Raw genomic sequence first — 114979 nt, 5'->3', positions numbered from 1 at the left:
CGACATTGCATTGAGCTACGATAAGGACCCGCGGGTTCGTGTCCTGAGTCAGACGAATCGAGGATGCTCGTCTTGCCGGAATCGAGGTCTTCAAATGGCATCGGGCGAGTATATCATGTTTATCGACAGCGACGATTGGCTCGATCTAGATGCGATTCGATTAATGGTCGAGCACGCGGAGGCTGAACGTGCCGATGCGGTCATGGGGACGTATGTGCGCGAATACGAAGGGCGTTCACTTCCTAAACGAATCTTTGAAGCGGACTTTTTGTCGTATGACGCAGAGGAAACGAGACGTTATGTCCATCGCCGTCTGTTCGGACTCGTCGGTGAGGAGCTCGCTCATCCAGAAACCGTGGATGCGCTCAATTCAAATTGCATCACGCTCTATCATCGTGACCTCATCAAACATTTGTCGTTTGGCGGCCCATACGGCACGTTCATCGATTTATATTTTCAAATCCAGGCGTTGGAGCATTGCCAGCGATTTATCTATATCGACTATCCAGTCTACCACTATCGAAAAACGAATGCGGATTCGGAAACCAGTTCCTACAATAAAGAGCTTATCAACTCACGGTTACAGTTTTTCCGTATTTTAATGCGTTATATTGAGACGCACCAGCTCGGAGAGGAGTACAATCGGGCGCTCTATAATCGAATCGCACTCAGTATGATTGGAATCGGGCTAAATGAACTGGCGGCACCAAAGTCGTTTATCGATCAAGCCGAATCCCTCAAGCAAGTGCTCCGAAACGAAGAGTACAAACGAGCCTATTCGCAGATGGACATGCAATATTTCGATATGAAGTGGCGGACGTTCTTTCAGCTTTGTAAACATGAAAAAACGGTCCCGCTCGTCTTGATGCTGCGTGGTGTCGACTACTTACGGAAACGCGTGTGAGGAGGAGAGAGTGATGAAACGAGTACTCATGGTCGCCTCGGTCGTCTCCATGATCGAAAGCTTTAACCGGGACAACATCCGGATGCTCCAAGAGATGAACTACGAAGTGCATGTCGCCACGAACTTCGAGTGGGGCAGCATGTATTCGCCTGAGAAGATAGCCCGCATCAAACAGGATTTAGAGGCGAACGGGGTCACTTTGTTCCAAATCGATTTCGAGCGCGACATCAAGAAGATGAACGGCCACGTCCGGGCCTATCAACAGTTGAAGGCCGTGATGACGGCGAACCGGTATCACTTCATCCACTGTCACTCGCCGATCGGCGGGGTCATCGGGCGGCTCGTCGCGCGTCAGACGCATACCCCGTGCATGTACACGGCCCATGGCTTTCACTTCTTCAAAGGCAGCCCATCCCTCAACTGGATGCTCTATTATCCGGTCGAACGAACGCTTGCCCGGATGACCGATACGATTGTCACCATCAACGAAGAGGACTTTTCACGGGCGCAAACGTTCAAAACGTCGCATACGTTCCGAATCCCCGGGATCGGGGTCGACACGAAGAAAATCGAGGCGGTCACGATCGACCGGCCCGCAAAACGTCGAACGCTCGGCATCGACACCGACACGGATTTCGTCTTGTTGTCGGTCGGCGAGTTGAATGAAAACAAGAACCACGAAACGATCATCCGGGCCATTGCCACGTTGAACGAGCCGACGCTCCATTATTTGATTGCCGGGACAGGGGAGAATAAGGATCATCTCGACCGGTTCGTCCGTGAACTTGGACTCGAACAACAAGTCCGATTGCTCGGTTTCCGAGATGACGTGATTGAAGTGATGAAGGCGTCGGACTGCTTTGTCTTCCCCTCGAAACGTGAAGGTCTTGGTATGGCCGCGCTTGAGGCGATGGCCGCCGGGCTTCCGCTTATCACGTCGAACGTCCACGGCATCAATGACTATTCGATTGATGGGGTGACCGGCTACAAATGCTCCCCGGAAGATGTGGTAGGTTTCGCCAAGTCCATTCGCACGATGCAACTTGACTTTGATTTGTCGCATCAAATGGGCTTGCATAACAGCGAATCGGTCAAAGCGTTCGATGTGGAATGCTCGAAGAACGAGATGCGGCGTATCTACTCGCAATTTATCCAAGATAAGCCGACATGATAGTTCATGAAAAGATGGTAACCTTTTCTTTTCGATTTGCAGAGAACGGCGGGTAAGAAGGTAAGACAGAGATCGACCTCATCATCACGTCTGAGTTTTGTATAGGCAACTTCGTCTGAAGGAGGGTTTACGTGTGAAAAGTCAAACGATGTTATTATCAGAAATATTTAATGTATTTAAGAAAAACGTCCTGCTCCTCATGCTCATGATGCTCATCGGTGGTGGTGCCGCCTATTATTTAAGCCAATATGTGATTGCACCGACCTATGAGGCCTCGACACAAGTGTTGATCGTTCCGAAGGAAGAGGCGGGCACGAACGTCGTCGACAGCGCCCAAGTGTCATCATCCCTGTCATTGGTGAACACGTATCGGGTCATCATGCGCAGCCCTGCCATCTTGAATGAAGTGCAAGAGCGAGTGGCACAAGCACCGACGGATATCAGCGAGATCTTGCTCGTTGAAAGTGAGGAAGAGTCTCAAGTCATCAATATTGTCGTCCAGTACGCCGATCCAGTCGTGGCGACTGACATCGCGAACGTAATCACTCAGGTGTTCGCGAATGAAATTCCAGACTTGATGAACATCGACAATGTTCGCATCCTATCGGAAGCCGTCGTACCAGGCGAACCGATTGCACCAAGTGTCGTCATGAACACCGCGCTCGGCCTGGTCGCAGGTTTTATAGTTGGAGGGGTGCTCGCCCTCATCCGTCACACGTTTGACAAACGGATTCATGATGAACGGGAGGCAGAACTGATTTTGTCCATGCCGGTCATCGGTTCAATCCCAATCATTGAAAAGCGTGATATGAACCCAAAGGTAGTAAAACCAAAAGCTGAGGCTGGCAAAGAGCCGAAAGGAGACGATCCGCATGTTCCACCTGTCAAAGAAACAAGACAAACATCGTGATTCCGGGCGCAGACTCATCACGTTAGCCAATCCTAAATCCCCGATTGCCGAACAATATCGAACGATTCGGACCAACCTACAGTTCACGGCGCTTGGGGCCACGTTACAAACGATTGTCGTCACCTCGGCTTCACCAGGCGAAGGGAAATCGACGACGGCTTCGAACTTGGCCATCGTCTATGCCCAGCTTGGAAAACGAGTGTTACTTATGGACTGTGATATGCGCAAGCCGACGGTCCATTTCACATTTCAGCTTTCGGGTCAAACGGGAATGTCCACTGTCCTCGCCAAACGGACAACGTTTGATCGTTCGGTTCAAATGACGAAAGTACCGAAGCTTCATTTGTTGGCAGCGGGTCCAATCCCACCTAACCCGTCGGAGTTGCTCGCATCGCCGATGATGAAGCAACTGTTGGATGAGGTGAAGGAAAAGTACGACTTGATCATCTTGGATGCGCCGCCGCTCATGCACGTGGCGGACAGCCGACTGCTTGCGAGTGAGACCGACGGGACAATCCTCGTCGTCGGTTGTGATAATTCAAACCGAGACCTCGTGTTAAAGGCGAAAGAACAGCTCGTCTTGTCTGGTGCCCACATGCTAGGGATTGTCATGAACAAGCGGGAACGAGGCGGCAAGGACGCCTACTACGCCTATACGTATGAGTAAGGAGGAAGAACCATGCGGATTTTACACATCAATGCCATCCATGAAGAAAAAAGTACAGGACGAATCTGTAAAGAGATTTCGTCCGTAGCGCTTGCCCATGGCCATGAGAGTGTCGTCGCTTATGCGACAGGTCCAGATACGGGAAGCGGGTTCCGCATCGGTTCATCCCTTGATCAAAAACGACATGCCTTCTTGTCCCGCTTGAGCGGGAAACAAGGCTATTTTTCAAAAGGGACGACGGTTGAACTCATCGATTTTATCGAATCGTACAAGCCTGACGTCGTACACTTGCATAATCTTCACTCCAATTACATCCATCTCGATACCTTGTTTAACTGGCTCAGTCACACCGACACGCCGACGGTATTGACGCTCCATGATTGTTGGTTTTACACCGGGAAGTGCACACATTATACACGGACCGGTTGTGAACGTTGGCGTGATGGCTGCGGCAGCTGTCCAAGACTCAAATTAGATAATCCGAGTTGGGGTCTTGATCGGACTGCCGAGATGTGGCACGACAAACAACGCTGGTTCGAAAATATCTCACGACTCGCCGTCATCGGCGTCTCCGATTGGATCACGATGGAGGCGCGATTTTCGCTCCTCGGTAATGCGAAAGTGATTCAGCGGATTCATAACTGGGTCGACCTCGATATTTTCTACCCTCGGGACACGTCGGAAATACGGGCGGCACTTGGGTTCGAAAACCGTTTCATTCTATTAGGCGTCGCTAGTTCCTGGGACGATTCAAAAGGGTTGTCTGATTTCTTAAAAGTGGCACGAGCGTTGCCGGAAGCACGTTTGTTGCTCGTCGGAGACATTTCCGACATCAGGTTACCGGTGAATGTGATTCATATTCCTTCGACGAATCGTATCGAGGAGTTGGCTGACTATTATGCGCTCGCAGATGTGTTCCTCAACTTATCGGTCGAAGAATCGTTCGGGAAAGTGACCGCGGAAGCGATGGCCTCGGGGACGCCGGTCGTTGTACTTGATGCTACAGCGAACCCAGAGCTGGTCCCCAGCACGTGTGGTGAAGTCGTAGCTCCCGATCGCATGGAGGATATATTGGGCGCAATCGAAAAAATTCGGCGACTCGGCAAGGAACACTATGCGGATTCCTGCGTCGAACATGCACGTTCCTCCTTTTCAATGGAAGAGCGGGTCATGGATTATCTATACGTTTATGAAAGCCTTGTTCACGATAAAAGGAGGAATCTAGCATGGAACGTCCCCTCGTCTCAATCGTCATCCCCGTTTACAATGGAGCGGACTATCTAAAAGAAACCATCGAGAGCGCCCTTGCTCAAACGTATGAGCGAATCGAGGTGCTGGTGATCAATGACGGGTCGACCGATGGCGGGGCGACCGCTGAGATTGCTCGTCGCTTTGGGAGTCAGATCAGATACTATGAAAAGCCAAACGGCGGAGTATCAACGGCGCTCAATCTAGGCATTGAGAAGATGCGAGGAGAGTGGTTCTCATGGCTGAGTCATGACGACCTTTATGAACCGGAAAAAGTGAATAATCAAGTCGAGGAACTCCGAAAACTAGGTGATCAGGCCCAACGTTACATCTTATCCTGTGGGACGACGTTGATTGATGAAGCCGGTGCGCCTATTTACCGTCCTAGAAGACAGTTGAAAGGTGTATACACAGATGAGGCGATGTTTGATTACCTGTTGCTGAAAGCGTGTTTGAGCGGCTGTGCACTACTCATTCCGAAACGTGCGCTTGAACAAGTCGGTGGATTCCCGACGACGTATCGATACATTCAAGACTGGGTATGTTGGGTCGACTTGGCGTCGGCTGGATATCAGTTCAAAGTGACGACGGCACCGCATTCGAAGACGCGCATCCACGCGAAGCAACAAACCAAAAAAATCGCCGACCTCGCACCGATCGAGACGGCCCGCTTTTTTGAACGGCTGTTGATGCGACTCGAAGCCACGAGCAGTACAACCACGCCACAAATCAAAACGGTGTTCAAGGCGGTATATCGCTCAACTGACCCAGAAGTGAGGGAGGAGCTGTTGCAGCGCTTTGATGGGCACCGTCATTTGAGTCGGATGGAACAGAAACGATTGAATCTGTCAGCCATCATTTATCATCGGATGTTGACGCTTTATCGCGGCATGATGAATCTTCGCTATCGATAAACGTGAAAAGGAGGAGTTGAAATGTGGATCTATCTGATCAATATGTTGCTTCTGATTGCATGGGCGGCCCTCCTTTTGCGTGATGACGGAATCAAGAACGGGAAGTTGCTGTTTGTGACGATTGCGACATGCCAATGGATTTTATTGTCTGGATTTCGTCACTTTAGCGTCGGTGCTGACACGATGCAATACAAATGGATGTTCGACGAGACAAAAGGCATCTCATGGAAACGGCTCGGTGACAATTTTGTTAACGTCTTGTTCGGCGGAGGGGACGGACGCGATCCAGGTTACTACTTACTACAAAAAACGATTCAACTCGTGACCGAGAACTACCAATGGTACCTCTTGGCGGTCGCGCTCTTGTTCCTGATTCCGTTCGGAGTTTGGATTTATCGCAACTCGACGGAGCCATTGCTCAGCTTCTTGATCTTTTCGACATTGTTTTACGCCTTCTTTGCCATCACGGGCATCCGCCAGACGATTGCGACGGCAATTGCCGTGTTGATTGGCTACTACTTTATACAGACGAGACGGTTTTGGCCTTTTCTCGGGATCGTATTGCTTGCGGCGACGATTCATCAATCCGCTCTCGTCTTCCTTCCATTCTATTTTTTGGCCACAAAGACGATCACATCACGCTATCTGCTGTTTATGGGAGCGTTGATTCCATTCCTGTTCGTCTTTCGGGTTCAACTGTTCGAATTTTTCCGCACCATCAGCGGTTATGAAGAATATGAGTACTACACGGGGTCAGGTACCTTTAACTTCTCGATGATCTTGATTTTAATCACGGTCGTATCACTCTGGCGGCGTGAACAGATGATCGCGGTCAACCCGAATGTGACCCATTATTTGAACGCCTTGTTGCTCGCCCTTTGCTTTCTGCCGCTTACGTTCATCAACCCCTCGATGATGCGAATCGTCCAGTATTTCTCAGTGTTTGTCATGCTATTGATCCCAGAACTGCTCCGTTCTTTCGAACGTCGGGAGCGCCTGCTCGTCTATTACGTGGCCATCACGATGCTATTGCTCTTGTTCGTCCGTAACGAACCGCTTTATATGTTCTTTTGGCAACAGAAATAAGGGGAGGGGAATCTGATGACGACGAAAGTGGAGTTCGATGAACAAAAAAGCTCACGTCAAATCAAGATTGGCGTCCTCATGTCTTACGCCGCCATCGGATTCAATATTCTCGCCGGTCTGTTCTACACACCATGGATGATTGCAGAGATTGGGAAGGCGAACTACGGACTCTATATGCTTTCGCTATCACTCGTCAGCATCTTCGCCATGGACTTCGGCTTAGAGGCGGCGGTGTCGCGATTCCTATCAAAATACCACGCGCTCGGGGATTCAGAAGGGGCGTCTCGCTTTCTCGGTGTCGCCTTCAAACTGTTTATCGGGACTGCGGTGTTGATTGGCCTCGTTCTGATCGGGGTCTATCTGATGATCGACACGATTTACGCAAGTTTATCGCCCGCTGAAGTGGAGACGCTCCAAGTGTTGTACATCATGGTCGGTTTTTACATCGTCGTCTTGTTCCCGACCAAACCATTCAACGGAATTTTTATCGCGAATGAACGGTTCGTCGTCCTCAACTGGTTCAACTTGATGGAAAAAGTGTCGACCGTCGTCTTGATGGTCGGGGCGCTCTTGTTCGGATTCGGCTTATATGCGCTCGTCTTCGTCAACGCCATCGTCGGTCTATCCATTATCATCGGGAAAGGGATTTACCTGCTTCGTAAAACCGAGACGGCGATTGACTTTTTGCATAACAGCCGGTCGATGTACCGAGACATCTTTACGTTCTCCTCTTGGACGACCGTCATCGCCATCGCCCAACGCTTCATCTTGAACATCACCCCGACCATTCTCGGGGCTTTGGCGAGCAGTGCCTCCATCGCCTTGTTCTCGATCGGGATGGTCATCGAAGGATACGTTTGGACTATCTCATCAGCGATTGGATCGCTGTTCCTGCCGAAAGTTACACGCATGACGACCTATAATCGCCAGTCGGAATTAAACCATCTGTTGATTCGTGTCGGCCGCATCCAGTTGTTCATCGTCGGCTTGATTATCATCAGTTTTGCGACGATGGGCCGAGAGTTTATCGGACTTTGGGTTGGTCCAGACTTCTTCCCATCCTATACGGTCGCCCTGTTGTTGATTCTCCCAGGAATCATCACGCTGACCCAAGAAATCGCCTATACGACGTTGATTGCGGTCAATCAAATCAAATACCGGGCGTTCGCGTCGCTCATCGTCGCAACGGTCAGTGTGATTTTGTCACTGCTCTTGTCTCCGCATTACGGGGCAATCGGTGCTGCGAGTGCCATATTGGTCGGTAACTTGATTGGCACTGTGATTTTCATGAACGTCGTGTATGTCCGCGTTTTAAAATTGAGTATGTGGAAATTTTTCTATGAATGTCATGTGAAGATTGCACCGGCTTTGATGTTTCTAGGAATTCTCGGCTTCTTGCTCCAAAGGTACTTGCCTGTCGAGTCGCTCGTCCATTTCCTGTTTAAAGCGATTGCACTAGGTGGCGCCTACTTTCTCTTCTTATGGATCTTCACGTTTCGGGATGATGAAAAAGAACTGTTGCGTGGGTTTGTCCGTCATGCATCAAAGACATCCTGAACGGGGTGTCTTTTTTCGTGGAGCACAAACATTAGACATGTCATCTTTCAAAAAAATGATAAACATTTCTTTCCTATTCTCACAATGAGACGGGTAACACGATAGTATCACCATCATTGCAATTGTTTCCCACTCAATTTTCCTATCACCTTTAGAAGCCACTGACATCACGACAAAGGAGAGGATTCGCAATGTTTAAAAATAAAACTTTATTGATCACAGGGGGCACAGGCTCATTCGGAAACGCCGTCATGCAGCGTTTCCTGAAAACTGATATTAAAGAGATTCGCATTTTTTCGCGGGATGAGAAGAAACAAGATGATATGCGGAAGCTCTATCATGACGACAAACTTAAATTTTATATCGGCGATGTACGAGATATTAACAGCGTCCGTAACGCGATGTACGGTGTCGATTACGTCTTTCACGCGGCGGCGTTGAAACAAGTACCATCGTGCGAATTCTTCCCGCTCGAGGCGGTTAAGACGAACGTGCTCGGTACGGACAACGTGTTGAACGCAGCGATTGAACAGAACGTCCAAAAAGTCATTTGTCTATCAACGGACAAGGCGGCCTATCCGATCAACGCGATGGGAATCTCCAAGGCGATGATGGAGAAAGTGTTCGTCGCCAAAGCGAAAGCGGTCGGTCCGGAGCAGACACTGATTTGCGGGACGCGCTATGGAAACGTAATGGCCTCAAGAGGCTCGGTGATTCCGTTGTTCGTCGACCAAATCAAACGTGGCGAGCCCCTCACTGTGACGGATCCGTTCATGACCCGCTTCTTGATGAGTCTTGAGGATGCCGTCGAACTCGTCGTCTTCGCCTTTAAAAACGCACATGCGGGAGACATTATGGTTCAAAAATCGCCGGCCTCGACCATCGGCGTGTTGGCGCAGGCGTTGCTCGAGCTGTTCGGTGCGAACAATCCGATCAAGGTCATCGGCACGCGTCACGGCGAAAAGTCGTATGAGACGCTGCTGACCCGGGAAGAGAATGTCGTCGCAGAAGACATGGGCGGGTTCTATCGGGTCCCAGCTGATACACGCGACTTGAACTACGATAAGTATTTCAACGAGGGTAGCAAGCGCCTCACCGTCGAAGGCGAATACAACTCGGCCAACACCGAGCAGTTGAACGTGGAACAAGTGAAGCAATTGTTGCTGACGCTCCCCTACATTCAACAAGGACTCGCGAGTTGGGTGAAAGTATCATGAATATTCTCGTGACAGGCGCAAAAGGGTTCGTCGGCCAAAATCTAGTCGCCGAATTAGAAGCACGCGGGCATGACGTATTCTCGGTCGGGCGCGATACGACGGAAGACACGTTCCGCCGATGCTGTCAGGCTGCGGAGTTCGTCTACCATTTGGCTGGTGTGAACCGTTCGGAATCGGAAGCCGTTTTTGCGGAAGGGAATGCCGGGGTCACTAGATGGTTAATCGAGACATTGGCATCTACTAAAAATGAGGCACCAATCATGTTCGCGTCCTCGATTCAAGCAACGCAGGACAATCCGTACGGACTGAGTAAGCTAGCTGCCGAGCATCTCTTGATGGAAGCACATCAAACAACGGGGCGTACCGTCTACATCTTTCGCTTCCCGAACCTGTTCGGAAAGTGGGGACGTCCGGATTATAACAGTGTGGTCGCAACGTTCTGCTATCGCATGGCGAGAAACCTGCCCATCGAGATTCATGACCCGACTCGAAAGGTCCGACTCGCTTATATCGATGATGCAATCCATCGGCTGGTCTGTCTGATCGACACGTTCCGGGAGCAAGCGAATGAAGTCTACTACGAGCATGTACCGGTTCATGAGCCGATCGCCTTAGGACGCATCGCCGAGTTGTTACAGACGTTTAAAAACAGTCGAGCTACCCTCGGGATTCCGCAACTGGACGACCCGTTCACCAAACAACTGTACAGCACGTATCTCAGTTATTTGCCGGTTGACCAGTTCGCTTATGACTTAAAGCTGAATGAAGACGCGCGTGGTTCCTTCACCGAATTTATTCGAACGCCGGATCGAGGACAAGTGTCCATCAACGTGGCGAAGCCGGGAATCACGAAAGGCAACCATTGGCACCATACGAAAAACGAGAAGTTTCTTGTCGTCAGTGGCGAAGCGCTCATCCGGTTCCGTAAAGTTGGAGAACGCGAGGTCCATACGTATCACGTGACAGGAGACATGATGCGCGTGCTCGATATTCCGACCGGCTATACGCACAATATTGAAAACATCGGAATGACCGACTTGGTGACCGTCATGTGGGTGAATGAGGCCTATGATTCGAACAAGCCGGACACATACTTTATGGAGGTGCAAGATGAAACGACTCAAAGTGATGACCATCGTCGGGACGCGTCCCGAAATCATACGCCTGTCGGCCGTCATTCATAAGCTCGAACATACGGAGGCCATCGAGCACGTCCTCGTGCATACGGGACAAAATTATGACTACGAATTGAATGAGGTGTTCTTCCAAGATTTCGGCTTGCGAAAACCGGACTACTTCCTCAATTCGGCGACGGGCAGTCCGATTGAAACGATTGGCAACATCCTCATCCAAGTCGACCCGGTGCTCGAGCTCGAACGTCCCGACGCGGTGTTGATCCTTGGCGACACGAACTCCTGTCTCGCGGCAATCGCGGCCAAACGACGGAAAATCCCGATTTTCCATATGGAGGCGGGCAATCGTTGTTTCGACCAGCGCGTTCCCGAGGAAATCAACCGAAAGATTGTCGACCATACGGCGGACGTCAATTTGACGTATAGCGATATCGCCCGCGAATACCTTCTCCGCGAAGGGCTGCCGGCGGAACGGATTATCAAGACGGGGAGCCCGATGTTCGAGGTGTTGATGTCGAAACGGGAAGCGATTGAAAACTCGGATGTACTCGAGCGACTCGAATTGAGTCCTGACAACTACTTCATCGTCTCGGCCCATCGTGAAGAGAACGTCAACTCCGACAAACACTTCTTGGCACTCGTCGACAGTTTGAACGCGATCGCAGCGCAATACGGACTGCCCGTCATCGTCAGCACGCATCCGCGGACGATGAAACGAATCGATGAATTGAACGTCTCGTTTCATCCATTGGTTCGACTCCTCAAGCCGCTCGGATTTGTCGATTACAATCACCTTCAATTGCACGCCAAGGCGGTGCTCAGTGACAGTGGGACGATTAGCGAAGAGTCCTCGATTCTTGGATTACGAGGGTTGAATATCCGTGAGACGCACGAACGGCCGGAAGCGATGGAAGAAGGGGCCGTGCTGATGGTCGGTCTCGAAACAGAGCGAATCTTGCAAGGGTTATCGGTCGTCATGGAACAAGAGCGGCCTCGCATCGTCAGTGACTACAGCATGCCGAACGTCTCTGACAAAGTAGTGCGGATTTTGATTTCGTATACGGACTACGTCCGACGCGAAGTATGGAAAGGTACAACGGATCCACGTCAAACAGTCAAGGAGGGTGAACGATGAAACAAAAACTCGTTTTTATCGGAAACATCGCTTCCCCTTATCAGGTGAAGCTGTGCTACGCCTTGGAAGAGTACTTTGACTCTGAATTTTGGTTTTACGAATATCTCGATCAAAATCGACCAGACTGGTGGAAAATCCCGCTCGGTGATAAGTGTCAAGTGTTGAGATATTCGAAGTGGTTTCCGAAGATTGGCTACCTATCACTCGGTTTGATCCGAGAGTTGATTCGTTTCAAACCGGACGTCATTCTACTCGGCGGGTTCATGGCGGGACATGCGGCCATCGTGAGAATCGCTAAGCTGTTCGGCATCAAAACTGTCATTATGAGTGAGCCGCTTCGACCGCTACAAAATGACGACGACCCGTCTGACCGGCTGACGAATCCTCAGGATAATCCATACAAAACGAAGCTGTTACACTGGATGTTCAAGGACGCTGACCTCTACTTCGGGATGGGGACGGTAGCAGTGGAGCAATTCAAGCAACAGCTCGGGTTTGACCCTGATAAAGTCGTACATGCGACGTATGCCCAGGACATCGATGCGTACTTCGATCACGGCTTGAGACGGAAGCAACCGGGCGATACGTTCAAACTACTGTTTGCGAATCGGCTTGTCGAACGTTATCAGCCATTACTCGTGTTAGAAGCGTATCGGAACTTATCAAAACGCTATTCCCTCGAACTCTATTTAAATAATTCGGGGCAACAGCTTGAGGCGTGTAAAGGATATATCGCCGAGCACGAGTTGAAAAATGTCTACTTCTTAGATGAGATTCAGGCGTGGGATGAGATGCCGAAAGTGTATGAGCAAGCGGACATTTTGGTACTGCCGGCAACGTATTCGAACGGGAACGGGACCATCATCGAAGCAAGAGCCTCGGGCATGGGGGTCGTCATCAGCGATCAAATCAACAACGTCTCCCATCATTCCGTAGACGGTAAAAATTGCTATATGTGTGGTGTCACGGTCGAATCGATTGAACGAGGGATTGAACAATACCTCGAACATCCGGAGCGTCTCATCGAACATGGCATGTTATCGCGAGAACTCGTCAAGTTCCACCGTAATGATGTCACAGCCAAAGGGTACTATGACACGTTGCGCGCGAAACAGATTATTTCGTAAAGGAGAAATGTCATGAACGTGGCCATTATGCAGCCTTACTTCTTCCCATATATCGGGTACTTCCAATTGATTCATGCGGTCGATACGTTCGTTGTGTATGACGACGTTCATTTCATCAAAAAAGGTTGGATTCATCGCAATCGGATTCTGATTGACGGAAGTCCTCATCCGATCACCTTACCCATTCAGAAGATGAGCCAGAATCGTTTGATTTGCGACCATGAGCGTTCGCAACCAGACGAAATCGTTGAACAACAGTTGAAGTTGTTGCGACACGCCTATTACAAAGCCCCTCAATTTGAACACGTCTTCCCGTTACTCGAACGCGTGATTCGTCATCCTGAGCGAAACGTCGGGAAGTATTTGGCATACAGCATCGAGGAAGTCGCTCGATACCTCGGTATCTCAACGACATTCATTCTCTCGTCAGAATTGAACGCTGGGGTTGGATTGAAGGGGCAAGCGAGAATCCTCAATATATGTGGGCACTTGAGGGCGACGCATTACGTGAATGCCATCAACGGCATGGACTTGTACGATACCGAGGTGTTCAAACAGGCGGGAATCGATTTATCGTTCATCGAGACCGAACCGATCATTTACCATCAAGGATCATGTCCGTTTCAAGCGAATCTGTCCATCATCGACGTGATGATGCATTGTCCCAAACAGGAAATCCAGCTCATTCTTGAACGTTACGCACTCGTCTCGAATCGCCAAGTGACCTAGGAGGTGCCTTATGCTACACATCGTCGATATCCAATCCGCAGCATTCCCGTCTTATCCAGTAGTAAACAAACCTGACAGCAAACCGACAGCTATTCCGGTTACGAAATCCATGCTCCCTTCCCTTGAAGAGTACACGGATGAGATTCGTGACTTGTGGGTATCGGGATGGTTGACGAACAACGGCACTAAACATCAGCAACTTGAACGGGAGTTGATCGAATATTTGGGGGTCGAACACTTATCCCTATTCACGAACGGGCACTTGGCGCTCGAGGCGGCGATTGAAGCTCTCGGATTGACAGGTGAGGTCATTACGACGCCTTTCACTTTTGCTTCGACAAGTCATGCACTGATTCGTAAAGGGCTAACACCCGTTTATGGAGACATCCGATCCGATGACTTTACGCTCGATGCTACCAAATTAGAACATTTAATTACACCCAAAACTTCGGCCATCCTTCCTGTTCATGTATACGGAAATGTATGTGACGTTGAGGCCATCGAGGCGATTGCCAAACGACACAACCTGAAAGTGATTTATGATGCGGCCCATACGTTCGGCGTCACAGTGAACGGACGAGGAATCGGAACGTTCGGTGACGTCTCAATGTTCAGTTTTCACGCCACGAAAGTGTTCCATACCATCGAAGGAGGAGCTCTGACGTACAATGACCCGGCACTGAAACATCGTTTCGACCAATTGAAAAACTTTGGCATCACCGGACCGGAAACGGTGGAAGTGACGGGGGGGAACGCCAAAATGAATGAATTTCAAGCAGCGATGGGTCTATGTAACCTGCGCCATATCGATGAGACGATTGCGCGGCGGAAGCAAGTACGTGAACTCTATGACACGCTGCTCAGCGGTCTCGATGGCATTCGCATCCTGAAACCACAACCGGGCGTTGAAACGAACCATTCCTACTATCCGATCATCATGACGTCAGAGGAAAATCGGCGGGATGAACTGCATGACGCTCTAGCGCAGGAAGGCATCTTCACCCGGAAGTATTTCTATCCGCTCGTGACGGATTATGCGTGGAATCAGAACCGGTTTGCGAGCCGCAGCATCCCAGTCGCTCGTGAAATTGCCGAGCGGGTGTTGACACTCCCACTTTATCCAGACCTCACTATAGAAGACGTAACCCGGATTTGTACCACGATTCAAGAAAGGGTGATGAAGTGATGAAAGGGATCATATTAGCAGGTGGGAACGGAACGCGTCTCTATCCGATGACGAAGGCCGTCTCGAAACAACTGTTACCAATTTACGACAAGCCGTTGATTTATTACCCGATGTCCGTCCTGATGCTGGCGGGAATTCGGGAGATTCTACTCATTTCGACTCCACAAGATATCGGCGGATACGAGCGGTTATTCGGGGATGGGCATCAACTCGGTATCGACATCTCGTATAAAGTACAGACTAAGCCGGTTGGACTGGCAGATGCGTTTATTTTAGGAGCTGACTTCATCGGGGACGACTCGGTCTGTCTCATCTTGGGTGACAACGTGTTTTATGGACCGGATTTAACGCGATTCTTGAAACATGCACAATCGAAAAAACAAGGAGCGACGGTCTTTGGCTATCCGGTAAAAGATCCACGAGCATTTGGTGTCGTGGAATTTGATTCACAAAATCGAGTGGTCTCGATTGAAGAGAAACCGGCCGAACCAAAATCGAATTATGCGGTCCCAGGTCTATATTTTTACGACAATCAAGTCGTTGAGTTCGCCAAACGTGTTGAGCCTTCTGCACGAGGAGAGCTCGAAATCACGTCAATCAATAATATGTATCTGGAACGCGGAGAGTTGAACGTCGTTTTGTTCGGCCGCGGGATGGCGTGGCTTGATACCGGCACACCAGAAGGCATGATTAAAGCGGCTGTGTTCGTTCAAACGGTTCAAGAACGTCAAGGCTATTACATCGCCTGTCTCGAGGAAATTGCATGGCGCCGCGGGTTCATTTCACGAGATGAGTTGAAAGATATTGGTTTGACGCTCAAGATGACGGATTATGGACAATATCTCTTATCACTCGTCGAGGAAGGGGAGAGAACGGATGCGAACGATTCTAGTGACTGGCGGAGCCGGGTTCATCGGTTCAAATTTCATAAAACACTTACGGGCAAAACATCCGACGTACCGCATTCTTAACGTCGATGTGCTCACCTATGCAGGGAATTTGGAAAATTTGCGCGAGTTCGAAGCCGATTCGCTCTATCATTTCGAAAAGGTTGATATCCGTGACCGTCAAGAAATCGAACGGTTGTTTCGAACATATGATGTGAATGAAGTCGTTCACTTTGCTGCAGAATCACATGTGGACCGGAGTATCACCGAGCCTGAGTTATTTTTGACAACAAACATTCTCGGGACGCAAGTGTTGCTCGACACGGCGATGCGACATTGGAAAGTGGCCCCCGATGATAAATACAGTCGTGACTATAAACCATCCGTCTGTTTCGTCCATGTCTCGACCGACGAAGTGTACGGATCCCTCGGAGCGACCGGTTATTTCACAGAAGACTCACCCATCGCCCCGAATAGTCCATATTCCGCCTCGAAAGCAAGCTCTGATTTACTCGTTCGAGCCTATTACGAGACGTATGGATTGCCGGTCAAGACGACCCGATGCAGCAATAACTACGGGCCGTATCAATTCCCGGAAAAACTCATCCCGCTCATGATTCATAAATGTATGTCGAATCTGCCATTGCCAGTCTATGGAGACGGGCAACAGATTCGAGACTGGCTTCATGTAAGCGATCATTGTGAAGCCATCGATGTCGTTCGAGAACATGGGTACTTCGGCGAAGTGTACAATATCGGCGGTCATAATGAAAAGACGAACTTGGAGCTCGTGCAAATCATCATCAACGCGTTCGGTCAGTCAGAAGAATTGATTCAATTCGTCAAAGATCGTCCGGGGCATGATCGACGCTATGCCATCGATGCGACCAAGATGGCCGATGAATTAGGGTGGACCCCACGATATCAATTCGAAGAGGGAATCGCCGAAACGATTCAGTGGTACGTGGAGCATCCTGAATGGATTGAACGAATCGTATCTGGTGCGTATCAAACCTATCACGATTCGATGTATTCTTCGTTCCGATAGGAGGGGTTACCATGTACGAACGTTTGATGAAGCGTCCACAAGACGCAATTCTTGCGACGGTTTCTTTACTCGTTTTAAGTCCTGTTCTTCTGACGATCGCTGGTCTCATCAAGTGGAAAATCGGTGGGCCGGTGTTATTCAAGCAGAAACGTCCCGGCAAGGACGGCGTTATCTTCGAGATGGTGAAATTTCGGACGATGACCGACGCGCAGGATGATCATGGTGAACTGTTGCCGGACGAGTTGCGCTTGACTCCGTTCGGGCAGACACTTCGATCGCTCAGTCTGGATGAGTTACCGAGCTTACTCAATATCGTCAAAGGCGACATTGCGATTGTCGGACCGCGTCCGTTGCTCGTCGAATATTTGCCCCGATACAACGAGGAGCAGCGCCGACGTCACGATGTACGTCCTGGACTGACGGGACTTGCCCAAGTGAACGGCCGCAACCGGCTGTCCTGGCAGGACCGATTCGGCCTCGACGTGCAATATGTCGACAACGTCACGTTCTTTAATGACTGGAAGATTATCTTGCAAACGGTCCTTAAAGTCGTGAAGAAGGATGGGATTTCGTCCGATACGGCGGTGACGATGGAGGCGTTTATGGGGAATGAGAAGGTAACAAACATCGTCAAATAGAGCGAGCAGGCCATACGGTCCGCTCGTTTTTTTGTGTGTCATTTCTTTTGATGAACTTCACCAGAATGTCACTCGAGTCTGATAGTCAGACATGATATAACTAAAAATGTGAACAATTGAGCATATGGAGGTTTATATATGAAACGATTTTATCTACTATTCGTCGGACTCATCCTGATTCTTTCTGCCTGCAGCCAAAGTGAGGCCGTCGACTCGACGAAACAGCATACATACACGAAGTACGAGCTCTCGCTCGAGGACAAGGTCGCGCTCGGGGAAGGAGAGCACGAGATCGTGTTCGTCTTCGACTACAGTTGCCCGTGGTGCAAGAAGTGGATGGAAGAGGTACTATCGGAGATCGAGGAGCGCTGGATTGACACGGGCGAGGCGACGTTCAAAGGACAGCCGCTTGTCCTGTTGAACGAACAGTCACAACTGCTCGCGAACGTGGATTATAATGTGGAACGGCTCATCCCGGACCGTTACTATGAAGTGCAGCGCGCCATCGGACACGACTCGGGGTCGGACGGCTTCGGGACGGAAGCCCATGTCCAAAAAATCGCCTCTGAGTTCAACCTGAATGTGGACGAACTGCTTGAGAACCACGTCGATATCGGCATCCAGAACTCACGGCTGTTCACGCGCGACTTCGGTGTGGCCTATGTGCCGACGGTGTACGTCGACGGCATCCAGCTCGTCGATGCGTTCAGTTTAGAAGAGATGGAGAAAATCATGGACGGCACTATTCAAGCAGGCGACGAAGTCGAACTCCCGGAAGACTAAAATAACCCCTCCGTCGCAGTGACGAGGGGTTATCTCATAGACGCTCGAAATACGGTTTGACGAATAACTCGAACAGTTCGGCGTCGAGCAGGTAACGGTTCGTGAAGAACGGGGCGTTGTCGGGTGTAATCGGGTTCGGGCTCAAGATGAACGCCTGCTCGAAACCGAGCTCCTGCACCGACGCGCTCGCCGCGGTTCAAGAAGTGACGGACGAGGTAGTAAGGCGCTTCCTCGCTCAGGAAAGCGTCCGAATCGACGCAAAGCAAATATTCCGAGCGGGCGGCGTGGGCGGCCATATGTAGCGCGTTCGCCTTGCCTCGGTTCTCATGACAGTCGATGACACGCAAGCGCTCGTACTCGTCGGCGAGTCCGACGAGAATGTCGCCGGTCTTGTCCCGGCTGCTATCGTTGACGGCGATAATCTCAAAGTTCGGATAGGTGAGACGGTCCAAATACTCGATCGTCTCGGCAATCGTCTCTTCTTCGTTATAACAAGGAATCAGGATACTGATGAGCGGCCATTCCCGCTCGTTCAAATCGAGTTCTTCCTCTTTCTCACGCGTCAAGCTGAATAAGAGAGCGCCAGCAATCCAAAATAGCGCCATGAAGAACGGATACCAAAACACGAATTGGGCCAGTGGTTCGATCCAAGGTGCGATGTCGAGCCCGTAAAAATTCATAATTGTCTCCCCTTATTTTCAAAAAAACCATGTACTGACAGTATGATAGCATCAAAAAATTGTTTTCCCATATTTATCAAAAAAATTGTACGGAAATTGAAAAAGACATTCGACCTGTGTCAAATGTCTTGGTGCTTGTTCTGTTTCGTCCGTCTGTCTTTGCGCCATTTCCAAACGAACAAACCGATTAGCGCGAGGACGGGGGCCGCAACCCAAGGGCGGGCTTCGATGATGGAGACGAGTTCGAAAATCGAGAGCCATCCGCTAATCATGATCAGAATCAGCAGGAAAGTCTTAAGTCCACCTCGAATAGGAAACCAGTAGAACACGAAGAGCGTAATCAAAAAGAAAGCGAGCAATCCCATGCGGTTATTCCTTTCTAGCCTCATTTTGACTCATTATAGCAGAGAATATTCAGAGAGTGTTAGAGCCTTCCCTTGCATGCCGCTTTTCTGTACTGTTAATAGAAGACTATTGAAGGAGGAACTATCGTGAGATTTGGAATCATCGGCCTTGGCTATGTCGGGCTGGCCACCCTGTGTGGACTAGCAAAAGCGGGGCATGAAGTCATCGGTGTCGAGAAAGATCAACCGAGACTGCTCCGTCTCATGAACGGGGACGTCCCCGTTCCACGAACCGGGCATGGCAGACGTGTTACGCGATCATCACGGTTCAATCACATTTACGGACTCGATTGCCGATACAGAAACGGTCGACTACCTCGTCCTCGCCGTCGGGACGCCGAGCAAGCAAGACGGAAGCTGTGACTTGACGTTCGTCGACGCAGCCTTGTCCGAGGTCGCGTCGAAACATAAAATCATCATCCGCAGTACGGTGCCGCCGGGGACGACCGACATGCTGTCGGTCATGTACCCGGCCCATACGTTTGCCGTCGTACCCGAATTCCTTCAAGAGGGGCGCGCCCTCGCCGACGTGTTGAAACCGCACCGCGTCGTCATCGGCAGTGACGACCTCGAGATGTGTGAGGAACTCGCCGGCATCTATGGACGCCTCGGTGTGCCAATCGTCTGTACGTCACCGATTGACGCCGAGTTCATCAAATACGCCTCGAACGCGTTCCTCGCTACAAAAATCAGTTTCATCAACGACTTGGCGCGTCTCGCCGACAAGGCGGGAGCGGACATCACGACGATCGCCGACGGCATGGGGCTCGACCCGCGCATCGGACGTTCGTTCTTGAATGCCGGACTCGGATACGGGGGCTCGTGCTTCCCGAAAGACATGCACGCGCTCTTGAACGTCGCGAGCGAGAATGAGCTCGACTTGCCGGTCATCAGAGCCGCCATGCACGCGAACGACGCCCAGATGGCGTACGTCGCCTCGAAAGTCGAACCGACGAGCGACCTCAAAGTCGCCTTCCTCGGCCTCGCCTTCAAACCGGGGACGGACGACATGCGCGACGCGCCTTCGCTCACACTCGCTCAACTGTTGACGGTGCGTGGAGTCGACGTGATCGGTTACGACCCGCTCGCCAAGTGGGACTTCCCGCAAGCCGAGACAGTCGAAGCGGCGCTCGAAGGAGCGGACGTCGCCATCCTCGTCACGGAATGGGACGAGCTCGTCGCATTGACGCCGGAAGCGTTCGACGGGATGCAGACGAAGCGGTTAATCGATGCCCGTAACGCATGGAAATACGCACGCGACCCGGGGACCGTCCAGTACGAAGGGGTCGGCCGGATGCAAAACAAGGCGAATACGCCGTCATCGACATGACGAAAGGTGAGACCCCTCGGGGCCTCACCTTTTTTCACGCCTTCATCTGTTCTTTCGTCGGTCCCATGACGCCCGGGACCGAGAGTCCCGCCTGCCGGAGCAACACCGTCATCTGGCCGCGGTGGTGCGTCTGGTGGTCGATCATCATGCGCAAGACGGCACCGCGCGGTTGTTTCGTACCGTGGACGTCGACCTCTTCTAACAAGTAGTCGTCCGAGAACTGTTCGGCCGCCTGGATAATCTCGTCGGCGTAGCGCTCGTATTGATCGGCGATCGCCTTGGCGTCGCTCGGTTGCGTCAAACTCTTCAGCGACGACAAGCGGAAACCGAGCAAGTTCGTGAAATAGCCGAGCGCGGTCGTCACGTGCCAGCCGATCCAGCCGAGCGAGTTATGGCCCGGGACAATCTCCTGTCCGAGCGCCTCGTCCGTGACGGCGCGGAGCACGTCGAGCGTGCCGGTCGATGATTTGGTCCATTCTTGTAAAAAATCTGCTTTCGTGCGATACATCGAATTCCTCCTTGAACGTTCTACCCTGAGTATACGACGCAGATTCACGATTTTGAAACGTTCGGTCTCGTTTTCACGTAGACTATAGTAGAAAGGGGGACACCTGTATGTGGGGACTCGTGATTGCAGCATTCATTTTGTTCGTGCTCGGCTTTGCCGTCCATCGGTTAGGCTGGCACTTCCTCATCTCTGGCTATAACACGATGAAGCGCGAGGATAAGGAACGCGTCAACATCAAGGCAGTGGCGCGGTTGCTCGGCTTCATGTGTTACGGCATCGCAACGATTTTTCTCGTCATCGTCGCCATCGATGCGTCTCATCTCGACATTCCGCTCGAGCCGTTCTTTCTGCTCATCGTCGTGCTCGTTGTCGTCACGCTTTGGCGCGCCCAAAAGTATGACGGGAATATCTTTGATGAACATGGGAAACTTCGGCCTGGGGGCAAGAAGAAACTCATCCCGCTCGTTCTCTTCCTGACGCTCATCTTGGGCTTTGTCGGTGGTCTTCTGTTCTGGTTCAGTCAGCCGACCGAGGTGACGCTCACCGACTCGGCACTCGTCATCGAGGGCAGCTACGGCGAGACGGTGCCGTATGATGAAATCGAGACCGTGACATTGACGTATCGGCCGAGCCTCGACCGCCGAACGAACGGTGCCGCCGTCGGTTCACGATTGACCGGCCACTTCCGGACGACGGATGGGGAGGACGTGCTCGTCTACCTCGACCAAGACATCGAGGCCGCTGTACGCATCGACTGGAGCGGCAAACCGATTTATGTGAACGTGGAGTCGAACGAGGCGACGGAAGCGTTCTATGAGGAGGTACGACTGAAATGACACAACCTTGGTATACACGGCACATGCCGTTCTTCTTCTTGACGTTCTTGTTCGCGCCGTTGACGCTGCTTTTGCTCGTTTGGCGCTGGGAACGATTTGAAGGTCATGAGCGGGGCGTCAAGCTGTTCTTCGCCATCGGGATGACGGCGTTCATCGTGTTCGGGCTGTTGCCGCGCGGGTCGTTACCGGTCATCTTGCCGGTCATCGGACTGTTGATCGCGTTGAAGCTCGTCCTCAATCTTATCAAACAAAAGACCGGCTGACATGTGTCAACCGGTCGAATGGGGGCGCTCGCTCAGGCGAAATGCCCTCTTTTGTCGTTCACCCACGTCTCAAAAGCTGTCGCGTCGAGGGCCGGGGCGTAATAATAGCCTTGCCCGAGTTCGACCCCTTCCGCGATAATCCGCTCGAGGTCCTGTTTCGTCTCGATGCCCTCGGCGAGCGAGGTCAATTTCTGTTCACTCGCGAAGCGGGAGACGGCGCGGAGGAATGATGTGCTGTCCTTCGCTTTGCCGCTGACGTACATGCGGTCGATTTTCACTTCTTGAATCGGCAAGTGCCAAATCGCTTCGAACGAGGCGTAGCCGGTGCCGAAGTCGTCAATCGAGAGGCAATAGCCGAGATCGGCGATGTCTTCGAGCCGCTCGAGCTCGTTCGTGTGCGACATGATGTCCGCCGACTCGGTCAGTTCGATTTTCAACCGGTCGGGCAGCCATGGATACGTCGCGATCAAGTCGCGCAGCTTGGTGACGATGGACGGGTCGACCGAATGGGCCGACAAGTTATACGACAACGAGATATCGGCGAACGGCGTGTCGCGCCAGGCGACGAGCTGTTCGACGACCAAATCGAGAATCGAGTGCGACAGCCAGAGAATCTGGTCCGAGCGTTCGGCGATGCGGATGAACTCGTTCGGTGGCACGTTGCCGATGTCCGGGTGTTGCCAGCGGGCGAGCGCCTCGGCCCCGACGACCCGGCCCGTCTTCAACTCGACTTGCGGCTGATAGGCGACGGTGATATGTCCTTGCTCGATCGCCTCTGGGAGCGCCTGTTCAATCAAGGCGGCCCATTGGAGCTGGGCGAGGATGCTCGAGTCGTACCAGACGAACGGGTTCCGCGTCTCTTTGGCGTGTTGCAACGCCTTCGTCGCCTCGAACAGACAATCGTTAAAGCTCGGCGTCGTATGCGTCGCCCCGATTTGAAGGTGGACGGTCTGGCGTTTCTGGTTAATCAATAGCTCGGTCGGGAACAGCTCCAACAATTCGGTCTCGTCGACGTTGCGAAGCCCTTTCACATACAGCATGAGCGTGTCGTCCCGGTAACGGCCGAACAAGTGGTGTGCGTACTTCTCGAGCCGGTCCTCGACGTGACGGGCGAACTCGGTCATGAGCAGGTCGGCGTACGTCGGATCGTACCAGTCAACGAGGTGATGGAAGTCGTTCAATTTAATCAAGAGGAACGTCCCATCGATATCCTGTTTCTCCCACGCCCGCAGGAAGCCGTACTCGTTATATAGCTCGGTGGCGAGGTCGAACCGGACGAGCCGGTCGACCTTACGCTCGCGTTCGACGCGCTCGGTCTCATCTTCGAGGATGAGGTAATACGTGAGCGTCTCGCCGCGCTTGAGTGGGATGATTTTGACGTTCAAGAAACGGACGTGTTCACCTTTCAAATGCAGGATGAACTGAGCGCTCGTACCATTCTCCGTCACCCCGGCGAGCGCCTCGCGCAACAGGCGGCGGCCCGTGTCGGTGAACAGCTGGTTGATCTCATACAGGTTCCGTTCGCCAAAAAATTGGCGGAACACATCGTTTCGTTCGATGAAGTTGTATGTGTCGTCGATCAAGGCGATGGCGAGCCCTGTCTCGGAGAACAAGGACGACCAGCGCTCGTGATAGCGGAGCAAGTCGTTCGATTTTGTCTTGAGCGTGTGTACCGTCGAATGGACACTGGCGGCAATCTCGCGGAGCTCGTCCTCGATGCCACGGAAGTCGTGGCTCGGAGGGAACGAATCCTCGACCGGTTCCGTGCTCGGGTCGATGGCGAGGGCGCGTGCCTTCAAATGGCTCAAGTCGTGGGCGTACATCTTGCGTGTCGAGCATAGGGCGAACAAGAGCGCGCCTGATAAGAGGAGCGTGATGAGCAGGACGGCGATGGCGAGTGTGCCGTAACGGTCACGCTCGGTCATGAGCGTGTCGTCAGCCGCCGAGCGTACCGCTTGCAGCGCGGCGTGCGAATCCTCATAGAAGCTGGTTCCGTTGACGTAACGGGCCTCGAGCGTCGAATTGGCGGCCGTCACCCGACCGAGGGCGAGCGCGCTCTCAATCAAGTCGTCGACCGATTTCGTCCCGAGAGACGGGTCGGTCGCGACGATGTCCTCAATCAGACGTGCCTCGTTCGCAATCGTCGAGACCTCGAACTCGAGCTGGTCTTGATCCGGTGTCTCGGCGAGCAGGTTCGTGACACCTTCGACGAACGCCATCTGCATGCGCATGATGGCATCGGTCAATTCATAGGCCGTGTTCTCTTGGGCGGTCCGTTCGAGCCCTTGATAGAGCCAGCGCCGGTTGATCGACTCGATGACGTCGAACGGCACGGCTTGGAAGCGGCTCGATCCGTCCTCGTTCAATGTGTCTTTAAGTTCTTCCGAGAAGCGTAGCAACGCCTCCCGTTCGCGCTCGTCGACCCCGGTCTCGAAGTCGTCGAGCAGTTGCGCGTTATATTGGAGCGCCCGTTCGCGGTATGGGGCCGACAGCAGCGCCGTCGGTTGCTCGGAGTTCGTCTCGTAGAGTTTGGCCGCGTGGTGCAAGACGAGATACGACTCGACGCCGGCCAAGTCGGAGGCGTGATCCAAGTCGCGCACCGTCTCGTCGACGGCGACGTGCTTTTCTTTCCAGTAATAGCTCAGGCCGAGCCCGAACAACAATACGCCGATGAGACAAGCGACGGCGAGGGCCATCGTGTAAATCCGGTACGGAATTTTAGCGAATCGATTGCTTCCCATCGGACACCTCCTTCTTTCTCTTCCCATTCTATCGTGTTCGAGTCTTTCGAGGGAAATCCTGCCCCACGAAAAAAAACCCGACAAAGGTCGGGTCAATGAATGCGCCAAAGGTCACGGTCGTTTGTAGCCGATGACGCGTGACTTCCAGTACGGCTCTTTACTGATCGTGTTATAGCCGAGGCCGTACGTCCCGGCGTGGATGAACGTGTCTGAATTGATCATGATGCCCATGTGTGACGGGCCGGCCGTATACGTGTTCTCGAAGAAGACGAGGTCGCCCGCTTGCGGGACGAACGTCTTGCTGAGCTGTGTTCCGAAATAAGACCCGGCCCAGTATGTGGCGACGTTCGTTCGTGGGACGCTGTAGCCTGCCTGGTTGAAGGCGTAATGGATGAGTCCAGAGCAGTCGAATCCGCCGTTGGCCGGGTTCGATGACGCCCAGATGTACGGGGTGCCGACATACTTCTTGGCGACCGCGATGGCAGCGAGGCCGGCACCTTGTGACGGAGTCGGAGTCGGGTTTACCGTAGACCCTTTCGGCACCGCTTTGACGTAAGACGCCGCGACGAAACCGGTCGTATTCCCGATATAGATTTGATGCCATCCGTTCGACGTCTGGACGATGCGGAGCGTCTGCCCGGCCGTGACACGGCCGATGATGGCCGAGCTCGTCGAGGCCGACGTGCGGACGTTCAACGATGGCGTATTCACGACGTAGTCGAACGAGGCGTTGCCGGCACCGCCGTCTCCGGCGTTCGGTGTGACCGGCGCGCTCGGTGCCGTCGTCGTCTGTTTCAAGTAACCGGTGCTGACGTAACCGCTCTTGCCGTTATACGTGATGTATACCCACGTGCCGCTCTGCTTCGTCGCTTTGACAGTTGTGCCGTTCGGGATGCTCGTGACGAGGGCGTAGCCGATCCCCGGACCTCGACGAACGTTCAAGTTGGCCGTCGTGACGTACGACTGGTTGATGCTCTGTTCTTTTGGCGCACTCGGTACTGCCGGCGTCGTCGGTTGACTTGGAGCCGGTGTGGGTGTCGAGGCCGCTTTCTGTAAATATGTATTGGCAACAAAGCCGGTTCTCGAGCCGAACTTGACGTGGGACCAGTTGCCCTCGACTTTTAATACGGTGACCGTTTGACCTTTCGGAATTGTGACGAGAACACTTGAATTCGTCGATTTCGAGGCCCGAAGGTTCAAATTGGCGGTCGTTTTCGATAACGTTGCCGATACGGTAGGCGGCGTCGACGTGTTCGGTGCGACCGGGGTAGCGGTTGTCGTCAAGTAGTCGTTATGCACCCAACCAGTCTTGCCGTTATACGTGACTTTTGACCAGGCGCCACTCGTTTGAATCACGTTAAGCGTTTTGCCTTTCGGGATTGTCGCGAGTACTTTATGTGATGTGCCGGCAGCGAAGCGCAAATTCAAGTTAGCTGACGTGACGTGAGAGCGGTTCGATGTCGTCGCTGGTTTGAGCGCGCTTGGGGCGTTCCCGTTCAATTTAAGCGTCTGCCCGATGGCGAGACGGTCTGAATTCAAGTTGTTGAAAGCTTTTAAATTAGCGAGTGACACGTTGTGCTGTTGGCTGATCGACCAAAGCGTGTCACCGGCACGGACGACGTGTGAGCTGGCTGCGGCGGCTTCGTCGGCCTGGGCGACGATCGTTACGGCGGCGATGGCTGCGAATGAGTACATGAGGCCGGACTTAGGGGACATTGGGTCACTTCCTTCTCTATGAGTGCTTTTGACAATTATCGACAGGTGAAGCAATACATGTTTATTGTAGGGTTTACAGAAACGGCAAGCAATGGTGGAAATGGCTCAATCCTTGGATTCCGTTAAAAATGAGGTCAATATTTTTCGTCACGGACGGATCAACTGTACTAAAGAAACAGGGGAATCGAAAATTGACTTTCTGTTGAATTTTGGAAACCTATACATATATCTTTTCATGCTATCATGAATGCAAAACGTATGAACGAGAGTAGGGGACTTATGAACGAGGGGAACTTTTCAACACAATCATATCGCAAACATCAAGAGAAACTGTTCGAACTCGTCCGCATGCCTGAGGTGACGGAGGCGGCGGTGCGACAAGCGCTCTCCTACATGTGTGAGGTCGTTTCGGATATGCTCGACGTCGACACGGTCTCGATTTGGCATTTTGACGAATCGTACGCCTCGATTTCCTGCCAAGTCGCCTATTCGAAAGAGAACGGGCCGAGCGAACCGGTGTTGACGGTCATGCGTGGGGACGCACCTGTCTATTTCGACGCGTTGCGGACGAACCGGGTGCTCCCGTTCGAGGACGTGCGGACGCACGAGTGGGTGAAGGATCTGTATCAACAGTACTTCGTGGAAGGGCAACGGATTTATTCGATGCTCGACGCCCCGATTTATGCGAACAATCAGGCGAAAGGGGTCATCTGTTGCGAGACGTTCGCACCGCGGCAATGGACGTTCATCGAGGAGCTGATCGTCAGCACGCTGTCCGACTTTATCGCCATCCTCTATCTCCGGCTCGACCGCCGCGAGATTGATGAACACATCGCGAAGCTCGCCTATACGGATGAACAGACCGGGCTCATGAACTTGAACGGGTTCGTCGAGCGGGTGGACGCGCTCCGCGAACAGGCACCGCACCAGCTCGGCTCATTGATTTATCTCCGGGCGGACGAATTCCGTTCCGTCGAGACGGCAATCGGCATCCAGCGCGCGGACGACATCGTCATCGAACTAGCGGAACGTCTCCAACAAGTCGTCGATGCGTCGCTCTTGGCGCGCGTCTCTCAATCTGGCTTTCTACTGTGGACGCCTTACGGCGACCGCATCAAAGTGAAGACGCTCGCCGATTTGATTTGTGAGACGGTGACAAGCGAGCCGTTCGCGGTCGGGGAACTCGACGTCGTCTTGACGATGAGCGCCTTCATCTCGATCGAGGACAAGTCACGCTCGACGCTCGAGATGATGGACACGACCCGAATCACGGCCAATGATCGCCACGTGCAGCGCGGGGGGATCGCCTTCTACGAGGAAGAGATGGGCGAGAAGGCGACGGCCCGACTGACGCTCGAGATGAATTTGCGGAAAGGGCTCGCTTTGAACGAGTTCACGCTCTATTACCAACCGAAGATTGAAGCGTCGACTGGCAAGTTAAAAGGATTTGAAGGGCTGATGCGCTGGATTCATCCGAAACAAGGATTGATTCCACCGCTCGACTTCATCCCGCTCGCCGAATCGACCGGCGTCATCATCGCGCTCGAAGAGTGGGCGCTCGAGGCGGCATGTCGCCAATTGAAGACGTGGCACGACGCGGGCCGGATGTATCAGCTCGCCTTAAACTTGTCGGCCCGTCATTTCCTGTCGGACGGGGTCGTCGAAAAGTTGGCCCACATCGTCAAGGAGATGGGCGTCTGCCCGAACTATTTGACGTTCGAGATCACCGAGAGCGTCGGGATGGAGAATCAGCAGCACGTCATCGAGCGGTTCGTCGCATTCCGGGAACAAGGCTTCTCGATCTCGATTGACGACTTCGGAACGGGCTTCTCGGCATTCGTCTACTTGAAGCATTATCCGATTCATGAGATTAAAATCGATCGGCAGTTCATCCAAGTGACGGACAACGACCCGACCGGCAACGTCATCGTCCAATCGATTATTGAGCTCGCCCGCGGGCTCGGTTTGAAGACGGTGTGCGAGGGCATCGAGACGACCGACCAGCGCGACACGCTCCGCTCGCTCGGCTGTGATGAGATGCAGGGCTACTACTTCTCGCGTCCGCTCCCGATTGACGAGCTCGAGACGTGGATTGAAGACTATGACACAACAAAGAAGGATTCGCTCCGTTGAGCGAATCCTTCTTTGTTATGCCGGTAACTCGATGCGAATCGTTGTCCCGGTCCCACGCTTACTCGTCACCGTGACGGTGCCGCCGTGCGCTTTGATAATGTCCCGAGAAATCGCCATACCGAGCCCGCTGCCGAGCGCGTCGGTCGTGTTCGTGCCCCGGTAGTAGCGTTCAAAATGTACGGCAGTTCGTTCGCATCGATGCCGATACCGTCGTCTTGAATCGTGATCACATCCTGCGAGACCGTCACATGGACGGCGACCGCCTCATCGTTATGGAGCAGGGCGTTATACAAGAAGTTGAGGAGCGCCCGTTTCATAAAATGCCGGTCGATGGGGCGCGTCTCGGCGTTTGTGCTCGCGACGATCGACACACCGACGGACGGGGGCATCTTCGTCGACGGAGAGAATATCGCCAAGCTCGAAGAAGAGGCGCTTTCGGACTTCCGACGCGACCATCTCGGTTTCATCTTCCAAGACTATAACCTGCTCGACTCGCTCACGGTCCGAGAAAATATCCTGCTCCCGCTCGCCGTCACGAAGACGCCGATCGACGAGACACGGTCACGCGTCGATGCGCTCGCACATCGGTTCGGGATTACGGCGATCCTCGACCAATACCCGTACCAAATCTCGGGTGGTCAGAAGCAGCGGACGGCGGTGTGTCGCGCGCTCATCTCCAATCCGAAGCTCATCTTTGCCGACGAGCCGACGGGGGCGCTCGACTCGAAGTCGGCGACAGATCTGCTCCAGACGCTCGCCGGGTTGAACGAGGCCGAGACGACGATCATGATGGTGACGCATGATGCCTACGCCGCGAGTTTTTGCCGTCGGGTGCTCTACATTCAGGACGGACGGTTGTCGAAAGAACTGATTCGCGGCACGACATCGCGCGACGCCTTCTATCAGACGATCCTCGACGAGCTAAAAGGCGGTGCGTCCGATGACGCTATTTGATCTCGCGAAGAAGAACGTCGCCCGCAACTTGTCGCGCTATGCGCTCTACGTCGGGACGACCATCTTCTCAATCATCATCTATTTCACGTTCGCGACGCTCAAACATAGCGATGAGATTAGCGGCATGGCCGAGACGTCAGGACAGATTCGAAGTTTAATGAGCGCCTCGACGTTCATTCTGCTCGTCTTCGTCGCCTTGTTCATCGCCTACTCGAACGCCTTCTTTTTGAAAGGGCGTAAACGAGAGGTCGGGCTCTATTCGCTGCTCGGGGTACGCAAGAAACAAATCGGGACGCTCCTGTTGTTCGAGAACCTCGTCATCGGCGCGGTGTCGCTTCTCGTCGGGATCGGGCTCGGTTTGCTCGGTTCGAATGCGCTGTTACAGCTGTTGCTCCGCTTGATGAACAGCGACTTGTCGATCGGCTTCACGGTCGCGACGTCGGCCCTCATCGAGACGACGCTCGTGTTCGTGGCCATCTTCTTGTTCACGTCGTTCCAAGGTTATCGGGTCATCTATCGCTTCAAGCTGATTGAACTGTTCCATGCCGACAAAAAAGGTGAGGACGTCCCGAAAGCAAGCCCGTTCATGGCACTCCTCGGGTTGCTCGTCCTCGGAGCGGCCTACTGGCTCGCTTTGCAAGACTTGGCGACGTCGCCGCTCTGGGGATATCTCACGGCGGCGATGCCGCTCCTCATCATCGGGCTCACGATTGTCGGGTCGGGTCTGTTGTTCCATAGTGTCCTTATCTTCATCCTCGGCCGCTTGAAAGCGAATGAGCGCTGGTCATGGCGCCGGCTCAACTTGTTGACGACGTCACAGTTGTTATACCGAATCCGTGGTAACGCCAAGACGCTCACGCTCATCAGCATCATCAGTGCGACGGCAATCACGGCCGGCGGTGCCATCTTCAGCGTCTATTATTACGCCGAGCAACAAGTCACATCGTACGCCCCGTACACGTTCGCCTGGCAAGGTGAGGCGCGTGATATCGATGCGGATGTGCTTCATCAGACGACCGTCCTCGAGAAGACGGTTCGGGTCGCTGGGGAGATGGGAGAACGCGAATATGGCGTCATCGATGAGTCGACGTTCCGTGATATCGCGTCTGATATGGGCTGGGATACACCACCGGCACTGATACAAAATCAAGTGTATTTGATCGATCCGTTCTACGACGAGAGGTTCTCAGAAAATGTGACTGAGGTCGTGCTCGATGGCGTGACGCATGAAGTCGCTTCTCGCTACGACGAGACACCGCTCAACGTCATGACGTTCGGCGGCTTGCTTCTTGTGACACCGGATGACGTGTTCATGGCACTGCCGGAACCGGCAACGACGTATCAAGCCGTCTCGGTCGCCGATTATAAAGAACAGACCACCTTGTCCGAGTCGTTATCGAATGAAACGAACTTCTCGAGCGCGACCGCCTTATATAGCGAGGCGATTGCCGTGCATGGTGCACTGTTGTTCGTCGGCAGCTTCCTCGGGCTTGTCTTCCTCGTTGCCACCGGCAGCATCATCTATTTCAAGACAATGACCGAGGCGGAGGAAGACCGGGCCAAGTATGCGGTACTTCGAAAAGTAGGCATCTCGAAGCGGGACGTGAAACGGACGGTCCGCCAACAGATTGCCGTCGTGTTCCTTGCACCATTCTCACTGGGGCTCGTGCACGCCTCGGTCGCCCTCGTCGCGTTCTCGCGGTTGCTCGGGATGAATTTCACGCTGCCGGTTCTCGTCTGGATGGGTGTGTACAGTGCGATTTATGCGCTCTATTACGCGTTGACCGTACGACGGTTCACGAAACAAATTTTATAAGGGAGAGAGAAGGATGAAAAAAGGAATCATTGCGAGCCTCGCGCTCATCGTGGCTATCATCGGTCTCGTCAATATCGACTGGCAACGGCTCGGGAAAGATCATCTCTATGTACAAGTCGGGAAGGTGACGGAAGTGGAAGAGACGACACTCGATTCGGGCGACGTCGTCCGCCGCTATGTCTATTCGACAGAGGCGCTGACGAAGGACGGGGATCCGCAAGCGGTCACGTTCACGGCGGCGAAAGAGCTTCAGAGCGGGGCGTACTTGAAGCTGTATGTCAAAAGCAAGGACGAGGTCACGTCATACGATGAAGTATCGGTCGCGGACGTCCCGGAGGCGGCACGAAAACAATTATAAGACAATCCAAAAACAGCCCTTCCCGAATCGTCAGGAAGGGCTGTCTTATGTCCGCTCATTCATGCGGGAGTTCGGTTTTCAATTCTAGTTGGAGTATGTACGATAATTCTTTATGAGCCAACTCGGAGAAGTTCGTCTTTTTGACGTGCGTCCGGGGGCGGAGTCCGCATTCCAATGCGATGTCGACGATTGTACGAATCTGATTTTCCGTATAGAAGCGCTTGCGTCCCATCGTGAACGGGGTCGGTGGCAAGACGCCGTCGGTTTCCCATTTGATCAGCTGTTGCTGGCTGCGAGGAATCCCGGCGACATGAAACGCACGGCTCAGTTCTTTGAGTGGATAGACGGTCAAGGGGCGTTCTTTGTACAGGAACGGCTTCGCGTTTTCAGGGAGATAATCATCCCAGTCGGTCGCGTAAAACGTCAGGTCGGTGTGGTCGAAGTCGAGTTGAGCGGAAGGAATAGAGGTGTTGAGTGCGAAGTCTAAGCTGTTCATCTAGAGTATCTCCTTCTTCAAGTCAAACTGGTCATTTTGAAAATGCCCTCCTCCGTATAGTACCCCATTTTTAAGCGGTTAACTGTCAGTTTTTTCAAAGTGGGGAAATGAATTCGTAGGTCTTTAGGCGTGTTTTCAAAATTTGGTTGACGCCTATTAAGATACCTTAGTTGGTATCTTAATTCAAGGAATAAAGCCGATTTGTAACGATGAATGCGTCTTCATTCATAATGGGTCCATAGTCGTTACGAAAAGGTTACAAGAAATATGAGCAAACATTCACCAATTTCGGTTAATAGGGGCGAAGGAGGTGAGACATATGGCAGTGTATCGAGAATACGCAAGCGTCTTTTATCTCGACACGAAGCGGCTCGTTGACGGCAAGGAAAAACGTCAGCTCGTCCGGTTCGGTCCACTCGGTGCGCGGATGGAGACCGAGGAGATCAAGCAGTTCGGTGATTTGTTGATTCCGCTTCTCGCGGTCGAATCCGCCGCATACGTCGTGTCGCGTGAATTCCACGTGACGTTCTAATTGGAGGAACCCCTGATGCGTGTACCGAAGCGTCCCGCCGGAACCGTGTCCGATGAGCGGGTGGGCTTATGAGCTGGCCCGAACTCATCTCGAACCTCGGCTTCCCGATCGTCGTCTCGCTCTATCTGCTCCACCGGATTGAGACGCGCCTTGAGCGCATGATTCAACTGCTCGAACGTCTCGACTCGACCTATCCATCTGAATTGTAATCCATCCCCGAAAGGAGCCATCCCCCATGGCCGTATTGACTGAAAAGAAAGCCACGCTCGTCTTGACGACGCACCACGATTTGAACAGTTTGAAACCGACGAAGAAAACGCAGCGCTTCGGTCCGATTCGGGCGGCGCTCACGGCTGACAATGCCGAGGCGTTCGGTCACCTCATGCTCGACTTGACTGAGCAAGAAGATTTCACCGTGTCGGTCGTTCGCGAATACGATCTCGTCTAATCACACCTACATCCAAGGAGGACTAACCCATGACTGACACTAAAGTAGAAATCGCATTTTTGGACATGTTCAATAAAGTATCGCGCTTCCGTTTGAATAACGTGAAACAACCCGTCGACGCGTTGAAAGTGCAAGCGCTCGCCGACTTCATGGTCGCCAATGACCCGCTCGGCAAGAGCGTCGTCAAATGGACGGAGATTAAGATGATTGAAGGCACACAGACCGTGTTAAACGTCCAATAATGAGTTGAAAAGATGACTGATTGTTCAGTCATCTTTTTTTATTTTGGTCAATCCCCTTTAGATTCCTCGACGTCAAGACGATATAGGAAGAAACGTTGCATGCGAGAGGGGAATATACATATGTCAGTGAAACAGAAGTGGACAGCGTTTCGGAACCGTTTGAACGTCCGGCGCTTTCAATGGAAACCGAAACGACGAAAGCCGAGCACGCGTGAAGGAAAACGAGTGACCGGCAAGAACCTGACTATCCGTCAAAAACTATGGGGACTCGTCATTCTTGCGCTCCTCATGGTGGCAGGCGTCGGCGGTTACTCGCTCTTGTCGCTCGCCGATGCGAACCGTCAAGGCGATGACATCGTCAACAACTGGAACAAAGGGCTCGACTACGCCCACGAACTGAACACGCTCGCGGCGAACTATCGCGCGCTCGAACTCGAACATATCGTGACGGACGATGCGGCCGCGAAAGAAGAATTGATGACCGCGATGAAAGACATTCGGACGCGCATCAATGAAATCGCCCCTAAATATGAACAGACGGCGACAGGGGAGACGGACAAAGAGCTGTTCGCCAACTTCAGTCGGCAATGGGAGATGTATCAACGTGTGTCGGACAACATGCTCATCTTCAGCACGTCCGGCAACAACGGCATGGCCCGTTCGTACTATGACGCCCAGTCCCAATCGACATACGATAACTTCACACAGCGCCTGACCGAGCTCGTCGACTACAACTCGGAAGGATCGCAGCGTGTCGGAGCCGACATGGAACGTGAGTTTCAACAGTCGCTCATCGCGCTACTTGCGGTGACAATCGGTGCGGTCGTACTTCTGTTGTTCCTCGGACTGAGTCTATTGCGCTCAATCATCAAACCGATGCGGGTGTTACAAGAGAAGTTCGACGAGTTGGCCTCACAAGGCGGCGACTTGACGATGGCCATCCCGGTCACGTCGAACGACGAGATTGCACAAGTGAGCCGTTCGTTCAACACGTTCCTCGCGACGCTACGCGACATCATGATCGACGTCGACAAGACGGCAAAAGTCGTCCTCGTCTCGTCAAAAGAAGTGGCGGCGGAAGTCATTGAACTGAGCCGTTACATGGAAGAGACGTCAGGCACGGTCGAGGAATTGACGGCGGGTATGGAAGAGACGGCCGCATCTTCACAAGAGATGAGCGCGTCGACGACCGAGATGGGCAGTTCCATCGATTCCATCGTTGACTTGTCGAACGACAGCGCGGCGACAGCGGGCGACGTCGAACGTCGCGCCCACGCCATGCGTGAACAAGCCGTCGCATCGAAGACGGAAGCGAACGCCATCATCGAGCAGAAACGCATCGAACTCGACGAGGCGATTAAAGGGGCGCAGTCGGTCGAACAGATCCGGGTCTTGACGAGCGCGATTCTCACCATCGCCGACCAGACGAACTTGCTTGCCTTGAACGCATCGATTGAGGCGGCTCGGGCCGGAGATGCCGGCCGTGGTTTCGCGGTTGTCGCTTCGGAGATTCGAAAGCTTGCCGAGAACTCGCGCCAGACGGTGAACGAGATTCAAGCGGTATCGCACAAGGTCATCGATTCGGTCGCCCGGCTCAATACAAGCTCGGCCGATATGCTGACGTTCCTCGACACGAAAGTGATCGCGGATTACGACCGGCTCGAGGAGTCGGCCACTCAATATGAGGCAGATGCGACCGTGTTCGGCCAGACGGCAGAGACGTTCGAGACGAACGCGCTCCAACTCCGTCATATGACCGATAGCATCCTCCACGTCATCCAAGAAGTCGCGACGACCGTGACCGAAGGGGCGGACGGGACCCAATCGATTTCGGAGAAAGTCCAACTGTCCGTCGAGCGTTTCAACGACGTGCAGGCACGGATGCAGGAGACCGAACAACGTGCGGTCGAACTATCGAATCGCGTGTCACAGTTCAAGTTATGAAGCTAGACCGTAGCCCCATGCTGCGGTCTTTTTTGTGGCAAAAATGTGGAGTGGAAATTAGGAAATGAGGTCAATGTTCAAATAAATGTGCGAGAAGATTGGAAAACCGTTTGCGCAATCCGATAAAACCCATGTAGTTCCAAAAAAAGAGAGATAGAGGTGGGAGAGGACGCGTTCCTCGAAGGATTATGAAACGATTCAATCAACTGTCATTGACTCAAAAATTGTTTAGCGGCATCGGCTTGATTTTGCTGTTCGTCACGCTCGGCATGGGCTATAACCTATGGACGTTGCAGAACATGACGAGCCAATATGAAGAGATGATTCGTCATGATGTCATGAAGATGAAAGCCGCCGACGACTTATCGCTTGGGATGACGCGTCAAGCGTACGGCATCCGAGGCTATATTCTCGTCCAAGATGACGAACGCCGTGCCCAAATTGAACGCGGCGCCAAAGAAAAGAAAGAGGCGCTCGAACAATTGCTCGCCCTGTCGAAGACAGATGCCGAGACGAAAGAACTCGAGAGCATGCTCTCTTACGCGAACGGCTATGACGACTTGGCGCAAGAAGTCATCGTCGCGGCCGATAATCAAGATCAGGACAATATCGATCGCCTCACACTCCGCCTCATGCCGGACGTGACGGCATCGATTTCGGAGACAGGCGAACGGTTGCAAGCCGAGACCGAAGCGACGATCGTCGAGAAACAACAAGAGCTCGAGCGGCTCGGCGGACAGGCGTTCCTTTACTCGGCAGGGATTGCTCTCCTCATCTTGTTGCTCACGCTCGGGGCAGGCTATATGCTCCAGCGCATGGTGACGGTACCGCTCCGTCAATTATCGAACGAGGTCGGCATCGTCGCTGACGGCGATTTGACGCGCGCCGACCTTCAAGCACTCACGCGTGATGAAATCGGCGAACTCATGATTGGCTTCAACCAGATGAAAGGCAATCTTCGCGAACTCATCGATGAGGTGAGCCGGAACGCCCAAGAAATCACGGCCCAGTCGGAAGAGCTGTACGCGAGCACGGAAGAGATGTCTTCGCAGACAGAGGAGACGACGCGGATGATTGAACAAGTCGTCGGTGAGACGGTCAATCAGGCAGCAGCTGCCTCGAAGAGCGGACATGCGGTCGCAGCGGCTGATGAAGGTGTCGAACGGATTGCCACATCGATCGGAACGATCAGTCAAGACGTCCAGACGAGTCTCTCGCTCGCCGAACGTGGGGAACAGACGATTCAACAAGCGAAGCAAGAAGTGCTCGCGCTCGAATCGGAGACGGTCACGACCGGACAATCAATCACAGCGTTGAAACAACAGTCGGACGAGATCGCCCTCATCACCGAGGTCATCCAGTCGATCACCGACCAGACGAACCTGCTCGCTTTGAACGCGGCCATCGAAGCGGCTCGCGCCGGTGAGCAAGGGAAAGGCTTCGCCGTCGTCGCCGAAGAAGTACGGAAACTTGCGGAACAGTCGAAACAATCGGCGTCCCAAATCGCCGGCTTAATCGAATCGATTCAAGCCCAGTCGACCGCGGTGCTCGAGCGTCACGCCATCAGCGCCCGCCGCGTCGAGACGAACACGACGTTGCTCGAAGAAGCGACGGCGTCGTTCCAACAGATCGTCGGGCAATTGCACGCCTCGGTCGAGAACACGGAACAGATTCGTGTCGCCTCGAATGAGATTGCAATCACAACGAAACAAGTCGCAACAGCTGCGATTCATATGGCGAGTGACAGTGAAGGCACGGCCGAGACGATGCGCAGCGTCGGAGAGACGGCCGACGCCCAGCTCGCGATGATTCAAGAGTTGAACGGCGTCGCCGAGTCGCTCGGCAATATGACCAGTGACTTGCAGACGCTCATCGGACGTTTCCAAACATAAGACGGACCGTCCTTTCCTGTTCTAGGGAAAGGACGGTTTTTGCGTGTTGTCAGGATTGACGAGAGGGTGTTACGGGAATTGCGGGAGAGAGACAACATCTCGACTAACATGAAAAGGGGACGCATTATGAAATATACCGTCATCACAGGAGCAAGTTCAGGTATTGGCTATGAAGCAGCGAAATTGCTCGCCAAGCAAGGGAAGTCACTCGTACTCGTGGCACGCCGCCACGACGAGCTTGAGAAGTTGCGGAACGAAATCAAGGCGATTGCACCGAAGAGCGATGTCATCATCAAGGCCAAAGACTTGTCATACAGCGAGAACGTATACGGGCTGTATGAATCGCTCGCCGATCTCGACATCGAGACGTGGATCAACAACGCCGGGTTCGGGGACTCGAATTTCGTGAAGGACGTCGAGGTCGGGAAAATCGAGAACATGATCCGCTTGAATGTGGAGGCGTTGACGGTGCTGTCGAGCCTATACGTCCGCGACTATCATAACGTCGAAGGGGCAACGCTGTTGAACGTCGCATCGGTCGTTGGCTATCACATCGCCAAAAAAGGCGTCACGTATAGCGCGACCAAATTCTTCGTCAGCGCGTATACGGAAGGGCTTGCCCGCGAGCTCATGAACGATGGAGACAAACTGCGGGCGAAAGTGCTCGCACCGGCTGCGACGGAGACGGGCTTTGCCAACCGTGCCCGCGAAGAGGACGACTTCGACTATAGCCAAAACGTCGAGAAGTATCATACGGCCGAAGAGATGGCCGGGTTCTTAGTGCAACTGCTCGAAAGCGATCAAGTCGTCGGCATCGTCAACCACGAGGACTACTCGTTCGAGTTGCGTGGACCGATTCATCCGTATATGTGATCAAGTCAAACAAAAAAACAAACAGGGGTCCCGTCACCGACATGTGGTGGCAGGACCCCTGTTCAGATTTAATCAAGACGAGCGCATCGAATCCCCGTAGCCCCCGGTTAAGCGGTGCGTGAGCCGGTGATACCAATAGCGGAGGCGCAAACGGTATACATACAGTTTGGACGTGTTCGGCAAGACGACGTTGTCGATATAATCGGCGAACATGGCGCGGAACATGTGGTCCTCACTGTCGTCATACGTCGCACTCCACATGCCGTGCTCTTCGACCTCGAGCAACATCGCGATTGTCTCGTCATCGAGCTGATGGTTGTCTTCCGGTAACCGTTTGACGAGCATCTCGACCCGATGGCTGCAGATGGACGCATAAAGCGAGTGGGCGCGAGGGTTGCGCGGGTTAGCGTTCAAGTATCCGATGGCCACCTTGAGGAGCTCATCGTTCATCTCGAGTGGAATCTCATCATACACTTGGAAGAATTCGAGCAACATCGGCACCGTCTCTTCGTTGAACCCGGCGAGCCGGACGTAATGCATCAAATGGAGACCGGCCTCCCCATAAAACTTACGATTGAAGTAATGGACGGCGATGGTGCGTTGGACGATTGGCACGTCCGGATAGCGTTCGACGGCCCGAAGGAAATGTTGCTCGGCCTCGAACAAGAAATTCGTATCGTCGCTCAAGATGCCATGGAGACAGTGGATCATGTAATGGTCGCCTTTTGCGCTCGCGGCTTCGAGCACGTCGCGGGCCTGACCGAACTCGCCTTCACGGATGAGCGGATATGCCCGCATCGCCGGAAAAAACGGGTCGTCCGGAAAGTTTGTCTCGCCGCGGACGACGAGCGACTCGATCGCTTCAGCGTTATAGTCGTCAATCATTTCTTCAAGGAGCATCATCTCGAGGAAGGTGCGTTGAAAGTCTGGATGGTGTAAATCGATGGTGTGTTTCATGAGGGTCCCTCCCGGCGTAAATGAGTGTTGCTTCATTATACCGAGCATTCGGACGAACGAGTAGAGTTATTTCAAAAAATGGGAAAAGAATAGGGAAGGATTTCCGAGGAAATGGAGGGATGGAGATGGTCACGTTCACGGGTTATATTGTCGAACTCGAACCGACGTGGATGCGGGTCGCGCCGAATCAAGATGCCGAGCCGTTCGATGGCATCGTGTTTCACTGGGAAGAGCCACTTCGAGAGGATGAGACGCCGCTCGCCGTCGGGCAATATGTCCGCGTCGAGCACGATGAAAAGATGACCCGCTCGCTGCCGCCCCAGGCGACGGCGCATCGAATTGATGTGCTATGATGAGACCGAGGTGAACGAAATGGGACAGTCAAATTTCTTATGGATGGGTGTCGTCATCGCCATCAGTGCGCTCATCGTCTGGTTGTTGCAGGACGTGATGCCGTTTTGGATGTTATCCATCATCCTGCTCCTATTCGGGGCGGCGGTCGGCAACTTGCAGCGGCGCACGCGAAAAGACACGTAAAAAAGCACGTCATCATTCCGATGGCGTGCTTTCTTCATCTTCAGTTTCAACTGCAGTCGGCTCGTCTGTGGCTTCTTCGGGCGCGTCATCGGCGACCGGTTTCTCCTTGACGACGGGCGGCGTCTCTTTCTTGTCAGGTTTAGCGGTGGCTTTCGGCTTGTCTTGTTTCTTGACTGGTGCCGCCTCCGTTTCTTTTTCTTGAACTGCCGGCTGTTCCGGTTCGACCGGTTCGGCCGGTTCGGTCACGGGGACGTCAGGCTCGGTCGGTTGCTCCGTGACGGGAGGGGCCTCCGATTCTTCAGCAGGTTGTTCCGGTTCGGCCGGAGGCTCTTCCTCGACCGGTGCCGGTTCTTCAACTGTAGGCTCGATCGGTTCCGGTGTGTCTGGCGCTGCTTCAGCTTCCGGTTCCGGTTCGGGCGCTGGTTCCGGTTCAGGCGCCGGAGCGGGTTCGACCGGGTCCTCACGTTTCGGGACCGGTGTAATCGGTGCGACCGGTGCGAGTTCAGCGGCCGGGGCACTGCGCTTTGTCGTCGGTGGCGGGGCCGGTGTGTCTGACTCGAGGAACGACAGTACGTCTTGTTCGAACAAGGCGACCGGGAGAGTCTTCGTCACCAAGTGAAGACCGAGCACCCGTCCATTGGCCGTGACGATCGGGCTGCCGATGGCGCGGTTCGGTAAATCGAATTCGCGGCGATAGCTGTCTTCTTCGAACGTGAGCGTTCCTTCAATCTGTTCGTCCGGTGCGAGTGTCAACACCGATTCGTCTGGTCCGACAATCGCGTGACTGAACGAGAACGGGGTCGCTTTTACTTTTTCGATGCGGATGACGGCGATGGCGTCAGTCCGGCCGATGACCGTTCCATTCACCGTCTTGTCACCATGTTTCATCGTGACGCGGGTGATGCCGGCGACGTTATGGGCCGCCGTCAATACATCTTGCGGGCTAATCAAAAACCCGGTACCCGTGCCGACGGTATACAGGCTATCTTGCATCGTCTCAAGGTCGACGGTAGTGGCACCATCGGCTGAGACCGTGTCTTTCGTGATGTTCAAATCGACTTTGTCGGCGAGTGAATCACTCGAGCGCGGGCTGTCGGTAAGATAGGCGTTCGTTAAAAACGAGACGAATGCGATGAGTGCAATGACGATGGGGACAGCAATCCATTTCAAGCGACGTGGGCGATGGCCACACGTCGGACAAACAGTGGTTTTCGAGCGGGTCTTCGCTCCGCAGCGTGGACAAGTCACGGGATGACACCTTCCTTCATACACATAGATGATATGCCTATTCCTCATATGAAGCAGGGGTAAACAAATATTTGTTGGGGCACACACATTTATCTGGATTTGGACTGACTTTTTTTAAAACGGGAATGGGTTAGAGTAACGTTTCAGAAAGGGGAAACCGACATGCAGCCCTTTTGGACGACCCGTGCCTTCCGTTCCTATTCGATGAGTCGAGCAATATGATATGCTGTTGAAAATGACAGTAGGGATGGGATTAGATATGAAGTTCGTCGTATTATTCGGTCCACAAGCCGTCGGCAAGATGACGGTCGGACAAGAGCTCGCCAGCATCACGGGTTTAAAGCTGTTCCATAACCATATGACGATTGATCTCGTCAGTCCGTTCTTCAGTTATGGGACGGACGAAGGCCGCCGCCTCGTCCAGCTGTTCCGCCACGAATTGTTCGAAGCGGTCGCGAAAAGTGACTTGGACGGAATGATTTTCACGTTCGTCTGGGCGTTTGATTTAGTAGAGGACTGGGCGTATATCAAACAAGTGACCGACCTGTTCGAGTCGAACGGGGCCGATATCTACTACGTCGAGCTCGAGGCGGACATCGAAGAGCGGCTGATCCGCAACCAAACGGAGAACCGGCTGACACATAAGCCGACGAAGCGGGATATCGCCTGGTCGGAAGGTGAGTTGAAGCAGACGGCGACGCTCTATCGATTGAACTCACAGCACGGGGAACTCGACGTCGACAACTATTTGCGCATCAACAACACGCATCTCGATGCGGCGACGGTCGCTGAACGAATCAAACAACATTTCCAGCTATGACAAAAGCGAGTCCCGCATAAGGACTCGCTTTTGTTATGCCCACCAATCGGGGCGGTGATAGGAGGTGAGCAGGTCTTTCTCGACGAGACGTGCATCGAGGTAAGACGTGACGCTCGGGAGTATGGGATCGAGATCGGCCGGGTGGACCATGACCTCAATCGAGTCTCCAGGTTGAATCGCATCGAGCGTCTCTCGTGTGACGCCGTCACCGTAGAACGCGTCCTGAGACGCTTAGAGATGCGAAAAACATCGCCTAAATAAGTTGAATTGTGGTAAACGCGCTTCATACGCATCGAATAGCTGAATCAATCTTTACTCATCTTGGATGAGTGGATTCATCAAGCCGGCGGGACAGGCGTCGTGGTGCGAACCTGAGATAATCTCTTGAATCGCGAGTTGTTCAAACGTCTTCAAATTTGTGATGAATCCTTTGATTGGCAGCGGGAGTGACCCGATGGTGATTGGAAGCGGACCTGACTTCGTGATGACGGCGTCGTCAGGTGAATTTTGATGACGATACGGCAAGATTCGTAAAGTTAACGAGCCAAGCGTCCGGGCAAATTACGGCCATCTCATTGGCGAGCTCAATCAAGACCAGAATCGTACGGAACGCTTTTACCAAGCCGGCTGGCACCGTTCATCGCCGTACAAGGGAAGCGCGGTCGAGTATCGTTCATCCCATGGCAGGTCGCACCGGGCATCACGAAAAACCAGGCCGAGCACTCGCTCTTTCAGACGTTGTCACAAGTCCATGACGTCCATGTCGCCAAGACGACGGAGGCGCTCGAGATTGCCCTCGCTGATGAGAAAGTGAGTGGGCTGCTCGACTGTTCACTCGGTACGCCGTGTTTCTATATCGAGACGGTGACCGAGGACGCCTCTGGACGTACGATTGAATATTCACGTTCCTACTTTAGAGGGGATAAGACGAGCTTCGTCATCGAGCGGAGCTATTCTTGAACACGCCACAGTCTGGCGTGTTTTTTTGTATGGATTAAAGGGGTTTCGCATCCGGCAGCCATGGATGTCTCTCATTCATTGAAACGAGAAGCTATGTTGCGTACAGTTAGAAGTAGAAAGGTGGGGGTAGGATGTTATTCAAAAAGAAAACAGCAGAAGAAGCGGCAGGAACGAAACGGTTTCAAGTAAAATTGACGGAACAACTGCCGGAACTCGGGCAAATCACCATCCTCGTTGATACGGCCACCGGCGTGAACTATATCCAGACATGGGTCGGGACAGGTGGTGGCATCACACCGCTACTCGATGCGAATGGTGATGTTGTCGTCGAGGAAGGGTACCGATCGTGATGTCACTCAGCACCAATCGGCTGACGTTACGGCGGGTGATAGCGGACGATGCGCCGCACCTGTTGGCGTATTTATCGAAACCTGAAGTCGTCCGCCATATGGGACTCGACCCGTTCACGTCGTTAGAGGATGCGTTAGAAGAGATTGCCTGGTACGACTCAATTCTCGAGGAAGGGACAGGTGTCCGCTGGGGCATCACGTTGACCGGGCAAGACGAGGTCATCGGCAGTTGCGGATTTTTGAACGTTTCAGCGAAGCACCAGAGGGCAGAAATCGGGTTTGAGCTCAGCTCGGATCATTGGGGAAGAGGTATTGCTGGTGAGGCGCTCCGAGCGGTCGTTCGTCATGGGTTCACACAACTCGGGTTCCATCGTATCGAGGCGCTCGTCGAGCCGGCGAATACCGCGTCACAACAGCTCCTCGAACGGGTCGGATTTACGCGAGAAGGGTTGCTACGGGGGTATGAGTTAACGCAAGGGAAATATGACGATTTGTATATGTATTCATTGCTTGAGACAGACAGCATGACATGATGGGGGACGACACCGATGCAGATTATTGAATTCAAAAACGTGAGTCATGGAGACATTTTACATAACGTGTCCGGTTATTTCCGGGAAGGACGCATCACGACGTTCGTCGGCCCGAGCGGTGCCGGCAAGACGACGTGCCTGAAGCACATCAACGGTCTGTTATCACCGGACGCCGGCGCGATTTACTTCAAAGGGGAGAACATCGATTCGATTGACGTTATCGAACTGCGCCAGCGAATCGGCATGGCGTTTCAAAGCGCGCCGATGATTGACGGGACGGTGTACGACAACATGAACTTGCCGAAAGCCATCTTCGGTGAGACGCTCGAACGGGAGCGGGCGGCGGACCTGTTACAGAAAGTCGACTTGGGCGGAATCTCGCTCGACCAACCGATCAAGACGTTGTCGGGCGGGGAACGGAGTCGTGTCGCCATTGCCCGGACGCTCGTCAACAAGCCGGACGTGCTGTTGTTGGACGAGATTACGGCGAGCCTCGACTATCGGACTGTGAAAGAGATTGAGAGGTTGATTGTGAGACTGCAAAAAGACTTCGGGGTCACCGTCGTCTGGATAACGCACGACTTGGATCAGGCCCGGCGTGTCAGTGATGACATGTGGTTTTTGCGAAACGGGGAATTGATTGAATTCGGCGACGCGACGTTCATCGACGAGTCCGACAATCCGATGATCGGTCGTTTCGTGAGGGGGGAAGAGCTATGACGTTCATCGACCTGATGACCTCATTGATTTTCGTCGCCATCCCGCTCGGTTTGGCGCTGTTCTTGAAACTCGGGCTCGAACGCGACATCTTGATTGCGACGGTGCGGTCAATTGTTCAGTTGCTCATCATCGGCTACATTTTGACGTTCGTCTTCGAGAGCGACAGCCCGGTGTTCATGTTGCTCATGATTCTCTTGATGATTGGAGCGGCGACACAGAACATCATCAAGAAAGGGGACGGTATCCCTGGCATCACATGGATGATTCTGCTCACGCTCGTCACGGTCGAGACGCTGACGATGGGCCTCATGCTCGGACTCGGCATCATCCCGTTTGAGCCGGAGAAAGTCATCCCAATCAGCGGCATGGTCATCGGGAACTGTATGGTGTTGTCGCTCCTGTTCTTGAACAAGTTCAAAGACGAGGTCGAGCGGAGCGATGAAGTGATTGAGCTCATCTTGTCGTTCGGCGGCACACCGAAAGCAGCGATTGAGCGCAGTTTGAAGAGCGCCATCCGCACGAGCATGATTCCGACCGTCGAGGCGCAGAAGACGATGGGGCTCGTACAACTACCGGGTATGATGAGCGGACTCATCATCGGCGGGGCCGACCCGATGGAGGCGGTGTTGTATCAGTTGCTCATCTTATTCCTGATCTTGACGACCGCATCGATTTCGGCGGTCATGGTCGGCTATCTGGCGTATCCGCGCCTGTTCAACCAAAAACTTCAGTTCGTCGGCTTGACGTATCGAAAGGGGAAAACGACATGATTCAAGGCATCCATCACGTGCAAATCACGATTCCGAAAGGAGAGGAAACACGAGCCCGTGCGTTCTATTGTGGCGTGCTCGGTCTTCCAGAAATCGAGAAACCGGCGTCACTTCAAGGACGGGGCGGGTTTTGGCTCGAGGTCGGCGACCAGAGCGTCCACGTCGGCACCGAGGACGGGGTTGACCGACTGTCGACAAAAGGACACGTCGCCTACGCCGTGACCGATTTGGCGGAATGGGGACAGAAGCTCGAAGCGGAAGGGATTGAGCGGCTCACGGGCATCCCGATTCCTGGATTCGACCGGTTCGAGTTCCGCGACCCGTTCGGCAATCGAGTCGAGATGATTCAAGCCCTCTGAATGGAGAGTGCCCGCTGTGGGTGATTTTTTTTCGTTCAAGAGATCCCGAACAGTTCGATGACAGCTTTCCAATTGGAAGGATAGGCGTTGCTGCCCTCATGTTGATGCAACAGTTTGCCGTGACGGTTCACGGTGAAGTTCCATTGCGTCCCGTCCATCGTGAAACACCCTTTTTCCTCGAATACTTCAGGCCAGCGATGTGAGACGAGCGACACGAATCGCTCATGGACGCGGAAGGCATCTGTTTCGTTGTACCAACCGGAACGGGGAATCGCCGTGCATAAATCGAACTCTTCACGCCAGATGACTTCTCGTTTGACCGCGCCATCTTCAAAAAATGAGAAACTGGACTCGTTATGGACGCCGAAGCCGCCAACCGTGAACGGGGCGGTGACGGTCGGTTTCTTTTTACGGATGGCATCGAGCGGGATGGTCGGCTCGAACGTCAATTTCGCTTCGCGCGACCTTTTGAGGGCCAGCTGTTCTTCTACGGAACGCCTCGGACGAACGGATTGAAACCATTGCGGTTGTTTGTGTTGACTCATGTTCATCTTCCTTTCACCTCATCGGATGGCTTGATTATAAGCAAAATGAACATGAGGGGTATGTACAAAAATGAATCAGGTACGACGAAAGGGAGTGTCGATTGGGACACTCCCTTTTGAGGTGACGATTTAGTTTCAAGAAGGCGGAACGATTGTCCCTTGATGGAACCGCATCTTCCATTGGCCATCCACGTTCACCCAAATCGAACTGCGCAAGGCGATGCGTCCGGTGGAGTGGTCTTCGGTCCGATACGTGGCCAGGACGACGTCGTCTTGAACGGTCTCCAGTGCGAAGTCGGATAGGGTGATGTGAATCTCGCCGAGGTCCATCGTGGCGGCAGATGCCGTCCGATATAACATGCGTCCCGAACTGCCGATTTCAAAAAAAATTATCCGTGAGTAGACGGTGCAAGTGCTCAGGCGATGTGCGCACGTCGGTCGTCAGTAATGCCCGTTCCTGTTGTTCGATTAAGTCAGCTAGCATGTGGTTGCTCCTCCCGTTTTCCAAGATTCATGACGATGACGCCGAGTACGATGACGATCAGGCCGATGCTGTTCAAGGTCGACAGTACTTCCCCGTACACGAACACCCCGATCAGCCCGGTCGCGACCGTGCCGAGCCCGGCCCAGACGCTATAGGCAATGCTGAGCGGGATGGTTTTCAAGACGATGCCCATCAACGTGAACGAGATGGCGAAGCTGATTAAGAGAACGAGACTCGGGAACAGATTGGTGAATCCATCCGACAGCTTCAACATCGACGTCCCGAGCACCTCGAACGCAATCGATACCAGTAAGATTCCGTATGATTTCATGATTCCCCTCCTCATAGTTTCATCAAGACGAGTCCGATGATGACAAGCCCGATGCCCATGACGGTCTGAACCCGGACTTGTTCCTTGAAGACAAGGAAGCCGATTAGCGCCGTTGCCGCCGTGCCGACCCCGCTCCAAAACGCATAGGCGAAACTGAGTGGGATGGAAAGAAGGGCGAGCGACAACAAATAAAAAGCCGTCACGTAACCGAAGGCGACACCGAGAACGGGCAGGCGACTCGTTGTCGTCGCGTTCAGCTTCAACATGCTCGAACCGAACAGTTCAGAGACGATGGCACCGACGAGATAGACGAAGCCCATGTTACGATTCTCCTTTTGACAGCGCGTCGCACTTTTGTCGGATGATGCGGGCGGCCCGGTCTTTGAACGCAGCGCTATAGCCGTATGTCAACGCGAACCAAAACCCATCGCAGAGCAGTCGAAGCTCGAGCACGCGATCAGCGTCAGGACCATCCGCGGCGAACTGTTCATCCCATCGTTTGGCGGCGTCATTCCAAAGCTTTCCGCTCGCATCTTCTTGGGATGAGATGAAGACGGCAATCAAGTCGGCATCACCATCGCTATAATCGAGCGTCGCGAGGGCGTAGGCGCGTGTGAACGGGTAAGGACCATCCAACTCGGTTTGATGATGGACGATCCGATTTTTAAATTCATCGAGCGCCATTCTATTCATCTGCTGTAACAGGTTGCCCTTGCTTTCAAAGTGGTATAAGACGCCACCTTTCGTGATGCCAGCGCGTTTGGCTAAGTGGTCCATCGACAATTGTTGAATGCCTTCGGTTTGAATGATCTGTGCGGCGGTCCGCAGTAACAATTGTTTTTTACTCATGTGTTTCCTCCCACTATACTGAACGGTCAGTATAGTGAATGTATCAGACTAGAGGTGGGTTGTCGAGATGGATACATGAATGGGATAATTAGGAAAAGGGGGGAGAGATGATGGGTTCACATTTGATGCACCTCGTCATCGCGAATGAGGTGTTGGCGCATTTGACAGATGTCGATCGCACGGCTTTTTTGTTGGGAAATCTTGCGCCCGATGCGACGACGTCTAAACAAAACACTCACTATTACGCGGGACGGCATGAGGATATGACAAGACGGCTCGACCTTAATCAATATTGGATGGACAGTGTGGACGAGAATCAATCGTTCCGCCTCGGCTATTATTGCCATCTCGTCGCGGATGAGATTTGGTTGCAGGGGTTCTATAAATCCTGGCTCAAGCAAGTCATTACGAAAGACCCAGAAAAGCAGGCGATGTATTATGCCGATTTTGATGCGTATAATGCACGCCTAGCTCAACGACTAGGTGTCTTCGATTTCACTTCGTTGAAAAACCATGCGACGAATGAACTACGTGAACTCATCGTGAAAGTCGAGCGGGATGCGAAGGCAACAGAGGAAGGGACGTATACGATGTTTTTGCCACACCAGCTCGATAGTTACGTCGAGACGTGCATCCTTCGTTGCCGACAGATGGTTCAACAGAAAAGTGAGGTGACCACATGACACAACGCCGCTATGCGCCGCTCTACGTAACGTTTGGACTTTCGATCCTGACAATCGTGTCGCTGTTCACTGTGAACGCTCGTTTTTTTCCGAATTTGTACTTGATGACGGCCATCTGGGTGTATATCGCTTTAGATATCGCCTTGATCGCCACATTGATTTGGGGCCTATTCTCGAAAGAGAAGATGGTACGCGTGTTCAGCCTCGTTGGGAATCTTGGGTTAATCGTGCCGCTATCGATTTGGATTTTTCTGTTGTTGCTTGCTAATGGGATTTCGGAAGCATGAGGGGTGATAAATCAAACGTGCCATTTTTGATGCGTCCTGTTCCGTTTTTCATCTTGCTCGCATTGTGCGGACCGCTCGCATTAGCGCTTGTCTTGATTTATTGGCGCGATTTGCCAGAAGATAGGCGCGGTCCCCATATGATTATGTCTATCTTGTTCTCACTCATGTTCATCTCAAAAATTCTTCCGAACGGTATTTTGCAAATCATCGTCTTCTCATTCACATACACACTTGTTTTATTTATCACCTACAGCATTTGGGGTCGGAAAAGAAAACGAGAAAAAGAATAGCCGTATTAATCTGGAAAGTAGCCACACAAGCTGCTTTCTTTTTTTGTTCGCATTAGGTAGAGAGAATAATATTTCCATTTCCAATTTGAAAATTTGGCATTGCACAACCTTTTTTTGTTTGTTATGCTTCTCAATGAAAACGACAATGATAATCATTATCAGTGAGAAAGCGTCAGTATCCATACATAGAGCAGAATCGTGAAACGGTTGCGGACTCACTGAGAAGGTCGTCATTCAAAAACAGATACACAGGGAGATGGAAAGAATGGGGAAATGGAAAGCAGCAGTCATGCTCACATCACTCGTCTTCACGCTAGCCGCATGCGGTAGCACGGATGAGACGAAAGACGCAGGAAGCGCGGAAGCGGAGACGGCACCGAAGACAGTTGAAATCACGGACGCACATGGAACAATCGATGTGCCTGTCAACCCGGAGAAGGTCGTCGCGCTCGACAACCGAACGTTCGAGACGCTCTCAGATTGGGGCATCGACTTAGTCGCGGCACCAATCGGATTGATTCCAGCGGACTTGCCTTATAAAAACGATAAAGACATCGTAGACGTTGGGATGCATAATGAGCCGAACTTAGAAGCGATTGCTGGCGTGGATCCGGATGTCGTCATCGTCGGACAACGATTCGCTGACTACTACGAAGACATTAAAAAATTGGTCCCGGAAGCGGCCGTCATCAACTTGGACATCGAGCTCCCCGAAGATGCGGGTACGCCAGGAGAAATCTTGGTGGAAGGTTTTGAGACGACGACGCGTTCACTCGGTCAAATCTTTGAAAAAGAAACGGAAGCAGATGAGCTCATCGCGAGCTTCGAAGCATCGATCGACAGTGTGAAAGAAGCATACGATAGTGAAGACAAGGTGATGTCAGTCATCGTTTCAGGCGGCGATATCGGATTCTCGGCGCCGAACACAGGTCGTGTCTTCGGACCGATGTATGACATCTTTGACTGGACACCTGCCCTCGAAGTAGCGAAAACGACGGGTGACCACCAAGGGGATGAGGTATCGGTTGAAGCGATTGCTGAGAGTGACCCGGATTGGTTGCTCGTCCTCGACCGTGATGCGGCGATTACAAGTATGGAAGACGCTGTACCTGCAGCGGACGTGATTGATAACGCACCGGCACTCCAAAAAACGAAAGCCGTGACAGACGAAAAAATCGTGTATGCGCCAAACGATACGTACATCAACGAGTCGATTCAAACTTATTCTGAACTATTTAACGACTTCGCAGCCGCGCTTTCGAAGTAAGGGAGTCACGTTGTGCAAAAACCAATGACAGCAAGGGTTGAGACATTGTCTCAGCCCTCCTTTTCTAACATATGGACGAAGTCCTTTATCGTAGCAATGCTTGTGGTGTTCATATTGGCGGGCCTTTCGCTCGTGACCGGCGTCTATGACATTCGTCAAGAAGGTGGGTCGGACATGTTTTGGATCACCCGCGTCCCGCGTACGATTGCAATCATGTTGACCGGTGCCGCCATGGCGATGTCGGGACTGGTCATGCAACTGATCACGCAAAACCGTCTCGTCGAACCGACGACGACCGGGACACTCGAATGGGCGGGACTCGGCCTGCTCGCTGTGTATCTGCTCGTCCCGGCTCCGACGCTCATGATGCGGATGACGGGGGCAATCGTCTTTTCGTTCATCGGAACGATGGTCTTCTTCTGGTTTCTGCGCTCGGTCAAACTTCGATCGTCGTTGATTGTCCCGATTATCGGACTCATGCTCGGGGCGGTCGTCTCGGCCGTGTCGACGTTTCTCGGTCTATTCTTTCAAGCGAGCCAGACGATCGAAGGTTGGTTCGTCGGGTCGTTCGCATCGGTGCAGGTCGGACGTTATGAATACTTGTGGCTTATCATCCTCGTCACGTTCTTCATCTTCATCCTCGCGAATCGCTTGACGCTCGCTGGACTCGGAGAAGACATCGCGACGAGCCTCGGCGTCAACTACAACCGCCTCATCTTGATTGCGACGGGACTGATTGCACTCACGGTCGGGGTCGTGGCGACGGTCATCGGCAATCTGCCGTTTCTCGGACTGATCGTTCCGAACATCGTCTCGATGTTTCGCGGGGATGACCTGCGCAGCAACTTGCCGTGGGTGTGCGTCATCGGGATGGGAACGGTCCTCGTCAGCGATTTGATTTCGCGGACGATCATCATGCCGTTCGAATTGCCGGTATCACTCATTCTCGGGACGGTCGGATCAATTGTGTTCATCGCGATTCTCATGAGACAACGGAAGACGGGAGGGGTACGATGAGCACACTGATTGAAGAGAAGACAAAACAACGGGAAGCGTATGATGTCGATGGTCGATCCGTGCATACGGAAGAACGGTGTGCGACGGCGTTCCGTTCGAAACGAGAACAGCGCCGTTATTGGCTGTTCTTGACGTTCTTTGTCGTCGGGGGATTGCTCTGTGCGTTCGGGTTGCTCGTCTACAACAATCCGGTCCCGTTCGACTCACCGTCGTTCATCCCGGTCGTCGAGCGTCGGGTCGTCGCCGTCATCACGATGGCGATCGCCGCGCTCTGTCAAAGCATGGCGACGGTCGCGTTCCATTCGGTGACGAACAACCGGATCATCACGCCATCGTTGCTCGGGTTCGACGCGCTCTACTCGACGATTCAGACGAGCATGATCTTCTTCTTCGGTGCAGGGGCGTTAATCGGTTTTTCGGGAACCGGTGCCTTTTTGACCCAAGTGGGCCTCATGGTGCTCATGAGTCTGCTCTTGTATGGCTGGCTCTTGTCAGGGAAATATGGCAATCTGCAACTCATGCTTCTCATCGGCATTATCATCGGGACCGGCTTGAACTCGGTGTCCTCGTTCATGCGCCGCATGCTCGCGCCGTCCGAGTTCGACGTCCTGCAGGCCCGTCTGTTCGGGTCGGTGATGCATGCCGATGCCGCCTACTTCCCGATTGTCATCCCAATCGTGATTGTCGTCGGGACGTTGTTGTATAGCTTCTCCAATCGCTTGAACGTCGTCGCACTCGGAAAAGACGTGGCGACATCATTCGGGGTGAACCATCGCCGGAGCGTCATCTTTACGCTCGTCTTAATCTCGCTCCTCATGTCGGTATCGACGGCGCTGATTGGACCGTTGACGTTCTTCGGATTCTTGGTGGCGACGCTCAGTTATCAAGTGGCAGCGACGTACGATCATAAGTACGTGTTTCCGCTTTCGTTCGCGCTTGGCTTCTTCGTTCTGACGAGCGCGTATTTCTTTATGTATCACATTCTCAATACACCGAGTGTCGTGTCCGTCATCATCGAACTGTTCGGCGGCGTGATTTTCTTAGCGGTGATTTTAAGGAAGAGGTCGCTATGATTCAACTTGAACAAGTACAAAAATCGTATTCGGATGATGTCCAAATCGGACCGATCAATCTTGACATCCCGAAGGCCGGCTTCACATCGTTGATTGGACCGAACGGGGCTGGGAAATCGACGACGCTCATGATGATCGGCCGTTTGCTCGATTTAGACGCGGGTCAAATCCAAGTCGCAGGGATGGACGTGTCGAGCGCGAAATCGAAAGATTTGGCGAAAATCGTCACAATCTTACGACAAGAGAACCATTTCGTGACACGTCTTACCGTTCGTCAGCTCGCAGGCTTCGGACGCTTCCCGTACTCAAAAGGGCGGTTGACGCAAGAGGATGAACGGATTATCTCGAAATATATCGACTTCCTCGACTTGACGTCGCTCGAGCATCGCTATCTCGATGAATTGTCGGGCGGACAGCGCCAACGGGCGTACGTCGCGATGGTGCTCTGTCAGGAGACGGAATATGTTCTCCTCGATGAGCCACTCAACAACCTCGATATCGCTCGATCGGTCCAAATGATGGAGTACTTGCGTCACGTCGCCGACGAGTTCGGACGGACGATCGTCACGGTGCTCCATGACATCAACTTCGCAGCGAAATATTCGGACCGCATCTGTGCGATGAAAGACGGGAACATCGCCGCCTTTGGTACGGTCGAAGAGATTATGGACGCCGACATCCTATCTGAGATTTTCGAGACGAAATTGGAGATTATTCAAGGGCCTTATGGGCCAATCGCAGTCTATTAAAGAAAGGACGGGATTCGATGCAGATTTACTGGACAGCGATTCAACAAGTCGTAGAGGAAGCAAAAGACACTTACACGTTCAAGCTTGAGCTACCGGCTGGCTTCACATGGGAAGAAGGGGCGCACACACACTTCGCGCTCGAGGGATTTAACAAGGAAGATCGACCGAACCGGACGTTGATTCGCCATATGTCGATTTCGACGTTGCCGCAGGAAGGCGCGATTGGCATCACGACACGGGTCAAACCGGAATGTTCGACGTTCAAATCAACTTTGCGTGACATGAACATTGGGGACAAGGTCGCCATCTTCAAGACGCATTCGAACGTGCCGCTGAAGCGGGAGGGGAAGAACGTCTATCTGTTATCGTGCGGGGTCGGCATCGCGACGTTCCGCCCGCTCGTGCTCGCGTATTTGGCGAACGGGGAAGGTGTGCCGCACCTCCACTCGTTGAACGTCGACTCTTCGAAAGAATATCTGTTTAACGATGTATTCGCGTCAACAGACGCCTTTACGGCCGAGTTTGTCGACAGTCGTCCAGACTATTACCAGAAGGTCGAGGCACTAGCGGCAGACCGGAATGGGCTGTTTTATGTGGTCGGCAGCGATGATTTCTTGCATGCGACGATTGCCGCGTTGCGTCAAAGCGGTGTCACGCCCGATCAAATCATGCTCGACAAGCATGACTTTCAATTTGAAGATTTCCTGAAAGCCTGACACTCAGACCGAGGATACGTTCCTCGGTCTTTTTGTATGGCAAATCTCAACGAAGCGCTCGAACAGGTCGCGTCCGTCCGGTGTACCAATTGACTCGGGATGGTACTGGACGCCATATGTCGGGTGTTCGGGATGCTCGAGTGCCATGATGACACCGTCCGTCGTGCGAGCGGTCACGATGAGATCCGTCTCCAAGACGACGAGCGAATGATAGCGCATGACCTCGCTCGGATTCCCATCGAACAAGACGCTCGGTATTGTCTCGATCACGGACGTCTTCCCATGCATGACTTGTTCGGCCCGTCCGACTGTCCCCCCGAACGCTTCGGCGATGACTTGATGTCCGAGACAGACACCGAGGATGGGGATAGTGCCAGACAAAGAGCGGACGACGTCGAGCGAGACACCGGCGTCGGCCGGACCACCTGGACCTGGGGAAATAATGATGCCGGCTGGGTTGAGGGCGCGGATCGCCTCGATTGTCAGTTCATCATTGCGGACGACCAAGACGTCGCTGAACCGGGCGACATCTTGATACACGTTGTACGTGAACGAGTCGTAATTATCGATGAGTAGAATCATGCGAACACCTCCAAAAGAGATTTGGCTTTATGCAACGTCTCTTCATATTCTGACACCGGGTCCGAATCGTAGACGATACCGGCGCCCGCTTGGACGTAGGCCGTATCCCCTTGTACGACCATAGTTCGGATAGCGAGAGCGAAATCATAGCCGCCCCGGACGTCGAGATAGCCGACGGCCCCGGCATATACTTCGCGTTTCACCGTCTCCAATTCGTCAATCAGCTGCATCGCCCGAATCTTCGGGGCGCCGGAGACGGTACCGGCCGGGAGACAGGCGCGTAACGCATCAATCGGATTCAAGTCGTCACGGAGCTCGCCTTCGACCTCGGAGACGAGATGCATGACGTTTTTGAAGCGTTCGATTTCCATCTGTTTCGGAATTGTGACCGAGCCGACTTTGGCGACCCGGCCGATGTCGTTGCGGCCGAGATCGAGCAGCATCCGGTGCTCGGCGAGTTCTTTCTCGTCTTGAATGAGATCAGCGGCGTGACGCACGTCTTCTTCGATTGTCTTGCCGCGGGGGCGCGTGCCCGCAATAGGATTCGTCGAGACGCGATTGCCCTCGACGCGAACGAGACTCTCCGGGGACGCCCCGAGGACGATTGCCTCGCCCAGATCGATATAGAACAAGTACGGACTCGGGTTCTGTTTCCGGAGCGTCCGATAGAAGTGGAACGGGTCGCCGGTGAACGTCGCATCGATCCGTTGGGACAAGACGAGCTGGAACACCTCACCGGCGAGGATGGCTTCTTTCGCCTGCAAGACGCGTTCGACGAACTCATCCTTGCCAGTCAATACGCGTTCACTCGTGCGGACGACAGGGGCGAGCTCGTGTGTCTTCGCCGTCTCGAGTGCCAGTTTGACGTGGTGGAGTCGCTTCTCAGCATCATCATCCCCGGTGTCGATCACGATGAGCTGCTCCTCGACGTGATCATAGAGAACGACCGTCTCATATCGTTGGAACAAGGCGTCCGGCAAACCGCGAGTCTCGCTAGGTGTGTTCGGGATCGGTTCATAGACGCGTTGCATGTCATAACCGATATAACCGACGGCACCACCGATGAACGGATAGGGGGCATCCGGCGTGTCTCGCGAAACCAGTTCTGATAACAAGGCAAGCGGGTCGTCCGTGTGCATCGTGCCGGATGCGTCGGTCACTTCGTTGCCGTTGGCGCGAATCGTCTCGACCGGACTAGAGGCGATAATCGAGTAACGGCCATGCTTGCCTTCGGCGCGGCTCTCGAGCAGTACTTTCCGTTCGCCCTCTAATCGATGAAAGATGGCCACTGGCGTCAGTTCGTCGCCGTTGATGATAAGTTGTTTCATGTGATCTCCTCCTTGAAATAAAAAAAGTCCCCCGCCCGACATGTCTAAAAAAGACATGAAGGACGGGGGACCCGTGGTGCCACCTTCGTTTGGGGAGCTCCCCCCACTCATCGCGAACAATCATTCGCTATCCTCGGTAACGGGAGGACCCGTCAGAGCCTACGTATCGGTCTGAACGCTCAAAAGCCCATTCACGTGAGACACGTCACCGGTTCGCATCGACCACCGGCTTTCTGGAGACGAATCTTCACGCTACTCTTCTTTCTCATCGCGAGTTCGTATGAATGTTATCGTTACTTTAACGGGCTGAAGTCAGAATGTCAAGATGCGAACTGTGAATCGGAGTAAAGAGAGAATTAGTTAATAATATGGTTTCATCAAAATGAGGATGGAAACTTATTTCTATTGGATATCGAAGCGGACGACTCTGGCCTATGAGTATGATATGATGGACGCGAAAGGTAGGTACATCAATCAATGGAAACCATCAACTTAAAACAACTTTCTGACGAACGGGCCGCACTTCAAGTCAAGGGAGACCTTGACGCGATGCGCGGCATCATGAATGACGAGTTTCGTTACGTCGACTCGAGCGGACGTCAGTTCGATAAAGAAACATTTTTAGACCAGTTCGTCGACCCAGCGTCGGTCCAGTGGATCGCACAGGATACGGTCACTTTCGACGAGACGGTGGCGGGCGAAATCGCCCTCGTGCAACTGTTGCTTGAAGAGCATTTCATTCTTGGAACGAACGCTTACGAAGGCCGGTTCTGGGTGCTGCATGTCTATGTGAAACAAGAAGATACGTGGCTTTGGCAAGGTGGCCAGGCGACGATGATAAATGAAATATAAAAACTTCCGCCGTTTTTATTGGCGGAAGTTTTTATATTTCACGTTTACTTTGAAAAATAGCGGACGATGTGCTCCGTAATTTGTTTAGAAGCTGTACCATCACCGTATGGATTTGATGCTTTTGCCATAGAATCATAGAAAGTAGTATCCGTTAATAATTGGTGAGAGAGATTGAAAATGTTATTTTCATCTGTTCCAGCGAGTTTCAATGTACCTGCTGCTACCCCTTCTGGTCGTTCGGTTGTATCACGAAGTACTAGAACCGGAACTCCAAGGGAAGGTGCTTCTTCTTGAACACCGCCGGAATCCGTCAAAATAATGTGCGATGAGGCAGCAAAGTTGTGGAAGTCAAACACATCTAATGGTTCAATTAAATGAACGCGATTGACATCATGCAAGATTTCGTTAGCTGCATCACGCACGATAGGATTCATATGAACTGGGTAAACCACTTCAATGTCATCATGACGTTCGATTAGACGCTTAACCGCTCTAAAAATATTCTTCATAGGTTCACCTAAGTTTTCACGACGGTGAGCGGTTAAAAGAACTAGTTTACGTTCAGATTGTTTGATTGCATCTAGTAGAGGATGTGAGTAGTCTTCTGAAACAGTCGTTTGTAATGCATCGATGGCTGTGTTGCCCGTTACGAAAATAACTTCATTTGCTTTCCCTTCTTTTAAAAGGTTGTTTTTTGAATCGTCTGTCGGTGCAAAGTGTAAATCGCTCATTATTCCAGTCGCCTGCCGATTTAGTTCCTCTGGAAATGGAGAATATTTATTATTAGTTCTTAAACCAGCTTCAACATGACCGACAGCCGTCTGATTATAAAAGGCAGCGAGTGAAGAGGCAAATGTTGTGGTCGTATCTCCATGAACAAGAACGATATCTGGTTTCACGTCTGAGATAATTTCTCCCATTCCTTTTAATACTTTTGCAGTGACGTCAAATAAAGTTTGGCCACTCTGCATAATGTTCAAGTCATAGTCAGGCGTAATTTTAAACAGTTTAAGCACTTGATCAAGCATTTGACGATGTTGTGCAGTTACAACCACAATTGGCTCAATCTCAGGGTGTTTCTTTAGTTCAAGCACGAGAGGCGCCATTTTAATGGCTTCTGGTCGCGTACCAAAAACAGTCATTACTTTAATCATGTTCTCATTCTCCCTCTTCGTTCGCTGATAATTCTTTAATAAAATCTGCCAATTGTTCACGTGAAAATTCTTCTTTTAAATACTTTGTAAGGATTGGTGCAAGTTCATCGTGAATAGATTCATCTTGCAAAGCAAATGCGAGTGTTGTTTCGACGTAGCCCAATTTTTCTCCAACGTCAAAGCGCTTCCCTTCAAAGTTATAAGCGAATACGCGTTGAATACCGTTTAAGTAATTGATTGCGTCCGTCAATTGAATTTCGCCGCCTGCGCCAACCTCTTGTCTTTCTAAGAATCGGAAAATTTGAGGAGTTAGTACATATCGACCCACAATCGCTAAATTTGATGGTGAAGTTCCTGGAGCTGGTTTCTCAACAAATCCTTTAACATCATAGAGTCTACCATCACTCGTTAGTGGATTAATAACTCCATAACGATGTGTCTGATCATCAGGCACTTCCTGAACACCGATGACAGCAGATTCTGTTTTCTCGTACTGCTCAATCAATTGTTGAAGACCTGGCTTTTCAGATACGATTAAATCGTCACCAAGTAATACTGCAAAGGGTTCGTCCCCGATAAAGTGACGTGCACTCCAAATCGCATGTCCTAAACCTTTTGGTTCTTGTTGGCGAATATAATGAATTTCAGCTAGTTGAGAAGACGCTTGTACTTTTTCAAGTAAATCATACTTTTCTTTTGCGCGAAGTTGACTTTCAAGTTCTGGATTAGAATCGAAGTGATCTTCTATTGCACGTTTATTACGACCGGTGACGATAATGATTTGTTCGATTCCTGAAGCGACTGCTTCTTCGACAATATATTGAATAGTTGGTTTTGTGAGAATTGGAAGCATCTCTTTTGGTGTTGCTTTCGTTGCTGGTAGAAAGCGTGTGCCAAGTCCGGCTGCCGGAATAATAGCTTTTCTAATCTTTTTCATAAAGAATCTCCTTTTAATCAAAGAATTAAATGTTCAACACAAATCATCATAGCATAAACCAATTTTATTATTCATGAAGTTGATAAAAATGTAGTCATTATGTAATTTGACTACATTATAAAAACATATTAGACTTACGTCTGTGCTCGTAAACATCCGGGTGAGTGTCGATCTAGATGGATAAGCTTGAAATTAGTACACAAACAATAGTATAATTCTGCTTGTTTGTCTTTACTAAATCTTTTCAATCTTCCTAACACAGAATGATTAGGGTGCTTTAGTAATGGCTTAGTTTAGTAATAATATATAATCATGAAAAGTAAGTGAGTAAAGTTTAAGGTGGAGGAAAAAACATGAAACTCTGTACAATTGGACTCGGATATATCGGTTTACCGACTTCTGCTGTTTTTGCGAAGTACGGTACAGACGTAGTAGGTATTGATATTCATCAATCAGTTGTAGATAAATTAAACCGCGGGGAAATTCATATTGAAGAACCTGGTTTAGGTGAAGTTGTTAAAGAAGTGGTAGCATCAGGTAAATTCCGCGCCTCGCTCGATGTTGAACCGGCTGATGCTTTTATCATTGCGGTACCTACACCGAATAATGACGACGAAAATAAATCGTGTGACCTGACATACGTATTGGATGCAACACGTCGTGTGCTACCAGTTGTTAAAAAAGGGAACGTCATTATCGTGGAATCTACAATTGCTCCACGAACAATGGATGACTTTGTAAAACCATTAGTAGAAGAAGCCGGTTTCGTTGTAGGGGAAGATGTATATTTGGTACATTGTCCTGAGCGCGTACTACCAGGTCAAATTTTGCATGAGCTTGTTCACAATAACCGCATTGTTGGAGGGATTACTTCAACATGTGCAGAAAAAGGCGCTGAAATATATCGTACGTTTGTTGAAGGCGAGATTATTCAAACAGACGCGAAAACTGCAGAAATGTCAAAATTAATGGAAAACACATTTAGAGATGTCAACATTGCTTTAGCTAACGAATTAGCAAAAGTATGCAATGCTCTTGATATTAACGTATTGGATGTTATTGAAATGGCTAACAAACATCCACGTGTAAATCTTCATAGTCCCGGTCCGGGCGTTGGTGGTCATTGTCTAGCTGTTGATCCTTACTTCATCGTTGCTAAGCAACCTGAACTTGCTAAAATCATCAAACTGTCACGTGACACGAACGTTTCAATGCCAGATTATGTAGCAACACACGCTCAAAAATTGGTTGAAGGAATCGAGAATCCTAAAATTGCTGCATTTGGCGTAACATATAAAGGAAACGTCGACGATATGCGTGAAAGTCCAGCGGTCGAAATAATCGACTTGTTGATTGAGCGTGGTGTGAACGTTGAAGTTCACGATCCGCATGTTGAACGCTCAATTTCTGACAAGTTTGACCTTGTGTCTTCGGAACAAGCACTAACGGGAGCGGATTTGGTATTGGTGTTAGTCGATCATAACGAGTTCAAACAACTTAACTTTAATGAATTAACGGCAACTATGAACACACCTCGTATTTTCGATACACGAAACATTGTAAAAGAGGATACAGACAGTAAGGTTGAAGTGGTTAACTACGGCAATCTTTACAAGTACACAAATGTTGCGGAGTTAATCTAATCAATTCAAGACGGTTAGGAGTGCCTCTGTACAATTTTAATTTGTATAGAGGCATTTCTACTTTACTTCGATTATGGAGAGGATTCGTTGAATTATGTTTCAATCATTTAAAAAAGTGTTAAAGGAACACGTTGATAACATATATATGGTAGGTAGACTTGCGCGATATGAAACAAAATCGCAGTACTCAAATCACTACTTAGGAATTGTATGGGAGTTTTTAAATCCATTGTTCCAAATTGCTGTATACTGGTTTGTATTTGGAATTGGGTTACGTTCGGGGAATGACGTGGATGGTGTCCCGTTCTTACCTTGGATGATTGTCGGAATCTCGCTTTGGTTCTTCGTAAGTAAAGCGTTTGTGCAAGGGTCTAACTCCATTTATGCAAGATTAAATTTAGTATCAAAGATGAACTTCCCTATGAGTATTATCCCATCTTACGTGATGTTGACGTTCTTTATTGAACACGCATTTATTTTATTGATTATCGCAGTCGTTTTGATTGGTTACGATATTCAATTTTCGATTTATATTTTGCAGTTACCATATTATTTGGTGGCTACCTTCTTATTGAGCTATGCATTTGCACTACTCTTTTCAACATTTTCAACCTTGGCGCGAGATTTTCAAAGTCTTCTGCAGTCGATGGTGAGGATGTTATTTTATGTAACTCCAATTTTATGGCCATTGACGACTATGCCGGAAGTCATCAGACCCATTTTACAGTTGAATCCAATCAACTACGTCATTGAAGGATATAGAAACACGTTCTTTTATCATCATTGGTTCTGGGAACATCCAGGATACATGTTGTATTTTTGGTCATTTGTTGCAATCATTTTATTGATTGCGGCGGCGTTACACGTGAAGTTCCGTGACTCGTTTACAGACTACTTGTAAAGATAAGGTGAATTTAAATGAGCTATGCAATTAAAGTTGAGCATGTTTCAAAGCATTTCAAAATATATAAAAACTCGAAAGATAAATTTTTAGACCTGGTCATTCCAGGAGGGTATGGAGAGCGATTTGTGGCTCTTAATGACATTTCATTTGAACTTCCGAAAGGCGAAGTATTAGGTCTTGTCGGTGTTAACGGTTCTGGGAAATCGACTTTATCGAATCTCATTTCAGGTGTCACACAACCTTCTTATGGAGAAATCAAAACAGATGGAGATGTTTCACTAGTTGCAATCTCATCTGGACTGAATGGGAACTTAAGCGGTAGAGATAACATTGAATTAAAAGGACTGATGTTAGGTCTAACTCCAAAACGAATTAAAGAACTTGAACCTGATATTATCGAATTTGCTGACATTGGTAGATTTATTGATCAACCTGTTAAAAATTATTCGAGCGGTATGAAATCTCGACTCGGCTTTGCGATTTCAGTTCATATCAATCCAAATATTTTGGTAATCGACGAAGCTTTATCCGTAGGGGACCAAACATTTACTGATAAGTGTTTAGATAAAATGAATGAGTTTAAAGAAGAAGGCAAAACAATCGTCTTTGTCAGTCACTCCATTGCACAAGTTCGAAGCTTCTGTACAAAAGTATTGTGGTTAGAATATGGGGTCATCCGTGAATATGGTGATTCGAAAGAAGTGCTAGATAATTACGGGAATTTTTTAACTCGTTATAAGCGATGGACTCCGGAAGAACGGAAAGAGTATCGCGAGAAAATGTTACAAACTCAATATCAAACTGTTAAAAAGTCAAAGGATAAAGGGAGTAGCGTAAATGCTTAAGTTTCCAAGCGATAAGATTAGAAAGACGGCACAGCGTGTTCGCAACAACGCAAAGTTGATTCCAAATATTGATTATAAATCTGTAATGAAATATGCGCTAGAGACTTCGCGATCAGCGCAAATGACAATAGATGCAGGTGAATTGAATCTTACGAATTATCATTCACTTGATACAAAACAGCTAAAAGTTTTAATTTACGGAAACGTCAACTTAAACTTATTAGACGGTTCGGCAGTATGGGCGACGTCTGTCGCACGGATGCTCTCGGTAGGAGAAAATATTCAAACAGATTTACTTTTGAAAACGCACGTTCATAATGATCGTTTACTAAAACCTTTATATGAATTAGATAATGTACAAATTATTGATCCGTTTGCTGAAAAGCATCGTGAGCAGCTAGGTACTGCAAGATGGTATAAGCGTAAGGATATTAGTCCTGGTTACGCACCAACGGTAATTCAACATTGTTTCAATGAAAAAGATTACGATTTCTGTATTGTTCGAGGTTATCCTGTTATTAAAGCGCTCTTGAAACATCCACACTTAATGAAGAAAATGTGGGTATATTTGACTGACTTCCCACATTCAATGGAGGAATTCTCAGTTCAAGAGTTTGAAGATTTACAGTCGGTCTTGTTGCACTGTAATCGATTTTTATGTCAGACAGAAGAGATGAGAGAATTCTTAATTGAATTGTTCCCTTTTGCCAAAGACAAGGTTTATGTGTTGAATCCAATGATTCCAATGAATGAGGAATTGAAGCCTACATTTAAAATTTCAAATCAACCATCTCTTGTTTACGCCGGTAAATTCGCTGATCTATGGATGTCTCAAGAACTGTTGGAATTATTCCCAACTATTCGTCAGCGTCTTCCAAAGATTACATTTAACATTGCGGGTGACAAATTTAATGATTCGAAAGTAAATGAGAACTTTAAAGAAGACGTTACACAATTGCTTGAAATAACACCGGGTGTCAAATGGATTGGTGGCGTTTCACGCGAAGAGTCACAAAAGCTGATTTTAGAATCAGATATTGGAATTAGTTATCGTTCGCATGAGCTTGATGACTCATTAGAATTATCTACAAAAGTGCTAGAGTACGCTATTTTAGGCAAGCCAGTCATCTTTAACAAGTCTGATATGCACACAAGATTATTTGGAGACGACTACCCACTCTATGCGAATTCAGATGAAGAGGTTGTGGCAAACATTTTGCTTGCAGTCGAAAATCCTGAAATTTATGAGATGGCTGCAAAACGAATGTTTGAAGTGGCTAAGCGTTTTACATTCGAATCGATGTATGTTCAATTGAGTGATAAACTTTGGAATGAGAAAAAAATACCATTATTTTATATGACCCCACGTGAAGTTCGAGAGCAAATCCGTTTTTATAAATCAAGATTGGCTGTTTTATCACAGGAATATCTCTTCTTGATTAACCGGTTAGGAAATGATGAATCGAAAATAGAAATGGACGAAGCCATCATGAACGCTGCTCACAAAGTCGATAACTCTGAGTCTTATGAAGATTTAGATATGTATATGAAAGACGTTATTTTCTTGTCAGAGGAAGTCTCGCGACTTACAAAAGCGTTACGAGAGAAACATATGACAGATGGAACGGGTGGATTACATGAATAAATATCAGAACGCATCGAATTGGATTGTCAAAGGAACAGAAGTCGAAATGTACAATTCTAAATCGGATTCTTTGAATGTATATATTAACTGTTCGAATAAAGTACCACATCGCTATCTTCACTTTGAAGCATATGGAGCTTTTAAAGAAGATGAATCTGCGACCATCACACCTCCTGAGAATCAGCGTGAACTTCTAGTTACTTTTACGGGTAGAAAAGAAGGAAATGTTGAAGCGACCATGCAGTACATTTTCTATAACGACGCTGGGGAAAAAAAACATGTGCGCCGTATTAAATTTGGTGAGACTGGTGTTATTCATATTCCTGTTTGGACTAACAAAATCAAGATGGCCTTGCGGGTAAGCGGACAAGGTATGATTTCGATTGAAGATCTTGAATTGCGTTGGATTGCAAACTATAAAGAATATGAACAACTTGTTATTCCAAAACGAATGAACTTGAGTAATACGGAAGAACGTTATCTAGTTTTGACGAACATCTATCCGAATGCAGAAAACCTTTATCGCAATGGCTTCGTACATCGCCGTGTGAAATCATACCAAGAAGATCAACTTCCGGTAGATGTATTTGCCTTCCAAGGGTCGTCTCTCTTGAATGAGTACGAGTTTGATGGAGTGCGCGTATTTGAAGGAAATCAAACAAGCTTAGAGTATTTTTTGAAGCATACAAACTATAAGAAGATTTTGATTCACTTCATTAATCGAAACATGTATGAAGCGATTGAAATTGGAGCACCAAATACCCCGGTTTTAGTTTGGATTCATGCAGTCGAAGCGGAAAGATGGACACGTCGTTTGTTCAACGTAGAAAACAATGGGATGATGGCACGTACACTTCGGACACTGCCGAGTAACAACAACCGTCGAATGAAGTTTATTCATGAACTATTTAGTCGACAGGATGATCGTTACCAGTTCATTTTCATTTCTGAATTCATTGCGAATGTCGCACAAGAAGATGCTGGATTCCAATTAGCGGATGATCGTTATCGAGTGATTCACAATATTACGGATGACTCTGTATTTAAATTTGAAAAGAAGGATCCAGAATTACGTAAAAAGATTTGGACTGTACGTCCTTTCGTTAATAAAAAATATGGGAATGATTTGACGGTGAAGGCGATTCTTGAACTTTCAAAACGTCCTCTTTTTTATGATCTCGATTTTGAGATTTATGGAATGGGACCACAGTTTGATGAATTGCTCGAACCGTTACGTCAATTTAAAAATGTTCATATCCACGAAAGATTCTTATCGCAACCTGAAATTGCTGAAATACATCGTAATAAAGGAATCTTCTTATGCCCGACACGCTGGGATACACAAGGAGTATCGATGTGTGAAGCTATGTCTAGTGGTGTGATTGCAGCTACGAATGCGGTCTCGTGTATTCCGGAGTTTATGAGAGAAGACACAGGAATTCTCGCAGGAGAAGAAGACTATATTGGGATTGCTGATGGCATCGAAGAACTATATAATAACCCAGAGCTTTTCTTAGAAAAGTCAAAAGTGGGTTCAGACTGGATTATTCAAAAAACAGGTAAGAATACAGTGATACCTGAAGAGCTTGAAGAGATTCGAAAAGCATAAAAATCTAAAAGCACTTCCTCAAACGAGGAAGTGTTTTTAACAAAAGGTGAGAATCTATGGGGACAATCATAACGGCATTCAAGACTTTGAATTTTGAATCGACGGAGTATTCGAATCAATGTGTATCGTACCCTCATCCATCACTTGGATTATTTTATAATCAATTTCATTTATTAAATTGTATGTCTGATCAGAAATTGAAATCTCTATTCGATCAAGAGTTAGCAGAAATTCGAGAATGGAAAGCTGATTCCCAGAAGAAAGCTAAATTTACATTGCTCGAATGGGATTCAAGAGGAACATATTATTTGTATGAAATTCAAATTAATGAACAGTTTTCGTTCCAATGGCTAAGTACGATTGAGTTGGATTTAGAACGATATCCAAGCGTAAAATCGTGTAAAAATATAACGTTAAACGGGAAAAGTTTATGGGACGATTTTGTATTTAATCAATTTATTCGACATATGCATGAAGAAAATATGTTGCAACAACTTATCTTTGTATTTCCCACTGAGTTTGAAGATAAGTTGTTCGAATGGAAATATAAATATTATCCTGGTATGAAAACTTTGAGTGGGACTGGTGAAGCAATTCAGTCCTTTTTAAATCAAGAGACCATTTTCTCGTCGTTTCAAGGAGAAAATGTGTATTTTGCAGATCGAGCCATACGTTACGTGTTTCAGCCACATGAGGGAAGCCAACAAATGCTCGTCGTATTCTCTGCCATGTCACCGGACGAGGTAGCACGCTACAATTATTTAAAAGTGCTACAAGATGAGCCGTGCCACCGGTTATTTATACTAGATGATTTTGGACAACGAGGAACCTTCAACATTGGAGTAGATGGGAATCACGAAATTGAAACGTCTGTCGTTTCGCTTTTACATGCTATTTCTCGCGAGAGTGGTGTTGGGTTTGAAAGAATGATTGCGCTAGGTACTTCAAAAGCCGGAGGAATAGCTACATTATTCGCATTAAAATACCATTTTGAAGGTCTGATTGTAGGAGGAAGTGTTTATCAGATTGGTGATTGGATGCTTGAAAATGATGAAGAGCGGAAGCTAATGAGACTTACGATGACTCCTTCAGCATATGAAAAAAATATCGATTTGCAAAGAGCCTATTTAAATCAACTGATTTATCAAATTGATTTTAGAAGTAAGCCTAAAACTAAAATTTTCATTCAAACAATTGAGAATGACCCTTACAGAAAAGGTGTTATTGAACCCTTTTTAGAATATTTAGATTTAAAACAAGTACCATATGAATTTGATATTTATCCAGGCAAACGACATAATCTATTGGGTGAAAGTTATCCAAAGTATCTGCGTCAAGTATTGGCTCTTCATTTTTATAAAAATAAGGCTTCTCAGAAGGATGTTAAAAAGAATTCATTATGGAAGCTAGTCTTAGACTGCTTCAAGTAATGGAAAAGGAGTAAATATGAAAACACAAGCAACAGATCATTCATTTCTTCTAGCTTCTTTACTAAGAGATGAAATAACACCCTACTTCGAAAAGCATAATGTTCAAACTGACATTAAGGAAACCATGTTGATTATAAAAGGAACTTCTATTGGTGAAGTGGGGCCGATATTTCTACCGATTGAATTCTATCGCTACAATATTCGTAACCGTGTTATTGAATTGTTTTCTGCTAAGCGAAAGCAGTTTGAATTTGAAATCCTTGGCTCTTCGAAGAACACAGTAAGAGTAATCGATGGTTATTTAGTATTTAATTTTGAACCTAATCAGAACTTTGAAGTGATTATTCGGACATCACGTTTTTTGACGATGCGACCAGTTTTTCCTCAAACGTTTGAATCAACATTTTCGATGCATGATCAAGTGAAATATAAATTTATTCCTGCAAGGGATGAAGCATTTAGTAAAGACTTGATTGTCGTATTTTCAGCAATGGGAAGACCTCATCAATACAATTTTAATTATATGAAAAGTTTTAAAGACCATCCTGCAAATCAATTGTTTATTTTAGATGATTTTGGTGAAAAAGGAAGTTACTATTTAGGCAAGGATTTATCCTTCCGAAATGAGACATCGGTTATTTCATTGATCATGAACATCTTACATCGAATTCATGCGACGCCAAAACATGTCACAACATTTGGTTCCTCAAAAGGCGGATATGTGGCATTATACTATGCATTAAAATATGGATTTGGCGAGGTTGTCAGTTTAGCACCTTCAATTAATTTAGGAGATTTCCTGATTAGTCAGCATCCTGATTTACTTGAATACATGACCGGTGGCAGTCAATCTTATCATGTATATGAAATGAATCAATTGATTTACGATTTGGTTAGAGAAAAGCGGGATGAAATGCCTTATATTCATTTAATGGTTGGAACAGCAGATTCACGGAAGTTGGAACATCTGGACCCGTTTGTATCCTACTTGGAATCTCTTGACATACCATTCGATTATCATATTGTTGAAGGAGTAGACCACTCTGAATTAAAATTTTTTGCTCCTCAATACATTGATTATTATTTTTCTCGTAAATTCTCACTTAAATCATCGTTGCTCTACTTCTTTGTTATGAATGAGCAATTTTTGGTTGAGAATGATCAAATAGTATTTAAAATGAATGTCGTCACTGATGAAAGTACAGAAGTTGCATTTTATTGGTATATGAATGACCAAATTTATAAGAAAACGCCGTATTCAAATGATTTGGAAACAAAAATTCCATATGAATCTGGAAATCAATATAGAGTGAAAATATTTATTCGAAATCGAATAGCTCAAGATCAAAAAGTTATATTTAATCGTACTTTCACATCAGAGACATAAATAAACTAAGGATAATATGTAGTACGCAATCAATAAAATATAATGATTTAAAAAAATGTATACTTCGGAAGAATCTAATCGGATATGATTGGATTCTTTTTATTTCGCGTAAAAAATATTTTAATTTTATATATTATTTTTAAATGAAGCATAATTGTATTGAGTTTCTGTGCGTAGTTGGATAGATTAGAAGATGAGAATGCATTTATGATCTCAAGGTGTGGAAAATTAACTGGGGAAACTTTGAAAGGGGAATAAGAATGTCAAACTGTAAAAATAATTTAGTGCTCAGAGGTATCATCGCTACGTCTCTAGTCACTGCTAGTTTACTTCCGCTCACTGTTAGTGCAAGTGTAGGTAAAGATTCAGCCAAAGTATCTAATTCTAAGCAAAAAGTGGACGCGATTGAAATTTTACAACCATCTCACCCACTTTCATTTAAACAAGGAGAAAAAATTGACGGGAAGTACAAGATTTTAAATGTCAATGTTGACGGAAAAATATTGAAACAACCGGTTAGATGGACGAATTTATCTACTTCGAAAATCGGTAATTTTACTGCTACAGCTACATATTCTAAACGTGGGAAGACAGTCCAACTCAAAGTTCCGTATACAATTTCGGGATATAAGTTGGCGCTTATGCACACAAATGACACACACGCCTCGCTTGATAGCGCACCAAAACGAGCTACGGCAATTAATCAACTTAGACAAGAGAATGCAGATCGTCTGTTGATCGATGCGGGAGATGTGTTCTCGGGATCGCTTTACTTCAATGAGTTCAAAGGACTAGCTGATTTGACACTCATGAACTACATGAACTATGACTTGATGGTACCGGGCAACCATGAATTTGACCTTGGTACAGAGGCGGGGCACCAAGAATTTGCAACTTTTATTCAAAACGCCAAATTCCCGTTCGTCAGTTCGAACGTGGATTATAGTGCTGATCAATATTTGAGCAGTCTTTACTCGGATGAGATTGAGCGAAAGCCGTACGATGGAAAATTATACGAAGGCGTCATCAAAGTGGTGGACGGGAAGAAAGTTGGATTCTTCGGATTGACGACGGAAGACACGGCGAACATCGCTAGTCCAGGACCAATCAAATTTCAACACTATGTTGAAGAAGCCGAGAAAGCCGTCAAAGCGTTTAAACAGCGCGGTGTCGATCAAATCGTAGCCGTCTCGCACCTAGGGTTCGACGACAATCCGGCAATCGATAATGATTTAGAACTCGCGAAACGCGTAGAAGGAATTGATGTCATTATTGGTGGTCACTCGCATTCTCGTTTAGACGCACCTGTCGTGGTGGTTGATGGAGAAGAGCCAACTGTAATTGTACAAGCGTATCAATATGGGGAATTCCTCGGTACGCTCGATGTCGAGTTTGACCACACGGGGAAAGTCGTTGCACACCAAGGTAAGTTGATTGACATCAAAGGCTATGCCGCTGATCCGACGGCGGTCAGCTTACTTGCTCCATTTGCAAAAGAAATTGAAAGCATCCGTAACGCCGAGATTGGTGCGACGACGACTTCGGCATTTGACAACCCGCGTGATGCTGGGGATGTCAACAAACCGAGCGTTCGTAAAAATGAGACGGCGTTAGGGAACTTGATTACGGACGGCATGTTGGATCGTGCAAAACAAGTCGACGGCGAAGTTGTCGCAGCGATTCAAAACGCTGGTGGTATCCGTGCGTCAATCAATGCAGGCCCAGTGACAGCAGGTGAAGTATTGACAACACTTCCGTTCGGAAATACGTTAGCGGTCATGACGTTGCAAGGAAGTGAACTGTTATCAGCCCTTGAGCGTAGCGTGAGCATCTACCCAATTGAGAGTGGCGGTTTTTTGCATATGTCAGGTATGAAGATTGAGTTTGATAGTTCGAAAGCAGCAAATAACCGAATTGTGAAGGCGCAAGTGCTTCGTAATGGACAATATGTGGACGTCGTAACGAATGAGAATTATAAGATTGCAACGAACTTCTTTGCTGCAAAAGGTGGGGACAACTACCTTGAGTTTAAAAAGGCATATGAAGAGGGTCGTGTGAATGATTTGGGGATTATTGACTGGGAAATCATGCGTGATTATCTCGTGAAACTTCAAACGGTCACACCGACTGTTGAAGGGCGAATTGTCGACATCAAGCAGTAAACCCGAAGTAATTATAGGATGAGGAAGGGACCTGACTAGGGAAAGTATAGTTAGGTCCTTTACTCATGTTCAAGCATAAAGGAGCCTACAATGAGAAAAACTGCAGATGGAACATATCGTTACGTTCTCGTCCTCGGTGCGAAAGTGAACGGGATTCAACCGTCCCGGGCCTTGATGCACCGGATTGAAGCGGCGGCTGAATACGCGAAGCAATATCCGCACGTCGAACTCATCGCTTCTGGAGGACAAGGACCCGATGAAGGGATGGCGGAGGCCCGCGTCATTGCCCGGGAGTTAACGGCACGTGGCATTGATGCGGCGCGAATCCATATCGAAGCGGAGTCGACGTCGACGTACGAGAACTTTCTGTTCAGCCGTCCGATTTGGAGTGGGGAGTCTGGTCTGACCGTCGTCACGAACGACTTTCATGTGAGGCGGGCCCGGCTCGTCGGACGCCTGTACTTTGGGCTCTCGACCGACGCACTGTATGCGAGAACGCCGACGGCCACAAAACTGAAGTACGTCGTCCGTGAACAGTTGGCGTACGTGAAGCTGTTCATCAACTATATGCGCTGGAAATGGCGACCATGACAAAAGGGACTTCGCAATGAAGTCCCTTTTTCGTGTTATAACGTGCCAATGATCATCCCGCCGATGACCCCGACGATGACGAGCGCCCAAGGCGGCATCTTCCAATATGCGATCATGGCGAACAAGAAAGCAGCGAAGACGAAGTCGACCGCACCGTTCACCGTGCTCGTGAAGATCGGCTGATAGAAGGCAGCAATCAAAATCCCGACGACGGCAGCGTTGACACCGATGAGCGCACCGGCGACTTTCGGGTTGCGACGGAGTGCATCCCAAAACGGCAAGGCGCCGAGGATCAACAGGAACGCCGGCAAGAAGATGGCAAGCGTGGCGAGCAGACCTCCCGGCACGCCATTAATGACCGTCCCGAGATAAGACGCGAATGTGAAGAGCGGTCCCGGTACGGCTTGGGCGGCCCCGTAACCAGCGAGGAACGCCTCTTCACTTAAGAAACCGGCCGGTACGAGTTCGCGCTCGAGTAGCGGCAAGACGACGTGGCCGCCGCCGAAGACGAGGGCCCCCGCGCGGTAGAAGCTATCGAACATGGCGACCGATTGACTCTCGATCGTCTCCCGTAAGATCGGCAAGATGACGAGGAGCGCCCCGAACAGACCGAGAAGCGTCGCCCCGAGTCGTTTCGAGAGCGGGAACGAAGCCGACTTGACGTCGAGGTTTTGCGGTTTGAACAGCAAGAACCCGGCAAGTCCGGCGAGCAAGATGACGAGCACTTGGCTATAGGTCGTCTGCCATAACAGCACCCCGGCGAGTGCGAAGAACGCGATTGTCCGCGTCTTCGCGTCCGGCGTCAATTTGCCGGCCATCCCGAGAATAGCATGGGCGACGATGGCGACGGCGACGACTTTCAATCCATAAAGCCAGCCCGCGTCTGAGACGTCGAGTCCCGATACCAATAGGGCGAATAAGATGAGGGCGATGACGGACGGGGCCGTGAACCCGATGAACGACGTGATCCCGCCGAGGATGCCGCCACGGACGATCCCGATCCCGATGCCGACTTGGCTGCTCGCCGGACCCGGCAAGAACTGACAGAGGGCGACGAGGTCGGCATAGGCGCGTTCGTCCATCCATTTGCGACGGCGGACGTACTCCTCATGGAAATAGCCGAGGTGGGCGATCGGTCCGCCGAACGAGGTCAGGCCGAGCCGGGTCGATACGAATAAAATCTCAAGTAACGTTTTGAACGTTACGCGTTGGTTGGACATGTGCTTCACTCCTTAATTTTTTTGAATAGTTCATACGCTTTTTGACGGGCTTCCGCCAAGACGACGAGGCCTTTTTCGGTCGTCGTGTAATTTTTCCGGATATGACCCTCGACGAGCTCGTTCGTCCGGACGAGCAGCCCGTCTTGCTCCATCGAGTGCAAAATCGGATAGAGCGTGCCGGCGCTAATCGAGTAGCCGTGCTCACGGAGCTCCTCGACCATCCAAGCTCCGTACACCGGGTGCTCAGAGGCGTGGTGTAAGATATGGATATGGATAAAACCGAGAAACAGTTTTCGAAGAACGCGGTCTTCCACGTGCGTCATCTCCTTAATATCGGTTTTCGATATCGATTTTCGTAATCATACTAACAATTGTGGTGGTGAGGTGCAAGCCGTGAGGTGTCATTTACAAAAACTTAATGTGCGCATATTGGTGAGAATCGATTCGGAAAATATAGGGAATTTGTAAGAAATGAGGTAAACTGAAAAGTAGAATTGAACGGAGGAGGGACCGACGTGGCAGACTTAGACCAGACCAAATTTCAATCCTTGTTGCGCCATATGCCCCAAGGCTACGTCGAGTTTAAAGTGCTCTACGATGAGGCGGGGGAGCCCGTCGATTACGAGTTTCATGAAGTGAACGAAACGTTCGAGCGCATCATGAAAGCAAAGCGCGAACATTTTCTCGGTGGACGGATCACCGACAAGTTGAAAGATTTTGAATACAGCGAACGGGAATGGATCGTCCAAGTCGCGCGTGCTGTCAGTAGTGGCGAAGCCATCACGTTCGAACATTTCTCACGTCGCAACAAGGCCTGGTATGAACTGTCTGTCTTTAGCGAGCGTCCGGGTCATGTGTCGACGCTGTTCCACGACATCACACCGCACGTCCAAGAGAACAATGCGCTGAAACAACTCGTCAACGTGTCGCACCGCTTTGTGACGACCGGACGAGAATTGTTGATGAACCAACATTTCCTCGACCAGATTCGAGGGTTCACCGGTGCCAAGGCCGTGACGCTCAATTTAGTCGATGATGATGGACAGACGTACTCGACCGTGGCGCTCTCGGGCATTGATGAACTGCTCGAGCGCAGCCTCGATGTGCTAGGCTTCCATCCGGTTGGCCGCAAATGGCCGATGAGCCCGAAACGGTCCAAGTTACTCGAGGCACCGAGCCCAATCGTGTTCGACGACATTTTCCCGCTCGTCGACGGGGTGTTGCCGAAACGACTGATCAAAAATATTTTACGGATTTTTAACCTTGGCCAAGTCGTCTTGTTTAAAATCGAGAAAGATGGGGTTTTTTACGGGGATTTGACGATTGTCATGCAAGGAAATAAAGAGGCGAGCCGCCTTGGGCTCGTCGAATTGTATATCGTGCACATCCTCGAGCAGATGACGAAAGCGGGCCGGCAAATCGGGGATGCGAAAGAGTCGATGTTCGAAGGGTTCGCGACCGTCGACTTGGAGTGCATCATGTCCCTGACCAATCATGAGATTTTCCATTTGAACGTGGCGTGGGAGCGTGTGCTCGGGTTTCCGCTCGAAGAACTCGAGAACATGGACTTCACGAGCCTGATTCATCCCGATGACGTCGAGAAGACGAATGAAGCGTTCGCCTTGCTCGAAGAAGGGAAGGACATCTTCCGTTTCGTCAACCGATACCGGACGATCGATGGAGACTATCGATCAATCGAGTGGCATTCAAAAGTCCAAGGCAACTATATTTACGCCGTCGCCAAAGACGTGACGGAACGCGTCCAACTCGAGGAAGAACTCGCCGAGCGGGACCGATTGCTCACGAAGCTGTCCGATCAAGTGCCCGGTGCCATCTATCAGTTCGAGCGGCGCCCGGACGGCAGCTTCCACTTCCCATTCTTTAGCCGAGGATTCGAGGTGCTGACTGGTATTACGTTCGAGGAGATGAAACAAGACCCGGGTCTCGTGTTCTCAAAAATCCATCCCGAAGATTATCCGAACGTGATGGCGAGCATTGAGACGTCGTACGAGAACTTGACGATTTGGGATGCGGAGTTTCGTGTCCTGACGCCCGACGGCCGGACGACGTGGATTTTAGGATCGTCGCGTCCAGAGAAGCTTGATGAAGGGCATGTCCTTTGGCACGGCTATATCGGTGACGTGACCGAGAAGAAGAAATATGAGATGGAAATCGAGTATTTGAGTTATCACGACCAGTTGACCGGGGTGAAGAATCGCCGTTACTTCGATGAGGCGCTCATCACGTACGATGAGCCGGACTATTATCCGCTCGCCTTAATCGTCGTCGACGTCAACGGGTTGAAGCTGACGAACGACGCGTTCGGTCATCTCGTCGGGGATCGCTTGTTGATTGAGGCGACGATGACGCTCAAACGTGAGATTCGAGGGAAGGATACGGTCGCTCGAATCGGTGGGGATGAGTTTGTCATCATCATGCCGAATACGTCACTTGAAGAGGCGAACCGCTTGTCCGATCGCCTGAGCCAACTGTTCCTCGCCAAATCGATCGAAGGGCTGCCGATTTCGGCATCGTTCGGCGAAGCGGTGAAGGACGATGACGCGCTCTCCATCGCGGAAGTGTTTAATTTGGCCGAGGGCCGGATGTATCACCATAAAGTGTCGGAGAAACAAAGCCGACGCCATCATTCGATTCAGCTCATCATGCGAACGCTCTACGAGAAAATCCCGCGCGAAGAAGCACATTCGCAACGCGTCGCCGAGCTGTCGCGGCAACTCGGACAGGCGATGGGGTTCACGAGTGCTGATGTGAACGAACTCGTCACGGCGGCGACACTGCATGATATCGGCAAGGTCGCGATCAGCAATGAGATTTTAGACAAGCCGGGCACGTTGACCGAGTCCGAATGGCGTGAAATCAAACGTCATCCCGAAGTGAGCTACAACATCTTGAGCACGGTGCCGGAGTATGGGCCACTGTCCGAAATCGTGCTCGCCCACCATGAACGATGGGACGGGAATGGTTATCCGAAAGGGATCAGCGGAAAGCAGATCCCGCTCGCGTCACGCATCATCTCGATTGCGGACACGTTCGACGTCATGATGACGGGACGCCCGTATCGGAAAGCGAAGACGCTCGACGAAGCGCTCGCGGTCATCGCAGAAGAAGCGGGCCGGCAGTTCGACCCGGAACTCGTCGAGGTGTTTTTCAAGAAAGTCGTGCCGACGTTGCAACGTTAATCGACTCACATAAAAAGGAGAGCCCGCGATGGCTCTCCTTTTTATGTGAGCGGCCGTTTCTTCAACGCCCAGGCGCTGAGGAGAAAGACAGCGAGCGCCATCCCGAGCATGATGAGGACGGATTGGAGTGGGAAATGGTCCTCGTACATTTGGGTGATCCCGTAATTGAACCAGTACGTCGGCAAGAAGCGCCCAACGGCTTGGAGCGTCTCCGGAAGCCACGTCAGGCTGATGAAGGCGCCGCCGGTGATGGCCGCCGCCATCGTCACGGACGTCTGCCAGATGTTCGCCTTCTCCCGGTTCGTCGCGAGAATCGCGATGAGCGACCCGATGGCGAGACAGACGAACAAATAGACGATGAACAACAACGTGAGGACAGGCAGGTGCGTCAAGATGTCTTGTCGGTATAGCACGGCACTGAAGGCGAGCAGCATGAGCACGTAGAGCAGACCGACCGCACAGAACGATACGAACAACGAGCCGATGTAACGCCGCGGCGTTACAGGGGCGGCGAACAGGCGGGAATAGATTTTCTCGTCCCGGTCGTCGGCGACGAACAGCGGGATGAACTGAAGGAACGCCGACATCATGACGAACGACAAGAGGCCGAGGAACGCCTGCGTCCGCGCCGTCGTCGCCACGCTCTGTTGGAACGGCTCACTAGAGAGGGTATAGCCGTTTTCCGTCTCACGTTCGGCGAGTTCGGTGAACCGTTCCTCGTCAAACTCACTTGCGATCAATAGTTGCCGCTCACGGGACAAGTGTGAATTGAGCGCTTGTTCGATCAATGCGGCGTCACTCCCTTCGGTCGCACTGAACGACAATCGCGGTGTCTCGCCATCCAAGAGCGCCTCGCTGAATCCGTCCGGAATCACTAAGACGATGTCTTGTCCTTGTAGCAACGCCTCATCGGTCTCATCCGTCTCGAGCGGTGTCACCGCTCCGAACCGTCCCGCCTCTTCAATCACGCGACCGGCGAGTGTTCCGCCGTCGCGGTCAAGAATACCAATCGAGGCGTTCAAGGCAGACGTCGAACTGAGGAACGACAGGATGAGAGCGAACCCGAACACGGAGACGAACGTGAACACCCATAGCCCTTTTTTCCGGAGCATACGTTTGGCCACATGTCTAAATAGCACCACGGCGGTTCACCCCTTTCCATAACAACAGGGTGATCCCGGCAAAGACGAGCAGATGGATGGCGAGCCAACCGAGACTTTGCCAAAATACGGACGTGTCTCCACCGCGCAAGAGCACCTGAAGCATGCCTTCCCGCATGAAAATCGGCATGAAGACGTACTTAGCCCACGGCACGACGCTCAGCGTCACTTGGTCGAAACCAGGAACATAGCCGCCAGAGAGAATCATGATGATAGCGACGAACCCGTTGACGATCGCGTCTTTCGTCGCGCGCGAGAGACGAGGTAAGCTCGAGATGAAGAAACCGAACGCCGTACCGTATAAAGCGAGGGCGAGCCAAGAGACGAACAATAGACTGAAGTGAACGTAGTCGAGCGAGAAGCTGCGATAGACGAAGTGACTGAACCAAAACACGAGCACAAGTTGCAAAAAGATGAGCGTGTAACGGCTCAAACTGCGGGCCAGGCGATACTCGATCCGTTTGACCGGAGCGGCTTGGATCCGAAGATAGCTCCCCGTCATCGGCTGCTCCTCACTGAGCATGCCGGTAATGTAGAATGCACCGAACAGTGCCGTCAGGATGGAAATCGTGACGGTGAAATATTCGAGTGATGTCGGGGTCCGATCCGACAAGTCGATGCTCTCGCTGTCGATGAACGTCGTGGGCTCGAACGGGGCGGAAACACCTGCCTCAGCGAGCATAATCTGCTGATTGGCGACGTCCGTATATTGCCGGAGAATGGCCTCGATGACGTCAAATTCGATCGTCGACGGTTCCTCGTAAAGCAGACGGACGTCGGGACCGTCCAAATGGAGGATGACGTCGGCGTCGCCATCGTTCACGCCGGTTTCCGCAGCGGCGATACTATCGTATGGGACGAGATTGATGAATGCTTTGATGTCGTCGTCGGCGAGGAACGTCTCGAGCGGCACCCGGTGATCATCCGTCGACTGTTCGACGTAGGCGACGTCTGTGACCGGGAGCGAGAAGTTGCTATTGAAGATGGCCGACAGCATCGTCCCGAGCCCGAAGATAAGAATGATTGGGAAGATGAGCATCCAAAACAAGGTCGAGCGGTCCCGCAGTTGCTGTTTGACATCATATTTGATGAACGTCCATAGTTTCATCGTCATCACTCCCTAAGTGTCTTACCGGTCAGCGCCAGGAAGACGGTATTCAAGGACGGACGGTCGACCGTGATTGAGGTGAAGCGAACCCGCTCGTCATGGAGGACGTCGAGCAGCGGGGCGAGCGGGGTGTCTTTCTCGAGTGACACGTCGAGGAACGGTTCCTCGTAATCGACTTTCTTCACCCGCTCGAGTGATTCGAGTCGTTCCAAGAGGCCCGGAGTGAGGGCGTCGACTTTGATGCGGGCCGTATCGAGCGTCATGACTTGATCTTTCAGCTCATCTTGCGTGCCCTCGGCGATAATTCGTCCCTCATCGACGATGGCGACACGGTCGCAGAGCATCTCGACTTCCTCCATATAGTGGGACGTATAGATGATCGTCGCCCCGCGTCGATTCAACTCACGGATATTCTCGAGGATGGTGTTGCGTGACTGCGGGTCGATGGCGACGGTCGGTTCATCCATAAAGATAAGTTCTGGTTCATGCACGATGCCGCAGGCGATGTTGAGACGACGAAGGAGCCCCCCGGACAGTTCCGGCGGACGTTTCTTTTGGTGCGCGGTGAGTTCGACGAAGTCGAGGGCGGCCACGGTCTTTTGTTTGGCCTCGGCCGGTTTGAACCCGTACAGCTCGGCGAAAAATTGAATGTTCTCGAACACCGTCAGCTGGTCGTACACGGAGACATGCTGCGGGACGATACCGACGCGCCGTTTAATCATTTGCTCGTCTTTTGGCATCGAATGATCGAAAATACGGATGGTACCGCTGTCGGCAGGATATAAGTTCAGCATGACAGAAATGGCGGTCGTCTTTCCGGCCCCATTCGGTCCGAGCAAGCCGAACAGTTCACCGGCCTCGACGTGAAGTGAAAAGTCGTTCAAGGCAATTGTCTCACCGAACCGTTTCGTGACATGGTCGAGCGCGATGATAGACACGTGGACGCAACTCCTTTCAGATCAGGAACGTGAAAAAGCATACAATGTTTTGTTCCCGTTTGCAGGAACTTCCGAACCCAATGACGAATGAATTATAATAGTCGAATTATTCAGACAATTAATGGGAGTTGAAGTGAGGGATCGCGATGAAAGGGTGGCAGTTCAGCAAAGAAGAGTCGAGCGAGAAGTTTCCGGATGAGATGGCGTGGGCGTTGTTTTGTACCGTCGAGCCGAAGCGGATGGATACGACACTCCCGTTTTATTATGACGAGTCGGTGTTCCGTTTCTCGAACGGGACGGAGTCATTTTATTTTAAAATCTCCCCGAGCTATCACGAGTTCGAGGTGAACGTCAAGGACGCGTCGGGGGAGTTGCTGTACTATCAGTTGCTGCGAACGGTCGGGAAAGTCGAGGTGCTCGAGGATCGACGCGATCACGGCGAACTGTTGATCGTCATGAACGAGGACCGGAACCGCACGGTGACGACGATCGAGTTGACCGTCCGACCGCGTTTCCGGGTTCTTGTCAAAGAGCATTACGTTTGAATTTTCCTCAGAGTGGTACATGAATTAGACATGATACCACGAGGAGGAGATTCACATGAAAGACGGACTAAACAAAAAAGTTGATGGTTTAATCGATAAAGCGGCAGGTAAAGCGAAAGAAGCGGTCGGCAAAGCGACGGACAATCAATCGCTCAAGCGTGAAGGCCAGAAAGATCAAGTGAAGGGTACGGCCAAAGAGAAGACCGGCCAAGCCCAACAAAACCTCGAAAGCTTGAAAGACGAACGCCGCTAATACAAAACGGGAAGTCGCGACAACAGCGACTTCCCGTTTTTTCATTTGGTCAAAAAGACTTGGACGTGAATCGTCGAGCCTTGCGCGTTCTTGGCGAAACCGACACCGAGGTGCGTGAAGTTCCCGTTCAAGATGTTGGCGCGGTGGCCGCTCGAGTTCATCCAGGCGTTCACTGCTGCGCCTGGGTCGTTCGACCCCATATAGATGTTCTCACCCCAACCACGATAGCTGACATCGTAGGCATCGAGCGTGTCACCTGGGCTCCCGTTCTCACGGAGCTGATGCGAGAACTGGCCCGTCTGTGCCATCTCGTCGGCCCGGACTTGGGCGACACGGTTCGCTTCGCCCGACGCTGCGAGCGCCGATAAGCCAGCCGTCTGACGCTCTTCGTTCGTCTCGGCCAAGACACCGCTCGCCGGGGCTTTGAACGTGATGTGTTTCGCCAAAATATACCCCGTCTTCGTGCCGATGTTCACTTTATACCAACGCGTCGTGCCTGTGTAACGATACGAGATCGTCTCAAGCTTCATTCCTTGGCGAAGAAACACGACGTTCGACGAGGTCGTGAGCGGACGCGATTTTAAGTAGACGCTCGATGGGGCGACGTACGTCGCCTTCGTGAACGCGACTTCGGCTGTCGATAGCTTGATATAGGTGGCCGGAACGTAACCGTACCCCGTGCCCCATTGGATTTTGTACCATCGGGCCCCGTTCGTCGTAAATGACGTCCGGACCATCATCGTGCCGTCGCGAACAATTTTACCTACACTCGTCGCTGAGCTTGACGGTGTTTTTCGGACGTTGATTTGACTGATTCCCGTAACGGAACCTTTCGTGTTGACGGCCGTCTCACGATATGAGGCTTCGACCGTGGCCGGATTGACGGTGAGCGGGGGCGGCGGGGTAAATGTGAACGCGGTCGCGAGGGCGGCAGCGAGCAAGACTGAGGCAGATTTTTTCAAAATGGGAAGCTCCTTTTTCGATCATATAACCATATAATATATTGAATAGGGCGAGAATGGTTATTACCATTTGATTACAAAAAGAGGCAGACTCAAGTGAGCCTACCTGCTCCTTATTTATACAACAAATACTCTTTCCGAATCGGCAAGAACGCATCGCGCTCGGCATCGACTTTCGTCATGATCGCCTCGAGCGACTCCCCGGCGAGGATCATGTCTTTCACGTAGGCGTTCCCGGTCAGCTTCGTGATGAAGTCATTAGCGAGGAACTCGAACTCGTCTGGATACAGGTCGTGTGCCGTCTTGACCATGGCAATGCCGGTCTTGACCGCTTCGAACTTCGTCGGCTCTGTGACGTACACTTCGACGCCGTGCGACAGTTTGCCCGCGTTCTTCGAGAACGTTGGCGTGAACGAGGCAGCGCGGAACGTGACGCCCGGAAGTTCGAGCGCGTTCAACGTCTTGGCATAGTCATGCGCCTTCACGTACGGGGCGCCAATCAATTGGAACGGCTTCGTCGTGCCGCGTCCTTCCGACAGGTTCGTCCCTTCGAACAGACCGGTCGCCGGATAGACGTTGACCGTGTCCGTCGTCGGCATGTTCGGTGACGGCATGACGAACGGGAGTCCCGTATCCTCGTACAGCATCGAGCGCTTCCAACCCTTCATCTTGACGACTTCGAGGTCGGCTTGAATCTGATACTCCGAATTGAACAAGCGTGCGAGCTCACCGACGGTCATGCCATGCTTGAGCGGAATCGGATAGAGACCGATGAAGCTCGAATAGGCCGGGTCGAGTACAGGACCTTCGACGCGGAGGCCACCTTGCGGGTTCGGCCGGTCGAGGACGACGAACGGGATGTCATTCTCGGCTGCGGCTTCCATCGCATACGCCATCGTATAGATGTACGTATAGAAGCGCGTGCCGACGTCCTGAATGTCGAAGACGAGCACGTCGACGTCTTTAAGCATCTCGGCCGTCGGTTTTTTCGTCGCCCCATACAGACTATAGACGGGGAGTCCCGTCACTTCGTCGATATATGAACTGATTGTCGATCCGGCTTGCGCATCACCGCGGACACCGTGTTCTGGTCCGTACAGTGCCGTCAATTCGAAATCATCTGAGTTATGGAACAAGTCGACGATGCTCGTCATGTTAGCATCGATTCCGGTCGGATTCGTAATCAGTCCGACTCGTTTACCGGCCAAGATTTCAGGATTGGCCATCAACCGGTCGACCCCGAGCTCGACTTTCGGTTTCTTCGGCTCTGACTTGGCATCGGCATCGAGCAACATGACAGATGACGTGACGAGCGTGAGGGCGGCGAGGCCGCCAATCCATTTCTTCATAACTATTCCTCCTTTATGAATGTAAGCGCTTTACTACTTATTGGAAAGTGTACCATTCTGTATTTTTAATTCAATATAAAGTTAATAAAATAGGAAATTTTATTTCTGAATTTGATTCGTTGTACCTAAAAAGCCACCGGATTTTTCCGATGGAGGGACGATTATCGTACGGCAAGTGCTTTCCATCCCGTCGCGCCCATGACAGAGCTGACTTGGCTTTTCGGGATGACGAGGCGACCGCGGTACGGGTCGTTGATGTAGAGGTTATTCTTGTCATAGCCCGTCGCGAGCATGACATGATAATTGACGAAACCGGTGAATTTTTTGTTCGAAGCGGTGTACCAATTGAAGTGACCGTATGGCTGTTTGAAGTCGACGCTCGCCCAGACGATGACCGGGTTGCCGAGTGAGAGTTCGCGCTCAATTGAAGCTAATCCTTGGCCGGACAAGTCTTTCACAGGCCGGTATTTGCTCGAGAAGTTAATCATGCCTTTCGGATAAATCCCGTAGTTGCGATATTTGCTGAGCTTGCCTTTCGGATCGCCCGTGAACATAACGTTCGGGTCGACCCAGCGGTAGAGCCGATTCTCGTAGCGGGCGTTCCACATGCTTTTCGGCATCTCCCGATATAGCGTCTCGGCGCTGACGACGCGTCCTTTTTTCTCGAGCGCCATCTTGAGCGAGAAGAACTCGCAGCCGGACGGGTAGCCCATCTGGAACTGACGATAGAGCGGCACGCTCATCTTATAGGTGGAGAGCGGGTTGCTATAGGCGCCCCGGGCATCGAACGTGGCGTTGCCGATGCGTTTGTTCCTATACATGACGCCCGACAGATCGAAGAAATACCACTTGCCGTTGATGACTTGCCAATCTGTCTTCTTCGTCAAGGTCGGTGCAAAATATTCGTATTGTGTCGTATATTTCCAACCAGTCTCACGGACGCCGGTCGAGTGGAAGTAGTAATAGCGAGTCCCGACTTTGTGTTTTCCTTGCAGACGATAGCCGTAGACGGGATGGAACCCGTACACTTTGCCGTCAATCGTCTGCAGACCGTAGCGACGTTTTCCGTCCGTCCCGAAATAGTAATAGCGAGAGGCGACTTTTTGGACGCCGGCCAACCGATAGCCGTACGTCTCATGGAAACCGTAAACGGTCGTCCCAATCTTTTTCAGCCCGTGCTGGCGTACACCGCTTGTACCGAAGTAGTAGTGGCGCGTGCCGATTTGTTGCCAGCCGGTCGCGACCTGCCCGTCTTTCAAGAGCAAGTATTTCTTGCCGTTAATCGTGTACATGCCCGACCGGATCGTTCCGTTTTCGAATATGTAATGCTTCACGCCGTTGACGGTTTGCCAACCGCTCAACCGTTTCCCTTCAAGAGAGAACAAGTAGCGTTTCCCGTCCACGGTCAAAAAGCCGGTCGCCATGACGCCGTTCGATTTGAAGTAATAGAGACCATCCGTGAGTTGTTGCCAGCCTTTCAGCTGCTTCCCGTCGGCGGCGAACAAGTAGGTCGCCCCGTCAATCGAATAGCGCCCGGTGACGAGCACGCCGTCCGTTTCAAAATAATATGTAGCGCCATCGATCGCTTGCCAACCGACGGCCATCGTCCCATCTGCTGCAAAATAATAGGTCTTGTTGTCAATCACTTGCCAGCCGATCAGCACCGTGCCGTCTTCTGTCATATAGACCGTTCCCGTTGCGGTCGTTTGAAACCCGGCCGCGGCATGGACGTGGTCGTTACTGAGGATGATGCTCATACTGACGGCCAAACCGGCCACTACATGACTCCACTTCATAGGCGTTCCTCCACAATCGAATTGAAAAATTGGTATTATTTTGTAAATTAAGTATACATGAGAAAAGCCGCCTTGACTCGGCGGCTAAAGAACTATTTTGAGAAGTTGTTACATCAGGACGAACGGCTGATGAACAACAACCGTTTCGAGGCGACGAAGAGCGTCACGCCAATCAACAAGACGCTGCTGACAATCGGCCAAACGAGTAAACTCTCGCCCATGAGCACTTCGGCCGATAACGAGCCGAGTCGCCACGGCATCCAGTCCCACTCGAGCCACCCAATTAGGAGCGACATGATGAAGTGGAGGGCGAGCGTGATGACGAGGGCGACGAGGCCGCTCTCGAGCAACGCCGCGAACAAGAAGAAAATCGATAGCTGGACGACGAAATGGAGCATGAGCAGCCCGGTCGCGATCAAGAAATCGGTGACGTCGAACGAATCGAACAAGACGATTGTATAGTAGGCGGCGCTCAATTGGGCGAGGCCGATGGCGACGACGGCGAGTAGCGAATAATGTCCCCATTTGCTGAGCACGATGCGCGTGCCTGGAATCTTGAGCGACTTGAGCCAGGCGAGCGTGCCGAGCGACCGTTCGTGACTGAACGTATGCATGGCGGATAACAGCACGACGAGCAGGCCGATTTGTCGCAACTGTTCGCTCGCCGACATGAGCACTTCTTCTGGTGACGGGGTCGGAATTTCGATGACCGCCCCGTCCGGCAAGTTGCCGCCCGAGGCCAAGATGTCCGGGAGGAAATAAAGCGTGAGCGGTTGCATCGCCGCAAGCAACATCAAGGCGATTGGTACCCAGATGAGTCGCTTATTGCGCCATGACTCTTTCCACTCTTGTTTGAAGATGGCCAGTTTCATCAGGCGTTCACCTCCAAAAAGAGTGACTCGAGCGATGGATGCCCGACATGGAGCGATTGGAGTCTTAGACCGCGCTCCAGCAGCAGCTGCAGTAGCGCCCGTTCCGTCACGTCTTTCGCGTCCGTCTCAAGTTCCCATGTCGTCCCGGAGCGGGTGACGTGGCTGACACCCGGGAGCGTTCGCCACTCATCCTCCGTCACGACGTCATTGAACAGACGGACTTGAATCGAGGACTTCGAGCCGAGTAAATCGGTCACAGTCCCTTCCATGAGCAGCCGTCCTTGCCGGAGCAGGAGTACCCAGTCGCTCGCTTCCTCGGCATCGGGGAGCACGTGCGTCGAATAGAGAATCATCCGCTCTCGTTTCAAATCGCTTAAGAGGTCGAGTACTTCCCGGCGGCCGCGCGGGTCGAGCGCCGAGACGGGTTCATCGAGCAGTAACAGCTCCGGGTCATGCACGAGCGCCTGGGCGATGCCGAGCCGTTGCCGCATGCCGCCGGACAAGTGTGCCGCCGGTCGATTGACAGGCTCGAGTCCGACCCGTTTCAACAAATGGACCGGGTCGACATTCGTGACGCCGGTCAACTCGGCCGCATAGCGAATCGTCTCGACCGGTGTGAGCGATGGATAGAGCGCCGGTCGCTGTGGCAGATAGCCGATACGGATGGCGTCATGCCCGACGATCTGTCCGGACGTCGGTGTCGTCACGCGGGCAATCATATTGAGCAGTGTCGTCTTGCCGGCCCCGTTCTCACCGAGGAGAGAGGTACAGCCAGGGCGGAGCGAGAAGCTGACGTCGTCGAGCGCGGTGAACGTGCCGAATCGTTTCGTCAGTTGAGTGACGTTCATCGCTTCGTCCGTCCCCATAGGAAGTAGACGATCGGCCCGAGAATGTTGATGAATAGGATGACGAGGAGCCATACCCATTTCGGTCCATTCGTTTCTTGCCGTTTGAGCAAATCAATCAAGGCGACGACGAGCAAGATGAGCTGCAGGACGAGCAACGGCAAAAGGATGAGCAATAAATTTGAGTCATTGGTAATGTCCAATTATGTTCCTCCTTCATAAATGAGTTCACTACTCCATTCCACATATAGGACCTATTTCCTGTATAGAACAGAAAAAAGCCCTTTCTCCGTAAAGAAAGGGTGATGATCATTTGACGATGATGACCGGGGCGAGGGCGCGCTTGGCGAGCTTATGGCTGACGCTGCCGAGCACGAACTCTTGGAACGTGTTCAGTCCGCGTGAACCGACCACGACATACTCGTATGGTTGATGGTTCGCATATTTGACGAGTTCGACGTCCGGCTCCCCACGAAGTTCGATATATTCATACTCAAGCCCGGCTGCAACGATTTGATCGAAGAGCGGTTGCAACATCTGTTGGCGCTTCGTTTCAAGATCGATGTTACCGGTCGAGTTGAGTGCGGCTTCTTTCGATTCCTTGGCGCTGACGACATGGACGATGTCAATCGAGGCGTCTGATGCGATGGCGAGCTGAATCGCTTTCTCAAGTGCTCGCTTAGAGTGGGCAGATCCGTCTGCCGCTAAAAATACCTTTCCCATTAAAACGTCCTCCTCTTTCACACAATCTACTTTTAGTATATGCGAAATGGTAGAGCCATGGATAGAAAAAAGGGAGTGAACGTAGATGTTCACTCCCAGGGAGACCGAATCAATGTCCGGCGTTGGCTTCTTGTTGCTTCACGTGCAGCGCGAGCGTATTGAGCAGTTTCTCTGATTCTTTGTTTAAGTTAAACAGTTCCGGCTCAATCCCGACCTCACGGTACTTGAAGACGACTTTATCGATGGCGCCGATGGCCGAGTCGTCCCAGAGGTGCGTATTCGTAAAGTCAATCGTGACGTGTTTGACCCCGGCTTCGGCGTCCTCGGTCACATCGAACTGGTTGACGAACTCGGACGTCGAGGCGAAGAAGAGCTGACCGTTCACCATATAACGGGCACGGTCTCCGTCCACGCTACGGTCGAGCTCGACTTTCGAGATTTTCGCGGCGAAGAGAATGGCTGCCGTCAAAATCCCGGCGAACACACCGAGTGACAAGTCGTGCGTAACGACCGTGACGAGCACGGTGACGAGCATGACGACCGTATCCGATTTTTGAGCGGTGCGCATCGCTTTGAGCGAACCCCAGTCAAACGTCGCATACGAGACGAAGAGCATGACACCGACGAGGGCGCCGACCGGGATAAGCATCAACACGTCGCTCATCGTCATGATCATGATGAACAAGGCGAGCCCAGCGACGAACGTTGAGAGACGGCCGCGGGCACCGGACGAGACGTTGATGACCGATTGACCGATCATGGCGCAACCTGGCATCCCGCCGAAGAGACCGGCGATGATGTTGGCGATACCTTGTCCTTTTGATTCCCGATTCTTGTTTGAATCTGTTCCGGTCATATCGTCGACGATTTGTGCCGTCAACAGCGACTCGATCAATCCGACGAAGGCGAGGGAGATCGAGTAGGGGAGGATGATCATCAACGTCTCAAACGTCAACGGGACGTTCGGGAATAAAAATTCCGGGAGCGTTGCTGAAATCGTACCCATGTCGCTAATGTTTTTCGTCTCGAGCCCGAGCGTGACCGCCAGAATCGTCATGACGACGATGGCGACGAGCGGTGCCGGGATGACTTTGTTGATGCGTGGGAACAAGAAGATGATGGCGAGCGATCCAATGACGAGCGCCCAGATAATCCAGCTCTCACCTTCAAAGTTCGTCAACTGTGCCTGGAAAATCAAAATCGCGAGCGCGTTGACGAAGCCGACCATGACGGCGCGCGGGATGAACTTCATCAAGCGGGCGATGCCGAAATAGCCGAGCGCAATTTGAATGATTCCGGCGAGAATCCCCGCGGCGAGTAAATATTGTAACCCGTAGTCGGCGACGAGCGAGACGATGACGAGCGCCATCGCCCCGGTCGCAGCCGAAATCATGGCCGGACGACCACCGGCAATCGAGATGACCATCGCGATGATGAACGACGCATAGAGTCCAACCATCGGATCGACGCCAGCGATGAGCGAGAAGGCAATCGCCTCAGGGATGAGGGCGAGCGCGACGACGAAGCCTGCTAGGACGTCGGCCCGGACGTTGCCGAGCCAATCTTGTTTAATCGTATTCAATTTTTCCAAAAGAACACACCTCTCTATATATTTTTTGACTTTGATCTCCGAGTCTCACGAAGATCAAACACCGAATTATATGAGAGAAGTCGTTCGACCGACACATGTTTTCACAACGTGTTTCATCATACCGAACTTTTTATGAGAAGACAATTGCTCCGCATGAGAAACTATGGTATTTTCATAACGTAAAGGTTATATAACGGATTTGTTATACAGAGAAGGAGAATGATGATGCATACGGTAGATGATTTAAGTAAAGTGCTCAAAGTACTCGCCGATCCGACCCGTTTGACGATGCTCAAACAAATGCAAGGCGGAGAGCAATGTGCCTGCAGTTTTGTCGACTGTTTCGACATTTCGCAGCCGGCCATCAGCCGCCACTTGAAGATGATGCGGCAAGCAGGGCTCCTGTTAGAGCGCCGCGACAAGCAATGGATTCACTATCGATTGAACGAGACGAGCCCATTCTACTCAATCGTCATCGATTTGCTCGACAAAATCGAGACGGTCGAGGCGAATTGTGACTGCGAAACGGACTGTGCGATTTAAGGAGGAGTCAACGATGAAACTTGAAGTATTCGAACCAGCCATGTGCTGCCCGACCGGACTTTGTGGTCCTTCAATCGATCCGGAGCTAACGCGGATTGCGACCATCCATTACGTATTAAAACAACGCGGCTTTGATGTGGCCCGTTATAATCTCGCCTCCGAGCCAAACCGATTCGTCGAGAACGTCCATGTTCAAGCAGAAATCGCGAACGGCCTTGAGACGCTCCCACTCACGGTCGTCGACGGTGCCGTCGTCAAACGAGGCGCTTACATGACGAACGAGGAGATTGCCGAGTTGACAGGACTCCCGGTCGAAGCGTTCGCGAAACAAGATGGCGAAAAGCCGAAAGTCCGCATCACGCTTAAAAAATAAGGAGGCGGGTCATGATGAATCGCTTTGATTTCACGACAATCGAACCAACGCGCTATATGTTTTTGACCGGTAAAGGCGGTGTCGGCAAGACGTCGACCGCTTCGAGCCTCGCGTTGACGCTTGCTGACCGCGGTAAGCGAGTCTTGCTCGTCTCGACCGACCCTGCGAGCAACCTTCAGGACGTGTTCGAGATGGAGCTCGACGAGACACCACGCCTCGTCCCGGGAACCGGTCTGTTCATCGCGAACTTCGACCCGGAAGAGGCGGCGAAGCAGTACATGGAACGCATGGTCGGTCCTTATCGCGGTGTCCTTCCGGACGTGGCCATTCAGTCGATGGAAGAACAGCTGTCCGGCGCCTGTACGGTTGAGATCGCGGCGTTCGACCAGTTTACCGAGTTACTGACGTCTGAGTCGGCACGTGAGACATACGATCACGTCATCTTTGACACGGCACCGACCGGTCACACGCTACGGTTGTTGACGTTGCCAAGTGCGTGGGACGAATTTTTAGAGACGAATACGACCGGCGCGTCTTGCCTTGGTCCGCTTGCTGGTCTGGCCGACAAGCAACAGCAATACAAACGGGCTGTCGAGACGCTCACCGACGGCAGCGAGACGACATTGATGCTCGTCGCCCGTCCCGAGACATCGACGCACGTCGAGGCGGCGCGTGCCGCGACCGAGCTTCACGCGATTGGCATCGAGCGGATGCAACTTGTCATCAACGGCGTCGTCGCATCAGACGAAGAGACTGACCGCTATACGAAACGGTTCATCGAGCGTCAACAACAGGCGCTCCGTGAACTTCCGAAAGGTGTCGCCGACCTCGAGACGTTCACGCTGTCATATGCGTACGAGAACCTCGTCGGTGTCCCGGCGCTCCGACGCTGGGTGAACGGGGAGACGGCCACCGTCCCAAATACACGTTATGACACGAGTCATTATGGCTCGATTGACCGACTCGTCGATGAAATCGAGCTGGATGGACCGAGCGTCATTATGACGATGGGGAAAGGCGGTGTCGGCAAGACGACGCTTGCCTCGCTCGTTGCCGTCGCGCTCAGTGAGCGAGGGCACGCCGTCCATTTGACGACGACGGACCCGGCTGCACATGTGGCTTTCACAATCGGTCTGGACGTCCCGGATACGTTCACCGTCGATGCGATTGACCCGAAAGTCGAGATCGAGAAGTACCGGATGGATGTGTTCCGGGAAGCGGGGGATATGAACGACGAGCAGCGCATGATGCTCGAAGAGGACTTGCGTTCGCCGTGTACCGAGGAGATTGCCGTCTTCCGTGCCTTCGCTGATCAAGTGGCGAAAGCGAAAGACCGCTTCGTCGTCATCGATACGGCGCCGACAGGTCATACGCTTCTTTTGTTGGACGCGACCGAGAGTTATCATCGCGAACTCGAACGGTCGACAGGGGTCGTCCCGGAAGCGGTTCGCGACCTGTTACCAAAACTGCGCGACCCGAAACAGACGCACGTCATCATCACGACGCTGCCTGAAGCGACACCAGTGTATGAAGCTGAGCGACTCGTCGCTGACTTGGAACGGGCCGAGATTCAACCGTTCGCCTGGGTCGTCAACCAATCGTTCACACCGCTCGATGTGACAAGCAAGTTGCTGACGGCGAAAGTCGCGAGCGAGGCGGCATGGCTCGAGCGGGTGAACACCTATCCGCGTCCGACGTTACTCGCATGGCAAGAACAACTGCCGGTCGGTTATCCGGCACTGTCACAACTACTCAAGGAGGAAGTTACATGAACATCACGAATGAAGCGATTGATTTTATGAAAGACGCACTGGTTGAAGAGGAAATCAAATCAGTTCGTATCTGTACGGAAGCCGGGTGCTGTGGACCGACGCTCGGTCTCATCGTTGCGGCTCCGGAAGCGACGGATGACGTCAAAGACTTTGACGGCCTCACGTTCGCCGTCGCGAACGACGCTGAAGCGATGGCGGAAAACGTCACGCTCGACGTCGAGTCGACGGAAGACGGCGCTAGCCTCGTGCTTCGCGGCTTGCAACAGACTTGCTAAACAAATAGAGAATTATTGGAGGAACTCATTGTGCAGTGGATTGCTAGTATCATCTTTTTGGTGACGCTCTTCCTCATCATCAAGCAACCGAAAGGCCTCGGCATCGGTTACTCGGCGATGGGGATGGCGGCGCTTGCCCTCATCACTGGAGTCGTCAATTTGGATGACGTCGGTACTGTCTGGGGCATCATTTGGAATGCGACGTTCACATTCGTCGCGCTCATCGTCATCTCGCTCATCTTGGACGAGATTGGTTTCTTTGAATGGGCGGCCTTACATATGGCTCGCATCGCCAAAGGCGGCGGCGTGAAGCTGTTCGTCTATATCACGTTGCTCGGTGCGCTCGTCGCGGCGCTGTTCGCGAATGACGGGGCGGCGCTCATCTTGACGCCGATTGTCCTCGCCATGGTGCGGGCGCTCAAACTACCGGATGCGGTCGTTTTGGCATACGTCATGGCGTCTGGGTTCATCGCTGATACGGCGAGTCTGCCGTTCGTCGTCTCGAACCTCGTCAACATCGTCTCGGCCGACTTCTTCGGCATCGGTTTCGCCGAATATGCGGCGCGGATGGTGTTCGTCAACGTCTTCGCCGTCGCCGGAAGTTTGCTTGTCTTGTATTTGTATTTTAAAAAGGATATCTCGAAACGCTACGATGCATCGAATTTGGTTGAACCGGCCTCGGTCATCAAAGACCATAAAATGTTCCGCTTGTCGTGGGTCGTGCTCGCACTTCTCGTCATCGGATACTTCACAAGCGATATCGTCGGCATCCCGGTCTCTCTCGTCGCGGGGATTATCTCGTTGTTCTTCCTGATCATGGCGAACCGTTCACCGGCCGTGCCGACCCGGTCCGTTCTACGCGGGGCGCCTTGGGCAATCGTCTTCTTCTCGCTCGGGATGTATATCGTTGTCTACGGTCTGCAAAACGCGGGACTGACGCAAGTGCTCGCCAACTTCATCGACTGGTTCGCCGTGAACGCCTTCAGCGCTACGTTCGGGATGGGCTTCTTGGCCGCCATCTTATCATCGGTGATGAACAATATGCCGACCGTCATGATTGACGCGCTCGCCATCGATTTGACGAATACGACCGGTCAGATTCGGGAAGCACTCATCTATGCGAACGTCATCGGGTCCGATCTCGGTCCGAAAATCACACCGATTGGGTCACTCGCGACGTTGCTATGGCTCCACGTGCTCCGTACGAAAGGGCTTAAAATCGGTTGGGGTCAATACTTTAAAGTCGGGATCATCTTGACGATTCCAACGCTCGCCATTACCTTGCTTGGACTATACATCAGCCTACTACTTTACTAAGGAGTATTTAATATGAAATTGATCATCATCGGTTCAGTCGCCGCCGGTACATCGGTCGCGGCAAAAGCACGTCGTAACAACGAAGACGCACAGATTACGATTTACGACCGCGACTACGATATCTCGTACTCGGGTTGCGGCATTCCGTACTATGTCGGCGGTGAAGTCGACTCGCGTGACGATTTGACGCCACGTGACGCGGCGTTCTTCAAGAAACGGTACAACATCGACGTCATGACACGTCATAACGTGACGGCAGTCGATGCCGACGCACAGACGGTCACGGTCGAGATCCTTGAGACGGGTGAATCGTTCACGGACAGCTATGATTCGTTGGTCCTCGCGACAGGTGCCTCGAGCATCATCCCGCCGATTCCGGGTGTCGATTCGGACAACGTGTTCCCAATCCGTAACATTCAGAACGCGGAAGCGACACGTAACTTCGTCGATGCGACGAACCCGAAACATGCAACCATCATCGGCGCCGGGTTCATCGGTCTCGAGATGGCCGAGCAACTCAAACTGCGCGGCGTCGACGTCACCGTCATCGAGCGTTTCCCGCAAGTGATGCCACCACTCGATAAAGATATGGCGTGTTGCGTCGAGGACCACCTCGAGAAGAACGGGATCGAGCTTATGCTCGGTGAGACGGTGACGGAACTCGTCGGTGATGGTCATGTCGAACGCGTTGTCACGGAGAGTGGCAAGACAATTGATACGGACCTCGTTATCCTCTCGGTCGGTGTCCGTCCGAACACAGAACTCGCGAAATCGATCGGTGTCACAATCGGCGAGACGGGTGCGATCGCCATCAATGAGCGGATGGAGACGAACGTGAAGAACGTCTATGCGGCCGGCGATGTCGCCGAAAGTTTCTCGCTCGTCACGGGCAAACCGATTTGGCGTCCGCTCGGTTCGACGGCGAACAAGATGGGCCGTGCCCTTGGTGACCTCATCACAGGAGGCGACCTTGAACACCGTGGCATCCTCGGCACAGGCATCTTCAAAGTGTTTGGCCAAGCCGTCGCCCAGACCGGTCTATCGGAACGTGAGGCCCGCGAGCTCGGGTATGACGTCGAAGTGCTCCATAACACGAAGCCGGACAAGCCGGCTTATATGGGCGGGAAAGACTTGACGATTAAAGCAATCGGCGACCGGGCGACACGTCAATTGCTCGGCGTTCAAATCGTCGGGTTCGAAGGTGTCGACAAGCGCATCGACGTATTCGTCACGGCCATCACGTTCAAAGCGAAGGTCGATGACTTGTTCCATCTCGACCTCGCGTACGCGCCGCCGTTCTCGACGACGAAAGACCCGGTCATGTACACGGGCATGGTGCTCGCGAACAGTATGGACAAAGCGGCCCGCCTCATCACACCAGCCGAACTGCAGAAGCGGATCGATGCGGGTGAAGACATGCAGATTATCGATACGCGTAAAGCGGCACAGTTCGAGAAAGCATGTGTCGACTGTGCGGTCAACATCCCGCTCGGTAACTTGCGCGAAGCCGCCAAGGACATGGACAAAGACAAGCCGACCGTCGTGTACTGCAATGGCGGGGTGACGGGGAACGCGGCCCAAAACGTGCTCCGTAACCTCGGTTTCACCGACGTCTACAACTTGTCAGGCGGAAACAAGAATTATCAATTATTCAAAAAATACGGGAACTAACACAGACGGCGTCCGACCATTCGGACGCCGTTTTTTGGTATTCTGAATCATGAGGTGAATCAGATGAACTATAAGCTGTTACATGAGAAGTTCGAACGGAGAAAGCAGTGGCTCATCTTTGAGAAGGAGGAGGTCGTCCGTCGGGTGATGGTCCGCTATAAGGCACGCGTCATCCCAAAAGCAGACATCATGGACTTGGTTAACGATGATCAGTTGTCGTATGACCATATCTTTTGTTGCTTAACGATTGATGACCCGCGTGTGATTGATAAAATCTTTACGGAAAAGGAAAAAAAGGACCATCGCTGGGAACGAGACGATAACGCACGACGTGGGATGGTGTACAAACATAAGGACGAGGCGCATCGACGATACAATCAGTTGATCCTCGACGAGATGGAAGGGCGCCGACTCGACATCATATTCGAAAGTAAGGACGGAAAGTTCGTGACAGGTTTTCTGACGAGGGATATGTCAACACAAGTTGTCTCTTATATCTATGCACATACCGGTGCAGCAAAATTCACCGGGCTCATCCCGCGCTCGTTGTGGTCGCCGGATGTGACAGACGAAGAGTTCAAGTTGAGCTATCGTTGGTACTTAGAGGCGTTGGAAGAGTGGAACAAGTTATAAGGGAACGCCGAGACGACCTACGAACAGGTCGTCTTTTTTGCCATCACATTCCAGTCCAAGGCAAGAGATAGGAGTCATTCCCTATTGTTTAGAAAAACATTGTATTCCGAAAAGGAAACGTTTACAATTTTTTGTGTAAGCGTTTTCCTAAAATTATGCTACAAGGAGGGACCCACATGATTAACAAACGATGGAAACAGGCATGGGCAGTTGTGCTAACGTTTGCATTAGTGTTCTCAATGTTTCCGATGTCATCGTCTGCTCTTGATAAAGGTAAATCGACGCTCGTCGTCGTTCACTATCAAGAGGCGCCGGACAATCAAACGGATTGGAACTTATGGCTTTGGGCGAATAACCCAGATTATTTCCCGAATAAAGCCTTCGCCTTCAACGGCGAGGACGATTTCGGCAAGGTGGCGGCCTACGAATTCCCGGTTGATTCACCTGAGAAGCTCGGTCTCATCGTCCGTACGGACAACTGGGAGAAAGATAAAGGGTCGGAGAACGACCGCTTCATCACGAGCGATATGATTAAAGACGGCGTTGCCGAAGTATGGATCAAGTCAGGGGACTCGAAGATTTATACGTCGAACCCGGACGGGGAGCCGGCAGCAACGGACGTGGATATGAAAGTTCATTACTTCCGTTACGACAATACATACACGGACTGGGGTCTTTGGACATGGCCAGACGGTGGCGACGGTCAAAACATCAACTTCGATGAGACGGACGCCTTCGGCGGTGTCGCGAACGTGAAGTTTGCGAACCCGGACGCGAAGAAACTCATCGGACTCGTCACGAAAAAAGGCGAATGGGCCGAAAAAGATGGTACAGACCGTTTCGCGCTCAGCACGGCGAAAGAGATTTGGCTCGTCGAAGGGGATTCGACGATTTACTACTCAGAACCAGAAATCGATCGTTCACCGAAAATCGTCTCATTCGAGGCGGACACGTTCCGTCAAGCGGGGCTCACGCTCAACCGCGTCATCGATGAGAAGTTCTTGAGCGAATTGACGGTCGAAGGTGCGACCGTTGAATCGGTTGAGAAGTCAGGCGACAAGTCGGTCACCGTCCGTTTCAGTGCCGACATCGATTTGGCGGCGGTCATCACGGCGAAGCACCCGACGTTCGGAGACAAAGTGCTCCAAGCGGGCGACGTGCTCCGCTCACCGGAGTTTGATGCGAAGTACGCTTACGACGGCAAACTCGGCGTGACGTACAAGCAGTCAAAATCACAATTCGTCCTCTGGGCCCCGACGGCACAAGACGTGAAACTCGAACTATGGAACATGCCGAAAACGCGTCCAGCTTCAGATAAAGATTTGAAGAAGACGATCTCAATGAAGCGTGGCGAACGCGGCACATGGGTCGCGGATGTCCGCGGCGACTTGGACGGCATCGGCTACACGTACAACGTCAAGCACGCGTCAGGCAGCGTCCGCGCGGTCGATCCGTATGCGACGGCAGTCGGTGTGAACGGGGATCAAGGCGTCGTCGTCGACTTGAACGAGACGAAACCGAAACGTTGGAACTCGATGAAGCCGAAATTGGCGAAACGGACAGATGCCATCATCTATGAGACGCACGTCCGCGACTTGTCGATTTTCGACGTCACGTCAGACAAGTACGACTCAGGCATCAAACACAAAGGCAAATATGTCGGCGTCGTCGAGCCAGGCACGCGTCTGCTCGTCAACGGTAAGAAGACAGCCACGAAGACGGGTCTCGATCATATGAAAGACCTCGGTGTCACGCACGTCCAGTTCATTCCGGTGTACGACTATAACACGGCCTCGGTCGATGAGACGAAACCGGATGCTTCGTACAACTGGGGGTATGACCCGAAGAACTATAACGCGCCGGAAGGCTCGTACTCGACGAATCCATATGACGCGAAAGTCCGGATTCGCGAGATGAAACAAATGATTCAAGGGCTCCATGACAACAACTTGCGCGCCGTCATGGACGTCGTCTACAACCACATGTTCGATGCGCAGGCGTCGAACTTGCATAAGATCGTTCCAGGTTACTACTATCGTTACACAGAGGGCGGCGACTTCGCGAACGGAACGGGCGTCGGCAACGACACCGCGTCTGAACGCAAGATGATGCAGAAGCTCATCGTCGACTCGGTCGTCTATTGGGCGCAAGAGTACCATTGGGACGGGTTCCGTTTCGACCTCATGGGCATCCATGACGTCCAGACGATGAACCAAGTCCGTTCGGCGTTGAACAAAGTGGATCCATCTATCCTCGTCTTCGGCGAAGGTTGGGACCTCGGCACGCCGCTCGACCCGGCGAAAAAAGCGAACCAAAAGAACGCATACAAGATGCCAGGCGTCGCACATTTCAACGACAACATCCGCGACGGCTTGAAAGGCAGTGTCTTCGTCGACACGGACAACGGCTTCATCAACGGTAAAACCGGCCTTGAGAACCGCATCAAGACAGGTATCGTCGGTGAGATTGACTATAGCGCCGACATCAAAGGCTTCACGAAAGAACCGACGCAAGCGATCACGTACGTCGAAGCGCACGACAACCACACGCTCTGGGACAAGCTTGAACTCACGAACCCAGAAACGTCGGAAGCGAACCGCACGAAGATGCACCGTCTCGCGTCAAGCATCCTCTTGACGAGCCAAGGAACGACGTTCATCCATGCCGGTCAAGAGTTCATGCGGACGAAAGAAGGCGACCACAACTCGTACAAATCGCCAGACCGCATCAACCAAATGGACTGGAAACGGGCAGCCGACCGTAAGGCGGACGTCCAGTACATGAAGGGCTTGATCGAAATGCGTAAAGACAACCCAGGTCTTCGCATGACAAAAGCAGCGGACGTTAAGAAAAACTTGAAATTCTATAAAGCCGAAGCGAACGTCATCAGCTATTCAATCGATGACAAAGCGCCAGGCCAAAAGAAAGACTTGTTTGTCACGCACAACGCCAACGGCAAGACGGTCAAAGTGAAATTGCCAAGCGGGCAATGGAACCTCATCGTCGATGGGAAACAAGCGGGCACGAAGGCGATTAAACGCGTCTCGGGCACGGTCGATGTACCAGCTTACAGCTCGGTCGTCGTGAAACAACGTTAAGTAGTTCACCAGAGGTCAAACGACCTCTGGTTTTTTTATATGTCCATCCGGTTCGATGTGCGATTCCGAAAAATCATTCCCATGCTTGTTCAATCGAACAGCCCGCACATCGTCCTGCTTTTTTATCGCGTCCGGGTAGAAAACGGGTGTGGTTTCCCTTAAGATGGGAGGGACAGAACGAAAGAGGAGATACATGAGATGGACATTCAGGCAGCCCGAGACTTTTTCTCACAACTAAAAGGCGATCAGACGGACCGGCTCGATGAGATTGCGAAAGAAATCGACCGTACGGGAACGTATACGCTCACGACCGACGAGTTGACCGAGGGCGCGAAACTCGCCTGGCGGAACTCAAACCGATGCATCGGCCGTCTGTTTTGGCAGACGCTCACCGTCCGGGATGCCCGTGACGCGGAGACGTTCGACGATGTGTTCGAGGCACTTGTCGACCATCTGCGCTATGCAACGAACAGCGGGAAAATCCGCTCGACGATGACGGTGCTCCCGAACGAGTTCCGTCTCTTGAACACGCAACTCATCCGGTATGCGGCATATGAGACAGAAGACGGCATCATCGGCGATCCGCTGTCCTTGACAATGACGCGTCAGGCCGAACGACTCGGTTGGAGCGGGGCCAGGACTGCGTTTGACATCTTGCCGTTGCTCATCACGGATGGGCGTGACGTTCGGCTCTATGAATTGCCGGACGATGCGGTACTCGAGGTCGACATTCAGCACGAGGCGTACGACTTGTTCGACGGACGGCCGATTAAATGGCACGCCGTTCCGGCCATCGCCGACATGGAACTGGAAATTGGCGGGCTGCGCTTCACCTCGGTCCCGTTCAACGGTTGGTATATGGAGACCGAGATCGGGGCACGCAACTTGGCAGATACGGACCGTTATAACTTATTACCGCTCGTCGGCGCGTCGCTCGGGTTCGACACGTCGAAAGAGCGGACGCTTTGGCGCGACCGGGCGCTCGTCGAATTGAATGTTGCCGTCTTGCAGTCGTTCGAGCGGGCCGGGGTGACAATCGTCGACCACCACACGGCGGCAAAACAGTTCAAACGGTTCGAGAAGAACGAGCAGGACGCAGGTCGAGACGTGACCGGCCAATGGAGCTGGCTCATCCCGCCGCTGTCACCAGCCGCGACGCACGTGTTCCATCGCCATTATGATGACAAAATTGTGACGCCGAACTTGTTCGCGCGTTCGGGTTGTCCGTTTTCGGCGTTTCAAGCGAAGGCAAAAGAGGAATCTAAAGCCTAGAACCGAAACGAGAGGATGATGAACGTGGCAGTCCCGATTTGGAAACGTGCCGTTGCCAGTCAAATTGACCAACTCATTTTTCAAACCCCAGCGAAACTCGTCGAGAAGACGATTCGGAAAAAGTTGTTTCCTGGAAAAGAAGTGAAACGTTACTATTTACCGACGCTCGTGACGATGGCCGGGGAAGTGTACTTCTTACTCAACAAAAATGGCCAGACGATCGGTGACCAAGTCGTCGGGATTAAAGTCGTCAGTCAAGACGGGCGCCCGCTCTCGCTCGAACAAGTTGTGAAGCGGACGTTGTATAAAGATGTCGTCTATCCGGCGACACTCGGTCTGCCGCTGTTAAAAGCGTTGCAACAGATCAAGTCGGGCAAAGATATGGAATTGCCGCACGATGAATTTGCCCATACGAAACTGATTTCGACACGATGAGTCGAAGCCGAGGACAGCGCGACGACGAGTCGGGCTGTCTTTTTTCGGGCGAATCAGTCGGAAAGGAACGAATCCAAAAAATAAGGTATAATGAGAAAGGAAAAAATTGAACGACCATTGGAGGATTTTTGTTATGACCAAAATCGCATGGATTACCGATAGTATGGCCAATTTTTCGAAGGAAGAGGCGGCCCGTCTCGGTGTTGATATCGTCCCGATTCAACTGATTGTCGACGGCAGCGGCTACAGCGAAGTGGACTTGTCGATCGAAGACTTGCACCGCTATATGATTGATCAAAAGAAGGAGGCGAAGACGTCTCAGCCAATCTTCGGCGACTTCATCGCCCGCTATGAGCGCTTGAAAGAGGAAGGGTATGACTGCGCGATCGCCGTCCACTGCTCGAACGGCTTAAGCTCGACCGTGAAAAACTCGAGTGCCGCGGCCGAAGCAGCCAATTTCAAAGTGTATACGGTCGACTCGCACGCAGCGCTCGAGGCGCAGCAAGAGCTCGTCCGTCTCGGTCTTGCTGCCGAAGCGGAAGGCAAGTCGGTCGAGGAGATTGTCGCCTTGCTCGAAGCGTGGCGCGACAAGAAAAACTTCTTCATGATTATCGGCAACATGGAAACGATGCGCCGCGGCGGTCGCGTCTCGTCCGGCGAGATGTTCCTCGCCAATATCTTGAACATTAAACCGATCATCACACTCGATGAGACGGGTAAAGTCATCCCGTTCAAAAAAGCACGGTCGCTCAAGAAAGCGTACGCCGAGATGGTGAGCGAGCTCGAACGCCGCCATGCCGCGAACGGCATTCACAACAACCGCGTCTTCGTCCAGACAGCGCTCGCACCAGAGATGCAGGACAATATCGTCGCGCTCATTCAAGCGAAATTGCCGGAAGTCGAAGTCGTCAAAACGCGCTTCTGTCCGTCGATTGCGGTCCACGCAGGCTTTGAAACGGTCGGCATTCTCTGGCTCGACGCGTAACGAGAAAAGGAGGAATTTCGATGGAAGCTGTCACGACACTCACGGCGCTACAAGACCGGATTGCGGACTCGGACCAATTGCTCGTCTACGTCTCGCATCCGACCTGTAGCGTCTGTCACTCGCTCAAACCGCAAGTTGAAGAGATGTTGACGGAGTTCCCCGAAATCGAGGCGGTCGCCATCGATTCGGATCAGGTACCGGAAATTGCCGGCGCCTACTCGATTTTCACCGTACCGGTCGTCCTGTTTTTCCTCGACGGCAGAGAGACGCTCCGGCGGGCCCGGTTCGTCCCAATTGGCGAGCTGACCCATCAACTCGAGCGTCTCCAAGAGGTGCGAGGCTAAATCCACAGACACGAGTCTGTGGATTTTTTTGGTTGTCGGAGCCGGACAAGGGGAATCAGGAGAGTAGTTGCGTCACTTTTTCGAAGGAAGAAATGGGGAAACGTTCATGAATCTGATCCGCCACTCCGAATGGGCCGACACGAAGCTCACGCTGCATCTCTTGTCACAGATTCTAGGGAAACTGAAGCTTGCACTCGCCCCGCAAGAACCGCAATGGGCCCACGTCACGTTGCCGCTCACCGTGAACGGGTTTTCGACCGGGCCGCTCTGGAGCGGGGAGACGTTGTTCGAGGTGGACATCGATGTCGCGGCCGGAATCATCACGGTGCACGTCGAATCAAATCGTACGATGTTTCCGCTTGAGGACGGGAAATCGCTCAAAACGTATTACACCGAAATCATCGGTACGCTTCAAGCGTCCGGCGTTCGACTCGAACTCAATCCGAAGACGCAGGAGATGCGAGAGCTGCGATATCTGGACCGAGACGAGACACCGCTCGCTTACGATGCCGATGCCGCGCAGAGAGGGATGCGTGTGTTCCAATACGCTGCGCGGGAACAAGCGGCATTTCTCGCCCCGCTCCGATGCCGAAAAGTGAAACCAGCCTTGTTCTGGGGCACGTTCGACGTCTCGTCGATGATCGTCTACGGGAAGTCTGAGCCATTCCCGGAAGACAAACTGATCGAGAAAGCGGCTTTCGATGAGCACATGATCGAGTTCGGGTTTTGGCTCGGGGACGAGTCCGTCGACGTGCCGATGTTCTTTATCTTGCCGTATCCGTTCCAATACACCGAGCTTGACTCGGAACGGCTACAACCGACGGACGCCTACTACGACGCCAAGATGAGCGAATGTTTTTTATCGTTGGAGAAGGCAGGGCGGTCAAGTGACGTCCGAGCGTTCTTCCGGACCTCGTTCGAATTGTTGAGTGAACAACTCGGATGGGAAGGGTGCGCGCATTACTTCTTGTCGCTCGATATGCCGCCGCAACCAAAACAAGAGCCCACAGACGAACGTCTGTGAGCTCTTGTTTAGTTCAATCGATTATCTTGTTTATGCTTCAGTTGTCTGTGGCACGAGATAAATCAAACCGAACGGGTTATGGAGCAAGTTGTCGATGGACGTGCGCTCGTCTTCGCCCATCTCGACTGTGAACGTCTTGCCGTCCTCGAACGTGAAGCTGTCACCGTCTCCGAACATCGAACCACCCGAGATGAGGTGGAAGTTGAACGAGTGGACGACGTGAATCGCATCTTCCATCTCGAGCGTGGCCGGTACGGCGACGTCGGCATGACCGAACGCTTTCATGCCCCACGAGACGTAAGCGTCTTCTTCTTCTGTGATGGCCGTCAACAGCGAGTAGTCGAGGGCGAGATCTTCTTCTTTCGACTCCTGCCACTCGTCTTTCGAATAGGCGACACCCGCCGTCTCAACCATGACGCCGAGGCCGCCGGCGTTCAAGATGGCGTTGGCCGCACGGCGCGCTGCCGCGATGTCTGACACGTCGTTGACGTCGACAATCAAATAGACGATGTGCGTATGACGGGCGAGCCCTTTCGCGATTTTCGGCGTGAAGCCACCTGAACTGGCATGAATCATCGCCTCGGCGAGGGCAGGGTCGCGCTCAACGACTTCGACCGTGAACGCTTTTCCGGTCTCATCTTCTAACAACAACAGGCCGGCCATTGTGTAGCCTTCACTATGTAAACTGATTTGTTCGTTGACTGCCTCGGCCGATGACCAGTTTCCTGGGATAGCGAGCAATACTTGTGTACGGTTCATAAGAATCATCCTCTTCTTCTAATAGTCAGGCCCCTCACAGGGAGAGGCCCGGTCTCTTCTCTTATTATGCCCTATTTGGCGACAAATTATTCTTGATACGTCTTTAATACTTCTTGTAATGGGATTTGATCGATTTTACGACGGCTGACGAACGTGCTCGCGAAGAAGAGGAGGGTGACCGCCCCGAGCGTGTAAACGACGTACACCCATTCAAATTCGAGCGGTAGGACGAGGCCGTAGTCTTCCGCGAATACGACGATGATGACCCGCAAGACGATGAGGGCAATCGGGATGCTGAGCAATGCCGAGACGAGCGCGTACATGAAGTAACTGTTCAAAATCATCGATCGGACCTCGCGGCAGTCATAGCCCATCACTTTCAACAGCGAGATGACGTAATAGTTTTTCTCGACCGTGAGCGCAGTCAAGACGAACAGGATACTGAAGGCAATCAAGGCAGAGCCACCAATCATGACGTTCATCATCAAGTTCATATACTCGTTAATCGAGGTGGATTGGTCGATTAAGCTGTCGCGCGACAAAATCGTCGCATAGTCGGTCTCGTCCGGTCGCTCGGTCGCATAGATGCCGTTGAACAGTTTATCTGTCTCCCCGTCGGTCAGCTGGTCGCTCAAACTCGTGCGTGACAAATAGATGGTGTCACCCATATATTCGTCAGCAATCCCGCGAATCGGATACGACAGCATCTCGTCGTCAAGTTCGATGTCGAGCGTGTCCCCGGTCTCGAGTCCCAGCTTCAAGGCGAGCGAGGCACTGACGATGATGCTGTCTGCTTCCGGCGACAATCTATCTCCGTTCTCGTCTTCGAGACGGTAGAGCGTGTTCGCTTCATCGAGCCCTTTCAACGTAACGAGCTTGTCTTCGACAAAGGCGAACGGATAGGTGAGGAACGGTTCTTGACCGTCACGAAGTTCGGGTTGTGTGGTCGTGAACGCCTCGTACGCATAGTCGGCCTCGCCAATCTCTCCGACCGTCATCCGATCGACGGCGCCGTTCATCATGAGAGCGAACACGATGAGGAGCGTCGAGAACAGGATGCCGAGGAAAAAGATGATGAAACTGCCCGTGCTTTTGACGGCGTACAAATATTTGAACTTCGTCTTGCCGCGGGCGTTGCGGAGCAGACGGCTGACGAACCGGCTGAGACGATTGAGCGACAAGTTGTCTCGTGGCGAAAGTAAGGCGAGCGCGCTCTCACCCATGAGTTTATAAATGACGGCCCCGGCAACGAGTGCGAAAAAGAGAAGCGGGGCGAAGACCGCCGTGAGAAAAACAAATGGGCTTTGGGCGATGGTGATGGACGGCAAGAGATAAAAGTCCAGATATAAGTCTTTGAGCGGGTCGGCGAAATAGAGGCCGAGGAAATACCCGGCGATGAGCATGATGGTCGCGAAAGCTAAAATGAGCATGAGATACGGCGTCGCAATTTGCCGTCGGCTATAGCCGATCGCTTTCAAGAGACCGATTTGGCCACGTTCAGACTCGAGCATGTTCGAAATCAGAATGCCGACGATGATGACGGCAATCGAGACGATGAAGAGGCTCAAACCGAGTGCCATCGCCTTTCCGGAAGAAATTTCACTATAGATGGCCCCGCTGCGCATGATATTCTCCGTCTCCATGACCGAGATGACGAATGGGAGCTCGACGTCCGTCACGACCGTCCCATCGGTGACACCGGCCAGACGGAACGATTCGTTCCCGTTCATCGCCTCATAGGCCGAATCTGTCATGAGCAGGAGCGTCTGTGTGCCTGGGTCGAGATTGAAGAAATTGTCGTCGAATAGCGGCAACGTGTAGTCCGGGAACAGGACGAACCCGGTCACCGTGAACGGTTCACCGAGATCAATCGTGTCACCGATTTTGATTCCGTTCTTTTCAGCCGATTTCGTATTGATGGCGACCTCATCGTCCGCGCTCGGACGACGACCTGACTCGAGATAGGACAGGTTGATGGCGTCCGCATCCTTTGCAACGAGCCCGCGATGTTCGCGGTCATCGAACGTGTAATTGAATAGCTTCGTGGAGCGAAGCTCGAGCGTCACGTCGCCCATCTCGCGCTCGACGGCGTCGAGGCGTGCCACCATCAAGTCATCGAACGCTTCCGCGTCGGCTTGTTTCAAGTCGGCGAGCGTGTACTTCCCGGAGGCGAGAAAGGCAGCCAACTCGGGCGCAGCCGCCTCTTCTTCGGTGACGCGGTTGAGCATCTCGACGGCGAAATCTTCTTGATTCGAGGACGCCAAAAACTCCTCGGTCGGGACCTCGATGCCACTGATGCCGTAAAACATCATCGTATACGTGAGCGAACTCATGACGATGATGACGGCGATTGCGAGGAGTTGCATCCACTTGCCGGCGAGCGTCTTCCATACATTTTTATACAGCATCTGTTTCACCCCCAATGGATGTCGCGAGCAGATCGTTTGATCGGGTTATGCGTCAATTCAATAATTCGACCCGAGTTCATTTTGATGACGTCATCGGCCATCTCGCTGATGCCGGTGTTATGCGTGATGACGACGACGGTCTTGTCATACTCCTTGTTCAATCGTTCGAGCAGTTCGAGCACCCGTTTCGAGTTGTCCTCGTCGAGCGACCCGGTCGGTTCGTCACAGAAGACGATGGACGGATTTTTGGCGAGGCTGCGGGCGACCGAGACGCGCTGTTGTTCGCCGCCCGATAGTTGATACGGATATTTGTCGCGGGCGGCCGTCAACCCGACCTGCTCGAGCAGCTCATCGATTGGGAGCGGGTTGTCGGATAAGTCGGCCCCGATTTGAATGTTTTCATAGACGGTCAAATTTTGCAGCAAATTATACTGTTGGAAGATGAAGCCGAGATGGTCGCGTCGGAACGTGGTCATCTGTTCCGGGGACAGCTCGGTCAAGACGGTATCACCGAACGTAATCGTCCCGGACGTCACCGTGTCGAGTCCGCTGATGACGTTCAACAGCGTGCTCTTGCCGCTCCCGCTCGGACCGAGGATAACGACGAACGCGCCGTCCTGAATCGTCAACTCGATGTCTTTCAGCGCAGCCGTCTCCACGTCCCCGGTCTTGTAGATTTTATTGACATGCTCGATGTGAATCATAGTGACTCCTCCTTTGTCCAATGCTATCTTTTACCCGTTTCAAGCGCAATCTGGACGGGAATATGTGAAACTTCAAGGGAAATCAATTTTTGAAAAAATAGTGAAACCGCTTCACTTGTGATAAAATAATATTACCAGGTACTAATTTTGATTGAAGGAGAGCCTTAACATGAAAATTGCTTATATCACGGACAGCACCGTCGTCCTTCCAGATTCGATTCAGCACCACCCGGATATTCACATCGTCCCGCTCTACGTCGTCAAAGGTGACCAACCGTATAAAGATGGGGTCGAGGTTGACGCTAAGACCGTATACGAATGGATTGACGCGGGCGAGCGCGTCTCGACGAGCCAACCGGCCATCGGCGACTTCGTCACGTTATATGAAGGCATCAAAGACCAATATGACATGGGCATCGCCGTCCACTTGTCGTCCGACTTGAGCGGCACGTATTCAGCGTCGGTCCAAGGCGCAGAGATCGCCGAGTTCAAACTGCTCGCGATTGACTCACGGGCTGGCATCTATACGATGGGACTCATGCTCGAAGAGTTGATTGAACGGGTCGAACGTGGGGATGCGCTCGAGGATGTCGAAGCATATATGAAACAACGTGTCGAGGACGTCCGCATCGAGTTGATTTTGCAAAACTTGACGCAGATGCAAAAGGGCGGACGTATCTCGAAGTCGAAAGCGCTCATCGGCAACATGTTGCAGTTGAAACCGGTGCTCCGCTTCGAAGACGGGCTCATCGTCCCGTATCAGACGGTTCGGACCTACAAAAAGGCGCAGGCGCAACTGTTCGAAGCGCTCCGTCAAGCCATCGATTCGGGCGAGTGCACGGACGTCTCGATCTTCCACGGGAATGTGCCCGAGCTGGCCGAGTCGTGGAAACGGGAACTCGGTGACAAAGCCAAGATTCGGGTCGATACGCTCGCACCGCTTCTCGGGGCTCACACAGGGTCGGGCTCGATTGGCATCTCATTTTTAAAAGCGAAGTGACCACAAGATTGTGACGAAAGTCGCGGTCTTTTTTTTATTGTCAAAACTTTCAAACGACGGCTGGAATCTTCAACCAAGAACCTTCATACTGTGTAAGAATGATAACGGAAAAGGAAAGGGGGGAGACGATGCGATTTCGGAAGTACCTCGTCAGGAGCTGGTTCTCGTGGTCGATCGTCTTCATGGGGATTCTCGCCTATATGTGGCTCGGGATCGGGACGTTCGATTGGTCGTTGTTTTGGTTCATCTTTACACTCGGCGCCCTGTTCGTCATGAACCCGCTCAAGCGGCGGCACTTGCACTTCACGTTCCATGAGATGTTCGTCTTTATGACGTTCTTCTTGTACGGTCTGCTCCCGGCCCTGCTGATGGGGCAACTCTTGTTGCTAACGTTCCAGGCCCGGACGTTCACAAACAAAGTTGGACGGCGACGGTTTTTACATTTCTATCCGCTCAACACGTTGATTGAGGCGATGCTGCTCGTCTTTCCAGGTCTCGTCTATTTGCGTCTTGGCGGAGAGATTGGACCGAACGTCCATCTGCTTGAGCAAGGTACGGCGCTACTCGGTTTCTTCGCGATCTTGTTCCTCGTCCTCGGATTCAGTTTCCTCATGTCGCGGTTCTTGATCGGGGAACGGATTCCGCTCCCGATCATGTGGCGGTTGCTCCGCTTCGACTGGCTCGTCATCTCGCTCGAGCTGTTGTTCACGATGGTCGCCATCGAGGCGTTCCAACTGTTCGGCTATACCGGCCTGATGGCGACGTTCCTCATTTTGTCGCTCCTCAAGATGGGATTGTCCAAAGCGACCGAGACCGAGGAGACGCAATCGAAAATCGACCAAGTCGAACGTTTGAAAGAACAGCTCTACCGGGTCGACAACGAACAATTGCTCATCGAGAAGTTTTGGAACGGGTTAAGGGAAGTCGTCGAACTCGAGCGCGGCTGGCTGCAAGTCAATCGAACCGGCGACCGCACGTTCTACGATGTCAGCGGACGAAAGTCGAAACCGATTGGCGACGCCTTTACGCTCGAACGTCATCGCGATGCGGAAGAGCCGTATTTCGTGTATGATTCACTCCATGAGTGGCATCCCGATCTGCAAGCGCACCAGACCGAGCTGCATCATTCGGCCCTCGTCATTCAGCCGGTGTCGAGCACGACGAACGCCGTCAGTTGCATGATTTCGACGACGGCGAACGGCGCGTATGAAGGGGCAATCGCCGTCGAGATTCATCGTCTGTTGAAAACCTTGTCCTGGTCACTCGAACGGATTGACGAGCGGAACCGGCTCCAGCATGAGAGCCTGACCGACCCGATGACGGGGTTGCCGAACCAACGGGCGCTCAAGCGTTGGACGAAGGCGCGGTTGAACGATATCGCGTCGTATCCGTTGTCCGTGTTCTTGGTCGACTTGGATCACTTCAAGTCGATTAACGACACGTATGGTCATGCGTTCGGAGATGAAGTGCTCATCGAGGCCGGGGCGCTGTTCAGTCGTCTCGTCCGGAGCGGGGATCTCGTCACCCGTTACGGCGGCGAGGAGTTCGTCTTCGTCTTCCCGCGCATGAACGAGGCGGCCGCCCTCGTGACAGGGGAGAAGATTCGCCAAGCGCTTCGCGTCCATCCGTTCGGCTCCGAAGGGATTCGGGTCCAAGTGACAGCAAGTATCGGCATCGAGACAATTCATGAGTATGAGGACCTCGATACGTTGTTACGCAATGCCGACCGGGCCATGTACGTCGGTGCGAAATTCAACGGCCGGGACCGTGTCGCCCATTATCGCGACACGTCGACGGAACGGATTCAATGATAAAAAGGAGAATCTCAATCATCGAGATTCTCCTTTACTGATGTTCCATCTGGACTAGACGTATCCGGACATGAAGCTTAATCGGGTTCTAGCGTTCGAAGTTTGTCTGTCACGCAAGTGAGATGTGTTCGGATTTGCTAACCAAGGCCGGCGCCCGAACTCCTAGGGGAGAGCGATGCAAGGGTGACCCCGTAAAGCGCGGCACGCGCTGCGGAGGCATCCGCAGCGCCCCAGGAACGGAGGGTGCCGGCTGAGGTGGAAATCCTCTATACTCAAGCAATCAATTGTTATCACAATAAAGGAGGACACCGGATACCCGGCGTCCTCCTTATGAATGAAAGATTATAATTTCTGATTGAAAATTTCTGACTCGACTGCATGAATCGCAGCTGACCATGAACCGTAGCGATGAAGAATCGCTTTTGTGGATGGTTTGTTGTTCCGTTTTGCCCATTCGCGATACGCTTCGAATGAAAGAGAGAAGCCCATCTCGTGAATCGCTTCACGGAGTGCGGTGGAGAGCTCGGATTTCGAGTACGTCACACTCGCTTCAAGTCCGGCTTCGGCGCAGGCGTCATGCCACGAACCGAACGTCTTGACGATATGGTAATGGCTTGGTGCCTTCGGATGAAGTTTGCGCCATTCCTGATACTTTTTGAGCGTGATAATCGATCCCATGTCGCGTGAGTAGAGGGCGAGTGTCTCAATGATATCTTCACGCGTGTACTTTGGCATCTTGTCCGGGAGATCGACAGTCGCCTCGCCGTGCCATTCGTAGCCGGCGATGGCAAGCGCCTCGGCCCATGACCCGAATTGTCGGATAATCGACTCGGGAGACGGCCAGCTTTGTTCCATCGCGAAGCGACGATATACAGAGCGTCGTGGACGTTCCTTCAACAAGTCGCCGAGCAGCCGAATGCAGTGAATCATCCTCTGCTGTTCGGTGGACAAGTGGTGGGATTTAGTGGATAACGTTTGACTCAATGATGGTTCCTCCTTCCATGGACTCATATCTGAACCGATAAAGATGACGAAGTTGCTTCTACAATCATACTATCGGCCAGTTTTTATAATTTATAAGTGCATTGCTCAAGTTTTTTTAAACTGATTTGATGAACTGTTAGGTCTAAAGTCCTGTTAGCACTTTGAAAAAATGGTAACAGTTCTATTACAAATTTAATATTAAATGGATTCAATTGTAAACAAAAAGTTTTATCGTGGCTAATATGTAATAATCTGTACGAAAAAAGTACCCAACTGGCCAATGGGGTCATCACCGTCGCACCAGTTGAGTACTCTTCTATAATAAATTTAATTTTCAGACTAATCAAATGAAAGTTTTGAAAATAACGATTTTTTTTGAAAGGGTGGTCAGTGAAACGGACGGTCTGCTAAAATAATGGAATTGATGTAAAAAAGAAAAGAGGATAATACGATATGACAATATGGTTATTTTATCTGCTGCTCGGCTTGATTCAAGGGTTCACCGAGCCGATTCCAATCTCATCGAGCGGTCACTTGGTCATCTTCCAAGAGCTGTTTGATATCCAATTACCAGGTCTCTCATTCGAGATTTTCGTGAACTTTGCTTCACTGCTCGCTGTTTTGACGATTTATCGGCAGGACGTCATCCGTCTCATCGTCAGTCTGTGGACGTTCTTGTTTAAAAAGGACCGCAGTGACGAGACAATGGTCGACGTCAAGTTCATTGGTCTCTTGCTCGTCGCCACGGTCCCAGCCGGTGTGCTCGGCGTCCTGTTCGGCGATTGGATTGGCGAGAAGCTCAGCGGCGTCGCCACGGTCGGTTATACGCTCATCTTGACCGGGGTCGCGCTCTGGTTCATCCGGAATATGCGAGGGAATAAAGGAGACGGCGGCATCACGCTCCGCGACGCCATCTTGATCGGTCTCGCCCAAGCGGTCGCGCTCATCCCAGGCATCAGCCGTTCCGGGGCGACAATCGTCATGGCGATGTTGCTCGGCATCAAGCAAGAGTCGGCGCTTCGTTTCTCGTTCTTCCTTTTCATCCCGATCAGTCTCGGGGTGACGATTTTAGATGGACCGGAGTTGTTCACGAATCCAGAGACACGTGATTTGTTCGGACCGCTCATCTTGGCGTTCATCGCCTCGTATGCGCTCACGGCCATCTCGCTCAAGTGGTTCCAACACATCATGGCGAAAGGCGAGCTCAAATACTTCTCGTTCTATTGCTGGATTGTCGGACTCCTCGTCGTTTTATTCTTGGCTTGATTTACAGGGCGCTGCTCATACGAGCGGCGCTTTTTTGCGCATTTCGTTTTGCCATCCATTTATTTTTGCGCTAAAGTGGAAACGTACAAACAAATATTCCTTCGGGGTCGGGTGAAAGTCCCAACCGGCGGTGATGGGCGCGAGCCTTAAGTCCGTGACCCGGGCGCACGTGTGCGAACGGTGGATCTAGTGCGATTCTAGAGCCGACAGTATAGTCTGGATGGGAGAAGGAAACATGACAGGTCCACGCGACCTGTAGTTCGTCGTACGTTTTTCTGTAAAGAAAACGCTTATTTGGCTTGCCCAAATGACGATGAACGACTCCCACCGAGACCTTGAGGATCATTCCTTGAGGTCTTTTTGTTTGTACGAAACAAGGAGGGAGATTATGCAACAGTACATGCAACAAGCCATCCAATTGGCCAAATCCGCCTCATCGACCGGCGTCAATCCGCGTGTCGGAGCCGTCATCGTCAAGGACGGTCGGGTCGTCGGGTTCGGCGCCCACTTGAAGGCGGGGGAAGCGCACGCCGAAGTGCACGCCATCCGCATGGCCGGGGCCGCCGCCTATGGCGCGACGATGTACGTCACGCTCGAACCGTGCTCGCATCATGGCAAGACACCGCCGTGTGCCGATTTAGTCGTGGAGTCGGGCATCAAGCGGATCGTCATCGCGATGAGCGATCCGAACCCGCTCGTGGCGGGACAGGGCATCGCTCGATTGAAAGCGGCCGGGATTGAAGTCGAGGTCGGACTGCTCGAGCGTGAGGCACGAGCGCTCAATGTGGCGTTCTTGCGTTCGCTCGAGACGAGACGGCCTTACGTCGTCTTGAAGACCGCGACGAGTCTTGACGGCAAAGTCGCCCTCGATACTGGTGACAGCAAGTGGGTGACCGGGACCGAAGCGAGACGGGACGTCCATGAACTGCGGTCGACGGTCGATGCGATCTTGACCGGTGTCGGCACCGTGCTCGCCGATGATCCGGCGCTCACCGTCCGGCTCGACCGCGAGACGACGCAACCGCTCCGGGTCGTGCTCGACCGGGAGTTGCGGACGCCGCTCTCGAGTCAGCTCGTCCGGACGGCGAACGATGTGCCGGTATTGCTCTACACGACGTCTGACGATGTATCGAAACGGGACGCGTTTATCGAGCGTGGCGTCGAACTCGCGGCGTACACGTCGCTCGACGCTTTCCTGCAAGACGTCTACGCACGCGGCATCGGTCGCCTGCTCGTCGAAGCGGGACCGACGCTCGTCACCTCGCTCTTGGACGGACAGTTCGTCGACGAGTGGGTCATGTATCAGTCGCCACGCGTGTTCGGTGGCAAGGGTGGTTTCTACCGCTCGCATCATGACGGTCCGCTCGATGTGATCGAGCGGTATGACGTGCAATCGGTCGAGACGGTCGGCACCGACATCAAGCTCATCATGCGAAAGGAGGAGTCCGATGTTCACGGGAATCGTTGAAGAAATCGGCAGTGTGAAAGCAGTGAAACGGAACGGGCCATCCCTCCGGCTCACGCTTGCCGGGAAGGTCGTGCTTGAGGATGTGAAACTCGGTGACAGCATCTCTGTCAACGGTATCTGTCTCACGGTGACGACGTTCGACCGTGACAGTTTCTCGGTCGACGTCATGCCGGAGACGCTCAAGGCGTCGAGTCTCGACGGGGTCCGCCCCGGCACGAGCGTCAACTTGGAGCGGGCCATGCCCGCGAACGGACGCTTCGGCGGTCACTTCGTCTCGGGTCACGTCGACGGCGTCGGGCGCATCGTCAAAAAACGGTCGCTCGCGAACGCCGTCTATGTCGACATCAGCTGTGAGCCATCGCTCCTCCGCTATATCGTCCCGAAAGGTTCGATTTCGGTCGACGGGACGAGCTTGACGGTGTTTGACGTGACGGAACGCGGATTCACGTTGTCGCTCATCCCGCACACGTACAGTGAGACGGTGCTCGGGATGAAGCAGGCCGGGGACGCGGTCAATTTGGAATGTGACATGTTGGCTAAATATATGGAAAAACTCGTAAGTCAAAAACCGATGACGCTTGAATCGCTCGCGTCACAAGGATATGGGAAGGTGGGATGGTAATGTTCCATACAATCAAAGAAGCAGTCGAAGACTTGAATAAGGGACGCCCCATCATCGTTGTCGATGACGAGGACCGGGAGAACGAAGGGGACTTCGTCGTGCTCGCGGACAAAATGACAGCAGAGACGATGAACTTCCTCATCACGGAAGGGAAAGGGCTTGTCTGCGCTTCTCTCGCCGAGGAAGTGGCCGTCCGGCTCGACTTGCAGCCGATGGTCACGAACAGTACCGACCCGCACGGCACGGCATTTACGGTCAGTATCGACCACGTCGATTCGACGACGGGCATCTCGGCGGGCGAGCGGGCCCATACGGTGCGCGAACTCGCGAACATCAACGCCCGTCCGGCCGATTTCCAACGTCCGGGACATATCTTCCCGCTCATCGCCAAAAAAGGCGGCGTCTCGGTCCGGCGCGGACATACGGAAGCGTCGGTCGATTTGGCGCGCCTCGCCGGCAGTGAACCGGTCGCCGTCATCTGTGAGATTATCCGCCCGGACGGCGAGATGGCCCGGGTGCCGGACCTTGAACGCGTCGCGGAAGCGCATGATTTAAAATTCATCACGATTGAGGCGCTCGTCCGTTATATGGAGACGGACCTCGTCGAACGAGAGGCGGACGTATCGCTCCCCTCGGTGAAAGGGGACTTCCGATTGATTGGTTATCGGAACGTCCTCGATCGGGAAGAACACGTCGCGCTCGTCAAAGGTGAGCTCGAATACGCACCGCTCGTCCGGATTCATTCCGAATGTCTGACCGGCGACGTGTTCGGCTCGTATCGTTGCGACTGCGGGCCGCAACTCGATACCGCGATGGCGAAAGTGGAGGCCGAAGGCGGTGTCATCTTGTATATGCGTCAAGAAGGGCGCGGCATCGGTCTGCTCAACAAGTTGAAGGCGTACGAGTTACAGGAACAAGGGCTTGATACGGTCGAGGCGAACGTTGCCCTCGGTCTGCACGCTGATTTACGCGATTATCGGGTCAGCGCAGCCATGTTGCGTGACCTCGGCATCACGAACGTCCGGCTCATGACGAACAACCCAGAAAAAGTCGACGCCTTGGAAGCGTGCGGCATCACGGTCATCGAACGGGTCCCGATTCTTGTCGGCGCCCATGCCGCGAACGAGCAGTATAGATTGACGAAGCAACAAAAAATGAACCACTTTGGAGGAGAAGAATCATGATGCATACAATCGAAGGAAACTTGGTCGGAAAAGGCTTGAAAGTCGGAATCGTCGTCGGAAGGTTCAATGATCTCATCACGATGCGTTTGCTCGACGGGGCGAAGGATGCGTTGAAGCGCCACGGCGTCGAACAAGACGACGTTGAACTCGCGTTCGTCCCGGGAGCGTTCGAACTTCCGCTCGTCGCGAAGAAGATGGCGATGAGCAAGAAGTATGACGCCGTCATCACACTCGGTGCCGTCATCCGCGGCGCGACACCACACTTCGACTACGTCTGCAGCGAAGCAGCGAAAGGTGTCGCCCAGGCGAGTTACCAGTCAGAAGTACCGGTCATTTTCGGCGTCTTGACGACAGAGACGATTGAGCAGGCAATTGAGCGCGCCGGTACGAAAGCCGGAAATAAAGGGTGGGAAGCAGCGACGGCGGCCATCGAGATGGCGAACTTAATGAAACAATTTTAAAAAAGAACGACTGTCGCTCCTCAGGCTGTTGAAGAACCAAGTCGCATATCGCAATTTGGTTCTTCTTTTTTATGTGTGTGAAGGGATTGAGGAGCTCTGTCTGACATTAACTGAAAGAAATGCTATGGAGACGGTCGTGTCAGGATGATAGATTGGCGCTTCCCGTCATTTGCCCGCAATCGAACGTGAAGCGAAGTCTGTGAAACTCGTTTTTAGTTATTTATACCCAGTTTAAAATAGTTGAAAAGACTCAAAATCTCTGTTGGATAACCGATACTTATATATATGAGAATGATGGAGGGGTTTGGATGAGGCACGTCATTACGGCACTGGAAAATGAGTTGCGGAAGCAAGAAGAATTGCATCATTTAGTGTCTTTGTTACTCAATCGTTTTTTAACTACATCGTTGGACGATTTCTCGGAGCGGGTGAATCATTCTTTGGAAGAACTAGGGCGTTACTTTCAAGCGGATCGGGTGTATGTATTTGATTATGATTTCGAAAAGAAACTTTGTCACAATACATTTGAGTGGTGTGCACCAGGTGTCTCGTCCGAGTTGGATAATTTACAGAACGTCCCGTTAGATGCGCTTCCTGAATGGGTGAATACCCATATGAAAGGCGAATCGATGTACATTCCTCAAGTCGAAGCATTACCCGTTGAAAGTGGGATCCGACAAATTCTCGAGCCTCAACAGGTTCAAAGTCTTCTCGCGGTTCCGATGATGAGCGGGAATTACTGTCATGGCTTCGTTGGATTCGATTCTGTCATGCAAGAACGAACGTATTCGAAACATGAACAAAACGTACTAAAAGATTTTAGCAATGCACTTCTCGGGGCAGTCGAACGTCACCGGGTTGAAGCGCAACGTGAAATGATTCACCAGC

At 51.7% G+C, this 114979-nt stretch carries 118 protein-coding genes, 2 pseudogenes, 1 riboswitch and 1 other annotated feature (2 of these 122 only partly in view); of the genes and pseudogenes, 83 read left to right on the top strand and 37 right to left on the bottom strand.

Annotated features, from left to right (window positions below):
- From KNP81_RS02925 to KNP81_RS02840, 18 genes are all read left to right on the top strand, one after another.
- Positions 1-904, top strand: the 3' portion of a protein-coding gene (locus KNP81_RS02925; RefSeq protein ID WP_214718250.1) for a glycosyltransferase family 2 protein. It extends 149 nt beyond the left edge of the window; the window shows 904 of its 1053 coding nt (coding positions 150-1053); the start codon falls outside the window, past its left edge; its stop codon occupies positions 902-904.
- 13 nt (positions 905-917) lie between these two features.
- Complete coding sequence (locus KNP81_RS02920) at positions 918-2075, top strand: glycosyltransferase family 4 protein (RefSeq protein ID WP_214718248.1); 1158 nt, start codon at positions 918-920, stop codon at positions 2073-2075.
- 133 nt (positions 2076-2208) lie between these two features.
- The gene (locus KNP81_RS02915; protein ID WP_214718245.1) at positions 2209-2985 is read left to right on the top strand and encodes a YveK family protein; all 777 of its coding nucleotides are present in this window, start codon (positions 2209-2211) and stop codon (positions 2983-2985) included.
- Positions 2948-3652, top strand: coding sequence for a CpsD/CapB family tyrosine-protein kinase (locus tag KNP81_RS02910; protein WP_214718244.1), 705 nt, complete (start codon positions 2948-2950; stop codon positions 3650-3652). Before KNP81_RS02915 ends, KNP81_RS02910 begins: the two co-directional genes overlap by 38 nt.
- 12 nt (positions 3653-3664) lie before the next feature.
- Positions 3665-4936, top strand: a complete 1272-nt coding sequence (locus KNP81_RS02905) for a glycosyltransferase (protein WP_214718242.1) — start codon at positions 3665-3667, stop codon at positions 4934-4936.
- Positions 4879-5814, top strand: coding sequence for a glycosyltransferase family 2 protein (locus KNP81_RS02900; protein WP_214718240.1), 936 nt, complete (start codon positions 4879-4881; stop codon positions 5812-5814). The genes KNP81_RS02905 and KNP81_RS02900 overlap by 58 nt, the downstream gene beginning before the upstream one ends.
- A gap of 21 nt (positions 5815-5835) precedes the next feature.
- Complete coding sequence (locus tag KNP81_RS02895; protein ID WP_214718238.1) at positions 5836-6900, top strand: EpsG family protein; 1065 nt, start codon at positions 5836-5838, stop codon at positions 6898-6900.
- A 15-nt stretch (positions 6901-6915) separates the two neighbouring features.
- Positions 6916-8457 carry an oligosaccharide flippase family protein gene (locus KNP81_RS02890; protein ID WP_214718236.1) on the top strand — a complete coding sequence of 514 codons (1542 nt, stop codon included), beginning with the start codon at positions 6916-6918 and terminating at the stop codon, positions 8455-8457.
- A gap of 191 nt (positions 8458-8648) precedes the next feature.
- Complete coding sequence (locus KNP81_RS02885) at positions 8649-9674, top strand: polysaccharide biosynthesis protein (protein ID WP_214718234.1); 1026 nt, start codon at positions 8649-8651, stop codon at positions 9672-9674.
- A complete protein-coding gene (locus KNP81_RS02880; RefSeq protein WP_214718232.1) occupies positions 9671-10858 on the top strand; it encodes a polysaccharide biosynthesis C-terminal domain-containing protein in 1188 nt (395 codons plus the stop codon). The genes KNP81_RS02885 and KNP81_RS02880 overlap by 4 nt, the downstream gene beginning before the upstream one ends.
- The gene (gene wecB, locus KNP81_RS02875) at positions 10785-11942 is read left to right on the top strand and encodes a non-hydrolyzing UDP-N-acetylglucosamine 2-epimerase (protein ID WP_214718230.1); all 1158 of its coding nucleotides are present in this window, start codon (positions 10785-10787) and stop codon (positions 11940-11942) included. Before KNP81_RS02880 ends, wecB (KNP81_RS02875) begins: the two co-directional genes overlap by 74 nt.
- Positions 11939-13069: a glycosyltransferase family 4 protein gene (locus KNP81_RS02870; RefSeq protein ID WP_214718229.1), complete on the top strand. Its 1131-nt coding sequence runs from the start codon at positions 11939-11941 to the stop codon at positions 13067-13069. The genes wecB (KNP81_RS02875) and KNP81_RS02870 overlap by 4 nt, the downstream gene beginning before the upstream one ends.
- Before the next feature lie 12 nt (positions 13070-13081).
- Positions 13082-13798: a WbqC family protein gene (locus KNP81_RS02865; protein WP_214718226.1), complete on the top strand. Its 717-nt coding sequence runs from the start codon at positions 13082-13084 to the stop codon at positions 13796-13798.
- Positions 13799-13808: 10 nt separating this feature from the next.
- A complete protein-coding gene (locus KNP81_RS02860; RefSeq protein ID WP_214718224.1) occupies positions 13809-14984 on the top strand; it encodes a DegT/DnrJ/EryC1/StrS family aminotransferase in 1176 nt (391 codons plus the stop codon).
- Positions 14984-15955 (top strand): glucose-1-phosphate thymidylyltransferase RfbA, encoded by a 972-nt coding sequence (gene rfbA, locus KNP81_RS02855; RefSeq protein ID WP_214718222.1) that lies wholly within the window; start codon positions 14984-14986, stop codon positions 15953-15955. Before KNP81_RS02860 ends, rfbA begins: the two co-directional genes overlap by 1 nt.
- Positions 15861-16919, top strand: coding sequence for a dTDP-glucose 4,6-dehydratase (rfbB, locus tag KNP81_RS02850; RefSeq protein ID WP_214718220.1), 1059 nt, complete (start codon positions 15861-15863; stop codon positions 16917-16919). The genes rfbA and rfbB overlap by 95 nt, the downstream gene beginning before the upstream one ends.
- 11 nt (positions 16920-16930) lie before the next feature.
- Positions 16931-17557, top strand: coding sequence for a sugar transferase (locus KNP81_RS02845; protein WP_214718218.1), 627 nt, complete (start codon positions 16931-16933; stop codon positions 17555-17557).
- A 138-nt stretch (positions 17558-17695) separates the two neighbouring features.
- Entirely contained in the window at positions 17696-18340 is a 645-nt protein-coding gene (locus tag KNP81_RS02840) for a thioredoxin domain-containing protein (protein ID WP_214718216.1), read from the top strand.
- Positions 18341-18369: 29 nt separating this feature from the next.
- Here the strand turns inward: KNP81_RS02840 and KNP81_RS02835 are convergent, their stop codons facing one another.
- Entirely contained in the window at positions 18370-19020 is a 651-nt protein-coding gene (locus KNP81_RS02835) for a glycosyltransferase family 2 protein (RefSeq protein ID WP_214718214.1), read from the bottom strand.
- Between the two features lie 119 nt (positions 19021-19139).
- Positions 19140-19385, bottom strand: a complete 246-nt coding sequence (locus tag KNP81_RS02830) for a hypothetical protein (RefSeq protein WP_214718212.1) — start codon at positions 19383-19385, stop codon at positions 19140-19142.
- Positions 19386-19511: 126 nt separating this feature from the next.
- Here KNP81_RS02830 and KNP81_RS15435 point away from each other — a divergent pair, with 126 nt between their 5' ends.
- Both KNP81_RS15435 and KNP81_RS02825 read left to right on the top strand, forming a co-directional pair.
- Positions 19512-19787 carry a hypothetical protein gene (locus KNP81_RS15435; protein WP_353048069.1) on the top strand — a complete coding sequence of 92 codons (276 nt, stop codon included), beginning with the start codon at positions 19512-19514 and terminating at the stop codon, positions 19785-19787.
- Complete coding sequence (locus KNP81_RS02825; protein WP_353048070.1) at positions 19672-20754, top strand: UDP-glucose dehydrogenase family protein; 1083 nt, start codon at positions 19672-19674, stop codon at positions 20752-20754. Before KNP81_RS15435 ends, KNP81_RS02825 begins: the two co-directional genes overlap by 116 nt.
- Before the next feature lie 34 nt (positions 20755-20788).
- Here KNP81_RS02825 and KNP81_RS02820 read toward each other — a convergent pair whose 3' ends face one another.
- Positions 20789-21262 (bottom strand): DinB family protein, encoded by a 474-nt coding sequence (locus tag KNP81_RS02820; protein WP_214718197.1) that lies wholly within the window; start codon positions 21260-21262, stop codon positions 20789-20791.
- Between the two features lie 107 nt (positions 21263-21369).
- Between KNP81_RS02820 and KNP81_RS02815 the strand changes: the two genes are divergently transcribed.
- Positions 21370-22098, top strand: a complete 729-nt coding sequence (locus tag KNP81_RS02815; protein WP_214718195.1) for a DUF3784 domain-containing protein — start codon at positions 21370-21372, stop codon at positions 22096-22098.
- Positions 22095-22361 carry a hypothetical protein gene (locus KNP81_RS02810; protein WP_214718193.1) on the top strand — a complete coding sequence of 89 codons (267 nt, stop codon included), beginning with the start codon at positions 22095-22097 and terminating at the stop codon, positions 22359-22361. Before KNP81_RS02815 ends, KNP81_RS02810 begins: the two co-directional genes overlap by 4 nt.
- A gap of 32 nt (positions 22362-22393) precedes the next feature.
- On the opposite strand, the gene KNP81_RS02805 is transcribed toward KNP81_RS02810, so the two are convergent.
- Complete coding sequence (locus tag KNP81_RS02805; RefSeq protein ID WP_214718191.1) at positions 22394-25102, bottom strand: EAL domain-containing protein; 2709 nt, start codon at positions 25100-25102, stop codon at positions 22394-22396.
- 111 nt (positions 25103-25213) lie between these two features.
- On the bottom strand, positions 25214-26818 hold the full coding sequence (locus KNP81_RS02800) for a C40 family peptidase (RefSeq protein ID WP_251128834.1): 1605 nt from the start codon (positions 26816-26818) through the stop codon (positions 25214-25216).
- Between the two features lie 279 nt (positions 26819-27097).
- On the opposite strand from KNP81_RS02800, the gene KNP81_RS02795 reads away from it, so the two are divergent.
- On the top strand, positions 27098-28951 hold the full coding sequence (locus KNP81_RS02795; protein WP_214718183.1) for a sensor domain-containing phosphodiesterase: 1854 nt from the start codon (positions 27098-27100) through the stop codon (positions 28949-28951).
- Positions 28952-28966: 15 nt separating this feature from the next.
- On the opposite strand, the pseudogene KNP81_RS15430 reads toward KNP81_RS02795, so the two are convergent.
- Positions 28967-29268 (bottom strand): annotated as a pseudogene (locus KNP81_RS15430) (sensor histidine kinase).
- Positions 29269-29281: 13 nt separating this feature from the next.
- Between KNP81_RS15430 and KNP81_RS02785 the strand changes: the two are divergent.
- From KNP81_RS02785 to KNP81_RS02775, 3 genes are read left to right on the top strand one after another with little or no spacing between them, the layout of a single operon-like run.
- Positions 29282-29905 (top strand): ABC transporter ATP-binding protein, encoded by a 624-nt coding sequence (locus tag KNP81_RS02785; RefSeq protein ID WP_214718181.1) that lies wholly within the window; start codon positions 29282-29284, stop codon positions 29903-29905.
- Positions 29892-31721 carry an ABC transporter permease gene (locus KNP81_RS02780; protein ID WP_214718180.1) on the top strand — a complete coding sequence of 610 codons (1830 nt, stop codon included), beginning with the start codon at positions 29892-29894 and terminating at the stop codon, positions 31719-31721. The genes KNP81_RS02785 and KNP81_RS02780 overlap by 14 nt, the downstream gene beginning before the upstream one ends.
- Positions 31722-31734: 13 nt before the next feature.
- Entirely contained in the window at positions 31735-32079 is a 345-nt protein-coding gene (locus tag KNP81_RS02775; protein WP_214718179.1) for a YxeA family protein, read from the top strand.
- Between the two features lie 55 nt (positions 32080-32134).
- Here the strand turns inward: KNP81_RS02775 and KNP81_RS02770 are convergent, their stop codons facing one another.
- Positions 32135-32575 carry a MerR family transcriptional regulator gene (locus KNP81_RS02770; protein WP_214718178.1) on the bottom strand — a complete coding sequence of 147 codons (441 nt, stop codon included), beginning with the start codon at positions 32573-32575 and terminating at the stop codon, positions 32135-32137.
- Positions 32576-32894: 319 nt separating this feature from the next.
- Between KNP81_RS02770 and KNP81_RS02765 the strand changes: the two genes are divergently transcribed.
- The 7 genes from KNP81_RS02765 to KNP81_RS02735 all read left to right on the top strand — a co-directional run bounded on the left by KNP81_RS02765 (position 32895) and on the right by KNP81_RS02735 (position 38506).
- Positions 32895-33107, top strand: coding sequence for a hypothetical protein (locus tag KNP81_RS02765; protein ID WP_029594867.1), 213 nt, complete (start codon positions 32895-32897; stop codon positions 33105-33107).
- A gap of 68 nt (positions 33108-33175) precedes the next feature.
- Positions 33176-33316 (top strand): YvrJ family protein, encoded by a 141-nt coding sequence (locus KNP81_RS02760; RefSeq protein ID WP_021066374.1) that lies wholly within the window; start codon positions 33176-33178, stop codon positions 33314-33316.
- Between the two features lie 26 nt (positions 33317-33342).
- On the top strand, positions 33343-33555 hold the full coding sequence (locus tag KNP81_RS02755; protein WP_058764453.1) for a hypothetical protein: 213 nt from the start codon (positions 33343-33345) through the stop codon (positions 33553-33555).
- Positions 33556-33584: 29 nt separating this feature from the next.
- Positions 33585-33797 carry a DUF2922 domain-containing protein gene (locus tag KNP81_RS02750; RefSeq protein ID WP_214718177.1) on the top strand — a complete coding sequence of 71 codons (213 nt, stop codon included), beginning with the start codon at positions 33585-33587 and terminating at the stop codon, positions 33795-33797.
- Between the two features lie 120 nt (positions 33798-33917).
- Entirely contained in the window at positions 33918-35741 is a 1824-nt protein-coding gene (locus KNP81_RS02745) for a methyl-accepting chemotaxis protein (RefSeq protein WP_214718176.1), read from the top strand.
- A 188-nt stretch (positions 35742-35929) separates the two neighbouring features.
- Positions 35930-37633: a methyl-accepting chemotaxis protein gene (locus KNP81_RS02740; protein ID WP_214718174.1), complete on the top strand. Its 1704-nt coding sequence runs from the start codon at positions 35930-35932 to the stop codon at positions 37631-37633.
- 126 nt (positions 37634-37759) lie between these two features.
- Positions 37760-38506, top strand: coding sequence for an SDR family NAD(P)-dependent oxidoreductase (locus KNP81_RS02735; protein WP_214718172.1), 747 nt, complete (start codon positions 37760-37762; stop codon positions 38504-38506).
- Positions 38507-38578: 72 nt separating this feature from the next.
- Here KNP81_RS02735 and KNP81_RS02730 read toward each other — a convergent pair whose 3' ends face one another.
- Positions 38579-39463, bottom strand: coding sequence for a tetratricopeptide repeat protein (locus KNP81_RS02730; RefSeq protein WP_251130236.1), 885 nt, complete (start codon positions 39461-39463; stop codon positions 38579-38581).
- A 125-nt stretch (positions 39464-39588) separates the two neighbouring features.
- Between KNP81_RS02730 and KNP81_RS02725 the strand changes: the two genes are divergently transcribed.
- Both KNP81_RS02725 and KNP81_RS02720 read left to right on the top strand, forming a co-directional pair.
- The gene (locus KNP81_RS02725; RefSeq protein ID WP_214718167.1) at positions 39589-39816 is read left to right on the top strand and encodes a DUF3221 domain-containing protein; all 228 of its coding nucleotides are present in this window, start codon (positions 39589-39591) and stop codon (positions 39814-39816) included.
- A 19-nt stretch (positions 39817-39835) separates the two neighbouring features.
- Positions 39836-40000 carry a hypothetical protein gene (locus KNP81_RS02720; protein ID WP_214718166.1) on the top strand — a complete coding sequence of 55 codons (165 nt, stop codon included), beginning with the start codon at positions 39836-39838 and terminating at the stop codon, positions 39998-40000.
- A 12-nt stretch (positions 40001-40012) separates the two neighbouring features.
- Here the strand turns inward: KNP81_RS02720 and KNP81_RS02715 are convergent, their stop codons facing one another.
- The gene (locus tag KNP81_RS02715) at positions 40013-41248 is read right to left on the bottom strand and encodes a hypothetical protein (protein WP_214718165.1); all 1236 of its coding nucleotides are present in this window, start codon (positions 41246-41248) and stop codon (positions 40013-40015) included.
- 259 nt (positions 41249-41507) lie between these two features.
- Between KNP81_RS02715 and KNP81_RS02710 the strand changes: the two genes are divergently transcribed.
- Entirely contained in the window at positions 41508-42068 is a 561-nt protein-coding gene (locus KNP81_RS02710; RefSeq protein WP_214718164.1) for an AAA family ATPase, read from the top strand.
- A gap of 312 nt (positions 42069-42380) precedes the next feature.
- Here the strand turns inward: KNP81_RS02710 and KNP81_RS02705 are convergent, their stop codons facing one another.
- Positions 42381-42593 carry a family 4 glycosyl hydrolase gene (locus KNP81_RS02705; protein WP_251130235.1) on the bottom strand — a complete coding sequence of 71 codons (213 nt, stop codon included), beginning with the start codon at positions 42591-42593 and terminating at the stop codon, positions 42381-42383.
- A complete protein-coding gene (locus KNP81_RS15425; RefSeq protein ID WP_214718163.1) occupies positions 42565-42702 on the bottom strand; it encodes a family 4 glycosyl hydrolase in 138 nt (45 codons plus the stop codon). Before KNP81_RS15425 ends, KNP81_RS02705 begins: the two co-directional genes overlap by 29 nt.
- Between KNP81_RS15425 and KNP81_RS02695 the strand changes: the two genes are divergently transcribed.
- From KNP81_RS02695 to KNP81_RS02670, 6 genes are all read left to right on the top strand, one after another.
- Positions 42696-43028 carry a GntR family transcriptional regulator gene (locus KNP81_RS02695; protein WP_251130259.1) on the top strand — a complete coding sequence of 111 codons (333 nt, stop codon included), beginning with the start codon at positions 42696-42698 and terminating at the stop codon, positions 43026-43028. The two genes, KNP81_RS15425 and KNP81_RS02695, sit on opposite strands and share 7 nt — an antisense overlap.
- A 131-nt stretch (positions 43029-43159) precedes the next feature.
- Positions 43160-43378, top strand: coding sequence for a DUF6440 family protein (locus KNP81_RS02690; protein ID WP_214718161.1), 219 nt, complete (start codon positions 43160-43162; stop codon positions 43376-43378).
- Positions 43378-43911, top strand: a complete 534-nt coding sequence (locus KNP81_RS02685; RefSeq protein WP_214718354.1) for a GNAT family N-acetyltransferase — start codon at positions 43378-43380, stop codon at positions 43909-43911. Before KNP81_RS02690 ends, KNP81_RS02685 begins: the two co-directional genes overlap by 1 nt.
- A 15-nt stretch (positions 43912-43926) precedes the next feature.
- Positions 43927-44631, top strand: a complete 705-nt coding sequence (locus KNP81_RS02680; RefSeq protein WP_214718158.1) for an ABC transporter ATP-binding protein — start codon at positions 43927-43929, stop codon at positions 44629-44631.
- Positions 44628-45401, top strand: coding sequence for an ABC transporter permease (locus KNP81_RS02675; protein WP_214718150.1), 774 nt, complete (start codon positions 44628-44630; stop codon positions 45399-45401). The genes KNP81_RS02680 and KNP81_RS02675 overlap by 4 nt, the downstream gene beginning before the upstream one ends.
- The gene (locus KNP81_RS02670) at positions 45398-45760 is read left to right on the top strand and encodes a VOC family protein (RefSeq protein ID WP_214718149.1); all 363 of its coding nucleotides are present in this window, start codon (positions 45398-45400) and stop codon (positions 45758-45760) included. Before KNP81_RS02675 ends, KNP81_RS02670 begins: the two co-directional genes overlap by 4 nt.
- 35 nt (positions 45761-45795) lie before the next feature.
- Here KNP81_RS02670 and KNP81_RS02665 read toward each other — a convergent pair whose 3' ends face one another.
- From KNP81_RS02665 to KNP81_RS02645, 5 genes are all read right to left on the bottom strand, one after another.
- Complete coding sequence (locus KNP81_RS02665) at positions 45796-46305, bottom strand: hypothetical protein (RefSeq protein ID WP_214718148.1); 510 nt, start codon at positions 46303-46305, stop codon at positions 45796-45798.
- A 135-nt stretch (positions 46306-46440) separates the two neighbouring features.
- Positions 46441-46665 (bottom strand): hypothetical protein, encoded by a 225-nt coding sequence (locus KNP81_RS15210; RefSeq protein WP_251130234.1) that lies wholly within the window; start codon positions 46663-46665, stop codon positions 46441-46443.
- A 113-nt stretch (positions 46666-46778) separates the two neighbouring features.
- Entirely contained in the window at positions 46779-47120 is a 342-nt protein-coding gene (locus tag KNP81_RS02655) for a DMT family transporter (protein WP_214718147.1), read from the bottom strand.
- Between the two features lie 11 nt (positions 47121-47131).
- Positions 47132-47440, bottom strand: coding sequence for a DMT family transporter (locus KNP81_RS02650; protein WP_214718146.1), 309 nt, complete (start codon positions 47438-47440; stop codon positions 47132-47134).
- A gap of 1 nt (position 47441) precedes the next feature.
- Positions 47442-47969: a TetR/AcrR family transcriptional regulator gene (locus KNP81_RS02645; RefSeq protein WP_214718145.1), complete on the bottom strand. Its 528-nt coding sequence runs from the start codon at positions 47967-47969 to the stop codon at positions 47442-47444.
- 110 nt (positions 47970-48079) lie between these two features.
- Between KNP81_RS02645 and KNP81_RS02640 the strand changes: the two genes are divergently transcribed.
- The 7 genes from KNP81_RS02640 (at position 48080) to KNP81_RS02610 (ending at position 54051) form a co-directional block, all read left to right on the top strand.
- Positions 48080-48652, top strand: a complete 573-nt coding sequence (locus KNP81_RS02640; protein WP_214718144.1) for a zinc dependent phospholipase C family protein — start codon at positions 48080-48082, stop codon at positions 48650-48652.
- Complete coding sequence (locus tag KNP81_RS02635; RefSeq protein ID WP_138858938.1) at positions 48649-48939, top strand: hypothetical protein; 291 nt, start codon at positions 48649-48651, stop codon at positions 48937-48939. The genes KNP81_RS02640 and KNP81_RS02635 overlap by 4 nt, the downstream gene beginning before the upstream one ends.
- Positions 48940-49494: 555 nt before the next feature.
- Positions 49495-50496, top strand: coding sequence for a siderophore ABC transporter substrate-binding protein (locus tag KNP81_RS02630; RefSeq protein WP_214718142.1), 1002 nt, complete (start codon positions 49495-49497; stop codon positions 50494-50496).
- Between the two features lie 24 nt (positions 50497-50520).
- Positions 50521-51513: an ABC transporter permease gene (locus tag KNP81_RS02625; protein ID WP_251130258.1), complete on the top strand. Its 993-nt coding sequence runs from the start codon at positions 50521-50523 to the stop codon at positions 51511-51513.
- The gene (locus tag KNP81_RS02620) at positions 51510-52586 is read left to right on the top strand and encodes an iron chelate uptake ABC transporter family permease subunit (protein ID WP_214718138.1); all 1077 of its coding nucleotides are present in this window, start codon (positions 51510-51512) and stop codon (positions 52584-52586) included. Before KNP81_RS02625 ends, KNP81_RS02620 begins: the two co-directional genes overlap by 4 nt.
- On the top strand, positions 52583-53335 hold the full coding sequence (locus KNP81_RS02615; RefSeq protein ID WP_214718136.1) for an iron ABC transporter ATP-binding protein: 753 nt from the start codon (positions 52583-52585) through the stop codon (positions 53333-53335). The genes KNP81_RS02620 and KNP81_RS02615 overlap by 4 nt, the downstream gene beginning before the upstream one ends.
- A 17-nt stretch (positions 53336-53352) precedes the next feature.
- Positions 53353-54051, top strand: coding sequence for a ferredoxin reductase domain-containing protein (locus KNP81_RS02610; protein ID WP_214718124.1), 699 nt, complete (start codon positions 53353-53355; stop codon positions 54049-54051).
- 3 nt (positions 54052-54054) lie between these two features.
- Here KNP81_RS02610 and KNP81_RS02605 read toward each other — a convergent pair whose 3' ends face one another.
- The gene (locus KNP81_RS02605) at positions 54055-54633 is read right to left on the bottom strand and encodes an anthranilate synthase component II (protein WP_214718122.1); all 579 of its coding nucleotides are present in this window, start codon (positions 54631-54633) and stop codon (positions 54055-54057) included.
- Positions 54630-55961 (bottom strand): anthranilate synthase component I, encoded by a 1332-nt coding sequence (gene trpE, locus KNP81_RS02600; protein WP_214718120.1) that lies wholly within the window; start codon positions 55959-55961, stop codon positions 54630-54632. The genes KNP81_RS02605 and trpE overlap by 4 nt, the downstream gene beginning before the upstream one ends.
- A 55-nt stretch (positions 55962-56016) precedes the next feature.
- Positions 56017-56239 (bottom strand) — a binding site (T-box leader).
- 199 nt (positions 56240-56438) lie between these two features.
- Here trpE and KNP81_RS02595 point away from each other — a divergent pair.
- Entirely contained in the window at positions 56439-56813 is a 375-nt protein-coding gene (locus KNP81_RS02595; protein ID WP_214718118.1) for a nuclear transport factor 2 family protein, read from the top strand.
- Between the two features lie 44 nt (positions 56814-56857).
- Here KNP81_RS02595 and wecB (KNP81_RS02590) read toward each other — a convergent pair whose 3' ends face one another.
- Positions 56858-57967 (bottom strand): non-hydrolyzing UDP-N-acetylglucosamine 2-epimerase, encoded by a 1110-nt coding sequence (wecB, locus tag KNP81_RS02590; protein ID WP_214718116.1) that lies wholly within the window; start codon positions 57965-57967, stop codon positions 56858-56860.
- A gap of 4 nt (positions 57968-57971) precedes the next feature.
- Entirely contained in the window at positions 57972-58904 is a 933-nt protein-coding gene (gene galU, locus KNP81_RS02585; RefSeq protein ID WP_214718114.1) for a UTP--glucose-1-phosphate uridylyltransferase GalU, read from the bottom strand.
- A 353-nt stretch (positions 58905-59257) separates the two neighbouring features.
- On the opposite strand from galU, the gene KNP81_RS02580 reads away from it, so the two are divergent.
- The 9 genes and pseudogenes from KNP81_RS02580 (at position 59258) to KNP81_RS02540 (ending at position 71120) form a co-directional block, all read left to right on the top strand.
- Positions 59258-60547, top strand: a complete 1290-nt coding sequence (locus KNP81_RS02580; RefSeq protein WP_214718112.1) for a nucleotide sugar dehydrogenase — start codon at positions 59258-59260, stop codon at positions 60545-60547.
- A gap of 94 nt (positions 60548-60641) precedes the next feature.
- Positions 60642-61448: an ABC transporter permease gene (locus tag KNP81_RS02575; RefSeq protein WP_214718109.1), complete on the top strand. Its 807-nt coding sequence runs from the start codon at positions 60642-60644 to the stop codon at positions 61446-61448.
- A gap of 17 nt (positions 61449-61465) precedes the next feature.
- A pseudogene (gene tagH, locus KNP81_RS02570) lies at positions 61466-62251 on the top strand (teichoic acids export ABC transporter ATP-binding subunit TagH); the annotation flags it as partial.
- A gap of 37 nt (positions 62252-62288) precedes the next feature.
- Complete coding sequence (locus KNP81_RS02565; protein WP_214718105.1) at positions 62289-63941, top strand: glycosyltransferase family 4 protein; 1653 nt, start codon at positions 62289-62291, stop codon at positions 63939-63941.
- A complete protein-coding gene (locus KNP81_RS02560) occupies positions 63934-65550 on the top strand; it encodes a glycosyltransferase family 4 protein (RefSeq protein ID WP_214718103.1) in 1617 nt (538 codons plus the stop codon). The genes KNP81_RS02565 and KNP81_RS02560 overlap by 8 nt, the downstream gene beginning before the upstream one ends.
- Before the next feature lie 56 nt (positions 65551-65606).
- The gene (locus tag KNP81_RS02555) at positions 65607-66980 is read left to right on the top strand and encodes an alpha/beta hydrolase family protein (RefSeq protein WP_214718102.1); all 1374 of its coding nucleotides are present in this window, start codon (positions 65607-65609) and stop codon (positions 66978-66980) included.
- A gap of 16 nt (positions 66981-66996) precedes the next feature.
- Positions 66997-68367, top strand: coding sequence for a hypothetical protein (locus KNP81_RS02550; RefSeq protein ID WP_214718100.1), 1371 nt, complete (start codon positions 66997-66999; stop codon positions 68365-68367).
- Positions 68368-69008: 641 nt separating this feature from the next.
- Positions 69009-70529 carry a bifunctional metallophosphatase/5'-nucleotidase gene (locus tag KNP81_RS02545; protein ID WP_251130233.1) on the top strand — a complete coding sequence of 507 codons (1521 nt, stop codon included), beginning with the start codon at positions 69009-69011 and terminating at the stop codon, positions 70527-70529.
- Between the two features lie 90 nt (positions 70530-70619).
- Positions 70620-71120, top strand: a complete 501-nt coding sequence (locus KNP81_RS02540; protein WP_214718085.1) for a YdcF family protein — start codon at positions 70620-70622, stop codon at positions 71118-71120.
- A gap of 35 nt (positions 71121-71155) precedes the next feature.
- On the opposite strand, the gene chrA is transcribed toward KNP81_RS02540, so the two are convergent.
- Both chrA and KNP81_RS02530 read right to left on the bottom strand, forming a co-directional pair.
- Positions 71156-72340: a chromate efflux transporter gene (gene chrA / locus KNP81_RS02535; protein WP_214718083.1), complete on the bottom strand. Its 1185-nt coding sequence runs from the start codon at positions 72338-72340 to the stop codon at positions 71156-71158.
- 5 nt (positions 72341-72345) lie between these two features.
- Positions 72346-72654 carry a PadR family transcriptional regulator gene (locus tag KNP81_RS02530; RefSeq protein WP_214718081.1) on the bottom strand — a complete coding sequence of 103 codons (309 nt, stop codon included), beginning with the start codon at positions 72652-72654 and terminating at the stop codon, positions 72346-72348.
- 201 nt (positions 72655-72855) lie between these two features.
- On the opposite strand from KNP81_RS02530, the gene KNP81_RS02525 reads away from it, so the two are divergent.
- On the top strand, positions 72856-75540 hold the full coding sequence (locus KNP81_RS02525) for an HD domain-containing phosphohydrolase (RefSeq protein WP_353048068.1): 2685 nt from the start codon (positions 72856-72858) through the stop codon (positions 75538-75540).
- Between the two features lie 41 nt (positions 75541-75581).
- Here the strand turns inward: KNP81_RS02525 and KNP81_RS02520 are convergent, their stop codons facing one another.
- The 3 genes from KNP81_RS02520 to KNP81_RS02510 are packed head-to-tail and all read right to left on the bottom strand — an operon-like array spanning position 75582 to position 78746.
- Positions 75582-76682, bottom strand: coding sequence for an ABC transporter permease (locus KNP81_RS02520; RefSeq protein ID WP_214718079.1), 1101 nt, complete (start codon positions 76680-76682; stop codon positions 75582-75584).
- Positions 76669-77808, bottom strand: a complete 1140-nt coding sequence (locus tag KNP81_RS02515; RefSeq protein ID WP_251130231.1) for an ABC transporter permease — start codon at positions 77806-77808, stop codon at positions 76669-76671. Before KNP81_RS02515 ends, KNP81_RS02520 begins: the two co-directional genes overlap by 14 nt.
- 5 nt (positions 77809-77813) lie before the next feature.
- The gene (locus KNP81_RS02510; protein ID WP_214718074.1) at positions 77814-78746 is read right to left on the bottom strand and encodes an ABC transporter ATP-binding protein; all 933 of its coding nucleotides are present in this window, start codon (positions 78744-78746) and stop codon (positions 77814-77816) included.
- A 146-nt stretch (positions 78747-78892) separates the two neighbouring features.
- Between KNP81_RS02510 and KNP81_RS02505 the strand changes: the two genes are divergently transcribed.
- Together KNP81_RS02505 and KNP81_RS02500 are read left to right on the top strand one after the other, a co-directional pair.
- Positions 78893-79291 carry a hypothetical protein gene (locus tag KNP81_RS02505; protein ID WP_214718073.1) on the top strand — a complete coding sequence of 133 codons (399 nt, stop codon included), beginning with the start codon at positions 78893-78895 and terminating at the stop codon, positions 79289-79291.
- 55 nt (positions 79292-79346) lie between these two features.
- A complete protein-coding gene (locus KNP81_RS02500; protein ID WP_021066447.1) occupies positions 79347-79544 on the top strand; it encodes a CsbD family protein in 198 nt (65 codons plus the stop codon).
- Positions 79545-79585: 41 nt separating this feature from the next.
- Here the strand turns inward: KNP81_RS02500 and KNP81_RS02495 are convergent, their stop codons facing one another.
- From KNP81_RS02495 to KNP81_RS02460, 8 genes are all read right to left on the bottom strand, one after another.
- The gene (locus tag KNP81_RS02495; protein ID WP_214718071.1) at positions 79586-80506 is read right to left on the bottom strand and encodes a CAP domain-containing protein; all 921 of its coding nucleotides are present in this window, start codon (positions 80504-80506) and stop codon (positions 79586-79588) included.
- Between the two features lie 113 nt (positions 80507-80619).
- Positions 80620-81801, bottom strand: coding sequence for an exo-beta-N-acetylmuramidase NamZ family protein (locus KNP81_RS02490; RefSeq protein WP_251130255.1), 1182 nt, complete (start codon positions 81799-81801; stop codon positions 80620-80622).
- Positions 81802-82016: 215 nt separating this feature from the next.
- The gene (locus KNP81_RS02485; RefSeq protein ID WP_214718067.1) at positions 82017-83651 is read right to left on the bottom strand and encodes a C39 family peptidase; all 1635 of its coding nucleotides are present in this window, start codon (positions 83649-83651) and stop codon (positions 82017-82019) included.
- Positions 83652-83764: 113 nt separating this feature from the next.
- Positions 83765-84523 carry an ABC transporter permease gene (locus KNP81_RS02480; RefSeq protein ID WP_214718065.1) on the bottom strand — a complete coding sequence of 253 codons (759 nt, stop codon included), beginning with the start codon at positions 84521-84523 and terminating at the stop codon, positions 83765-83767.
- Entirely contained in the window at positions 84523-85371 is an 849-nt protein-coding gene (locus KNP81_RS02475; protein WP_214718064.1) for an ABC transporter ATP-binding protein, read from the bottom strand. The genes KNP81_RS02480 and KNP81_RS02475 overlap by 1 nt, the downstream gene beginning before the upstream one ends.
- Positions 85368-85571, bottom strand: a complete 204-nt coding sequence (locus KNP81_RS02470; RefSeq protein ID WP_021066453.1) for a PLD nuclease N-terminal domain-containing protein — start codon at positions 85569-85571, stop codon at positions 85368-85370. Before KNP81_RS02470 ends, KNP81_RS02475 begins: the two co-directional genes overlap by 4 nt.
- Positions 85572-85677: 106 nt before the next feature.
- On the bottom strand, positions 85678-86091 hold the full coding sequence (locus KNP81_RS02465) for a universal stress protein (protein WP_214718062.1): 414 nt from the start codon (positions 86089-86091) through the stop codon (positions 85678-85680).
- Positions 86092-86200: 109 nt separating this feature from the next.
- The gene (locus KNP81_RS02460; RefSeq protein ID WP_214718060.1) at positions 86201-87682 is read right to left on the bottom strand and encodes a SulP family inorganic anion transporter; all 1482 of its coding nucleotides are present in this window, start codon (positions 87680-87682) and stop codon (positions 86201-86203) included.
- 225 nt (positions 87683-87907) lie between these two features.
- Between KNP81_RS02460 and KNP81_RS02455 the strand changes: the two genes are divergently transcribed.
- From KNP81_RS02455 to KNP81_RS02395, 13 genes are all read left to right on the top strand, one after another.
- Positions 87908-88225 carry an ArsR/SmtB family transcription factor gene (locus tag KNP81_RS02455; protein WP_021066456.1) on the top strand — a complete coding sequence of 106 codons (318 nt, stop codon included), beginning with the start codon at positions 87908-87910 and terminating at the stop codon, positions 88223-88225.
- A 13-nt stretch (positions 88226-88238) separates the two neighbouring features.
- Entirely contained in the window at positions 88239-88598 is a 360-nt protein-coding gene (arsD, locus tag KNP81_RS02450; protein ID WP_029594925.1) for an arsenite efflux transporter metallochaperone ArsD, read from the top strand.
- Positions 88599-88612: 14 nt separating this feature from the next.
- Positions 88613-90370, top strand: a complete 1758-nt coding sequence (gene arsA / locus KNP81_RS02445) for an arsenical pump-driving ATPase (protein ID WP_353048067.1) — start codon at positions 88613-88615, stop codon at positions 90368-90370.
- Complete coding sequence (locus tag KNP81_RS02440) at positions 90367-90645, top strand: Fe-S cluster assembly protein HesB (RefSeq protein ID WP_214718056.1); 279 nt, start codon at positions 90367-90369, stop codon at positions 90643-90645. The genes arsA and KNP81_RS02440 overlap by 4 nt, the downstream gene beginning before the upstream one ends.
- A 30-nt stretch (positions 90646-90675) precedes the next feature.
- Positions 90676-91962, top strand: a complete 1287-nt coding sequence (locus tag KNP81_RS02435; RefSeq protein ID WP_214718054.1) for an arsenic transporter — start codon at positions 90676-90678, stop codon at positions 91960-91962.
- Positions 91963-91974: 12 nt separating this feature from the next.
- A complete protein-coding gene (locus tag KNP81_RS02430) occupies positions 91975-93633 on the top strand; it encodes an FAD-dependent oxidoreductase (RefSeq protein WP_214718052.1) in 1659 nt (552 codons plus the stop codon).
- A gap of 63 nt (positions 93634-93696) precedes the next feature.
- Positions 93697-94266, top strand: coding sequence for a hypothetical protein (locus tag KNP81_RS02425; protein WP_214718050.1), 570 nt, complete (start codon positions 93697-93699; stop codon positions 94264-94266).
- A 176-nt stretch (positions 94267-94442) separates the two neighbouring features.
- Positions 94443-97364, top strand: a complete 2922-nt coding sequence (gene pulA / locus KNP81_RS02420) for a type I pullulanase (RefSeq protein WP_214718048.1) — start codon at positions 94443-94445, stop codon at positions 97362-97364.
- Between the two features lie 198 nt (positions 97365-97562).
- Complete coding sequence (locus KNP81_RS02415) at positions 97563-98636, top strand: nitric oxide synthase oxygenase (protein WP_214718046.1); 1074 nt, start codon at positions 97563-97565, stop codon at positions 98634-98636.
- Positions 98637-98654: 18 nt separating this feature from the next.
- Positions 98655-99071 (top strand): RDD family protein, encoded by a 417-nt coding sequence (locus KNP81_RS02410; RefSeq protein WP_251130230.1) that lies wholly within the window; start codon positions 98655-98657, stop codon positions 99069-99071.
- Positions 99072-99204: 133 nt separating this feature from the next.
- Positions 99205-100056: a DegV family protein gene (locus tag KNP81_RS02405; RefSeq protein ID WP_214718042.1), complete on the top strand. Its 852-nt coding sequence runs from the start codon at positions 99205-99207 to the stop codon at positions 100054-100056.
- A gap of 20 nt (positions 100057-100076) precedes the next feature.
- Entirely contained in the window at positions 100077-100400 is a 324-nt protein-coding gene (locus KNP81_RS02400; RefSeq protein ID WP_214718040.1) for a thioredoxin family protein, read from the top strand.
- A 106-nt stretch (positions 100401-100506) separates the two neighbouring features.
- Complete coding sequence (locus tag KNP81_RS02395; protein WP_214718037.1) at positions 100507-101424, top strand: DUF5996 family protein; 918 nt, start codon at positions 100507-100509, stop codon at positions 101422-101424.
- Positions 101425-101454: 30 nt separating this feature from the next.
- On the opposite strand, the gene KNP81_RS02390 is transcribed toward KNP81_RS02395, so the two are convergent.
- The 3 genes from KNP81_RS02390 to KNP81_RS02380 all read right to left on the bottom strand — a co-directional run bounded on the left by KNP81_RS02390 (position 101455) and on the right by KNP81_RS02380 (position 105295).
- Complete coding sequence (locus KNP81_RS02390; protein WP_251128827.1) at positions 101455-102183, bottom strand: DUF4261 domain-containing protein; 729 nt, start codon at positions 102181-102183, stop codon at positions 101455-101457.
- 86 nt (positions 102184-102269) lie between these two features.
- The gene (locus KNP81_RS02385) at positions 102270-104591 is read right to left on the bottom strand and encodes an ABC transporter permease (protein WP_214718035.1); all 2322 of its coding nucleotides are present in this window, start codon (positions 104589-104591) and stop codon (positions 102270-102272) included.
- 5 nt (positions 104592-104596) lie between these two features.
- Complete coding sequence (locus tag KNP81_RS02380; protein ID WP_214718034.1) at positions 104597-105295, bottom strand: ABC transporter ATP-binding protein; 699 nt, start codon at positions 105293-105295, stop codon at positions 104597-104599.
- Positions 105296-105464: 169 nt separating this feature from the next.
- Here KNP81_RS02380 and KNP81_RS02375 point away from each other — a divergent pair, with 169 nt between their 5' ends.
- Together KNP81_RS02375 and KNP81_RS02370 are read left to right on the top strand one after the other, a co-directional pair.
- On the top strand, positions 105465-106295 hold the full coding sequence (locus KNP81_RS02375; protein ID WP_021066472.1) for a DegV family protein: 831 nt from the start codon (positions 105465-105467) through the stop codon (positions 106293-106295).
- A gap of 128 nt (positions 106296-106423) precedes the next feature.
- Positions 106424-108106, top strand: coding sequence for a GGDEF domain-containing protein (locus KNP81_RS02370; protein ID WP_214718033.1), 1683 nt, complete (start codon positions 106424-106426; stop codon positions 108104-108106).
- A gap of 342 nt (positions 108107-108448) precedes the next feature.
- Here the strand turns inward: KNP81_RS02370 and KNP81_RS02365 are convergent, their stop codons facing one another.
- Positions 108449-109090 carry a homing endonuclease associated repeat-containing protein gene (locus KNP81_RS02365; protein ID WP_235045171.1) on the bottom strand — a complete coding sequence of 214 codons (642 nt, stop codon included), beginning with the start codon at positions 109088-109090 and terminating at the stop codon, positions 108449-108451.
- Between the two features lie 453 nt (positions 109091-109543).
- Here KNP81_RS02365 and KNP81_RS02360 point away from each other — a divergent pair, with 453 nt between their 5' ends.
- From KNP81_RS02360 to KNP81_RS02335, 6 genes are all read left to right on the top strand, one after another.
- Entirely contained in the window at positions 109544-110356 is an 813-nt protein-coding gene (locus tag KNP81_RS02360) for an undecaprenyl-diphosphate phosphatase (protein WP_214718029.1), read from the top strand.
- Between the two features lie 93 nt (positions 110357-110449).
- A riboswitch (FMN riboswitch) is annotated at positions 110450-110592 on the top strand.
- A 152-nt stretch (positions 110593-110744) separates the two neighbouring features.
- The gene (ribD, locus tag KNP81_RS02355; RefSeq protein ID WP_214718027.1) at positions 110745-111824 is read left to right on the top strand and encodes a bifunctional diaminohydroxyphosphoribosylaminopyrimidine deaminase/5-amino-6-(5-phosphoribosylamino)uracil reductase RibD; all 1080 of its coding nucleotides are present in this window, start codon (positions 110745-110747) and stop codon (positions 111822-111824) included.
- Complete coding sequence (gene ribE / locus KNP81_RS02350; protein WP_214718025.1) at positions 111805-112446, top strand: riboflavin synthase; 642 nt, start codon at positions 111805-111807, stop codon at positions 112444-112446. The genes ribD and ribE overlap by 20 nt, the downstream gene beginning before the upstream one ends.
- Complete coding sequence (gene ribB / locus KNP81_RS02345; protein ID WP_214718024.1) at positions 112446-113630, top strand: 3,4-dihydroxy-2-butanone-4-phosphate synthase; 1185 nt, start codon at positions 112446-112448, stop codon at positions 113628-113630. The genes ribE and ribB overlap by 1 nt, the downstream gene beginning before the upstream one ends.
- Positions 113627-114091 carry a 6,7-dimethyl-8-ribityllumazine synthase gene (ribH, locus tag KNP81_RS02340; protein ID WP_285800934.1) on the top strand — a complete coding sequence of 155 codons (465 nt, stop codon included), beginning with the start codon at positions 113627-113629 and terminating at the stop codon, positions 114089-114091. Before ribB ends, ribH begins: the two co-directional genes overlap by 4 nt.
- 308 nt (positions 114092-114399) lie before the next feature.
- Positions 114400-114979, top strand: partial view of a GAF domain-containing hybrid sensor histidine kinase/response regulator gene (locus tag KNP81_RS02335; protein WP_214718017.1) — the 5' portion only. The gene runs 1328 nt beyond the window's last position; 580 of the gene's 1908 nt are visible here — the first part of the coding sequence; it begins with the start codon at positions 114400-114402; its stop codon lies off the right edge, out of view.

It is taken from the genome of Exiguobacterium sp. s149, assembly GCF_018618395.1.
Lineage (GTDB): Bacteria > Bacillota > Bacilli > Exiguobacteriales > Exiguobacteriaceae > Exiguobacterium > Exiguobacterium chiriqhucha.
The sequence above is the reverse complement of the archived record's forward strand: the minus strand, read 5'-3'. Positions and strand labels throughout refer to the sequence as shown.

Excerpts from the sequence above, each read along its gene's own strand:
- KNP81_RS02920 (WP_214718248.1), top strand. The coding sequence starts at position 918 with ATGAAACGAGTACTCATGGTCGCCTCGGTCGTCTCCATGATCGAAAGC.
- KNP81_RS02910 (WP_214718244.1), top strand. The coding sequence starts at position 2,948 with ATGTTCCACCTGTCAAAGAAACAAGACAAACATCGTGATTCCGGGCGC.
- KNP81_RS02905 (WP_214718242.1), top strand. The coding sequence starts at position 3,665 with ATGCGGATTTTACACATCAATGCCATCCATGAAGAAAAAAGTACAGGA.
- KNP81_RS02900 (WP_214718240.1), top strand. The coding sequence starts at position 4,879 with ATGGAACGTCCCCTCGTCTCAATCGTCATCCCCGTTTACAATGGAGCG.
- KNP81_RS02895 (WP_214718238.1), top strand. The coding sequence starts at position 5,836 with ATGTGGATCTATCTGATCAATATGTTGCTTCTGATTGCATGGGCGGCC.
- KNP81_RS02890 (WP_214718236.1), top strand. The coding sequence starts at position 6,916 with ATGACGACGAAAGTGGAGTTCGATGAACAAAAAAGCTCACGTCAAATC.
- KNP81_RS02885 (WP_214718234.1), top strand. The coding sequence starts at position 8,649 with ATGTTTAAAAATAAAACTTTATTGATCACAGGGGGCACAGGCTCATTC.
- KNP81_RS02880 (WP_214718232.1), top strand. The coding sequence starts at position 9,671 with ATGAATATTCTCGTGACAGGCGCAAAAGGGTTCGTCGGCCAAAATCTA.
- wecB (WP_214718230.1), top strand. The coding sequence starts at position 10,785 with ATGAAACGACTCAAAGTGATGACCATCGTCGGGACGCGTCCCGAAATC.
- KNP81_RS02870 (WP_214718229.1), top strand. The coding sequence starts at position 11,939 with ATGAAACAAAAACTCGTTTTTATCGGAAACATCGCTTCCCCTTATCAG.
- KNP81_RS02865 (WP_214718226.1), top strand. The coding sequence starts at position 13,082 with ATGAACGTGGCCATTATGCAGCCTTACTTCTTCCCATATATCGGGTAC.
- KNP81_RS02860 (WP_214718224.1), top strand. The coding sequence starts at position 13,809 with ATGCTACACATCGTCGATATCCAATCCGCAGCATTCCCGTCTTATCCA.
- rfbA (WP_214718222.1), top strand. The coding sequence starts at position 14,984 with ATGAAAGGGATCATATTAGCAGGTGGGAACGGAACGCGTCTCTATCCG.
- rfbB (WP_214718220.1), top strand. The coding sequence starts at position 15,861 with ATGCGAACGATTCTAGTGACTGGCGGAGCCGGGTTCATCGGTTCAAAT.
- KNP81_RS02845 (WP_214718218.1), top strand. The coding sequence starts at position 16,931 with ATGTACGAACGTTTGATGAAGCGTCCACAAGACGCAATTCTTGCGACG.
- KNP81_RS02840 (WP_214718216.1), top strand. The coding sequence starts at position 17,696 with ATGAAACGATTTTATCTACTATTCGTCGGACTCATCCTGATTCTTTCT.
- KNP81_RS02835 (WP_214718214.1), bottom strand. The coding sequence starts at position 19,020 with ATGAATTTTTACGGGCTCGACATCGCACCTTGGATCGAACCACTGGCC.
- KNP81_RS02830 (WP_214718212.1), bottom strand. The coding sequence starts at position 19,385 with ATGGGATTGCTCGCTTTCTTTTTGATTACGCTCTTCGTGTTCTACTGG.
- KNP81_RS02820 (WP_214718197.1), bottom strand. The coding sequence starts at position 21,262 with ATGTATCGCACGAAAGCAGATTTTTTACAAGAATGGACCAAATCATCG.
- KNP81_RS02815 (WP_214718195.1), top strand. The coding sequence starts at position 21,370 with ATGTGGGGACTCGTGATTGCAGCATTCATTTTGTTCGTGCTCGGCTTT.
- KNP81_RS02810 (WP_214718193.1), top strand. The coding sequence starts at position 22,095 with ATGACACAACCTTGGTATACACGGCACATGCCGTTCTTCTTCTTGACG.
- KNP81_RS02805 (WP_214718191.1), bottom strand. The coding sequence starts at position 25,102 with ATGGGAAGCAATCGATTCGCTAAAATTCCGTACCGGATTTACACGATG.
- KNP81_RS02800 (WP_251128834.1), bottom strand. The coding sequence starts at position 26,818 with ATGTCCCCTAAGTCCGGCCTCATGTACTCATTCGCAGCCATCGCCGCC.
- KNP81_RS02795 (WP_214718183.1), top strand. The coding sequence starts at position 27,098 with ATGAACGAGGGGAACTTTTCAACACAATCATATCGCAAACATCAAGAG.
- KNP81_RS02785 (WP_214718181.1), top strand. The coding sequence starts at position 29,282 with ATGGGGCGCGTCTCGGCGTTTGTGCTCGCGACGATCGACACACCGACG.
- KNP81_RS02780 (WP_214718180.1), top strand. The coding sequence starts at position 29,892 with ATGACGCTATTTGATCTCGCGAAGAAGAACGTCGCCCGCAACTTGTCG.
- KNP81_RS02775 (WP_214718179.1), top strand. The coding sequence starts at position 31,735 with ATGAAAAAAGGAATCATTGCGAGCCTCGCGCTCATCGTGGCTATCATC.
- KNP81_RS02770 (WP_214718178.1), bottom strand. The coding sequence starts at position 32,575 with ATGAACAGCTTAGACTTCGCACTCAACACCTCTATTCCTTCCGCTCAA.
- KNP81_RS02765 (WP_029594867.1), top strand. The coding sequence starts at position 32,895 with ATGGCAGTGTATCGAGAATACGCAAGCGTCTTTTATCTCGACACGAAG.
- KNP81_RS02760 (WP_021066374.1), top strand. The coding sequence starts at position 33,176 with ATGAGCTGGCCCGAACTCATCTCGAACCTCGGCTTCCCGATCGTCGTC.
- KNP81_RS02755 (WP_058764453.1), top strand. The coding sequence starts at position 33,343 with ATGGCCGTATTGACTGAAAAGAAAGCCACGCTCGTCTTGACGACGCAC.
- KNP81_RS02750 (WP_214718177.1), top strand. The coding sequence starts at position 33,585 with ATGACTGACACTAAAGTAGAAATCGCATTTTTGGACATGTTCAATAAA.
- KNP81_RS02745 (WP_214718176.1), top strand. The coding sequence starts at position 33,918 with ATGTCAGTGAAACAGAAGTGGACAGCGTTTCGGAACCGTTTGAACGTC.
- KNP81_RS02740 (WP_214718174.1), top strand. The coding sequence starts at position 35,930 with ATGAAACGATTCAATCAACTGTCATTGACTCAAAAATTGTTTAGCGGC.
- KNP81_RS02735 (WP_214718172.1), top strand. The coding sequence starts at position 37,760 with ATGAAATATACCGTCATCACAGGAGCAAGTTCAGGTATTGGCTATGAA.
- KNP81_RS02730 (WP_251130236.1), bottom strand. The coding sequence starts at position 39,463 with ATGAAACACACCATCGATTTACACCATCCAGACTTTCAACGCACCTTC.
- KNP81_RS02725 (WP_214718167.1), top strand. The coding sequence starts at position 39,589 with ATGGTCACGTTCACGGGTTATATTGTCGAACTCGAACCGACGTGGATG.
- KNP81_RS02720 (WP_214718166.1), top strand. The coding sequence starts at position 39,836 with ATGGGACAGTCAAATTTCTTATGGATGGGTGTCGTCATCGCCATCAGT.
- KNP81_RS02710 (WP_214718164.1), top strand. The coding sequence starts at position 41,508 with ATGAAGTTCGTCGTATTATTCGGTCCACAAGCCGTCGGCAAGATGACG.
- KNP81_RS02690 (WP_214718161.1), top strand. The coding sequence starts at position 43,160 with ATGTTATTCAAAAAGAAAACAGCAGAAGAAGCGGCAGGAACGAAACGG.
- KNP81_RS02685 (WP_214718354.1), top strand. The coding sequence starts at position 43,378 with ATGTCACTCAGCACCAATCGGCTGACGTTACGGCGGGTGATAGCGGAC.
- KNP81_RS02680 (WP_214718158.1), top strand. The coding sequence starts at position 43,927 with ATGCAGATTATTGAATTCAAAAACGTGAGTCATGGAGACATTTTACAT.
- KNP81_RS02675 (WP_214718150.1), top strand. The coding sequence starts at position 44,628 with ATGACGTTCATCGACCTGATGACCTCATTGATTTTCGTCGCCATCCCG.
- KNP81_RS02670 (WP_214718149.1), top strand. The coding sequence starts at position 45,398 with ATGATTCAAGGCATCCATCACGTGCAAATCACGATTCCGAAAGGAGAG.
- KNP81_RS02665 (WP_214718148.1), bottom strand. The coding sequence starts at position 46,305 with ATGAGTCAACACAAACAACCGCAATGGTTTCAATCCGTTCGTCCGAGG.
- KNP81_RS15210 (WP_251130234.1), bottom strand. The coding sequence starts at position 46,665 with ATGTTATATCGGACGGCATCTGCCGCCACGATGGACCTCGGCGAGATT.
- KNP81_RS02655 (WP_214718147.1), bottom strand. The coding sequence starts at position 47,120 with ATGAAATCATACGGAATCTTACTGGTATCGATTGCGTTCGAGGTGCTC.
- KNP81_RS02650 (WP_214718146.1), bottom strand. The coding sequence starts at position 47,440 with ATGGGCTTCGTCTATCTCGTCGGTGCCATCGTCTCTGAACTGTTCGGT.
- KNP81_RS02645 (WP_214718145.1), bottom strand. The coding sequence starts at position 47,969 with ATGAGTAAAAAACAATTGTTACTGCGGACCGCCGCACAGATCATTCAA.
- KNP81_RS02640 (WP_214718144.1), top strand. The coding sequence starts at position 48,080 with ATGGGTTCACATTTGATGCACCTCGTCATCGCGAATGAGGTGTTGGCG.
- KNP81_RS02635 (WP_138858938.1), top strand. The coding sequence starts at position 48,649 with ATGACACAACGCCGCTATGCGCCGCTCTACGTAACGTTTGGACTTTCG.
- KNP81_RS02630 (WP_214718142.1), top strand. The coding sequence starts at position 49,495 with ATGGGGAAATGGAAAGCAGCAGTCATGCTCACATCACTCGTCTTCACG.
- KNP81_RS02625 (WP_251130258.1), top strand. The coding sequence starts at position 50,521 with ATGACAGCAAGGGTTGAGACATTGTCTCAGCCCTCCTTTTCTAACATA.
- KNP81_RS02620 (WP_214718138.1), top strand. The coding sequence starts at position 51,510 with ATGAGCACACTGATTGAAGAGAAGACAAAACAACGGGAAGCGTATGAT.
- KNP81_RS02615 (WP_214718136.1), top strand. The coding sequence starts at position 52,583 with ATGATTCAACTTGAACAAGTACAAAAATCGTATTCGGATGATGTCCAA.
- KNP81_RS02610 (WP_214718124.1), top strand. The coding sequence starts at position 53,353 with ATGCAGATTTACTGGACAGCGATTCAACAAGTCGTAGAGGAAGCAAAA.
- KNP81_RS02605 (WP_214718122.1), bottom strand. The coding sequence starts at position 54,633 with ATGATTCTACTCATCGATAATTACGACTCGTTCACGTACAACGTGTAT.
- trpE (WP_214718120.1), bottom strand. The coding sequence starts at position 55,961 with ATGAAACAACTTATCATCAACGGCGACGAACTGACGCCAGTGGCCATC.
- KNP81_RS02595 (WP_214718118.1), top strand. The coding sequence starts at position 56,439 with ATGGAAACCATCAACTTAAAACAACTTTCTGACGAACGGGCCGCACTT.
- wecB (WP_214718116.1), bottom strand. The coding sequence starts at position 57,967 with ATGATTAAAGTAATGACTGTTTTTGGTACGCGACCAGAAGCCATTAAA.
- galU (WP_214718114.1), bottom strand. The coding sequence starts at position 58,904 with ATGAAAAAGATTAGAAAAGCTATTATTCCGGCAGCCGGACTTGGCACA.
- KNP81_RS02580 (WP_214718112.1), top strand. The coding sequence starts at position 59,258 with ATGAAACTCTGTACAATTGGACTCGGATATATCGGTTTACCGACTTCT.
- KNP81_RS02575 (WP_214718109.1), top strand. The coding sequence starts at position 60,642 with ATGTTTCAATCATTTAAAAAAGTGTTAAAGGAACACGTTGATAACATA.
- KNP81_RS02565 (WP_214718105.1), top strand. The coding sequence starts at position 62,289 with ATGCTTAAGTTTCCAAGCGATAAGATTAGAAAGACGGCACAGCGTGTT.
- KNP81_RS02560 (WP_214718103.1), top strand. The coding sequence starts at position 63,934 with ATGAATAAATATCAGAACGCATCGAATTGGATTGTCAAAGGAACAGAA.
- KNP81_RS02555 (WP_214718102.1), top strand. The coding sequence starts at position 65,607 with ATGGGGACAATCATAACGGCATTCAAGACTTTGAATTTTGAATCGACG.
- KNP81_RS02550 (WP_214718100.1), top strand. The coding sequence starts at position 66,997 with ATGAAAACACAAGCAACAGATCATTCATTTCTTCTAGCTTCTTTACTA.
- KNP81_RS02545 (WP_251130233.1), top strand. The coding sequence starts at position 69,009 with ATGCACACAAATGACACACACGCCTCGCTTGATAGCGCACCAAAACGA.
- KNP81_RS02540 (WP_214718085.1), top strand. The coding sequence starts at position 70,620 with ATGAGAAAAACTGCAGATGGAACATATCGTTACGTTCTCGTCCTCGGT.
- chrA (WP_214718083.1), bottom strand. The coding sequence starts at position 72,340 with ATGTCCAACCAACGCGTAACGTTCAAAACGTTACTTGAGATTTTATTC.
- KNP81_RS02515 (WP_251130231.1), bottom strand. The coding sequence starts at position 77,808 with ATGAAACTATGGACGTTCATCAAATATGATGTCAAACAGCAACTGCGG.
- KNP81_RS02505 (WP_214718073.1), top strand. The coding sequence starts at position 78,893 with ATGAAAGGGTGGCAGTTCAGCAAAGAAGAGTCGAGCGAGAAGTTTCCG.
- KNP81_RS02500 (WP_021066447.1), top strand. The coding sequence starts at position 79,347 with ATGAAAGACGGACTAAACAAAAAAGTTGATGGTTTAATCGATAAAGCG.
- KNP81_RS02490 (WP_251130255.1), bottom strand. The coding sequence starts at position 81,801 with ATGTTGCTCGATGCCGATGCCAAGTCAGAGCCGAAGAAACCGAAAGTC.
- KNP81_RS02485 (WP_214718067.1), bottom strand. The coding sequence starts at position 83,651 with ATGAAGTGGAGTCATGTAGTGGCCGGTTTGGCCGTCAGTATGAGCATC.
- KNP81_RS02480 (WP_214718065.1), bottom strand. The coding sequence starts at position 84,523 with ATGAAACTGGCCATCTTCAAACAAGAGTGGAAAGAGTCATGGCGCAAT.
- KNP81_RS02475 (WP_214718064.1), bottom strand. The coding sequence starts at position 85,371 with ATGAACGTCACTCAACTGACGAAACGATTCGGCACGTTCACCGCGCTC.
- KNP81_RS02465 (WP_214718062.1), bottom strand. The coding sequence starts at position 86,091 with ATGGGAAAGGTATTTTTAGCGGCAGACGGATCTGCCCACTCTAAGCGA.
- KNP81_RS02455 (WP_021066456.1), top strand. The coding sequence starts at position 87,908 with ATGCATACGGTAGATGATTTAAGTAAAGTGCTCAAAGTACTCGCCGAT.
- arsD (WP_029594925.1), top strand. The coding sequence starts at position 88,239 with ATGAAACTTGAAGTATTCGAACCAGCCATGTGCTGCCCGACCGGACTT.
- arsA (WP_353048067.1), top strand. The coding sequence starts at position 88,613 with ATGAATCGCTTTGATTTCACGACAATCGAACCAACGCGCTATATGTTT.
- KNP81_RS02440 (WP_214718056.1), top strand. The coding sequence starts at position 90,367 with ATGAACATCACGAATGAAGCGATTGATTTTATGAAAGACGCACTGGTT.
- KNP81_RS02430 (WP_214718052.1), top strand. The coding sequence starts at position 91,975 with ATGAAATTGATCATCATCGGTTCAGTCGCCGCCGGTACATCGGTCGCG.
- KNP81_RS02425 (WP_214718050.1), top strand. The coding sequence starts at position 93,697 with ATGAACTATAAGCTGTTACATGAGAAGTTCGAACGGAGAAAGCAGTGG.
- pulA (WP_214718048.1), top strand. The coding sequence starts at position 94,443 with ATGATTAACAAACGATGGAAACAGGCATGGGCAGTTGTGCTAACGTTT.
- KNP81_RS02415 (WP_214718046.1), top strand. The coding sequence starts at position 97,563 with ATGGACATTCAGGCAGCCCGAGACTTTTTCTCACAACTAAAAGGCGAT.
- KNP81_RS02410 (WP_251130230.1), top strand. The coding sequence starts at position 98,655 with ATGAACGTGGCAGTCCCGATTTGGAAACGTGCCGTTGCCAGTCAAATT.
- KNP81_RS02405 (WP_214718042.1), top strand. The coding sequence starts at position 99,205 with ATGACCAAAATCGCATGGATTACCGATAGTATGGCCAATTTTTCGAAG.
- KNP81_RS02400 (WP_214718040.1), top strand. The coding sequence starts at position 100,077 with ATGGAAGCTGTCACGACACTCACGGCGCTACAAGACCGGATTGCGGAC.
- KNP81_RS02395 (WP_214718037.1), top strand. The coding sequence starts at position 100,507 with ATGAATCTGATCCGCCACTCCGAATGGGCCGACACGAAGCTCACGCTG.
- KNP81_RS02390 (WP_251128827.1), bottom strand. The coding sequence starts at position 102,183 with ATGAACCGTACACAAGTATTGCTCGCTATCCCAGGAAACTGGTCATCG.
- KNP81_RS02385 (WP_214718035.1), bottom strand. The coding sequence starts at position 104,591 with ATGCTGTATAAAAATGTATGGAAGACGCTCGCCGGCAAGTGGATGCAA.
- KNP81_RS02380 (WP_214718034.1), bottom strand. The coding sequence starts at position 105,295 with ATGATTCACATCGAGCATGTCAATAAAATCTACAAGACCGGGGACGTG.
- KNP81_RS02375 (WP_021066472.1), top strand. The coding sequence starts at position 105,465 with ATGAAAATTGCTTATATCACGGACAGCACCGTCGTCCTTCCAGATTCG.
- KNP81_RS02370 (WP_214718033.1), top strand. The coding sequence starts at position 106,424 with ATGCGATTTCGGAAGTACCTCGTCAGGAGCTGGTTCTCGTGGTCGATC.
- KNP81_RS02360 (WP_214718029.1), top strand. The coding sequence starts at position 109,544 with ATGACAATATGGTTATTTTATCTGCTGCTCGGCTTGATTCAAGGGTTC.
- ribD (WP_214718027.1), top strand. The coding sequence starts at position 110,745 with ATGCAACAGTACATGCAACAAGCCATCCAATTGGCCAAATCCGCCTCA.
- ribE (WP_214718025.1), top strand. The coding sequence starts at position 111,805 with ATGTTCACGGGAATCGTTGAAGAAATCGGCAGTGTGAAAGCAGTGAAA.
- ribB (WP_214718024.1), top strand. The coding sequence starts at position 112,446 with ATGTTCCATACAATCAAAGAAGCAGTCGAAGACTTGAATAAGGGACGC.
- ribH (WP_285800934.1), top strand. The coding sequence starts at position 113,627 with ATGATGCATACAATCGAAGGAAACTTGGTCGGAAAAGGCTTGAAAGTC.